Raw genomic sequence first — 115,343 nt, forward strand, 5'->3', positions numbered from 1 at the left:
TCTCCCCAGCCCTCTCCTGAAGGCGAGGGAGTTTTGACAATCCTTTTCAAAAAAAACGAAGCTGTTTTCTCTTCTCCTTTAGGAGAAGGATAGGATGAGGTATTGGGATAATTCTTAAACCTCTCCCCAGCCCTCTCCTGAAGGCGAGGGAGTTTTGACAATCCTTTTCAAAAAAAAACGAAGCTGTTTTCTCTTCTCCTTTAGGAGAAGGATAGGATGAGGTCTGTGGAAGAGATGTGTTTTTAATGCCCCGGCTGAAGCAGGGGACAAAGGAAAAAGACCGAATCATTGTCATTCTGAGCGGAGCCGAAAAATCCATTCATTAATAGGAGATGTTTCGACAAGCTCAACATAAAAATATTTAATGATTCAAATATGCTGTTGAATGTTGACTTATTTAAATTCTTTTCATCCATTTCCCTAATTTTAAATTATAGCACAAAGGCAAAGAAAACAAGTTTATTAAACCGAAGATAAAATTGAGTGATGGCTAGAGCACTCATGTTTTATACATTGATAATAATTGTTGTCTCATCATTTCTCATTCAACCTTACATCATACAGTATTTCCCCCAACACAATCCCAAATCTACCAAATTATATTCACCCAACCCACACCTAAATAATCAAAACACAAAAACTTATCCACATGTATCTTCCACCATAAACCTCTTTGCAAGCAAAAATCATAATTCACAATTGCACTCTATTTATAAAGCTTAAATTCTCACTCCCCCGTCTGAATTCAAAATAACAGCTCTCTATTGCACCCAACACATCCGCCCTGCAAAACTAAGGTGCCGAAAAGCTGTTCAACGAGGCTGTTGGCAGCAAATCGAAGGCGAAATTGGCCTTCAACCACACGGTATCGTTAAATTTAAGGGGCAACAAGCTGTTTTTCGCATGTGTAAAGAAGATTTGAGAGGCAGAATCGGTAAAAACCTCATCTGCAAAGGCAAAAACGAGAGGCAAACTGCTGTTTTTCGCGTATAGAATCACTTTCTCAACACAAAATTGGGGCAAACAGCCCCGTTGAGCATCTTTTCAACTGTTAAATTAGCAAGCGCCGGATGTCGGAAGTGCTTATTTGTCTTAAAAAAATGGATTAACAGGCTGAAAAGGAGGCTATGGGAAGAGAAATCATGCAAACAATCCCATCGAACGAGTCGTTCATGGTAAACAGATCTGCTTTACATTAAAAATGACAAAAATCTCACAAGATAGAAATTAATGCAAAATAAATAAAGTGTCAAACCTGCCAAGTTTAAAAATAGGCACTTAGCATAAATTAATTAACCAATTACACTTATTGTTTATCAATATTTTTCTAAATTAAGCCTCGTTTAGTCCAAAATCGAATTAAAACTTGAATATTATGAACCAAAAAATTTTTCATTACTGCAACACGTCCGAAATAAGTACGGTTGCAACCAATCTTTTAATTGCTTTTTCGAAAGGCGATTGGAGTGCAGATACGGCTTTAAGCCGCATTCTTGCAAAGCTGGGTATCGAAAATGAGATTTTCACGAAATCGATTCGTTTCTCGAAGAGTGGTACGCAGCCAAAAATCCTTCATGAAAAAGATGAGATTGCAGACCAATTGTTTATCTGCACCAAGCTGTTTATTTGGGCAAACTTGCATGCTCCCGAAAAAGACATCGCCGAAAAGGCAGAGCTCATTTGGAATGTTTTCGATGCGCACAATCTGAACCTGCACCGCCAGAGCTACGAAAGTCAGATGGCCTTAACAAAATCATTAACCGAGAGCATCAACCATCCTGATGTAAGACCTTCTTTAGACGGTTTGACGGGTGTCTCCTCTCGTTTTGACGCTTTTGCCACTGCTTCGGAAGATTTCAGAAGTACTTTTGTAGAATTCCAACAATCTGTTGCTGGCTTAGAAAAGGTGACTCCTGCATCGACTCAAAAAAATGTGATCCGTAAAATTATTAACGATCAGCTAACTGCTTATCTGGATAGCATGGCGCTTGCTCTTCCTGAAAAGTACGATGCAATTAATCATGTAATTGCACAGCACATCGAAAGCATTAATACCAAAGCCCGCGCACGCAAAACCCGACATACCGCCACCGAACCGGAGCTGAACATTACAGAATAACGAATTATTATTTGGACTAAAAGGAAAGAAGGAACGGATTTGATCTGTTCCTTTTTTTGTGACTATTAGAGAATACCTCTCCCCAACCCTCTCCTGAAGGAGAGGGAGTTTAAAAACCGAAGCTGTTTTCCCTTCTCCTTTAGGAGAAGGATAGGATGAGGTATCAGAACAAATAAATTATTTCCTTCGCACCAAGCACAATCCTAAAAAGGTTAGCGCCCCGTTAATCATCAGCAATTCAAACCCGATGGCAATTCCAAACCAATCCACCGAATTATCTTTTAGGATGTAACAGATTATCGGTGATAAAATGGCAACAACAGGTACTAAATTATCTTTCACCTGCAGTTTGGTAAACAAGCCAAATGCATACAATCCCAACAAAGGACCGTAGGTGTAGCCGGCAATGGTAAAAATGGCAGCAATTACCGAATCGTCGTTAATGGCACGGAATATCAATATCACAACAAGTAAGAGCAGCGAAAACAAAACATGCGACCGGAATCTTAATTTTCTGGTTCGTTCTTCATCATTTTCGTCTGCACCTAAAATATCAACCGTAAAAGATGTTGTTAATGCTGTTAATGCCGAATCGGCGCTCGAATAAGCGGCCGCCATCAGTCCAATTAAAAAGAACAAGCTAACCACGGGTCCCAAATGCTGCGTTGCCAATATCGGGAACAAATCATCTCCCCGTTCAGGAATTGCAATGCCTTCGTGCTGGGCAAAAATCAGCAGCAAAGCACCCAAAATCAGAAATAATAAGTTCGCCGGAATAAAAGCAAAGCCATACCAATACATGTTCTTTTTGGCTTCGCCCAGATTTTTACAACTCAGGTTTTTCTGCATCATGTCCTGATCCAAACCGGTCATTACAATGGTAATGAAAGCTCCGGTGAAAAATTGCTTGAAGAAGTTCTGCTTGCTTTGCCAATCACCAAACTCAAAAACTTTTGAATAATCGCTTTCGCTGATGGTGTTGGCTAAACCAGTGATATCCATATTTAGTTTATCCATGATCAGGTAAATACTGATACCTACCGCCAAAAGCATAAAGAGAGTTTGAAGTGTATCGGTCCAGACAATGGTTTTTATTCCACCCTTAAAAGTGTACAGCCAAATCAGCAATATGGTAATTAAAACAGTTACAAAAAATGGAATGTTCCAGGCATCAAAAACCGTAATCTGCAGCACATTTGCCATTAAAAACAATCGAAAGGAAGCCCCAATGGTTCTGGATAGTAAAAAGAAGGATGCTCCGGTTTTATAGGCAGTTTTGCCAAAGCGACCATCCAAATAAGAATAAATTGAGGTGAGATTTAGCTTGTAATAAAGTGGCAGCAGAATGTTGGCCACAACTACATAACCCAGCATGTAACCAAACACCATCTGCATGTAGGTAAAATCGATGGACTTTACCCATCCCGGAACCGAGATGAAAGTAACGCCGGAAAGCGATGCTCCCACCATACCGAACGCCACCACATACCACGGCGATTGTTTGTTGCCAACAAAGAAAGCCTTATTATCGGCCTTTCGACCCGTAAAATAAGATATGAGCAGCAAAAGGAAAAAATACCCAACTACAACAAGCAGAATAGAAACTGGTGACACAGGCTGAATTTTAAAATGCAGATCAAAAATACACAAACCTAGCAGGTTTCGAAAACCTCACAGGTTTAAATTCAATTCTAAATTGTTACTTTTGGGGTAGACTAAAGAATCGATCGTAAAAATGAGTTACACCAATTTCCCTTCCAAGCTTCTTGAGAATGCTGTTGCTGAGTTTTCAAAACTTCCCGGTATAGGAAGAAAAACGGCATTGCGCCTTGTTTTGCATTTACTAAACCAACCCAAGGAAGATGTAAATCTTTTCGGTTCATCCATCATCCAATTGCGCAATGAAATTAAGCATTGCAATTCCTGCTTCAACATCTCCGACACTTCTTTGTGCGACATTTGTGCCAACCCAAAGCGCGATCATGAAACCATTTGTGTGGTAGAAAGCATCCGCGATGTAATGTCAATTGAAAGAACACAGCAATTTAATGGGATTTACCATGTTTTGGGTGGAATTATCTCCCCCATGGATGGAATTGGTCCCAGCGATCTAAAAATTGAGCCATTAATTCAGAAAGTAAGCGAAGGCAAAGCAAAGGAGATTATTTTAGCTTTGAGTACTACCATGGAAGGAGATACAACCAACTTTTACCTCTATAAAAAACTAAACAAATTTAAAGTGCCCATAACAACCATTGCAAGAGGCGTTTCCATTGGCGATGAGTTGGAGTATACCGATGAAATTACACTGGGAAGATCAATATTACACAGAACCCTGTTCGATCAGAATTTACAATAACCAATTAGTAATTAGATAAAGTTCGGAGTTCCGCAATTCAAGAACAAGTTTATTGAATACTTGAAACTTGATCCTTGCAACTTTTTACTTAATCCTTGTCACTTGAAATAATCCCTTTTCGGATGTGTTTGTCCGTTTCTGTAATTTTATTAATTTCGTGTAGTATTTAGACTAAATAAACACAATCAAAAAAAACACAACGCTAACATGGCTAAAATAGAAATCCTGATTCCCGCAATGGGTGAAGGAATCACAGAAGCAACAATTACTCAATTTCTTAAAAAAGTTGGTGATTTTGTTGAAGAAGAAGACCCAATCATAGAAATTGCAACCGATAAAGTTGATTCAGAAATTCCCGCTCCTAAAGCAGGTAAAATCGTAAAATTCCTTTTTAATGAAGGTGACACTCCTAAAGTGGGAGATGTAGTTGCCATTTTAGCAACCGAAGGAGAAGAAACAGATACTGAAAATATAGAAGAAAGCCCAATACAGAAAGAACAGGAACTAATATCAGAAGATTTTGCAGCACCTGTTCTTTTAGAAACAATAGCTCCTCAAATCAGCAATAAAACTGAAGGTGGTACTTTTATTTCTCCTTTGGTGAGAACAATTGCCAGGACTGAAAATATCACCACCGATGAATTAAACCAAATTCCAGGTACAGGAGAAGCCGGCAGAATCACGAAAAAAGACATTCTTCAATATCTGGAAGATAAAAAATCACAACCAACCCAATTGAGTCCTGCTGAACCAATTGTTGCTCCAATTGGTTCGGGATCATCTGCTGTAGTGGCAGCTCACAAAAGCTACGAAGGCGAAAATGTTGAGATCATTGAAATGGATCGTATGCGCAAACTAATTGCACAATACATGCTCAGTTCAAAACAGATCTCTCCTCACGTAACTTCCTTTATTGATGTTGATGTTACCGGTTTGGTAAATTGGAGAAATAAAGTAAAAGATGAATTCCTGAAAAAGGAAAATCAGAAACTGACCTTCACTCCTATTTTTGTTGAAGCGGTTACCAGTGCATTAAAAGATTACCCAATGGTTAATGTTTCTGTTGATGGTGATCGGATTATTCGTAAAAAATATATCAATATCGGAATGGCAACGGCTCTTCCGAGTGGCAACTTAATTGTTCCGGTTATTAAAGCAACCGATGAATTAAACCTGATTGGTATCACCACAAAAGTAAATGATCTGGCTGAGCGGGCAAGAAACAACAAACTTCAGCCCGACGAAATAAAAGGCAGTACCTTTACCATCACCAACCTTGGCGCATTTGGAAGCACCACAGGAACGCCAATTATTAACCAACCAGAGGTAGCAATTCTTGCGGTTGGCGCCATAAAAAAGAAGCCGGCTGTAATTGAGACTCCTCATGGAGATACAATCGGCATCCGACAAATTATGGTTTTATCCCTTTCGTATGACCATAGAGTTGTTGATGGAGCTCTTGGAGGTATGTTTCTGAAAAGAATTGCTGAAAACTTAGAAAATTTCGACATGAAAAGAACAATTTAGGGTCTTTAAAATAGAAAAAAAAAGCCATTGAATCCACTTCAATGGCTTTTTTATGTCAATTCCTTGACCATTACTCAAAACATCAAACAAAATTATTTATTTTGTATAGTATAAACGTATAACATTGACTACTTTAGCAACAATTTAAAAATGGCAGAGAAAGTTGTGAGTTTTTATTAACAATTCTGCTTTTTTATTACATTTGTTATTGGAGTTTGACCCTTATCTACTATATTTAGTTATTGTTAATTAATTTAAACCATATAACCTGTTCAACAGCCCATAAACTGAACAAAAAGACACCTTTTGCGCTAAAGGTTTTTTTTATGGTTCTTATCTCTGTTTTAATAGGGATAACTAACTCTCACTCTCTTTTTGCTTCTCCTAAACAGCAAAAAATTAAATCGAAAAGGCAATATCAAATCGCAGAAAAATTTCTGGACAATCGAAACTATTCAAAAGCAGCCCTCATTTACAAAGAGTTACTTGATGAGTCCTCCCGAAATGCTGATCTAAATTTCAAACTAGGATTGTGCTATTTGAACATTATTTCAGAAAAAGAAAAATCTGTTGACCTGTTAGAAAAGGCTATTCAATACACCAGCTCAAAAAACAATGTTTCGATGGATGTATACTTCAATTTGGCTAAAGCATATCATGCCAATTACCAATTTAAAGAAGCCCTAAAAGTTTACAAGGATTTATTACAGATCATTTCACCTCAGAATACATCCTTTAGAAATGATATTCAGCGCAATATTCAGATGTGTAAAAATGGTATTGAATTGATGAAAAACCCGGTAAACATCTCCATCATCAATCTGGGAAATAAAATAAACACCGAATTTTCTGAACATAGCCCGGGAGTTACTGCTGATGAAAGCACCATGGTTTTCACTTCCAGGAGAAACGGTACCGGAAGCAAAATTGATTCTGACGGTCAATATTTCGAAGATATCTATATCACCCACCGCATCAATGGAATTTGGTCAGATCCGGTTGGAATTGCAAAACTAAATACAAACGATCACGATGCCTCCATCTCCATTTCGGCTGATGGACAAGAACTTTACATTTACAAAGCCGGCTATGTTAACAGCCGGGAATCCGAAGGCGGAGATATTTATAGAAGCAGGCTGAATGGCAATGAGTGGAGCGAACCTGAAAAACTGGCTCCTGTTATTAACTCATCAAGTAAGGAAAGTCATATTTCAATTTCGGCTGATAACAGAACAATATTCTTTTCCAGTAATCGTCCGGGCGGATTTGGCGGCATGGATGTTTACACCGTTACCAAACTTCCGAACGGCAAATGGGGGCGCGCAAAAAATCTGGGACCTGCTATCAATACTGAATATGATGACGATGCTCCCTTCATTCACCCCGATGGAAAAACCTTATATTTTAGTTCTGCCGGACATAAAACGATGGGAGGATTGGATATTTTCAAAAGTGTAAACATCAAAGGTCGCTGGACTACACCGGTTAATGTCGGTTATCCAATTAATTCAACAGATGATGATATTTATTACACTCCAACACCCGATGGTAAAAGAGCGTATTTTGCTTCCTACCGAAAAGGAAGCTTTGGAAGAACGGACATCTTTTTAATCAAAACTCCTGACGAAAATACAGCAGGACTATTTGTACTAAAAGGAAAAGTTATCAATTCGAGTGGCAACGTGGTTTTAAATTCTAAAATCACAGTAAGTAAAGATGGAAATGTAATTGGAATTTATACACCAAATGCCGCAACGGGTAAATTCCTGTTTATTGTTGATGCCGGTAAAAAATACGATATCGAAATTGTAGCTGAAGGTTACAGAACCCTTCGTACTGTTTTAAATATCCCACCCGAATTCGCAAATAAAGAAAATCACAGTGTTATTACCCTGCTTCCGTTAACATTGAGAACCAAGGATGAACCGGACTATCCAAACACTTTGGAACTGATCGATTTGGATGAAAGTAAACTAAGTGAAATTGGTTCACTTCCTCTTGGCAAAGATTCTATTCCTGAAGATAAAAAGTTCATGACTCCTGAAGTTACCAGTGATACAATCAGTGCAAATGAAGAAGGTAAAATCGATTCTGTTGTACCGGCCGAAATTAAAAAGGATATAGTAAGTGCAAAAGACAAATCTGGTATTGCCGCTATTCTTCCTAAAACAAATCTGATTCCAATAAAAAATCCGGTAACAATACAGGAAGTGAAAAAAGACGAACCAACTGAAAATATTGATAGCGAGGAGCAAAACAACTTAGTTAAAAAATCAATCATTAGTGCCCAAGACTCAAAAGTTGAGATATTGGATTCCGGTAATTTAGCATTCACATTGGATTTAGGGAATTTTAATTCTCCGCAACCAGAACTTTTTGAAAGCCTTGATGGTGTGAAAGAGACCATTGGTCCGGACAAGAAATACCACTACACCTACGGTAAGTTCAAAGATTATAAGAAAGCAGCTAAAGCTCAAAAGGATATTGTTTCTAAAGGATTCACAGCTTCGAAAATTAAAATTTTATCGAATGATAATTTAATTAAAGAACAAACTGGTGGAGAAACCTATTACACCATTCAAATAATGGCACTGAAACTATACGTTGAAGCAGACTTTTTTGATAATCTGGATAATGTAAAAGCTTTCCGCGGAGGCGATGGCTTTACCCGATATACCTATAAAAAATACACCTCGTATCAGAAGGCAGTTACCGAAATGAACAGATTGATTCGAATGGGATATTGGGATGCATTTGTTCGTACTGTGATCAACGGTCAATTGCTGTATTCCGGAATGAAATATTCCGAAAAAGACACCTACACCATTCAGGTAATGGCGCTTCGAAATCCTAAACCCTTATCTTTCTTTGCTGATTTGGGTAATGTTACTGTCTTCTCTGATGTGAATGGATTGTATCGCTATACCTATCGAACATATCAAAATAAAGGTGCGGCTGTTAATGATTTAGGATATGTTCTTAAAAGAGGCTACTGGGATGCTTTTGTAAGGAAATCTCTTTCGGGAGAACATGTATTGAATTTCAATACTAATGAAGCAGACAACTTCTACACGATTCAGGTAATGGCGCTTCGAAACGCCAGATCTCTTTCTTACTTTAACAACTTAGGAACTGACAGTCTTCAGATTTACGAGGGAAACGATGGTTTATCCAGATATACTTTTCAAAAATATTCATCATTGGAAAAAGCAAAAAGCAGGCTTTCCACAGTGACGAAAAAAGGTTATCTTGATGCTTTCACAAGGGAAATTAAATGGTATAATGAACACTAATATGCAAATCCTTGAAGGCAAAAGTATTCGATTACGGGCTCTTGAACCAACCGATTTAAAACTTCTCTACAAATGGGAGAATGACTCTACTATCTGGGAAGTCAGTCATACCTTAAAACCATTTTCAATTTTTATTCTGAAACAATATCTGGAATCATCGCATCTGGATATTTTTGAGACCAAACAACTCCGCTTGGTCATTGAATTAATTGAAACAAATACACCAATAGGCTTAATAGATCTTTTTGATTTTGATCCATTTCACCAAAGAGCAGGGATTGGAATCTTAATAAATGAGACAGAAAACAAGAACAAGGGATTTGCTTCGGAAGCCTTACAAATCTTATGCAATTATGCATTTAGTACTTTACAGGTTCATCAGCTGTACTGCAATATTACAGCTTCCAATGAAGTTAGTCTTCGCTTGTTTACCAAACAAGGATTTGAAATTATTGGGAACAAAAAAGATTGGATCCGTTCGAAAAACGGCTGGATAGATGAGTACAGCTTACAAAAGATTAATCCTGCAAATCCTTAATGCTTTCATAAACAGGAATCTCAGAAATAAATTTAAAACTCTTTTTGTTATAATCCATTTGGCAGCAGTAATGCTGTAAACCATTGGTGACAACCAAAAAAGGAACTCTCAGTTTCATATTGTAACGTGCAATTTGATTGAAAACATCCTGAGTTATCTTCACCTTAACCGATTTGCATTCAACAATCATAACAGGTTGTGCATTGTTATTATACAAAACAATATCGCTTCGTTGAGGAAGAAGATTAACATCCACTTTCTTTTCAATTGCAATTAAAGAACCCGGATACCTCTTTTCATTCACCAAATATTGAATGAAATTTTGCCTGACCCACTCTTCAGGAGTCAATACCACATACTTCTTTCGAATACTGTCAAAAATTAGTTTTCTTTGCAGTTCAGATTTTATTTTAAAGGAATAAGTTGGTAAATTTAAGTTTTCCATAAAATTGGTGTAATAGCCTATAAAGGTAGAAGATTATTCCTGATATTTAATGACCAAACCTACATGAAAACAAAAGAGGAAATTGTAAAAAACTGGTTGACCAGATATACCGGCAGAGAACTCGCTGATTTTAGTCCATATATACTTCTAACTAATTTTAATCACTATGTTGAGCTGTTCGCTGAATGGCACAATGTTGAAATTCTAGGCGAAGACAAAGCAATGCCAAACGCATCGGCCGAAAACATTACCATAATTAATTTTGGTATCGGGAGTCCAAATGCCGCAACCATTTTAGATTTACTAAGTGCTATTAAACCGAAAGGGGTTCTTTTTTTAGGCAAATGCGGAGGTTTAAAGCGCAAAAATAAACTTGGCGACCTAATCCTGCCAATTGCAGCAATTCGAAGTGAAGGAACCTCTAATGACTATCTGCCTGCAGAAGTCCCTTCTCTACCAGCATTTAGTCTTCAAAGAGCCGTTTCTCAAGTCATTTCTGATCGAAACAGAGACTATTACACGGGAACAGTTTTCACTACAAATAAGCGGGTATGGGAATACGACGAACGTTTCAAGAAATACCTGTCAAAAACTAGAGCCATGGCAATTGATATGGAAACGGCAACAATATTTACCGTTGGCTTTTATAATGGAATTCCCACAGGAGCTTTGCTTTTAGTTTCTGATCAACCAATGATTTCTGATGGAATAAAAACAAATGAAAGTGATGCCAGTGTGACACTTAATTTTGTAGAAGAACATATCCGCATAGGCATTGAATCGCTAAAAGAAATCATGCACAATAAACAGTCTGTAAAACACTTACGCTTCTAACACAAAAACTTATGACATTTGAGGATATCCTTAAAAGCTTAAAAAAGAAAGAATACGCTCCGGTTTATTTTTTGATGGGAGAAGAAAGTTTTTTTATTGATCAAATTACGGATTACATTATTGAAAATGCACTGAATGAATCTGATAAAGATTTTAATCAAACAATATTGTATGGTAAAGATACTGATATTGGAACCATAGTAACAACGGCCCGAAGATTTCCAATGATGGCTGAAAAACAATTGGTTGTGGTTCGGGAAGCTCAAAACATAAAAAACATTGATCAACTTTTATCCTACGTTCAAAATCCATTGCATTCAACAATACTGGTAATTAATTACAAATATAAATCTTTAGATAAAAGAAAAAGCTTTACAAAAGAAGTTGACAAGACCGGAATCTTATTTGAATCGAAAAAAATTTATGAAAATCAAGTTCCCGATTGGATAAAAAATTACACCAGTAAACAAGGATATCAAATTGATTCAAAAGCTTGCTTTTTGCTTGCTGAATTTTTAGGCAACGATTTAGGTAAAATTACCAACGCTATTGATAAATTAACCATAAATGTCAATGAAACCAAAACAATATCGCCTGGCGATATTGAAAAAAACATTGGGATATCTAAAGATTTTAACAACTTTGAATTACAAAATGCATTGGGCAAAAAAGACGTTTTTAGAGCCAATCAAATCATAAACTATTTCGCCACGAATGAAAAAAATAATCCAATGGTTGTAACCATTGCCTTATTACACTCGTATTTCTCAAAAGTTTTAAAGTATTATTTTATCAAAAATAAAACTAATGATAAAATGGTAGCGACTACTTTACAAATTAATCCTTATTTTGTAAGAGACTATAAACTGGCAGCAAAAAATTATAACCCAAAAAAACTAGTTGCTATAATTGCACTGCTGCGGGAATATGATCTTAAATCGAAAGGAATTGGAGATGTAAGTACGAAACATGGAGATTTATTAAAAGAATTAATCTTTAAAATTCTTCATTAAAATATTGATTAATAAAACATTGACAAAAATTAAGTTGTACATAAATCCCAACTATGAGATTTTATCTACCCATTTGCCTACTTACTATACTAATTTGCTTAAACTTCTCAGTAAGTTTTGGACAAATTTCTCCTGTTGCACAAAACGATACGGTTTCAATAACCAATAAAAACGTTGCAAACGAAGTTGTATATATTGAAGTTGATTTTTTACAAAATGACAAATTTTCTGATGTTGATGGACTTGAGATTTCAATCTTAAATCAAACTGACCAATATGGAAAAATGCATTTAATAGAAAACAACACCTTAATGATTTACTATCCTTATGAAAATTCATTTGGTACGGATACAATTCGTTATCAAATTTGCAATGAAAATAAAAAGTGCAGTAAAGCATTGGTTATCGTAAATGTTTTAGATCCAAATCAGGTTGAACTTTTAATCCCATCCTCTTTTACACCTAACAATGATGGAACCAATGAAAAATTTTTCATTAAAGGAATAGAGAAATATCCTGAAAATGAATTTATCGTATTTTCCAGATGGGGAACAAAGGTTTTTGAAAAACGGAATTATTCGAATGACGATGCTTGGGATGGTGGTTACAATAAGGCCGGTGTAAAATTAGGCCCTGGTGATAAACTTCCCAAAGGCACCTATTTCTTTAAGTTGATTATTAAAGACAAAGAGTATGTGAAAAGTGGATATATTGTTATTAAGTACTGATAATGAATCGTATATTGAAATCCTCTATTCTCTTTATATTCGTTCTTTTGTGTTCTGTAAACTTACAGGCTCAGGAAGAAATCCGCTTTTCAAATCATAAATACAACCGTCTTTTTTACAATCCTGCTTATGCAGGTAACACCGGATTTATGGAGGCTGTTCTCGCCTACCGAAACCAATGGGTAGGAGTCGAAGGCTCGCCGGAAACTTCAATGGTTTCTTTTCAGGCTCCCATAAACTACACCAATTCCGGCTTAGGTGCTGTAGCCTACAACAACAAATTTGGAATTCAATCGGATATTGCAGTCTTTTTAAATTATGCCTATCAAATTCAAATCAACCGTAAAGGAAAATTATCAATGGGATTGCAGGCTGGTTTCATTAATAAACAAGTTAATTGGACTGAATTGACTTTTTATGATCCCAATCCAAGCAGTCCTAATGATGCAATAATCCCTGACAACAATATATCAACATGGGTTCCTAATTTTGGTCTGGGCTTTTACTACTACACCCCCGAGTACTATTTCAGCCTTTCAATTCCAAGATTACTTTCGAACAATCAACCTTCAACGGAAGGAATATCAAATAATGTAAGTTTTGATTCGAAATCCCTTTTCTATTATTTAGGTGCAGGAGTTACGTTACCAATTAACCGGGAAATTAATTTCTCTCCTTCGGTTCTATTTGTTGGTTCGCATAAAACCTCGAATTTAATAAATGTGAACTTCGATTTTATACACGATAGCGGTGTTTCTGTTGGTGCTGGTTACAGAAGTGATGGCACCTGGGCCGGTTTACTTGGTTATCAACTTACTCAAAAACTAAGATTTTCATACTCTTATGAAAAATCTTTCGGAAATTATCCCACAAAAGGCTATACAAATCATGAAATAATATTAAATTACAATTTATCATTACGTAAAAGCCAGATTACATCACCCAGATATTTCTAGTAATATGAATAGAAGTCGAATCTTACATTTTTTGTTAATTATTGTATTTGTTCTGACAGGTGTTTCTGCATCTTTAGCTCAAGATCAGCAAGTACAAAAAGGCGATCGTTTGTACGATAACAAAGAGTTTGCTGCAGCAACTTACTACTACGAAAAATACCTCGAGAATTCTGAAGATATTAAAATAAAGAGAAAACTTGCTGATTGTTATCTTCAAACACAAAAAGATACAGAAGCAAATTATTTACTAGAGAATATTGTAGCTAGTGGGAAAGCCAATGCTGAAGATTATCTGCATTATGCAAATCTCTTAAAAAGAGTTCGCAACTATGAAAAAGCAAAAGTTTTTTTCAAAAAATATGCCGAATTAAAACCTGAAGATAGTAACATAAGTAAATTGATCCTTTCCTGTGATTTAATTAAGGAATTACAAGATGATCAATTGTACTCCATAAAATCACTTTCAATTAACTCTCCCCAGTCCGATTTTGCATCTGCTTTTTATAAAAACGGGATTGTTTTTGTTTCCGGACGAAAAAATAATACTTCGAAGCAAATTGATGGCAGAAGTGGAGAATACTTTTTGGATATGTATTTTTCAGAAAAATTGGGAGATGATTTTTTAACCCCTGAATCCTTTTCTGATGATTTTAATACTAAATATCATGAAGGGCCAGCCTGCTTTAGTTCCAATGAAAAATTTATTTTCTTCACCCGAAACAAAGGAACTTTGAATCTGGAAGGGAAGTCAGAATTAAATATTTACACTTCAAGACACAACGGTACAGACTGGGATAAGGCTGAAATATTCCAATTTTCAGGTCAGACTTATTCCATGGGACATCCAAGTATTTCCCCCGACGGAAGACATCTTTATTTTATTTCGAATATGGCTGGTGGCTACGGAGGCACAGATATTTATGTTTGCCGAAAGTCTGGATTTAGCTGGAGTAGACCGATTAACTGTGGTCCTACCATTAATACTGACGGCAACGAAATGTTTCCGTTTATTGCCGAAGATGGCTATTTATATTTTGCTTCGGACGGTCATATCGGTTTCGGGGGGTTAGATATTTTTAAATCCATTTTTGAGCAAAACGAATGGACGTATCCTGTTAATTTGGGTCCTCCTTTCAATTCTTCAAAAGATGATTTTGGATATCTGATCAGGAAAAACAAAGAAGTTGGTTATTTCTCTTCCAACAGGAATGGAAGCGATGATATTTTTGAGTTCAGACAGAATCCGGGAAAAATACAAAATCTACGTGGTCGGTTACTTGCGAGTAACAATAAGAGTGCTTTAAAAGATGTTGAGGTTATTCTTATGGATAATTTATCCAAGGAGAAATCAACCAAAACAGACGAAAACGGGCTTTTTTCGTTTGATATTTTTAAAGGCAAAAATTACAGTTTAATTGTTAGTAAACCCGGTTACAAAATAAAACGAATTCTCTATTTTGCTCCCGACGAACAAACATCTCCCAAACAATTAAATATTTCTATGGATACAACTCATTGGGTTCAATTCAAGGGAAATATCATAGATCAATTTTCTGCTCGTGCTGTTGAAGAAGCCTCAATTCAGATAATTAACCAGACTTACAAGAGTAATTCATTCTGTGTAACTGATAAATATGGAGATTTTGAACAAGAAATTGATCCTTCAAAAGCTTACAATATCATTATCCAAAAAGATGGTTATTTTACCAAAGTAATCAATAATTACCAGTATCAATCGGCAAAATTTGAGCAAATCGAACTTCAAAAATTCTCTACCAATCAGGATATGGAACTGTACGGAGTAGAGTACGATCCGGGTTCATGGGAATTAAAAGAAAATACAATACTGGAGTTGAACAATTTAGCCGGTCTTTTGAAGGTAAATCCACACATTTCTATTGAAATTAATGGATTTACAAATCTTGATAAAGGAAAAAAAGAAAACAACATAATTTGTGAAAAAAGAGCAAAAACAGCTTCTGAATATATAATTTCCAAAGGCATAACTCCAAATCGCATTCAATACAAATCAGCCGGGTACAATTCGGGCAGATCAGCTTTAGTTGTAAAATTGACTGAAGCATTTTAATCTATAAACAATGACTATAATAATAATTGCCATTACTGTTTTGATATCATACGCAGCCTTTAATAAGGTTGAATTATTGTATAAATACCAGTTTAATGCTTACCAAATACTTAAAAGAAATCAATGGTATCGAATATTTACCTATGGCTTTCTTCATGCTAATTGGGATCATTTATTGGTGAATATGGTTGTTCTTTTCTTCTTTGGGAGAGTACTGGAAACTTATTTCAACTACTATTTTGGAGCTATGGCGGTTCTTTATTTTATTCTTTTGTATGTTGGCGCCATTGTATTTTCTACTCTTTACGATTTAAGAAAACATCGTGATAATTATCATTACAATGCTGTTGGTGCCTCGGGTGCTACTTCTGCAGTAGTTTTTGCGGCTATTTTCTTTGCTCCTTTAGAAAACATTTATTTCATGTTTTTTATTCCGATTCCAGGAATTATTTTTGCCTTAGGCTATTTGTACTATTCGTACTACATGAGCAAGAAAAATTTAGACAACATTGGTCACAACGCCCATTTCTACGGAGCTCTTTTCGGATTTCTATTTCCGATCCTTATTAAACCCCAATTATTCTCCTTATTTTTGCAGCAGATTCTCAATTTTTAGAACATGCAAAAAGCCCTTTTCCTTGATCGTGATGGTGTTATAAACTCCGACGAAGGACATTATTATATTTACAAAACCGAAGATTTTAAAATTAATGAAGGCATTATACCTTCCCTGAAAAAAATTTCGGAGGCTGGATATATTTTATTCATAGTAACAAATCAAGGCGGTATTGCCAAAGGAATCTATTCTGAATCTGATGTGGAGATACTTCATAAACATTTACTTTCTGTTTTAGAAAAGAAAAATATCCATATAAAACAGATTTACTTCTGCCCTCATCACGAAAGTATAGCAAAGTGTGATTGCCGGAAACCAAGTCCTTTTTTCATAAAAAAAGCCATTGCCGATTTTAATATTGATGCTTCCAAATCCTATATGATCGGAGATAGTCCCAGAGATATTCAGGCTGCAGAAGCTGCCGGAATTAAAGGAATAAAAATTAAATCCAATGAAAACATTAGTATTTATTGTGATCAGATAGTAAAGGGAGAAATATAAAAATGAATACAACTGAAAAAATATGTTTAGATGGTAAACTATACCCCAAAGATGAATTACTTTTTGGAGCAGGGAATCGTGCCTTCCGTTATGGTGATTCACTTTTCGAGACCATTCATGCTAATGGAACTGAAATTCAGTTTCTTCCAGAACATCTTAATCGGTTAACTAATGGAATGGACTGTTTGGGTATGACTATTCCTCATGGATTCCGTGAAAAAATTAAAACAGATATCACCTTTTTAATCCATAAAAATAAAGCCTTCGCAGGCACAAGAATTCGACTGAGCGTTTTTCGAAAAGATGGTGGATTGTACACACCAACGGATAATTCTATTTCCTACCTGATAGAGACTTCGCCTTTGGATCATGATCATTACTTACTAAACCGAAAAGGGCTAAAAGTTGGAATTTATGAGGAAATGAGGAAATCTCTCAATCTCACATCGAGATTTAAGACCGGAAATTCACTGCCATTTATTCTGGCTGCAAACTATCGTAAAAAAATGAATTGGGATGATTGTATTCTACTTAATGATAGAGGAAATATTGTTGAAAGTATCAGTTCAAATCTGTTTTTAATGAAAGATGGGATTTTAATGACTCCTTCGAATGAGAATGGTGGTGTTTCCGGAATTATGAGAGAACAAGTTATTGAAACAGCAATAGATTTAAACATTACTGTTTTTGATGATTGCGTTTTAAATCCTGAAAATCTTTTGGTTGCCGATGAAATATTCCTAACCAATGCAATTAGTGGTATTCAGTGGGTTGTTGCTTATCAGGAAAGACGGTATTTTAATAAAACAGCTAAACTTTTAATTGAGGAATTAAACCGAAGAGCATTTAATGAGAGATAAATCCGAATTTAACTAAACAACTAATTCATACCCGGGTTTTCGGGGAAATTAGACCACATTTTATATCGTCCTCCCATACGTCGCAAGGATTTTGCCCACAATTTTTCGTTGTTGCAACTCATTATTTCCTGAACATCAAGCTGACTAACCAACCATGAATTTTCATTAATTTCATCACTTAGCTGTCCTGTGCTCCAACCGGAATAACCTGCAAAAAACCGAACCTGTTCAGGACGAACTGCCTTTTGTTCAATCAAGTCCTTTAAAATTCCAAAATCACCTCCCCAGTACAGGTTTTCGAATATATGAATGCTATTCGGAATTAAACCGGGTATTGTGTGAAGAAAATAAATTCGATTTGTATCAACCGGACCTCCTATAAAAACATCACCTTCGAAATGCGCAATATTAATCAGCACCTCATCAATAGTTAAATTAACTGGCTTATTAAGAACAAAACCAACTGCACCATTCTGGTTACATTCAACCAATAAAACAAGAGATCGTTTAAAGTAACGACCTTCCAAAAAAGGTTCAGCAATCAGCACTTTTCCCTTTTCTGGATTAATTTTGTTCTTTCCAACTCCAAAAAAATCTGATGTCTCGTCCACCATACTCCCAATTGTTTATACTTCCAAAATAACCAATTTTACTGAGTAAAAAAAGAATTTTATTATTTAGGAATATACCTTGCCTAATTAATTTAATTAGCATAAAGATTGCAAATTTATTATATTTGATCCACCCTAAAACTAACCTCATGTACAAACGAATTTATTCAATATTACTGATATTTCTTATCAATCTAATTCCCTTTTTAGCATATTCTTCCAGCAATGAAGCAACTGAAGTGCAGGATAAACTGCAGGTTGAATTTCCTAAAATTATTATCGCAAATATTTCTACACGAATTGCGATCTCAATAGATGATACGAGTAGAATTATTAGTGAGAATAATAGTCTTTGGGTTCAGGTAAATAACCAGAATATATCGGCAAAAATTGAAGGGAAACAAGTTGTTTTTCATTACACTTTTAAAGAAAAAAAAGAATTTCAAATCTCCTTCCAAAACAAAACCTTCACAAATACAATTCATCCAATTCCTTTATGGCTCTCTATACTTCCGCCACTGATAGCCATTCTTATGGCTCTATTTTTTAAAGAAGTCTTTTCTGCTTTATTCGTAGGTCTATTTTCCGGAACACTACTAATCTATTCGTATCAGGAAGTTTCAATTTTTTCAGCCTTTTTTAAAGCAATATTTGCTATTTCAGATACATATATTCTTCAATCTCTAGCTGATACAGGTCATATTTCCATTATTCTATTTTCGATGTTAATAGGTGCAATGGTTAATTTAATTACCAAAAACGGAGGTATGCAAGGAATTGTGAATAAACTTTCTAAATTCGCCGGCAGTCCGAGATCTGGCCAATTTATAACATGGCTTTTAGGGGTTCTTATTTTCTTTGATGATTATGCAAACACATTAATCGTTGGAAATACAATGCGCCCTGTTACCGACAGGTTAAAAATATCAAGAGAAAAACTTGCTTATATAGTTGATTCAACGGCTGCTCCTGTTGCATCGATCGCAATGATCACAACATGGATTGGTATTGAATTAAGCTACATTCAATCTGCCACGGTTCAAATAAATATAGATGAAAGTCCTTACAGTATTTTTCTCAATTCTTTACCCACACGCTTCTATCCTTTCTTCACCCTATTTTTTATTTTGATGCTGATAGTTTTAAAAAAGGATTTTGGTCCCATGCTAAAAGCGGAACAAAAATGCAGGCGTGAATTAGAGCCGGAATCGCTGGAAAGCGAAGTTGTACCATCTGAATTAAAAGAAATTCAGATAGATAAAAATACTCCTACCCGTTGGTACAACGCTGGCATACCAGTTTTAATTGTGATTTTAGGAACATTTGCAGGTTTAATTTATACCGGTTGGGATGCGAATATTTGGAACGATACGAATCTTGCCTTTGGTAAAAAACTATCACACATTATTGGAGCTTCAGATTCATACCTTGCTCTTTTGTGGTCCTCTCTTTCGGCAGTTTTGGTCGCTCTGGCACTTACTATTGGTCAACAGATACTCAGCTTAACTCAAGCTGTAGACGCTCTGGTTGGTGGCTTTAAAAGCATGCTGACAGCAATTCTTATTTTAGTTCTTGCATGGGCACTGGCTGACATCACTAAAGACATGCATACCGCTGATTTTATTTCGAATACTCTAATTGCAAGTAACGTTTCGCCAATTCTCTTGCCATCTTTTACCTTTATCCTTTCAGCCTTAATCGCATTTTCAACAGGATCTTCATGGGGAACTATGGCAATTCTTTATCCTTTAATCTTGCCTGCATCGTGGGCATTGTGCCATTCATCCGGAATGAGTGATCCTGAAAGCATGAACATTTTCTACATTACCGTTTCAGCCATATTAGCTGGTTCTGTATTGGGTGATCATTGTTCGCCAATTTCCGACACAACCATTCTTAGCTCTCTGGCAAGCTCTTGCAATCATATAGAACACGTGCGAACACAATTGCCTTATGCATTAACTGTCGGTATCGTTTCTATTTTTGCCGGTTTGCTTCCTGCGGCCTACGGAGTTTCTTCCTGGATTTTAGTGCCTGTTGGATTTGTATGCCTTTATTTAATTGTGAAGTACGTAGGAATAAAAACGGAGTAAAAGCCCGACATATAATAGTGGGTACTAAATATGCCGGGAGTAAACTTTATGCTGATTTGCAATTATCATATTTGATAATTATACCACTAACCACAATGTATCAAACCAACACTAACTAAAAGTTCTATACATTAAAGACACCTTTATTTATAAAAAGGTGGTATGGAATCATTATTTTTAACAATTATTAACTATTTCAATATCAATTCCCAATATCCAACATCTACCCATTTATTAAATTTATATCCAACCTCCTTAAAGTGCGCGACTTTCCCGAAACCAATTTTTTCATGCAATGCAACACTGGCATCATTTGGCAAGGCAATACCACCAATTGCAGCATGTAACTCTAATTTTGACAGCTTTCTTATTAATTCCTGATACAACATAGTACCGATTCCTTTTCCCCTTGCATATGGATGCAGGTAAACCGTGGTTTCGACGGAATATTTATAAGCACATCTTGATTTCCATTCACTCGCATAAGCATAACCATACATTTTTCCATTTTCAGAAAAAACGATCCATGGTAGTTTAGCTGTTATACTTGAAATTCTTGATTCCATTTCTTTGGGAGAAACTTCATCTTCCTCAAAAGTAATTACAGTATTTTTCACGTAATGATTATAGATTTTACAAATGTCTTCAGCATCAGAAAGACATACATTTTTTATCATAGGAGCTAAATTTAGGATCGCCTTAAAGATACAAAAAAAGAGAAGCCATCTCTTTCGAGATGGCTGTTACCCCAGTATATTTTGGAGCCCTTTAGAAAAAATTATTAACTGAACTACCACATACAATTAACAATTGACAATGCAGTTCTTGGGAATACCCCTAATATCACCAAGAACAGTTATCGAATGATTGACTAAAAATCATCCGGACAAAATAATGACTGAAATATTTTTAAAGGTTGCGTAAAAACCCAAACTTATTTCATAAAGGAGAAGCCATCCCATTTGAGATGGCTGTTACCCCAGTATATTTTGGAGCCCTTTAGAATTGATTTGTTGTCTAGAATTACCACATTGCATCCAACAATCACTAACTAAAATATCCGAGACTTTCCCCTATAGATCCTCTCGAACACAATAATAACAGTCCAGTTCATAAAATGGGTGACATCAATTATGAGAATAATCTCATATTTAACAATTTTTAACAAAAAAAGAGACTGAATTCTTAATCAATTCAGTCTCTTCAATTCAAAAAAATAAAATTTCTTAATTTGTATAAATAGAAGGAAATTTTTGAGGATTTGATTCTCTCATGATGTCATAAATTATCTCAAATACATCCTCGGCATTAGGATTTGAGAAATAATCTCCATCGGTACCATATGCTGGTCGGTGATCCTTAGCAGTAATCGTTCTCGGTTCTGAATCCAAATGATAATATGCATTCTGATCCTCCAACACCTTCTGCATCATAAAGGCAGTAGCTCCTCCGGGAACATCCTCATCGAAAAATACAATCCGATTGGTTTTCTTAACCGATTCAAGAATTCGACTATTAATGTCAAATGGCAATAAAGTCTGAACATCAATCAGTTCAACTGAAATATTAAAATCTTTCAATTGCTTAACTGCATCTTCTGCAATTCGCACGCATGATCCATAAGTTACCAATGTAATATCAGTTCCTTCTTCTAAAACTTCAGGTATCCCTAATGGAGTATTAAACTCGCCTAAATTATCAGGCATTTTTTCCTTTAATCTGTAACCGTTTAGTGGCTCAATTACTAATGCCGGCTCATCCGATTCCAAAAGTGTATTATAAAAGCCTGCCGCCTTTGTCATATCCCTTGGCACACACACATGAATTCCTCTGATTGAGTTAATCACCATACTTAGAGGAGAACCGGAATGCCAAATTCCTTCCAAACGATGACCGCGGGTACGAATAATTACCGGAGCTTTTTGACCTCCTTTGGTTCTGTATTGCAATGTAGCCAAATCATCACTCATGGTTTGCAGGGCATATAGCAGATAGTCGAAATACTGTATCTCTGCAATTGGACGCAAGCCTCTTAGTGCCAACCCAATTCCTTGGCCTAAAATTGTAGACTCTCTTATTCCTGTATCTGTAACTCTAAGCTCTCCGTATTTTTTCTGCATTCCTTCTAAACTCTGATTTACACCACCAATAAAACCGGTATCTTCACCAAAAGTCAACAATAAAGGATATTTACTAAAAAGTTTATCGAAATTATCGCGAAGCACTTCACGTCCGTTTACAATTTTTGATTCTTCGGAGTAAACAGGATCACAAGTTTTGATATTTTGGACTCTTAAATCAGTCTCGCTGTACAAATGGCTGCTATATCGTTCATGATTCTCCTCAAGAGAATTTTTAAGCCACAACTGCAACTGCGATTTTAGAGGTTTAAAGCTATCGCATGTACTGCAAATATATCGTAATATTTTCTTTGCTGCCGTAAAATTATCCTTTCGAACCGGATGAATAAGCTTTTTGAGATCATTTACTATTTTATCTATTCTTTCCGTTTTCTTACAATCGCAACCGGCATTCTTAACCAATTCAATCAACGCATCTCTTTCTTCCATTATTGGTTCAGAAAAAGACTTCCAAGCTGCTTTTCTTGCGGTTTTTACTTCTTCCAAAGCTGTATTTTCAACTTCGTCTAAAGTTTCTTCTGTCGCTAATTCCAGGGAAAGAATCCACTCTCTCATTTTTTTAATTGGATCATACTCATTTTCCCAATCGAGACGTTCCTTAGTTTTGTAGCGTTCGTGTGAACCTGAAGTCGAGTGACCTAAGGGCTGAGTCATTTCTGTCACGTGAAATAATACCGGAACATGGTTTTTCCGGCAAAATTCAACCCCCTCCATATACATTTTACAAAGCGAAGCATAATCCCATCCCTTAGCCTGATAAATTAAGTAACCATCTCCATTTTCATCCTTTTCAAACCCCTTAAGAACTTCTGATATATTCGATTTTGTAGTTTGGAATTTATTCGGAACTGAAATCCCCCAGCCATCATCCCAAACACTCATAGCCATAGGTACTTGCAGAACACCGGCAGCATTAATGGTTTCCCAAAAATGACCTTCGGAAGTACTGGAATCTCCTATTGTACCGAAAGCTACTTCATTTCCCTTGTCTGAAAACTCAGGAAAATTGTGTAATTCTTTGTTCTGCCGAAACATTTTTGATGCGTAAGCTAAGCCAAGTAATCTTGGCATTTGACCCGCTGTTGGTGAAATATCAGCGGATGAATTTTTCTGATTTGTTAAATTTTTCCAGCTTCCATCCTCATTTAAACTTCTGGATGCATAATGGTTATTCATTAAACGGCCCCCATTAGCAGGATTTTTATCTAGTTTGGTCTCACCAAATAATTGAGCAAAAAATTCCTCACTTGATAACATACCGGAGGCAAGCATAAAAGTTTGATCGCGATAATATCCAGAACGCCAGTCTCCATTATTATAGGCTTTGGCCATAGCAATCTGAGCAACTTCTTTTCCATCCCCAAATATTCCAAATTTCGCCTTCCCTGTTAATACTTCCTTACGCCCCCATATACTTAACTGGCGGCTAACATTTGCAATTCGATAATCTTCCAGTACTTCAATTGTAAAATCGTTGAATGACAAATTTTCTTTTTTTGTCTCCTTATCTTCTTTTACCATTTCTGACATATAATTTTGCGTTATTAGTCTGCAAAGCTTTTCCCCCTTGCAATTGCAAACAAAGATGTGTTAGTGTGTTTATTTAACAGAATATCCCTCAGTTAAACTTAGATCAAATTTAGCAAGAATTATTCTAAATAATAAAATTTCATCCAAGTATTTACAGACCTTTAAATCTGTATTTATTTGGAAGAACAATACCGAAATGATATCTTTGTTTCTAAATTATTAATCCTGATAATTAAATTGTTTGTATCACTAATGTAACACACTTGTTGTTGCTAACAAATTATAAATCGGTATTATACCAACAATAATTTCAAATCTTTTTAGTTAATTTTTTTTATAAATAGTATAAGAAATATACAAATGATTACAGTCTTACTTATAACAATTATTCTTCTGGCAATTGGTTTTGCTGGTTTTGCGATAACAATTCTGGTTAAAAAAAATGGTAAATTTCCAGAACTCCATATTGGAAATAATAAAGATTTGAAGAAAAGAGGAATTGGATGTGCCACTTCTCAAGACAAAATAGAACAAGCCAAAGCTAAGAAATCACTTCAATTCAAACAATTAACACTTTTAGAGAAAGAATTAAAATCTCTCTAAACCTAAAATAAACTTTAATAGTAGATATAACCATCTAATTTGACAATCGTATCCTTATGAGAGTATTCTAAAACCCTATTTAAAATGGCTGCATTTTTTACAATATTATTACTATCACTCTTTTTATTACTACTTGCCTTTATAGGAATTGGTATTAAGCTGTTATTCGATAAAAATGCAAAGTTTACCGGTAACAGCTGTGGTTCTTGTGCATGCACCGATCCGGACAAGGAAAGTTGTGATACACAATAAAGAATTAAACTATCGTTTTTTTTACTTTCTGTTGTTTATATTATTTCACAACAATTACTTGTTTTCCAAGATTTAGAAATCTGAAAGCCGATAATTTTCACCCCCTCCTTATCATCAATTCGATCTACTTTATGATTGAACCCTTAAGCTTTTCACTAGCATAGGATTTATAATTGCCCAGAGAATCTGTATAAATAAAATAGGCTTCCAGAAGTGAGTCTTTTTCAACAATTTCAATGCTTTTTTCCAATCCCAACACCATAAAACTTGTTGCATATGCATCGGCAGACATACAATCAGGTGCAAATACCGAGGCAGAAAGCAGACTGTGTTGAACCGGATATCCTATGCGTGGATCAATTGTATGAGCATATTTCTTCCCATCCTTAATGTAGTACTGACGATAGTTTCCCGAAGTAGCCAAGGCTCCTTTTCCCATCTGAACTACCTCTTGTACCTCTCTCGACATAGCAGTAGGATCATCAATTGGTTTATCGATAGCTACTCTCCATGTTCTTCCTTTTCCGCTTTTACCCTTAACACGAATTTCACCGCCAATTTCAACCATATAATTACTAACACCATTTAATTCCAAAAGGTCGGCAACAACATCAACACCATATCCTTTTGCAATAGCACTTGCATCGAACATGATTCTAGGATCATCCTTCACAACTTTTCCATTTAGTAAACGCACTTTTTCATAACCAACAATCTCCAGCAGACTATCAACAGGAATCATCTCAGGATCCAGTTTATTCTTAAATCCAAAGCCCCATGCATTTACTAAAGGCGCAACAGTCATATCGAATGCTCCATTTGTTATCTGCGATATTTCCTCTCCTCTTTTTAAGGTTGTTAAAAAATAATGATCCAATACTACCGTGGTATCATTATTATTCACCCTTGAAATTACCGACTGAGGCTTATAAGTGGACAAAGACAAGTCAAATTCCGCTAACTTAGCCATTATGTTATCATGAAGACTTTCGTCGCCTGTGTACTCGTAATTGATGTGATAGAAAGTGCCAAATATTTGCCCTTCATCGAAATAATATTTTTTACTGTTGTTTTGGCATGATGATAGGATCAGGATACCAACAAAAACGAATGAATTAAATAAATTTCTCATGACTGAAGAATAGTTCGTATTTTAAAGGATATTAATGAAACAAAAGTAATCAAGCTTATAAAAACAAACAAGCCTCGAAAAATCCGAGGCTTGTTATATTGTAATTACGATCCAAAATCGTCAAATTCAACCATTTCGTCTGGTACTCCTAATTCATAAAGCATGCTTGTCACAGCAGAATTCATCATTGGAGGTCCGCAAAGGTAATACTCAACATCTTCCGGCTCCTCATGTTTGCATAGGTAGTTGTCGTAAATCACCTGATGAATAAATCCTGTTGGCCCTTCCCAATTATCTTCCGGCTGAGGCTCAGATAGAGCTAAATGCCACTCGAAATTCGGAAAATCAGCAGCGATAGCATCGAACTGATCTGCATAAAACACCTCTTTTAATGAACGTGCACCATACCAGAAAGTAGCCTTACGACCAGTTTTCACAGTATGAAACAAGTGAAAGATATGTGAACGCATTGGAGCCATACCAGCACCACCACCAATAAACATCATCTCGTTGTTAGTCTCTTTAATAAAGAACTCACCGTAAGGTCCTGAAACTGTAACTTTATCACCTGGTTTACGAGAGAAAATAAAAGAAGAACAAATACCCGGATTCACATTCATCCAACCACCGTTTACACGATCGAACGGAGGAGTTGCAATACGAATGTTCAACATTACAATATTTCCTTCGGCAGGATGGTTAGCCATTGAATAGGCCCGATATGTAGGTTCAGGGTTTTTCATTTTAAGATCAAACATCTTAAACTGTTCCCATTCTCCTTTATATTTGTCTTCAATAATCATATCCTTAAAGTCAACATCGATTTTAGGAACATCAATTTGAATGTACCCTCCCGATTTGAAATCAAGAATTTCACCTTCCGGTAATCTAACTACGAACTCTTTAATAAAAGTAGCTACGTTTCCATTGGAAACCACTTCACACTCCCATTTCTTAATTCCCATAATTTCCTGAGGAATCGACATGGCCGTGTCTTCTTTTACTTTTACCTGACAAGCCAAACGCCAATCGGTTAAGGCTTCTCTTCTAGTGAAAAAACCGGTCTCTGTTGGTAGAATAGTTCCTGCCCCTGAATGAACCTGGCATTTACACATTCCACAAGTACCTCCACCACCACAAGCTGATGGTAAAAATATTTTTTGAGCTCCTAAAGCTCCCAAAAGGGTACTGCCTGGTTCTACAACCAATTTTAGATTTCCTTCATTGATATCAATAGTAACCTCTCCTGATGGAGTAAGTTTCTTTTTTGCATACAAAAGGATAGAAACCAGTACCAGGATCACAAGTAGAAAGATCACAATACTAGTGGCAATAACTGTTCCCTGTGTTGTTAATAATATCATCTCTATTCCAGTTTTTAAAATTATGAATGATTAATTATTAATTAAGAATTAGGGTCTATCTGTATAAATGTTATTGATATTTAAATCAAACAAATAACCTGTATTCTATAATTCACAATTATAACTCATAAATTATAATTCATAATTAGTTAAAAGCTTAGAGTTTGATCCCCATAAAGCTCATAAATGCAATTCCCATTAAACCTGTTACAATAAATGTAATTCCAAGCCCACGTAATGGAGCAGGAATATTTGAGTAACGGATTTTTTCACGAATTGCTGCGATACCAATAATAGCAAGAAACCAACCAATACCTGATCCAAGACCAAATGAAGTTGCCTCTGCCAAAGTACCATAGTCTCTTTCCTGCATGAAAAGAGATCCTCCTAAAATTGCACAATTAACCGCAATTAAGGGAAGAAAGATACCCAAAGAAGAATAAAGAGCCGGAGCAAATTTTTCTACAATCATTTCAACCAACTGCACCAAAGAAGCAATTACTGCTATAAACATGATAAAACTTAAGAAGCTTAAATCAACATCAGCAAATGAAGGATCTACCCAAGTAAGAGCTCCACTTACCAAAATGTATTTGTTTAACAAGTAATTTAAAGGAACGGTTATTCCCAAAACAAATATCACAGCTATGCCAAGGCCAACTGATGTTTTTACTGTTTTGGAAACAGCCAGATACGAACACATTCCTAAGAAGAATGCGAACACCATGTTGTCGATAAAAATCGACTTGATAAATATATTAATCAGATTTTCCATGTTTCGATTTTTCTTTACAATTAGTTCGACTCAATTAAAGATTTATCTCTAGATCTTTGAACCCAAATAATAATTCCTACAGTTATCAATGCCATTGGAGGAAGAATTATTAAGCCGTTGTTTTGATATCCCATATCATAAAAGGATTGGGGTACAACCTGAAACCCATAAATTGCTCCTGATCCCAATAATTCACGGAAGAAAGCAACAATTATTAAAATTACACCATAACCGGCACCGTTACCGATACCGTCTAAAAATGCAGGCCATGGCTTATTGCCAAGAGCAAAAGCTTCCAAACGTCCCATAATAATACAGTTGGTAATAATCAATCCTACAAATACGGAAAGTTGCTTGCTTACTTCGTAGGCAAAAGCTTTCAATACCTGATCAACTACGATTACCAATGCTGCTACAACTACAAGCTGAACAATAATACGAATACGCGAAGGAATTGTATTTCTAAGTAATGATATAATAACATTTGCAAATGCTGTTACAGCCATAACAGAAAGGCTCATCACCACGGCTGGCTCCAACTTTGCTGTAACTGCCAGAGCTGAACAAATTCCTAATACCTGTACGGTAATCGGGTTGTCGCTACTCAATGGATTTTTCAGCAATTTCCGATTTTTAGCGGAGAATAATGGTTCTTTATCGCTCATCTCGTGCTTATTTTGAAGATTTTAAATACATTTCATAACTGCTTAGGTTTTCACGAAGCATTGCTTCCAAACCTTTTGAAGTAACAGTACCACCGGATACCGCATCGAATTCGTGAGGATGACCAACAGCACCACCGCCTTTAACCAAAGCTAAAGAAGTAAACTTTCCTGTCTCATCAAAAATTTGTTTTCCGGAAAATGGTTTCTGAAATTCAGGTTTTGAAATTTCCGCTCCTAAACCTGGAGTTTCACCCTTATTTCCGAAAGTCGCTCCATAAATGGTTTTTCCATCCGGTTCCATAGAAATAAAACCCCAAATAGGTCCCCACATTCCTCTACCTCTAATTGGAATAATCATTTTCTCCCCAATTCCCTCTTTCTTAAATATGAAAACTGGTAATTTTCTTTCTTCCAATTTCTTTTTGTTCTCAATTTTCAAGTCCACAGCAAAAGTTGCATCCTTATCTTCCGAAGTAATATCTCCATTCGAATTAACAATAAAAGATTGTACAATAAATTGATTGTATAACTCTTCTGCATCTTTAGGAGTGGAAGCAATATTGACAGCTTTTAAAATGTCTTGCTTTTTCTCTATTTCGATATTCCTCGTTTGGCGTGGTTTAAGTTGCAAAGCAGCAAAAGAAAGAACCGCCGCAACTAACACCACCATAATGGAGGCATAAAGAAATGTATATGTATTGCTTTGAGTATTCATGTGATTAATAATTTATATTTTTAATTGCCACATGGAACTCGCCATATTTTACCTGTACTTGTTCCGATAAAATTTCAGTCATGGCTCGTTTCATTTTCTAATTGATTATTTGTTTAAGCACTCACCTTAACCCGTTTCAATCTTCTTTTGATATTTCCTTGAACCACATAATGATCAATTAGCGGTGCAAAAGTATTCATCAGTAGAATCGATAACATCATAGCTTCCGGGAAACCTGCATTCAATACGCGAATCAAAACAGCAAGGAAACCAATTAGGAAACCATAAATATATTTACCCCTGGCTGTTTGAGCTCCCGATACAGGATCAGTAGCCATAAATACAGCACCAAAAGCAAAACCACCCATAATTAAATGTTGCCATGCTGGAATCAATTCCATATAAGAATTACCACCAATTAGATTGAAAAGCATTCCCATTACATATCCTCCGGCAAATACCGAAACGATAATTTTCCAGCTGCCAATTCCTGTTGCAATTAAAATGACTGCCCCAATTAGAATAGCTATCGTAGATGTTTCTCCTATTGATCCTGGAATGAAACCAACAAACATATCCCAAACATTTGAAAGATGTTGTTGATAAAGAGTAACAGCAGCATCACCTTTTACATCAACCAAATTGGCAGCATGTGCCAATGGAGTAGCTCCCGAAAAGCTATCCGCTTTTTCTGCAATCCAAACCGACTCGCCAGACATTTTTGATGGGTAAGCAAAGAAGAAGAATGCACGGGCAACTAAAGCCGGATTCCAAATATTCATTCCTGTTCCACCAAATACCTCTTTACCAATAACTACAGCGAATGCAGTTGACACAGCCACCATCCAAAGAGGAGCCGTAACAGGCATTATTAAAGGTATTAGCATACCGGAAACAAGGAAACCCTCGTTTACCTGATGACCCCGCATTTGCGCAAATGCAAATTCAATACCCAAACCAACCACGTATGAAACAACGATAATCGGAAGGATTTTAATCAAACCATAAATGCAAATATCTAAAAAATCCGTATTCGCAAGCTCGCCAACAGATAGGAAATGCAGGTATCCTGTATTATAAATCCCAAATAGTAATGCAGGAATTAAAGCCATAACAACGATCGACATTGTACGCTTTAAGTCAATAGCATCTTTTATATGTGTACCCGTATGGGATGTAATATCGGGAACGAATAGAAAAGTTTCAAATGCCTCGAAAGACGACTGCAACTTTGCAAACTTCCCACCCTTTTGAAATAAGGGTTTCTTTTTATCAAGAAATTTTCTTAGTGCTTTCATTATATAATATTATCCGTTTTTTCTTAGCTCATTTCTTTAATCATCAGATCAATTCCTTTACGAACCAAATCCTGTACATTAATTTTTGATGTACAAACGAATTCGCATAAGGCAAGATCCTCCGGAGCAACTTCGTATATCCCCAACTGCTCCATTTGATCGATATCCTCAATCATAATCGATTTAACCAATTGTTGTGGAAGCACATCCATAGGTAATACCTTATCGTACTCACCTGTCATTACGAAAGCCCGATGCTCCCCATGAAGATTAGCATCTAAACGGTATTCTTTATTTGGCATTAACCAAGAGAAGAATGTTTTCGACATTGAGAATTTCTGTAAGCCAGGCAATGCCCAACCTAAAAATTCGAATTTATCTCCTTCTGGAATCACTGTAATTTGTGAGTCGTAAAAGTTAAGAAACCCATCTTCCAGGATTTGAGATCCTGTTAAAACATTGCCTGAAATAACGCGAATTTTCTCATCATCTTTCAATTTACCTTTTAAGATATTTCGTACAGATGCTCCCAAAATTGTTTCAAAATAACATGGGGTTTTCACTTCAGATCCGCAAAGTGCAATTTTACGACTTACATCGTAGATGCCTTTTGTGAATAATCTTCCGATGAAAATAACCTCCTGCGGACGAATAACCCAAGCCACTTCACCTTTATTCATCGGGCTGATGTGATGAATTTGAACACCAATATTTCCAGCAGGATGAACACCTGTAAATTGGCGAATTTCAACATTTTTAGCTTCGGTAAAAATTTTGCTTTGGTTGATATTCGGATTAATATTCAAATATAGCTTCCCGTCAGTCAATTTTGCCAAAGCATCAAGACCTGCCTGAAATGCTACTGCTTCATTCTCCAAAAGGAAGTCAATATCCGCGGCCAATGGAGCCGTATCGAAAGCTGAAACAAAAATTGCTTTTGGAGTATCTTCAGGTTTCGCAACCACATCATAAGGACGTTGACGAACAAACGCCCAAAGGCCACTTTTCAACAACTCTTCTTTAATCTCATCTCGAGAAAGCCCGTTAGGATCAGCCTTTTTAAACTCCTGATACTGAATCTCAGCATCCGCTTGAATTACTACCTCTAAAATCTTTCTTCGTTCTCCTCGATTTACAGCAATTACTTTACCACTAACCGGAGAAGCAAAATTAATTTCAGGACAATACTTATCGAAAAACAGAGAATCTCCTGCTTTTACTTCAGCATCTACCTTAACTTTTAATTTAGGTGTTAATCCGGGGAAATTGGATGGTTTAATTGCGTATGTCTCAGAACGATCAGCTTTTTCAAGTACCTTTTCAGCCTTTCCTGCCAGCTTAATATCTAAGCCTTTTTTGATCTTTTTAACTTCAGACATGTTAAACTATTTGAATTTATTAATTTGCATCAAAAATAACTAATTTAATCTCTAATTCACAATCTTTACTCTGATACGCTATATGTTATTGAACGCCATAGATATCATTTTTAAGGGGGCGTAAAATTTTCGAACACAAATATATAAAGCAATTTTGTATTTTTGAAGTCATTTGGTCTATTTTTAACCAGTATATATACATATTCAAATGCATAAAAGTCTAGTTGTTTACATAAGCATTATATTTATTATCCTTCCAAAGGTATTGTTCGCCTTAGATTTTGAATCTGAGACTGTTTATTTCAATGAAATAATAAAAAAAAGCATCCATACTGTTCAGATGCATCCGGTTAATTGGGAACTAACTGAACCGATTATAGAACTTAATGGAGATAATCAACTCCTTTTTTCTTTTGATGACATTACAGAAAATATTCAGGATTACTCCTACAAAATTATCCATTGCACATCAGATTGGCACAATTCCGGCTTAAGTGAATTCGATTTTATTGATGGTTTTACAGAAAACCAGATTCAAGATTACGAACACTCCTTTACTACCAATGTAGGTTTTGTTCATTATTCCTTGAAAATCCCCAACAACGAGATACAATTAAAATTATCAGGCAATTACATCCTTGAAATCTATGAAGATTTCGATCCTGAAAAAGTAATTGTCCGACAACGATTTATGCTTCTGGATTCGAAAGTTGAAATTAAAGGAGATGTAAAACATCCAATTGCAATTGATTTAAGAGAAACACATCAGGAGGTAGATTTTAGTATTCTTCATCCAAATTTCAATATTGATAATCCTCATTCTGATTTACAAGTTGTGCTAACGCAAAATGGAAGATTAGATGGAAGTGAGAAAAACCTAAAACCTATTTTTATCCGTAAAAACGAATTGGTTTTTGATTACGAAATGGAAAATGTTTTTCCGGGAGGCAACGAATTTCGAAATTTTGATTTGAAAAGTCTGAGGTACCAAACCCGCTATATCAAAGAAATTACCAAAGAGAATGAACAGACAAACGTTCTGTTGACAGCCGGAAACAACCGTCATTTTAAACAGTACATTTACGAGCAGGATTTAAATGGCCGGTTTTTAATCGAGGTTCAGGAAAGAGACGAACCATCTACCGAAGCAGACTATTGCAATGTCACATTTTGGTTGCCGTTCGATAATGAAATTAAACATGGAGACCTTTATGTGTACGGCAGCTTCTGTAATTGGACTTGTTCTGATCAAAATAAAATGGAATACGATTTTGATACCGGCAGCTACCGCAAAACAATTTTCCTGAAGCAGGGATACTACAATTACCAATATGCCTTACTCGAAAATGGAAAGAAAACTCCAGACCTCACCTATATTGAAGGCTCGCATTGGGAAACCGAAAATAACTATGTGATTTACGTTTACTACCATGATATCGCCCTGAATTACGATATGTTGATTGGTTATGAAACACTTAATTCAACTGCTAAATTTTAAACCATAAATAAAGGCGCAAGGACATTGCATGCAATGTTCCTACCACACAGATCTGTTTATGTTGTAAAAGCATTTCGATCTTAAAAAAAAAGAATACTTTTGACTCCGAAATAGAGAGAATCACTATCTTGTTTTCTCTTTAATAAATAAAAAATATAAATATGAACCCTGTTACAAACAAAGGTCGATACAAATCGGACCCACAGGTATTCAAACGATGGAGCCGGAAAGGCTATGCGGCATTTGCCAGCATGAACAAGGAAATCACAATTTCCAATATCAACGCCAGTTATAATTTACTGGTTCCATCAACTGAGTGCGGCTTTTCCGGATTTTGCTATGTACCATTAAACAGCAGGGATAAGAATGAGACTGATGAATTGGAAGCCTTGCGCTTCGAACTCATGCAAGTTATGGTACTGCAAAACCAAAATGCAGCCAAAACCAGTCAGACTGAACCTCATCAACAAACAGACAAGGTTCTTTCTACCAATTCCTATTCCTGCAATTTTAGAAATTAAAAAAAGAACCTAAGTTATGAGTGATATCAGAAACAATTGGACCTACAAAGAGGTTAAAGAAATTTACGACCTGCCATTACTGGATTTGGTAAACAAAGCAGCCAACCTCCACCGCAAATACCACGATTCTACAAAAATGAATATGAACACCCTAATTTCGGTTCGTACCGGAGCGTGTTCTCAGGATTGCAGATATTGTGCCCAATCGGCCCGTTACAACACACATGTAAAACCTGTGAAATTAAGTTTGGAACAGGTTTTGGAAGAAGCCAAAATAGCCAAAGAGAACGGTGTGAAACGTGTTTGTTTGAGTTCTGCCGGCAGAGATGGGAACAGAGATGACCGTTTCGACGAAATGGCTGAGATGATTACCGAAGTAAAAAAACTGGGACTGGAAGTTTGTTGTACCATGGGAATGATCAACAAAGAAAAAGCCGGAAAATTAGCCGATTTGGGAATTACTGCGGTAAATCACAACATCGATACTTCGGAGCGTCACTATCCAAACATTACCACAACCAGAACCTACAGTGAAAGACTCGAAACTCTTGCCAATTTGCAGGAAGCGGGTATCTCCTACTGCTCGGGCGGTATTTTAGGAATGGGCGAAACCGACGAAGATAGAATTGAAATGCTTCGCACGCTATCTAATCAGGAAAAACATCCTTACAACGTTCCGTTGAATTCATTGGTGCCGGTTGAGGGAACTCCGTTTTTCGGAAAAGAAACCATCGGTATTTTTGAAATGGTGCGTGCCGTTGCAACTGCCCGTATTCTAATGCCAAAAGCAGTAATCGCTTTTGCTGCAGGTCGCACGCATTACAGTCAGGAAGGACAAGCGCTTTGTTTCCTTGCCGGAGCAAACTCTATCTTTTTCGGAGATAAATTGCTTACCGTTAAAAACATGACGGTGAACGAAGATCAGCATTTGCTGGATAGTATTGGAATGGTGCCAACGCGTTATCAGGAGTTGACTACTTTGGAAGAGTAATTATATACTCAATTGATATGGAAGGGACACTTTAGGGTGTCCCTTTTTTATATCCTACACTTTCCTGAAACGCTTTGATTAGGCCTAGTAGCACTTTCTTATTGGGTGAAAGTGTTTTGATATGACAAAAAATTACTTTTACAGTTACCAAAACCCCTATTCCTACTATCCCGCGGAGCTTTTCACCCCTCCTCCGGCATTATTTTGCATCCCTCCACCAAATTGGAGTTCTCCTCCAGCATTATTTTGTATCCCTCCAGTAAGTTGGAGCTCTTCTCCGGCATTTATTTGTTTCCCTCCGTTAAGGTTGAGACCTTCTCCGGCATTTTTTCCGTTTCCTCTGGCAATTTTCACTACCATTGGATCTATCCTCTGCGATAAAGTGTTGCATAAAGGGAATTCTGAAATTAATTTGATTTTTCAACAAGATCTCTTATTTCTTTCCGGTACGAACTAGCAACAGGAATTATCTTACTACCAATACAAACCTGATTCCCTTCAAAGTATTCTATTTTATTAAAATTAACAATGTAGGATCGGTGAACACGTAAAAAAACGTTATCGGGTAGTTTCGTTTGAAAACTTTTCAGGGTGTCATGAATCACAAGACAATCTTCATCTCTGTGTAATTTCAAATAATCTCCTTCGGATTCGATATAATTTACATCTGACGATTTCAATAAATAGGTCTTCTTGTTCGACCTTACTAATGGAATTCTATTTTTATCAAACCCAACTTTTGAAACTGTCCGTAAGTTTTTTTACTGTCTTGGAAGATTTTATTATAAGCAAATCATCTTCAAGTGAAATGCAGTAGACTCGTAATTTTTCTATTACATCTTTATTATTAGCTACAATTTTATCTATGTTGTAATTAACACATCCGACATTATTCATTATTTTATCTGAAAGATCTTCATCTAAAAATTTAAACAAATCATCATTCATCAATTCAGGAAGTTTTGACTTTATTAATTCGAAATCAAGAGCATTTGTTTTTTCTAAATCACCTAATTTTTGAACGATATATTTATATTCATCGTTTTTTGTATCACTTTTATTAATAAGAACCGATTCTCTAGCCTTAAGATTCCATGTGATGTTCGTATAATTCTGCTCTATTTTACTAACAAAATCATTATACTGCTTTTGAGTATCTAAGTTCGTAGCATAAATGCCTTCATTAATAAACTTGACATGCTCTACATTAATAAATACCTCATTAAGATCATCATAACTCTTATTTATAAGTATATCTAATAAATCAGGAGTGTGAAGATTTGATAGATAATTTAAGTGTTTAAAATGGAGGGTTTTTATACTTTGATATTTATATAAATCAGATTTTTGTGCCGTCACACTTTCTTTATACCCTGCAATTGCTTGTTCAACATTTTCCAAAGCACTATCAAGTGTCTTGATGAAATAATTTTTGACAGATTTTAATCTTTTACGTTTTAAAAGAAAATCCCTAAATAAGGTTAATCCAAATGCTATAACAACACCTAAAATAGTATACCAAAACGAATCCCATGAAGTTGATAATTCACCATTGAAGAAATTGTCACCAAAAGATAAATTTAAATTTAGAATTACAGACATAATCATTAAAATATGTATAGAATTAGTACAGCTAAGCTACTCATTATATTGATCTATTTTATTTCTTTTATTGAGAATTCGACTCCAAGTCGGAGCCTCAATTCCTTACTTGACTCAATATCGATACTTCTTCAGGAAGTTTTAACTATTTTTATTCCTGCAAATTTGATCAGACATTCCTTTTCCCATCCATTTTTCGTAAGTTCATCGGCTCATTAACCAGCATAACCACATTATGAATCCGAAAACCAAAGCGCTCTCTCTAGGAGAAGCTCTCATTCCTATTATTCTATTAATTGCACTCCTTAGTATTAATGCCATTGTTTTTGGTGATGGTGCGATTGAAGGCGCCAATCAGTTTTCTCTTTTAATTGCTGCGGCTATAGGTGGACTGATTGCTCTCCGACATGGAAAAAACTGGGACGATCTGCAAAAAGGGATTGTTGAAAGCATTAGTACAGCAATGCCGTCGATGTTGATATTACTGCTAATTGGTTCTTTAGCGGGAACATGGATGATTAGCGGTGTGGTGCCTGCAATGATTTACTATGGATTGGAATTCTTAAATCCCAAATTATTTTTAATGCTCTCGGTAGTGATTTGTGCCATCGTTTCTGTCGTAACCGGAAGTTCATGGTCTACCATTGCAACCATTGGAGTTGCACTTTTGGGGGTTGGCAATGCAATGGAATACAATAACGCCATTGTGGCCGGGGCAATTATATCCGGAGCGTACTTTGGTGATAAAATTTCGCCTTTATCGGATACAACCAATCTGGCTTCGGCAATGGCTGAAGTTGATTTGTTTGTGCACATCCGTTACATGATGTATACAACGATCCCTTCCATCATTATTACTCTGTTGATTTTTCTGGCCATTGGTTTTAATAAGGAAGGAGAAATTAATCCGGAAAGCATTCGTGAAGTTCAAGCAGCTATAAAAGCAACATTTACAATCACTCCTTGGCTGTTTTTGGTTCCTATATTGCTCTTTGTGATTATCAGCAAAAAAGTGCCCGCCCTGCCTGCAATTTTTGCCGGCACGTTAATAGGAGGCATATTTGCCATTATTTTTCAGCCACAAATTATTCAGCAAATTTCGGGAAGCAGTTCCTATATACAAGCTTGTTATCATACAGTAATGCAATCCATCTTTACGGATATTAGTATTCCTGTTCAAAATAAAAATATTCAGGATTTATTATCGACAGGTGGAATGGCCGGGATGCTCAATACGATTTGGCTGATTTTAACAGCAATGGTATTTAGCGGTGTTCTGGAAACAGCAGGTATTTTGCACAAAATAACAGCAACCATGATGAAAGCGGTTAGCTCGACCGGATCGTTGGTAACAACAACAGTTGCCAGTTGTACGTTCCTGAACCTCACAGCATCGGATCAGTATATTTCCATTGTGGTTACGGGAAGAATGTTTTCAGAATCGTACAAAGATCAAAATTTAAAGCCCGAGGTGTTGAGCCGAACCCTTGAAGATGCAGGAACAGTAACGTCAGTATTGGTTCCCTGGAATACCTGCGGTGCTGCGCAGGCTGGTGCATTGGGTGTAGCTACTGTTGCTTTCGCCCCTTTTTGTTTTTTCAACATCATTAGCCCTATAATGACCATAGCTGTTGCTTATCTGAATATAAAAATCCGGAAAACAACTGATTCTGCTCTAAAATCATCATAAGTATAAATTTAATCACATCTTTAAAAACTTGTGAAATTATTAACCTAAAAAGTTTCTTTTCTTTTTTAAAAGTATGACAATACTCATTAATGATGCTTTGTGTTTTCTTTAAATTTGCAAAGAAAGAAAATAATAAATAACCCTTAAAACCACATCATTATGCCAAAAGGTATATACAACGTTCCTGCCGTAACTAACGAGCCAATTTTATCTTACGCTCCTGGATCTCCTGAAAGAGCTGAATTACAAGCTACAATTAAAAAAATGCGTTCCGAAGTAATCGATGTGCCTATGTACATTGGTGGCGAAGAGGTTCGTACAGGCAATTTATTTGCAATGACTCCTCCTCATGATCATCAGCATGTATTAGGACATTATCACCAAGGTGAGAAAAAACATATCCAAATGGCTATTGATGCGGCTTTAGCTGCAAAACCAGCTTGGGAAGCTATGGCCTGGGAGCATCGTGCTTCTATTTTCTTGAAAGCTGCTGAATTAATTTCGGGTCCTTACCGTCAGAAATTAAACGCTGCTACAATGTTGGGACAGTCGAAAAATGCATTCCAGGCTGAGATTGATTCTGCTTGCGAAATTGCTGATTTCCTTCGTTTCAACGTTCAGTACATGACTGATATTTACAAACAACAGCCTATCTCTTCAAAAGGAATTTGGAACCGTGTTGAACAACGTCCGTTAGAAGGATTTGTATTTGCTTTGACTCCTTTCAACTTTACTGCTATTGCCGGTAACCTGCCAACAGCTCCTGCTATGATGGGTAACTGTATTGTTTGGAAACCATCTAAAACCGCTGTTTATTCTGCTCAGGTTTTAATGGAAATATTTATGAAAGCTGGTGTTCCTGCCGGTGTTATCAACTTGGTATATGTATCAGGTCCTGCTGCTTCTGAAGTACTATTCAGTTCTCCTGATTTCGCAGGTATTCACTTTACAGGATCAACTGGTGTATTTCAGGACATTTGGAAAAATATTGGCGAAAACATACATAAATTCAAGTCTTATCCACGTATCGTAGGTGAAACTGGTGGTAAAGATTATATTTTTATGCACCCAACTGCTCCTGCCAAAGAAGTAGCTACTGCAATCACCCGTGGAGCATTCGAATATCAAGGACAAAAATGTTCTGCTGCATCCCGTGCTTACATTCCTGCAAGCAAGTATGACGCAGTTATGGCATTTGTAAATGAAGATTTGAAAAAAATAAAAATGGGTGGAACTGAAGACTTCACCAATTTTGTGAATGCTGTAATTGACGAAGCTTCTTTCAACAAATTATCTTCAGCTATCGATGCAGCAAAAGCTTCTCCTGATGCAGAAATTGTAGCTGGTGGTACTTACGACAAGTCGGTAGGTTATTTTATTGCTCCAACTATTATCAGAGCTTTAAAACACAATTATATAACTATGGAAGAAGAGCTGTTTGGCCCTATCCTTACCATTTTTGTATACGAAGATGACAAGGTAGATGAGACTTTGGATATCCTTGATAAAGGTTCAATGTATGCCCTTACCGGTGCTATCTTTGCTGATTGTCGTTACGCTATTGAAAAATTAGTAAAACGTTTAACTCACACTGCAGGTAACTTCTATATTAACGATAAACCAACAGGTGCTGTTGTTGGACAACAACCATTTGGTGGTGGAAGAGGATCCGGAACCAACGATAAAGCGGGTTCTATGATCAACCTATTGCGTTGGGTTTCTCCACGTACAATTAAAGAAACTTTTGTTTCGGCTACAGATTATATGTATCCTAACTTTTTAGAGGATTAATCTTAGAGATATCGGATGCGAGATTTGAGAAGAAAATCTTCAGGAAATCAATCTTTTGATACCAAAATATAACAAAATTGAATTGAATAAAACGACCGGAGTTCCCTTCGGTCGTTTTTCATTTAGTGAAGGTTCAACAAATCAATCTATTTACTCTTCGACATTTAGCCCCACCGACTTTCAGACTTTCACATATTCTTTGTAATTTAGCATGCAAATAGAAACAAAATGAATCAGAAAAAAGCTCAACTAATAATTCTTAGAATTGTGCGTAACAAATACGTAATCACTTTTCTGGTATTTTATTTTTGGCTTTTCTTTTTCGACCAACACTCCATTTGGGAACGAAGAGGAAATGAAAATACTATTGAATCTCTTGAAAAAGAAAAAGCTTACTTTATTGAGAAAATTGAAACCGACAAGAATCGGATTCACGAGCTGAAAACCAATCGGAAAAATCTTGAAAAATTCGCTCGCGAACAATATTTAATGAAGAAAAAAGGCGAAGATATATTTATAATGATAGAAGAATAATGGAAAAGACGTTGCAAGCAACGTCTTTTCTATTATTCATGATTTTTTTCGTATTCTCTGTAAATCTCCAACAACTCTTTAGCAGAATAAATCCCTTTGGTTTCGATACCAAGATCAAGTAGTAACTGTTTAGCACAAACAACAATGCTCTCCTCATCAATAAATTGCTCGTGAACATTATTCAGATATTTCAATACTTTAAAAGCATTAAAAGCCCCAAAAAATTTCTTCCGAAATGATTCAACACTGGAACAGTTTCGGTTTATTTCCTCCAATGCTTCAAAGAAATTATCCTCTTTTAGATAGGAACGTACAGGACCGGGAAGATCAACAATCAATCTATTTAAATAAGTATCGTAATCAACACCAAAAAAATCATCAGCACGATCGAAGAACTTTTTCACATCCTTAAAAGCAGAGTAATTGTAGGTTTTGTAATCGATAATTCCCTCTTCCATAAAGGTGGAAATTGCTTTACCTGTTCCAAATGGAACCCGATCTGATTCTCTTGGTGAAGGAATAACTCTGGTGGTTTTAATTTCATAAAACTTACCCAGAGCAATAATTTTCTGCAAAAAATAAAAATCTTCACCTGCTTGCCGGCGATTCATTCCACCCTGCATGATATAAGCATTCGCCGTAACTGCAAAGCTGGAACCTACCGTGTGAAAGGCGTGCGGATGACCAGCATACCGCATGGCCAACATGTAATACCGCAGGTAAAGTTCGTACTGAGCAATGGCATCGTAAATTGGCTGATCGAATTCTGTTCCCTCCAAAGGATGCTCATAAAATATGTTAGCTCCATTCGCCTTTGGATGCTTTTTGAACATCTTCTCAATCTCAACAAAATAGTTGGAATCGCATCTGGAATCGGCATCAAAACCAGTAATAATTCCATTTGGTTTGTCAATTTTATTGAAACGACTCACGGCCTCATCCATGGCAATTTTTCGCGCCAAACCAACTCCTGCAAATTTCTTTGGTAAATTGGGCTGATGAATCAGGTAGAATTTCAACTTCTCATCCTGATGATCAACCATCCAGTTCGTTGCATCAGCAATGGTTTTTTCGTTTTGCGCAAGTATTTCATCGCCGGCCAACTCTCCTGAATTCACCATTACGATTACTTCTGCACTGCAATCCGGACGTTCACAATTCCACAAAGCTTCTAAAGCCGGAAGTAAATCCGGTTCATTAAAACACGGAATAGTTACAATGATATTTAGTTGTTCCGAAGCTATATCTTTAATATAATCGGGATACAGACGTTGTTTTTTCAGATATTTATCAGCGAAAGCCATATTCTTATTTCAGATTTGAGATCTGAGCATTTAGATTTGAGACTTCTCCCTTCACTTTTAATGTCCATACCTCAATAAATAATAATTTTAAATTCAAGTATTCTCTTTTAATCTATAATCTCATTTCTGACATCTCAGATCTAAAAAAACAAAGATATAAAAAAGGGCAGATAGCTTGCGTAGCTAATCTGCCCTTAAAATATTTTGTTGTTGAAATTTACTTAGCTGCAGGTGTGTATCTACCGTTTAAACCAGAAATGATTTCCGCTGTTATATCTAATCCATCCTGAGAAAGAAGAACATTTCCTCCTTTTGTTGTACTTAAAATTAAGCTGTAATTATGAGCAGCATTGTATTCTTTCAAATAGTTAGTAACACTATCAAATAATCTTTTGCTGTTTGCTTGCTGCTCGCCCATTAACTGGTTTGAAAGCTCACGATCCAATTGCTGTAAATTCTGTTGTTTTCCGATCAATACACGCTGAGCTTCTTCAGCTCTCTCGCGACTTAGAAATCCTCCATTTTGAACTTTACGTTGAAATTCACCTGCTTCTTTCTCTAATTTCTGAGCCTTGAAGTTAAAATCGGTTCTTGAATCTTCCTGCTTTTTAAGAAATTTCTCATTCAAATCACGGGAAAAATTATAATTGGTTAACAATGAATCGGTGTTAATATAAACAACTGCACCTTCACCTGCCACTGATTGCACCTTTTTAGAATCTGCTGACGAATTAGAAAAATGAAGTACATAAAGAATACCAACTGCTACAATTAGTACCGCATTTAAAACAATAGATAAATTTTTCATAGGTATTTTAAGATTTAATTATTCAAGACTATTTTCCTGAGCGATTGAAATTATTGAATCAAAATAAAGATTTCATCCTTATGGAACATCTGAAACATCAATGCCATCGTCAGTAATATTATTATTTTTTTGATTTTGCCTAACAAATATAAGCTTAAAAAGGAGACTAAAAAATACTGCGACATCAATTTTACCATTCGGTATCCCTTTCTACACTCAAAGTGTAGGAAATATTAATTGCTGATAAACATCATTCTTTTATTTTGGAATACTATTTACATTGACCCCATAAATAAACCCTAATAAACAATTTAAAACCCATCTCAATGTTGAATAAATTAATAGCAGCTACCCTGCCATATATGCCTAAAAAGCTAGTTTGGATCTTTTCTAAAAGATACATTGCCGGCGAAACCATCGAAGAAGCCATTAATGCTTCAAAAGAACTGAATAAAGAAGGTATTAAAGTTACTGTAGACCTTTTGGGTGAATTTATCGAAGATTTAAGTCAGGCAACTGAAAACAAAGAGGCTTACCTTAATATCATTGAGGCTTTTCAGGAAAATAAAATTGACGGCAACTATTCGGTAAAACCAACCTTTTTTGGTTTGCTGATTGATGAAGAGGTTTGTTATCAAAACATCCGTACTGTTGTGGCTAAAGCCTCAGAATATGGCAACTTTGTTCGTGTAGATATGGAAGATTCTCTTTGTGTGGATAAAGAAATTAAACTTTTCAGAAGATTAAAAGCTGAATTCCCAAACAATGTTGGTTTAGTAATTCAAGCTTATCTAAAAAGAACTTTAGATGATTTAAGTAATATGATGGACATGCAAAACGGCAGTTCGAAATTGAACTATCGTCTTTGCAAAGGAATTTATGTGGAGCCAGCAGAAATAGCCTACAAAAAGTATGAAAAGGTAAATGAAAACTTTATTAAAGGGTTGGAATTCATGTTCCAAAACGATGTTTATCCTGGAATTGCTACCCACGATAAAAATGTAGTTGAACCAGCTTTTGAATTAATAGAAAAATACAATGTTCCTAAGGACAAATACGAATTCCAAATGCTTTATGGAGTTACTCCTGAACTTAGAAAAATGATTACAGACAAAGGCCACTCCATGAGGGTTTACGTTCCTTTCGGAAAAGATTGGTTCGGATATTCTACCAGAAGATTGAAGGAAAATCCTAAAATGGCTATGTTAATTATAAAAGCTTTATTTAACAGAGGGTAGTAATTCTCTGAGTTTTGGCAATAAAAAAGCGGTGAAATATCACCGCTTTTTTTTATTCTTTTTTCTTGACACTATACTTATACATTTGCTTTAAGGTCGTTATCTCCTTATCTGTTATTAAGTTATCTGAAATCTTCAATTCTCTTTTTCTCTTCATCCGCCGCACCTCAGGCAAAGTACGTGTTGTACTAATTCCTACCATCATATCAGGAGGTACCATTACATGGTGCTCATTCATAATAACATGATGCTTTACTAACATGTCCGTATTCGCCTTCGCATCCATTTTTTCCGGTTGCTTGGTAAGGGCTTCGTAAGTCGCAGAATTGATATTGTTTTTAGCCCTAACATATTCCGGAGTATTTACCTTTGCATTGATAAAAGCTTCTCTAAAATCACCAAATCGAGGCAAAATAAGAACTTCTTGCAGAGCGATTGTATCCTTTGCCATAAAAACACCAAACAAATATGCATTCTGTTTTAAACTATCACTCACAATAATCTTTACATCATGATACCCAACATAGGTATATTGAATGGTATCACCGGAGTTCACCCAAAACGAAAACCGTCCAAAAGAATTGGTAGTTCCTGCTCTTTTATCATTTACCCGAAAATGAGAATAAGGCAAAGCTGATAATTCTTCCTGATCCATTACAGCACCGGTAAAAAAGATAGAATCAGTTCTAACCTTCTGTGCACTTACATCTTCTATTATTAGCAGAAACAGAAGCACTAACAAACAACTAACAAATGTTTTTTTCATCTCTAAAAATTTTACTTACTATAGATTTCCTATTATCAGATCCTCTAATTTTCGCTTTGGAACATGATGAACCTGATTTTCGTCCCGCCAATATTTTATATCTTCATTCTTCATCTCATCAATAACAACCACCTCCTTAGGTTTTCCTAAAGCAACTACTTGTATTATTTTATAATTCGAAGGAATTTGTAAAATCTCCCGTAATTCCTTTTCCTTAAAGGCACGAAGAATACAACCTCCAAAACCCATCTCTACAGCTCCAAGCAATAAGTTCTGAACTGCAATTCCATCATCGCTAAAATAGTTCTTTCCTAACTCTTCATCATTTAGCATGATAACATAGGCTGCTGGTCTTTCTCCTTCTACCGGTCCAACCCAATCGGATAAATAACCAGCCCAAGCTAAAGTTTCAAACACCTTTTGTCTTTTCGTCTTACTCAAAATGATTTGATATTTAAGTGTTTGTCCATTACGACCGGAAGCACCCAAACGAGCCAAATCAATCCATTGCTGAATATTTTCTAAAGATATTTGCTCTTCCTCATAAAATCTTCGGTAGCTTCTGTTTCGTAAAATAAGTTCTTTTAACATTTGACAATTGTAATTATGATCAGTTGTTTTTTATTACTCAATTAATAACTTCCCTATTCCTTAAATTAAGGGAATTTTCCTTATCGATCAAGGAAAATACATATCATTTTATGATTTAAACTATTACTCAAAACTACATAATTTTTAGAACAAAATTCATTTCGCAGGCAACTACCTAATAATGAAAAGAAAGTAAGTTTTTCTTGAAGATTTTTGCAAATACTTGTTTGAAGCATTGCAGACATAATATTCGACTGACAAGTCAAATTACTGCAATAGAAAAGCGGTGACAACTACTCCGTAAATCACCGCTTTTAAAATTGTTTAATTTCTTTACAATTTATTATATCGTTTTTCAATCACTTCCCAATTTACTAAATTCCAGAAGTTCTCAATGTATTTCGGTCGTGCATTTTGTGTATCCAAATAATAAGCGTGCTCCCAAACATCCATTGTTAATATTGGGGTCATTCCATCTGTAATGGGGTTACCTGCATTGTTTTTCTTCATAATTCTAAGCTTATTATGAGAATCTGCAACCAACCACACCCAACCCGAGCCAAACAAAGTTGCTCCAGCTTTCGAAAATTCTTCTTTAAATGCAGCAAACGATCCAAATATCTCAATAATGGCATTAGCAAGTCCACCTTTAGGTTCTCCACCTCCATTTGGACTTAAAGCCATAAAGTAAAAGGTGTGATTGTAAACCTGCGCTCCATTATTGAAAATTCCACCTTCGGAATGCCGAACAATTTCTTCCAAACCAGCTTTCTCAAAAGCAGTTCCTTTAATTAAATTGTTCAAATTGGTAACGTAGGCCTGATGATGCTTTCCGTAATGAAACTCTAATGTTTTTTGACTAATTGAAGGTTCAAGTTCATTTAAAGCATAAGGCAATTCGGGCAGTTCGTGTATCATAATTTCGTTTTTTTGATTTACCATACAATTTCACAATAATTCTTCACAAAACCAATAATTAACAATATTTAAACTAAAAGACCGGCTTTCAAAAGAAAGCCGGTCCCAAAATCAAAAAAACAATAAACAAAACTAATCCTGAAAGCGTTTAGCCACTTCCTCCCAATTAACTACATTCCAGAATTCCGAAATGTAATCAGGTCGTTTATTCTGAAACTTCAGATAATATGCGTGTTCCCAAACATCCAATCCTAAAATCGGAGTTCCTTTTACTTCTGCTACATCCATTAATGGATTATCCTGATTTGGTGTTGAACTCACAACAAGTTTGCCATTTGGCTGCTTCACCAACCAAGCCCAACCCGAACCAAAACGGGTAGCCGCAGCTTTGGAAAATTCTTCCTTAAATGAATCAAATGATCCAAAATCTTTTTCAATTGCTACTAATAATGAACCTGAAGGTTTTCCTCCTCCCTTAGGAGACATTACCTGCCAAAATAAATCGTGGTTAAAAAAACCACCTCCATTATTTCTAACAGCAACTGATTGCTTTGAAATGTTCGCTAATATATTCTCTATACTTTGCTCTTCGATATCTGTTCCTGAAACCGCAACATTCAAGTTATTTGTATATCCTGCATGATGTTTCGAATGATGGATCTCCATTGTCCGGGCATCAATATGTGGCTCAAGAGCATCGTAAGCATATGGTAACTTTGGTAATTCAAATGCCATATTTTGTATTTATTTTAATTGTAATTACTATCTATTTTTCTAACACTAAAACAAAGCTAATTTTTATCTGGATTAGATCCAAATAAATTAAAGACTTTTTTGTCTTTTTATTTTCAACACTCATCAAAGCCTGTCAGATAAAAGATTTTTACTTACTTTCGTGCCTTACAATATTCTTAATATCAACTCGTGAACAAACGAATTCTAAAAATAGCGCTTCCAAATATTGTTAGTAATATTACCATTCCTCTGCTTGGCATTGTTGATCTGGCCTTAATGGGACATTTGGGAAAAGTCGATTTCATAGGTGCAATAGCCCTTGGTGGAACCATATTTAATTTTCTTTATTGGGGATTTGCTTTTTTACGAATGGGAACTTCAGGAATTACGGCGCAAGCATATGGTGCAAGAAATCTAAGTGAAACCATTCTATCCTTATCGAGAGCTCTTCTTGTAGCATTACTGGGCAGTATTTTCATATTAATTCTCCAAAAACCAATTGCCGATTTAAGTTTTTATGTAATTGACTCGGAGGAATCGGTTGAAACAATCGCAAAATCGTACTATTACGTTAGAGTTTGGGCCGCTCCGGCAACTATTGGCTTGTACGCATTAACCGGATGGTTTATTGGAATGCAGAATTCTAAAATTCCAATGGTGATTGCCATTATCAGTAATATTATCAATATTGCTTTGTCGTCATTCTTCGTTTACGGAATGAATTTAGATGCTCGAGGAGTTGCATTAGGAACTGTTATTGCCCAATATTGCGGTTTATTTCTGGCTTTGTTTTTCATTTTCCGTTTTTACCGTCGGCTGTTTCATTACTGGAGCATTCAAGGAATGATGAAAATTAAAGAATTGAAAAACTTCATTGCCATTAATAAGGACATTTTCATTCGAACACTCTGCATTATATTCGTTTTCACATTTTTTACAACAGAATCGGCGAGTGCCAACAAGAACATATTGGCAGTAAATTCACTACTGCTTCAATTTTTATTCATCTTTTCCTACTTTATGGATGGCTTTGCCTTTGCCGCTGAGGCATTAGTTGGAAAATTTATTGGGGCTAAAAATCGAACCGGATTGAAAAGTGTAATTCGTCTGCTTTTTATTTGGGGAATTGGAATCAGCCTGGCATTCACCCTTTTTTATGCTGCAAGCGGCAATTGGATATTATCTGTATTAACCAATAATAAGTCGACAATTTTAGAGGCTCAAGCCTACATAAAATGGATTGTATTATTACCAATACTTAGCTTCGGATCTTTTCTGCTCGATGGAATTTTTATTGGTGCCACGGCCTCCAAGTATATGAGAAAAACGATGATGGCCTCAACTCTATTTGTATTTATACCTTGTTACTATTTTCTGAGTGAAACTTTTCAAAATCATGGATTATGGATTGCCATGCTTGGATTTATGCTGGCTCGAGGAGTATTTCAAACATTCTATTACAAAAAGGCAATACTTCTCAAATTTAATTAATACTCAACACCTCGGCTAAAGTCACCTGCAAAGCTTCAGTTAATTTTAAAACTTCATCTTCCTCTATTTTATATTTTTCACTTGCATTTTCAAGACGATCAACCACGTAAAAAAGCTGAATTAATTTCACTTTCTCTTCCAAACAAACATACAAAACACTGGCGCCATCCCGACTAATTACATCGGGCTGATTTTTTTGATACATACTGGATATTGAAAACAAATTATTTGGTATTGAATTACAACTGATACCACTTACTTTTCGGTATTCAATATGAAATTCAGGCAACAACAGGTTGTTTTCAAGAATTTCATTTGTAAACGGGTATTCATTCTTATTCAGTATCCCCAAATCAAATACAGAAGAAAACGTCTCATCGGTTTCAAAACCAAAATCGCCAAAGTAATCATCAATTAAATTGATTACGATGCCAGATTCAAGTTGATCTTTTAATGAAAAACACCTTTCCAAATGAATTACAACATCATATTTCTTGAAATTTAAAGCTTTGCACAAATAGTAGGAGGTAACACTCCCTCCCGTACCCGAAATAAGTATATCCAAGTCTTTATCCTGATACTTAAAACGAGCATAGTTTTTTCCTAAATTTTCAACCAAAACCAGTTGACTAATAAAATTTTGCATGGCCGAAAATGCGCCAGCAATTATCAAAATCTCCATTGATGCAAGAACTTAGCCTAAACAAAAGCTTCGAAAAGTTTGTTATATAGGTGAAATTTATACTTATTTTGCAAGTCAAAATTGCGACTTAAATTAAAACACTAAATACAGATGGAATTTTCAACCAACGGAGGCAATAATAAAGGTTTTACAAAAATAGAAAAATACAATCAGGATACTACTGAACAGCTAATGTTTCACTATAAAAAAGTACTTGAGTTATTAGGCGAAGATGCCGAACGTGAAGGTCTTTTAAAAACACCCTTACGGGTTGCCAAAGCAATGCAGTTTTTAACGCAGGGATATCACAGCAATCCTGAGGATATATTAAGATCGGCTATGTTTCAGGAAGACTATCGCCAAATGGTAATTGTTAAGGACATTGAAGTTTATTCAATGTGTGAGCATCATATGCTGCCATTTGTAGGCAGAGCACATGTTGCTTACATTCCCAACGGTACCATTACCGGACTGAGTAAAATTGCCCGGGTTGTTGATGCTTTTGCCCGCCGTTTGCAGGTTCAGGAACGTTTAACCACTCAAATTAAAGACTGCATACAAAATACGCTGAACCCACTAGGAGTAGCTGTAGTTATTGAAGCTCAGCACATGTGCATGTCGATGCGGGGAGTTCAAAAACAAAACGCAATTACAACGACCTCTGATTTTACCGGTGCTTTTGAAAAAGTAGCTACAAGAGAAGAGTTTATTCGTTTAATTGCAAACAAATCAAACTACTAATTAGTTAATTATTCTTACGTATCGAAGAATTACCAATTTACATTGTACTTATGAAAATTGCACATTGTAAATTGAATAGATATCTTTGTGCCCGGAATATTTTAAATCTTACCATGATAATCAATTCATTGCTATAAAAAAAAACACGAATGAATTGAAATTTATTAATTGAAGAAGAATATGAAAGCATATGTATTTCCAGGGCAAGGAGCCCAATTTGTTGGTATGGGCAAAGACCTGTACGAAAATTCAGACCTTGCTAAAGAGCTTTTTGAAAAAGCCAACGATATTTTAGGTTTTCGAATTACTGACCTAATGTTTGAGGGTACTGACGAAGATTTAAGACAAACAAATGTTACACAACCAGCAATTTTCCTGCACTCAGTAATCTTAGCCAAAACTCTTGGCGATGATTTTAAACCAGAAATGGTAGCAGGTCACTCTTTAGGAGAATTTTCGGCATTGGTTGCTAACGGATCATTGTCTTTCGAAGATGGTCTTAAATTGGTTTCTCAACGTGCTTCAGCAATGCAAAAAGCTTGCGAAATTGAGCCTTCGACTATGGCTGCAATTATTGGATTAGATGATGAAACTGTAGTGAAAATATGTGAGGAAATTAACGAAATTGTAGTTCCTGCTAATTTCAACTGCCCAGGTCAATTGGTTATTTCGGGCAGCATGAAAGGGATCGAAATTGCTTGTGAAAAATTATTGGAAGCTGGTGCTAAAAGAGCTCTTCCTTTAAAAGTTGGTGGTGCATTTCACTCTCCATTAATGGAGCCTGCACGTGTCGAGTTGGAAGAAGCTATTGAGAACACAACTTTCTCAATTCCAATTTGTCCTGTATATCAAAACGTGAATGCCTTGCCAATATCCAATCCTGATGAGATCAAGAAAAATTTGGTTTCGCAGCTAACTGCTCCGGTACGTTTTACACAAACCATGGTTAATATGATTGCTGATGGTGCAACATTATTCACCGAAATTGGTCCTGGAAAAGTAATTCAAGGATTGGTGAAAAAAGTTGACCGAAAAATGGAAACCGCAGGAGTAGATTCATTTCAAGGATAAAAATTACAACTGATAAAAAAAGCCGTTTCAAAACTTATTGAAACGGCTTTTTGCTATTTATAACTTATAACACTGGTTTGTTTTTTACCATCCATTAAAATATCCAACGGTTCTTTAAACCGAACATGTTTAAAATAATGAATCTGCTCTTCGAGTTTTTGCTTGTCTAGAATTTCAGTATTCACAAAACTTTGTTCAGTGTTGCTTCTTACCGAGAAATATCCAACATTCATAGAAGTTACATTGTGAAAGAAATGAGACCCCAGGGAAGCATCTAAAGGAAAATCGTCCAAACCTTGCTCTACAATTACCTTTGCATTGGATATTTGAGACCAAAGTACAGGGATACCGGTGAACTTATCTCTTGTTCCCCAACGTCCAGGACCAATCAACACATATTGACGATCCTGCTCTCTCATTTTCTGGTTCAATTTCTCAATTTCAAGAGCCATTTTTTCAGTTTTGGTCCGATCAAATTTTTCAATATCCATGTAAATTACATCACGAACATGGTCTATTTTTCCGTTACCCATACCTTTACTTGCCAATAGCACAAGCTTATCCTTATCAACCTTAGTCATATCAATATCAATACTCATCTCCTGACGAATCAGAGGTTTAATCTGCAGGAGCTGGAAAGTAGGCAAGTCATTTTTCCCTTTTGAAAGATCAACGGCAAACTCAATTTCAACAGGAGCTCCCATCGCCTGCTTAAAAATATTCAGAAGCACACTCAATGCATGCGCAACAGGGACTTGATTGTATTTCAGAATATTTGCAAAGTTTACAACCCGTGGCCCCCGCAAATTCAAATCCGGTTCCAATCTATCGTTCTGGTAATCGTAAACTGAAGCACAATGTAATAGATTCCCATCCTTTTCAGCATCTGCAAGTTCATATTTTATCGTAACAGCATCTTCACCGTCCTTTAAAAGATTAACATCATCTTTTTCCATATTGATCGCATAAAAATACTTCTGCGAATCTTTCATCTGATCTTCAATTGATGCCAATTGCAATTTAGGGTGTTCCGGGCAAAAACGATGTGTTTTTTCCCCTCCCACAACATATTTACCCAGTCCAATAGCAATAACCGCAAAACCATCCTCTGGTTTCATGTAAGAAAAAGGATAATAGTTGTATGATTGTGCAACACCACTGATATTTGGATAATATCTTCCATTGGATTCCTGCCCTACCACTTCCTGAATAATAACAGCCATTTTCTCCTCTTCAATTTTATAATCAACCGCACTAAAATAGGATTGAGCTTCGGGTGAAAAAATAGAAGCATAAATAAGCTTGATTGCGGTTACCAATTGACGAAACCGCTCCCCTATATCCGGATGATTATTAGGAAGCAAATAAGTCGCATAAACACCTGCAAATGGCTGCATTAAAGAATCTTCGAACAGACCGGATGAACGCACAGCCAACGGACAAGTCATTTCTTCAAGATAATCCAGAAGTCTTTCCCGTAATTTATCAGACAACTCACCTTTCGCAAATAAATCACGTACCTTTTTATAGTTTTTATCCAGATAAATCTTATTGTAAAGATTATTCTTCTCAATAAAGTTATCGTATTCATCAACACCAATAACAGCAGTTTTAGGAATCGATATATTAATATCCTTAATTAATTTCGCAAAGTAAATATTCTCTATAAAATTACTCAGGAAAGCCAAACCACGTCCTTTACCTCCTAGAGAACCACGTCCCAAACGAACCACGTAATGATTCGAATTAACAATATTAGGTCTGAATTTAATAATCCTGCCCCGTAACTGTTTTATGCGAGAGGCTTCAAATACATCCAAACAAAATTTGCGTAAATCTTTTACCGATTTAAAATCCTCAATCTGATATCTTCTTAACTTTTTAGCAATATTAATTTCACCCCTGGCCATTAACCACGTCGAAATTCCATTTCTTTTTGAATGAAAAAGAAGTGATTCATCTGGGACATATTTCAATTTTTCTTCAAACTCTTCCATGGACTTCGCTATTGCAACCTTAGTTCCACTTTGATTTCTAAACACAAAATCACCAAAGCCCAGTTTAGTATAGATGAAGTTATAGATATCCAAAGCCAAAGTATCACTGTTCTTGTTAATAAAATCAGCTTCGACCTGCATTGCACGAATTGCATTATCGGTATCATGCGATTGCATTAAACATGGAATTTTCATGTTTTTTTCCTGAACGTATTTGATCAGATCTACACCCGAATCATCATCCAATTTCCCATCCCGGGCAAAACGAACATCAGAAATTACACAAAGCAAGTTTTCCAAATAATTATCAATAACTTCAACTGCATCTTCATAAGTACTCACCAAAATGACTTTAGGTCTGGCCCGCATTTTCAAAATCTTATGCATTTCATCAATATCACCTTCATCCGATATCACTTTTTGGGTTTGAGTCATTACTGATGTATACAACAATGGCAGATATCTGGAATAATACTTTACGGAATCTTCAACTAACAAAATGACTCTTACATCTCCACTTTTTGTATCGGGTTCCAGATTCATTCTATCCTCAATATACTTGGTCATGGCCATAAAAATTTTGGTGGAGCCATTCCAAACAAAAACCCGATCAATATTATTCTTTATCTTATCTGCAGCTCTGTCAAAATAAGCCAGATCGCTATTGTTATTTACCAAAACCAGAACAGGAATCTCGGGCTGAACCCTTTTAATTTCCTGACTTAATTCCAAAGGGGATTGCTTATCCAAACCGGCCATTAAGATGACAACATCGTAATTTCTGTTTTTTAAGGCTTCCAAGGCTTCATCATTAGTGGCTACACTCGTAAAACGTGGTGCCGCATATAAATTTAATTGTAGATATTCCCCAACAATTTTATCCGAAAACTGGCCTTCTCTTACAATCGTATAAGCATCGTAATAAGTCGCGATAAGAAGAATTTCTTTCACTTTAAAAGGCATCAATTCCTGAAAAATATCTCTATCACTCTTTTTCCGTTTGTATATTTTGGAAATCGAAACTTCTTCCATGTCAATTGCTATTTATGTTTTTTGTTGTCTTGTTTTCACAATAGTTCGTTGCAGTTTTGTATGCGTTTGATCTTTGTTATCTTTTACATACAGAGCATTATTGGTTCTAAATATTAAAAATAAGCGTCTTGTAAATCAAACTAGTTACTAAAATATAACGAGCCATTAATTCAGGAATACAAAATAATATAATTTTCCGGTTTGAGTTCTACCTTTCCCCAACAAGTACTGATTTCATTTAAAATCATTAAATGAAAAAAAATATCTTTTTGTATTTCATTATTTCCTAAAAAAATACCGAAAATAATAAAAAACAAAGAGGAAACTCATGGTTTCCTCTTTTATGTATTGATAAATTAAATATTCCAGTCTACTTATTTAACTTCCCAGGTATCACCGCTATTCAGCAGATCATCCATACACTTAATTGACGATACTGCTTGCACATCTTTAATTTGCTGCACCAATTTTTCTTCATAAGAAAGTGCTGCAACATCTCTAATTACACCAAGTGCAACAGGATACTCCGGAGCTGACATATTTGACAATAACCAAGCCATATGAGGATCTGGATTGTGGGCATCGTGAATTAAAATATCCTGTTCCGAAATTCCGAATTCACCAATTGTAACAATAATTAGTTTACCATTACCTCCCAAAACTAATCCCTTGTTTCTATTCTTTCCGAAAATCATCCTCTCTCCGTGATGCAAAACCAACTGAAAATCATCCTTTGTTTCCTTATCGGTAATCAAAGCATGTGCTCCATCATTATAAATCACACAATTTTGAAGAACTTCAATAATAGATGTTCCTTTGTGTTTTGATCCGGCTAAAATCAATTCCGTAGTCAGTTTTATATTGGTATCAATAGATCTGGCATAAAACTTCGATTGAGCTCCCAAAGCTAATTCTGCAGGATGAAATGGTTGTTCGATTGTTCCAAATGGAGAGGTCTTGGTGACCATTCCCTGCTTCGAAGTTGGTGAGTATTGACCCTTTGTAAGACCATAAATCTCATTATTAAAAAGAAGAATTGTCATGTCAATATTTCGACGAATAGCATGGATAAAATGGTTCCCTCCAATTGCCAAAGCATCTCCATCTCCTGAAACTTGTATTATTTCAAGATCCGGATTCGCTGATTTCACACCCGAAGCAATCGCGGCAGCTCTTCCATGAATTGTATGAAAACCATAAGTATCCATATAATACGGAAAACGAGAAGAACATCCAATACCCGATATAACCGCAAACTTTTCCTTTGGAATGTTCATGGCTGCCATTGCTTTTTGAACCGAATTCAATACTCCATGATCTCCACACCCGGGACACCATCTAACTTCCTGATCACTTTTAAAATCTTTTGGAGTTAATTTCACAGGACTATGTGATTTAAGAATTGTATCTGTCATGATTATTTCTCCTCCAATAATTGGTTAAACCTCTCTTTTAATTCCAACACAGTAAAAGGTAATCCTTGCAACTTATTATATTGATTGAATTTAATATCCTGAAAACCAGCCCTTAAATACTCGGCAAACTGTCCTTCATTCAACTCACACACAATTACCTTTTTATGCCGTTTTAAAACCTCTTTTGTATTCTTTGGCAATGGGAAAATATAATGAAAATGTGCCAAAGCAATACTTTTTCCTTCAGCCTGAAGTTCACGAACCGCTGTTGTTAAGTGACCATAAGTACCACCCCAACCTACAACCAAAACTTCAGCGTCGTCATTTCCCTTTACAGGAACATCAGGAATGAAATTAGCAACCCGTCTAATTCTTTCAGATCGGATATCTGTCATTACCTGATGATTTTCCGGCACATACGACACGGTACCCGTAATATCCATTTTCTCTAGACCTCCAATTCTATGTTCCAAACCTTTTGTGCCGGGAACAGCCCACTTTCTAGCCAGTTTCTCAGTATCTCTGGCATATGGTTGATAGTTATCTCCCTCCTTAGCAAATGGTACTTCTATAGGTGATAGATCGGCCATTTTAGGAATTCGCCACGGTTCAGCTCCATTAGCAATAAAACCATCCGTAAGCAAGATAACCGGGGTCATATGCTCCAAAGCAATTTTACCTGCGCTATAAGCGTATTCAAAACAATTTGAAGGTGTACTTGCCGCAATTACCGGCATAGGACATTCTCCACTGCGTCCATGAATTGCCTGCATTAAATCTGCTTGTTCTGTTTTAGTTGGAAGACCTGTTGATGGTCCCCCACGCTGAACATTTACAATTACCAGAGGTAGTTCTGTCATTACTGCCAAACCTGCAGCTTCTGTTTTAAGAGCCAAGCCCGGTCCCGAGGTTGTTGTTACAGCAAAATTCCCGGCAAAACTGGCACCGATTGATGTACAGATTCCTGCAATCTCATCTTCTGCCTGAAATGTTTTCACACCAAGATCCTTGCGAGCTGCAAGTTCCTGAAAAATCTCGGTTGCCGGTGTAATTGGGTACGATCCGCAGAACAATTCCAAACCCGCTTTTTCTGCAACGGCAATTAATCCCCAGGCTGTAGCTTTATTTCCTGTAATATTACGGTAGATTCCTTTCTTGATCTTAGCCGGAGCCACACTGAAATTATATGGCAAAGCTTCAATTGTTCTTGCAAAATTATAACCAGCCCGCAACACCATCTTGTTGCCCTCAACAACCAATGGATACTTTTTGAATTTCTTCTCAATAAACTCTTCTGTATGTTCCAATGGACGATCGAACATCCAATAAACCATTCCCAGAGTAAACATGTTCTTACTCCTAAGGATACTTTTCTGATCCAGTTCTGTATCCTTCAAACATTCTTTCGTCAGTGAAGTTACTCTTGCTTTAATCAGATTATAATCGGAAAGATTCTCATCATCTAATGGATTAGAATCATAGCCAGCTTTTTCAAGATTCTTATCCGTAAAACTATCTTCATTTACAATGATAGTCCCACTTGGTTTAACCCATTTCAAATTTGCTTTTAATGCTGCCGGATTCATTGCTACCAGTACATCTGCAAAATCGCCGGGGGTATTTACCTCCATCTGCCCGAAATGCAGTTGAAAACCTGATACTCCACCTACCGTTCCCTGTGGAGCCCTAATCTCAGCTGGATAATCAGGAAAAGTAGCAACATCATTCCCAAACAATGCGGAAGTATCCGAAAATTGCGTTCCTGTTAGCTGCATCCCATCTCCGGAATCGCCGGAGAATCTTATGACAACTTCTTCCTTTTCAATGACTTTTGTCTTTTGACTCATGACTATTTTGAATTAAGCTTGAAATTAATTCCGTTATTTTGTTAGTTGATTTTGATTTTTCATCTACCATAACACGATGCTATAATCATGTTATATAGCATGGTAAAGGTAGCGTTTCCCAGTTTTTAGACAAGTAAAGGCAAAAAAAATTACTGACTTTTTGCAAACGTTTGTGTTCTAAAAAGTTACAGCCTACTCACAGTTAAAAACAGGTTTGATTAAGAGTTGATTAAGTCTTAATAAAGGGAAAAAAAGAAGGGAAATGGAAATTTTTGAAGAGAACTATTGAGAGTTGATATTCTTTGCGAAAAAACATCGCAACAAGGAGTGATTTAAAGAGAAAAAGGTGCCTCAAATAATGAGACACCTTTAATACATTTAGTATGCGACTATCTACTAATTATCATCTTCAGTCCATCCAGTATAACGATGACCTGCATATACATATTCATCAGTTCCATCATTTAAAACGAAACGAATACTGTCAGTTACGTTACCATCTTTGGTAGTCGCTTTTCCAAGCATAATCATCCCTTCAGTGACAGTATACAAATCAGATTCACTTAAAACATTAAGAGCAGCTGCAGCTGCAAATGTTAAAGCATCTACATCGCACTTCACCTTAATTCTAATATCATATGAATCATCCCATAAATAAATAGAATCCAACACATTAGAAGCAGTATTGTAAGAATGAACTGTAGTGTAATCTTCAAAAACACCAGCTTTAGTGATTGTAATATCCCACTGCCCAGAAACAGCTACGGTATTCATATCCTGCACATCAACATCAACCTCATCATCGCAAGCGATAAATCCAACTGAAACAGCAACAATCAATAAATATTTTAAAATATTATATTTCATATCTTGTAAATTTTAAAATTTATTATTCAACAACAGGGGTTAAGACGAAATCGCGATCTCCCCAAGTATAACCACCCTGATCTAAAATGTACGAAATGGTACCAGATTCTGGTTCGTAAGAGATTTCACCTACAATAGTAGCAGGTCCCCAAGCGGTATTAATATTTGAAGCGATAAAATTATTGCCACCAACATAAATCAAATAACCACCTGCATCATAAGCATTACCATACTTAGCACGATATTCCTTATAGGTAGAATAGTAACCCGCAAAGAAATCATCCAATATATAAATGCCTTTTTCAACTTGCTTAATTGTGACAGGCCCACCACCTACACCAAACAAAACACCATTATAATCTCCTGCAATTTCAGCACTTTTATAATCTGGGTGATATACAAAAACCATAATTGTTTTAGATTCAGTATAACCATCAGCTGTAGTAGCAGTGATCACTTTTTCGTAAACACCAGGAGTAGATAAATCTATTTCTCCCTCGATAGTCGCGCTTGCTGTAATGTCAGTAGAACCATCCATTACTTTCACATCAGGCACAGTAAAATCATCCCCCAAAGCCACATAGTTAATATCACTGCCATCAACAATAAACACGGGATAATAGACTATACCACTAGCTATATCTTCAGAGTCTTTACTACAACTTGTACCAATAAATACAGCCAGACAAAGAAGTATTAAACTATATAATTTTATCTTTTTCATATTATTAAATATTAATTGTTGTCCCACCATACTTTAATTGTAATATCATTTATCTGCTCAGGTGTATTTGGATTCGAAGAAACTTCAGAATCAGTATAATACAACCTATGAGGGAAACGACCATCGCCTAATTTATTATCCACAGGACTAGTAAATTCACCAGGAACATAAGTAGCATCTTTAGCAGGAACCGGGCTGATTTTAGGATATCCAGTACGGTTATGCTCGAACCAAGCCTCAATATTATTGAAGTGAGCCAAACATACATACTTCTGCATCATGATTTGCTCTAAAGCATCAGTTAAATTGGTTGCAGTAAATTCATAAGAACCACCTGAAGCTAACAAAGCACTAGCTCCATCTAAACCGTGGAGTTCGAAAGAAGCATTTACAGCCTGGTCGTAAACAGATTTAGCTTTAGCATAATCACCAGCTCTAGCATATCCTTCAGCTTGCAACAATAGAACTTCAGATACCAACATAATATAAGATGGATGTGTTTGTTCTATTTTTACAGTCGAAAAATCATCTCTCTTGTCTGCTTTTCTTTCAGCAGCGAGTTTAGAAGAACCAAAATAGTTACCATTATGATTGCCTGTAGTAACCGATGGAAAAAACAAGGTGTTGATTCTAGGATCATTTTTTGTTTGCAAGTAAAGAATAAAGTTGTGCGAAGCTACGTGGTTGATACTATAATCGCCATCACCGCTCAAACGACTTACATTCGTTTCATACCAAGGATTTCTTTTATTTTGTTCTTGACTATAAACCGACGAGTTTAGCCCCACATTTTTAGTAATAAAATTAGGTGTCGTTAGTAATTGATTTACTAAAGCTGTATTTCCAGCACGGGTAGCTATTTTAAGCTTTAATGAATTAGCAAATTGAATCCATGCTTGAAGATCACCTTCAAAGAACAAGTCTTTAGATGTAACTGTTTGTCCTGAAAAATCTTTTGCTAGAGCAACATCTAACTCGGCAATAATACCATTATAAACATCTTCACCTTTATCGTATTTAGGAAAAATAAATTCAGTTCCTTTTAAAGCCTCTGTATATGGAACCTCATCATACAAATCAACTAAAAGTTGAAAATAATAAGCTCGGACTACAGTTGCAGCAAGATAGTTACCCCAATCTCCAGTAGCTTCAGCTTTGTCAAGTACATATTGTAAATCATTTAATCCACCAGAATATGCTTCGTCAAAAAAAGTCTGAAAACTCTCAGTGTCTAGCTTGTAATTTGAAAGATCAAGATATTGACCAGCTTCAGGACTTTGATCCCAATATTGACTAAAAAATCCACCTAAATTAAATAATTGGCCACTCACTTGAGTAGTCAGAGAGGCCTGTGCTGCTGGAAAAACCAGACCAATAGTAGCCTCTGTTGGGTTATTTGGATCATCATTGATATCTAGGCTAGTCTCACAAGCTGTGAAACCTAAACCCAATACAAAAATGAAAATATATAATAATCTATTTTTCATCATAAAATAATTTTATACTCTTAAAACTTAAGATTCAAACTAAAAATAAAGGTACGAACAGAAGGGGCTCCTGAATATTCTCCAAAGCGTCCTCCAACATCGTTACCAAAAGTAGAGTTTTCCGGATCAACAAAAGAGTTAGACGAAGGTGTCCATAATAATAGGTTATTACCTACTAATGAAATTCGAGCTTCTTTAAATGGCGTTCTATTTAATAACGATTCTGAGAATCTATATGACAAAGATACATTTCTCAATTTAACAAATGAACGATCAATTAGATCTGAAGCACCACCATCCATACCTCCATCATCATAGAAACCATCCATTTCAGCTTTCGTAATTGGTTGAGTATTCTCCTCATAACCTGTTACATTTCCATCAGCATCTTTAAGCTCAATTACTGAATTCGGAATAACAAAAGGATTACGGTCATTTATAGTTGTCTCAACAGAATTACCAGTAAAATAAGTAATCGCCTTAGTTCTAGAATACATTAAACCACCTTGTCTGATATCAAGAGCGAATGAGAAATCGAAATTTTTATAAGAAAAATCATTTGTAACACCCGCAGTATAGTCATAGTCAGCACTTCCAATTACCTCAGGAGCAGAAGCAGCTAAAGGCAATCCTTTCGCATCTACAATCAATTGACCAGTAGTGGTCTTTTTCGTTGCAACAGCCTCAAAAACTCCCATGCTGTACCCTTTTTTAGCATACATGCTAACACCAGAAAATCCTTCAAGATAAACTTTATCTAATCCTTCGGCTAATTCAACAACCTTTGATTCATTTTTACTGTAAGTTACACCGATTTTCCACTCGAAATTTTTTGTCCTGATGGGTGAACCATAAACATACAACTCTACACCCTTATTCGTAACCTCTCCTAAGTTCATAGTCTGTTTTGTATAACCAGTTGCTGAAGATAGTTTTAAACTCAGAATTTGATCTTTTGTACTCTTATCATAATAAGCTGCATCGACACCTAAACGACTATTAAAAAATCTTAAATCAGCTCCAACCTCAAATTCAGTTGAAATCTCAGGTTTAAGTGCTTTATTTCCCAAAGTATTACTTACTTCAAATGCATTCTGATCATTAATAGGGAAAGTAACATTTCTAAAAGGATTATAAAGTTCCGATTGCTCAAATACCGAATTTAAGAGATAAGGATCAGCATCATTACCAGTTTGTCCGTAAGAGGCTCTAACTTTACCAAAATTAATGACACTGGTAAAGTTCTCTGGTAATAACTTTGAGAATAGGAATGCTACTGTAGCACCTGGGTAAAAGAAGGAATTATCTCCTTGAGGTAAAGTAGAAGACCAGTCGTTTCTAGCCATTAAGTTTAAGTACAACATATTATCATACGATAATTCTGCAGTACCAAAACCACCAAATAATCTTGTTTGCTCAGAATAATCAGAAACATCAGGAGTAGATGGGGAATTTTTAATATTATAGAATTCAGGCACATCTAATCCAGCCACACTAGCTCTAAGGTAAGTACGACCAGTTTCATTAAAATTAAACCCTACTGTTCCATTTAAATTAAATTTACCAAAGTCTTTATTGAAATTTGCTAAAAAATCCTGATTTATTTGATAAGTATAATTATGAGAACGGTAAACACTACCCGGGTCTGTACCACTTGTGCCTGCATTGTTAGAACCACTAGTAGGTTGAGTAATCGCATTCCAGTTTTTTCTTTGGTAAACATCAACATCACCACCAAAGCGATAAGTAAAGTTCAACCAATCATTCAATTCATAATCAAATTGAACTTTTCCGAAAACTTTATTCTTATTTAGCTCACTCCCAAATTCTCCAAGTACATAATATGGGTTTAACACACCATAAGGAGTATAATAATTGTCAATATTATTAAACTTAGAATTATAATCTTCCATATCAACTAATGAAAAGTCTCTAGGAATTTGTTGTAAAGTATTAGCAACTGTTAACCCTTGCCCTGAAGGAACAGCCTTTACTTTCTCCGTAGAGAAGTTCATTGAAGAGCTCACTTTGAATTTACCCATTTTACGACTTCCTTTCATAGTAAAAGTGTGTCTTTTGTATGAATCAGCATCTGTTGGATAAATTCCATCCTGATCAGCAAAAGAATAAGAAAAATAGTAACTCGTTTTATCATCAGCTCCAGAAAGTGATATGGAGTGTTGATGTCCCACACCTAAATCCCAAAAATCTTTATAATTATCTTTTTGAGTTTCATAAGCTTTAATTTGTCTCTCACCATTTACTATATTTCCAAAAACTCTTTGTTTACCATCGAATTTAGGTCCCCAAGAACCATTTTCGTCACTTCTCCATTCGCCATCCCATCCTTGACCAAATTCATTTTGATATGTAGGTGTTCTTAAAACAGAGGAAACACTAACGCTGCCATCATAGCTAATTGTCATCTTTCCAGACTTCCCAGCTTTTGTAGTAATAATAATTGCACCATTAGCAGCCTTAGATCCATATAATGCTGTCGCTGCAGCACCTTTTAGGATTGTCATACTTTCTACATTGTTAGGATTAATGGCATTAATACCATTACCGAAATCGAATCCACTATTTAATGCATCGGTGGATCCAACACTAGGATTACTCATTGGAACACCATCAACAACATACAATGGTTCATTACCGCCAGATACTGAAGAGTAACCACGAATCACAACAGAAGTTGAAGATCCAGGCTCCCCAGAAGTATTTGATATTTGTACACCAGCGACTTTACCTTGTAGCCCCTCTACAATATTATTCGTTCTAGCCTTCGTTAATTCTTCAGCCTTCACATTTGTTGCGGCGTACCCAAGACTTTTCTCGGATTTCTTGATCCCAACAGCAGTAACAATAACTTCATCGACACCAATGGATTCAGTCTCCATAACAACATTAATTGTAGAAGAGGTAATTTCACGTTCCTGCATAGTCATTCCAACAAAAGAAAAGACCAAAACCTTTCCATCAGCTGGAACATTTAAGGAGTAGTTACCATCGAAATCTGTAGTAGTACCAATGGTTGTACCTTTAACAATTACGGAAACTCCCGGGATAGACAGCCCATCATCGGCTGAAGTAACCACCCCTGAAACTTCTCGACTTTGAGCTAAAACGCTCTGTAATCCTATCACGAATAGGATTAACATCGAAAACAAACTTTTTTTCATAAACCTTTAGTTAGTGGTTAATTAACATTAATACACATTTATATATAAATTCATTCATCCCATAACAATTAGATGAAAGCAATAAAATGCACCATTTAGAATTGTTCAAAGAAGAAATTTTAGTTTAATCACTAAAAATAACTTCCCAAATTGCAGATTTCAAAATACCCCTATTTATATCTGCGTCATCAAAAGTGTGAAAAAAACTTAAATTTTCAAACCTTTTTTATCGTAAACCTTTTAAATCTAAGCTGAAATAGACTTTAAAACTAACAAATTACCAATATGCAACACATTTTACTTTCAAATTAACGCTGTGTTATTGTTCTCATTTTCAGTTTCATTAACGTTAACGTTTGCGTAACTTTTTTTATAACATATTTATAAAAGATATCTCGAATATTTTTTTAATTATCTTTGTATTTATAATCAAACTAAATAAGAATGGCATTTATTAGAGAATTAAATGGAAAAACTCCGGTATTTGGAGACAATTGCTTTTTAGCAGAAACCGCCGCTATAATTGGTGATGTTGAGATGGGTAATGATTGTAGTATCTGGTACAGTGCCGTTTTACGTGGTGATGTTCATTCTATTCGTCTTGGAAACAATGTAAATGTTCAGGATAATGCGACTATTCATGCAACCTATAAAAAATCACCAACCACAATTGGGAATAATGTATCTATTGCCCACAATGCAGTGGTGCATGGTTGTACAATTAAAGATAATGTTCTTATAGGCATGGCCGCTGTAGTTCTTGATAATGCTGTTATTGAAAGCAATGCGATTATTGCTGCTGGTTCCGTTGTAACAAAAGGAACTCATGTTGAATCAGGAAGTGTATATGCAGGATCTCCGGCAAAAAAAATAAAAGAACTTAGTCCGGAATTATTAGAAGGTGAAATCAACCGAATTGCAAATAGTTATGCAATGTATGCCAGCTGGTACAAAGAAGATGAAGAAACCATCAAAAAGTAATTCAGCTAAAAAAAACAGAGCCTTTCAATACAAAATTGAAAGGCTCTGTTTTTTTATACTATAACACCTGCTGTATTTAATAGCTAATATGCCGGGCCTTTAAAGTAAAATTAAGAAATCGACTGGCCTTTTCCTCAAAACTATCTACAAATTCTGTAGTAAAGAATTCACAATTTGAGTTTTTACTGCATCTCACATCCATTTCTGGATGCCTAAAAAGGTAATCTTTTAAACTTCGGGCAACGATCTCTCCCTGAGAAATCAACTGAATGTGATCAGGAAGCATTTTATTAATCTCCGATTGCATCAAAGGATAGTGAGTACACCCTAATATTATCGAATCGATAAGAGGGTCTTTAGCCAATAAACTATCAATATTCTTTTTGATGAAATACCTTCCACCATCCGTGTCAATCTCATTATTTTCAACCAAAGGAACCCACATTGGACAAGCCTCCTGGACTACAACAACATCCGGAAACAATTTAGCAATCTCCAATGTGTACGAATTAGAACGAATTGTGCCTACAGTTCCCATTACACCAATATGTTTGGACTTCGTAATTTTTGAAACCTCTTCAGCACTGGGGCGAATAACTCCAAGAACCCTTCTGTTGGAATTTATTTTTGGTAAATCATTTTGCTGAATGGTACGAAGCGCTTTGGCCGAAGCAGTATTGCATGCCAATATAACCAACTCACAGCCCATTGAAAAAAGTTGTTCAACCGCCTCGAGCGTATAATCATATACAACATCATATGAGCGGGTACCATACGGACTTCTGGCATTATCTCCTAAATAAATAAAATCATATTCAGGTAAACTCTTAAGCAGTTCATTTAATACGGTTAAACCTCCATATCCTGAATCGAAAACACCAATGGGCTGACTATTTTTTATCATTCTGGTAAAAATAAGAAAAGGTGGTATTAAAAATACCACCTTTTTACAATATCCTGAAAAATATTTACAGTATTCCTAATTTTGTTTTTACCAACGGCATAATATCAACACTGTTATTTGAGTTGAACAAGATTACACCAGTACTAATATCAAAAACATAAATGAATCCATTCTCAGCACCAACAGCCTTTATTGCAGCTGAAGCTTTATCGAAAATTGGCTTTAATAATTCATTTTGCTTTTTTTGAAGTTCTTGCTGAGCAAATCCATCAAATGTTTGCATACGATTTTGCAAATCCTGAATTTCCTTTTCTTTATTGGCTCTTACAGCCTCCGAAAGAGTTTCTCTTTTCTCTACATAAGCGTTTACCAAGGTTTGATACTCTTCTCTCATTGCTTTAATTTGAGCATCATACTCCGCTGCCGCAGCTTGAATTTGTTTTTGTGCCTGCTCTTTTTCAGGCATAATCGACAGTAATTTATTCGAGTCGATATGGCCAAATTTTAAGGTTTGCGCAAATGTACTTGAACCTGCAGATAGGATAATGGCTAATAAAGTTACTTTAAAAAAATGTCTCATAATATCACTCAGTTAGTTTTTATTTTAATTTTAATTAGTTCTAATACCTAACTTATACAGTACCTTATCACTTAAATCAAACTTTTGATTACTGTATATAATTGTTGGTCCATTAGCACGATCAATAATCATACCATAAGTTCCGTCTTTTGCAATTTCTTTTATTGCTTCATAAATATCATCCTGAATTGGCTTTATTAATTCCTGACGCTTTTTATAAAGATCTCCATTTATTCCAAAATACTTTTGCTGCAATTTTTGAGCTGAAATTTCCTTGTCAAAAATCTCTTTTTCTCTTTTCTCTCTCATCTCTGAGGATAAGAACACTTCATCAGCTCTAAACTTCGCTTGCAATTCTTTTATTTCAGAAGCTATTTTCTCAATTTCTATTTGCCAATTGCTCGAAATCTGGTCAAGTTGTTCCTGAGCATTCTTATAATCCGGCATTTTATCCAGAATATATTCTGTATCAACGAATCCGTAACGTTGCTGAGAATACAAATTCCCTATCAATACACATACACATCCAATTATTAATACTAAACGCTTCATTCGATTCTTATTTATAATTAAAATCTAAAATAACTTAAATTATAATAGCTCCAAAGACCAGTTACATGAAATAAGTTAAAATTGTTGACCAATTACAAAATGGAATTGACCACCGTTTTGTCCAGCCTGATTCGCTTCATCAAAACCATATCCATAATCAATTCCTAATAATCCAAACATAGGAAGGAATATTCGAAGTCCAACACCCGCAGAACGCTTCAAATTGAATGGTTGAAATTGCTCAAAATCATAATAGGCATTACCTGCTTCAGCAAATGCCAATGCATAAATGGTTGCTGACTGGCTTAAAGATAATGGATAACGAACTTCTGCAGTAAATTTAGAATAAATATTAGCTCCCAAACGTCTGCCATTTGCACTTACGGGTGTTAATGATCCATTTTCGTACCCTCTTAGTCCAATATTGTCACTTCCGTACATGCTATATCCCGACATACCATCACCTCCTACTTCAAATCCTTCGAAAGGTGATCTTTTATCTTTATTAAAATACCCCAAGTATCCAAACTCAGTTCCTGTATACAAAACCAGTTTATCAGTACTATTTAATAAGGATGTATACATTTTTCCTTTAAATACCCATTTGTGATATTCAATCCATTTATATCTCTTTTGATTATCTCTATCACTAGTCGTCAATCGGGAATAATTTATATTATCGAATAAAGAATATGGAGGCGTAATCTTCATACTTAAAGAAAAAGAAGACCCTCTTCTGGTATATAACGGATTATCGATAGAACTTCTTGAAAGTGTAGTTGTAAAACTGAAATTATTTGATGTTCCATTGGATATCAGATAGTACTGCCAGTCCTTCAATCTGTAATTCTGGTAACTAACCTCATTGTATAAAGCGAAATAGTTATCCGGCCACTTTAAACGACGAGACAATCCAACACTAGCCCCAAAAACCTTCTGACTTTGATCTGAATTACCATTCGTTCCGGCACCATAACTATAATTTCTGCTATAAGAGCGACTATATCCGGTTTGCTGAGAATAATAAATTGAAGTGCTTAATGCAGTCGGTTTTTTACCACCCAACCAAGGCTCAGTAAATGACATGCTATAAGAATTGTAGTATGAACCATTCGTTTGAGCACGAATGCTCAAAGTTTGTCCGTCTCCTGTTGGCAATGGGCTCCAAGCTTCTTTGTTAAACATATTTCGGATTGAAAAATTTGAGAATTTCAAACCAACGGTACCAATAATCATTCCAGCACCCCATCCTCCGGAAAGTTCTATCTGGTCATTCGCTTTTTCCTCTAACTTATAATTAATATCCACGGTTCCACTTTCAGGATGAGGTTTCACATCCGGACTAATAGTTTCCGGATCAAAATGACCTAGCTGAGCCAATTCCCGTACACTTCGAATAATATCCGACTTGCTAAACAATTCTCCAGGATATGTATACAACTCCCTACGGGCAACATGCTCATGAGTTTTTGTATTTCCAATAATATTTACTCTATCTATGGTTGCCTGTTTCCCTTCAACGATTCTCATTTCAAGATTAATAGAATCCTTACCAATAACTGTTTCTACCGGATTTACATTAAAGAACAGATATCCTTTGTCAAGATACTGATTACTAACAGCATCATCATCACTGCTCAATCTCTTGTCGAGTAAAGTTTGATTGTAAACATCTCCCTTTTTAATTCCTAAAACTCTTTGCAACCAATAACCGGTGTACACTGTATTACCGACCCAATCTATATTATTGAAAAAATACTGATTCCCTTCTTTCACTTTCACATGAATATTCACTCTATCCTCAGATACCTGTTCAATGCTATCCGATAAAACAAGCGCATCCCGATAACCTTTTTCGTTGTACTTCTCAATTAAAGTCAATTTATCCTCATTCCATTTTTCTTCAATATACTTCGAAGATTTTAAGAAATTTCTTAATGTTTTCTCTTTTGAATCCTTAATTGCTTTTTTCACCTTTTTATCGGTAAAAGCTGTATTTCCCTCTACAAAAATATGCTTAATCTTAATTTTATTGTTTCGATCAATATTAATATCAAGTATCACACTATTTTCCTCTGCTGAATCGTCCCTTTGAATAACCGAGACAATCGTATTGTAAAAACCCTTTTCTTTAAAGTATCCTTCAACTATGGTTTTTGTGTTTGCAACAAGATAATCGGTAACCTGAGTTCCTTTCATCAGCTTTAATTTCTCTTTCAGTTTTGTTGTCTCACTTTTTGATGTTCCATTATAATTTACCAAAGACAATCGAGGACGTTCCTGAAGCTGAATATTAAGGTAGATCTTATTCCCTATTTCTTTGGTTGCTGTAATTTGAATATCCGAAAAAAGACCTTGTTTATACAATTTATTAATTGCATTTGTCACTTTCTCACCAGGAACTTCAATGGTAGTACCAACACGAAGACCTGAAATTTGAACCAAAACATTATTTTCCAAATGTTTTACTCCAGTTACTGTAACGCCACCCAATTCATAACTCTTTGGAGAAGAATAATGAGCTACCGGATTATAAATTGTATCGGTTTCCTGTGCTAATGCACTAAAACTTAAAAATAGAGTAAAAATGAAAGTTAATCTTTTAATCATTACTTGAATTATAATGGTTAATGCTTATTTATCTTTAATTTGTTCACTAATCTTACCGAATCGACGCTCTCTGTTCTGATAATCAAGAAGTGCTTTATAAAGTTCTTCTTTATTAAAATCAGGCCAGAACAATTCAGTAAAATATAATTCAGAATAAGCTATTTGCCACAAAAGAAAATTGCTGATTCTGTTTTCTCCACTCGTTCTTATCAAAAGTTCCGGATCAGGAATACCTTTTGTTGTAAGTTGATTAGAGAACAAGTCCGAATTAATTTCATCCAGAGATATCTCTCCGTTTTGAACCTGACTTGCAATATTTTTAACTGCATTCACAATTTCCCATCTAGAGCTATAACTTAAGGCTAACACCAAAGTCAAACCTGAATTACCAGATGTATTGGAAATTGTTCCCTGTAATTTCTCCCTTACCTCAATTGGCAAACTTGCCAGATCGCCAATTGCCTTCAGACGAACGTTGTTCTTCATTAAAGTAGGAGTCTCATTTTCTATTGCTTCGACCAGCAAGGACATTAATCCTAAAACCTCATCCTGAGGTCGATTCCAATTCTCGGTAGAAAATGCATACAAGGTTAAATAAGAAATTCCAAGCTCACCGGCAGCTTCAACAGTTTGCCTTACCGCCTCAACGCCGTTCTGATGACCAACAATACGATGTTCTCCCCGCATTTTTGCCCATCGCCCATTCCCATCCATAATAATGGCAAGATGAGTAGGTAACTTTTCCTTTACTATTTTATCTTTAAATGACATATCTTATTTTACAAAGCGATCGTATGAATGGCATTCTTCATTATCGGGGAACAATTTATAACTTATTATTACTCCAAAAAAAGATGCCCAATCGTTATTGTGTACTAAACTACTCTTATTAAGATCATTTGGGTCATCAAGATGATCCAGATCATCGGTAAAACTTTTCCTAAAACTCCACTCTAAAGCTGCTGTCCATCGACCCGCTAAGTTCGTTTTCACGCCAACGCCCATTGGAATTGTGAATGACGAGCTGGTGCTGCTTGGAGCAATGTATCCAATCCCTCCGGTAACATAGGGAACCAGAGTCTGGCTTTTCGTTTTTTTAGGTGACCAAAAAGACTGAAAATTAAATTCTACCTGTAGGGATAGATCAACTAAATCTGTTTTGAATGACGCACCTCTTGCCTGTTGATATGAATTATTAAAATCCCTATCCTCTGCTTTTAAACCTGAAAACAACATGCCAGCCCTTAAGGCATAACGTGAATTAAAATTATACCGGTAAATTCCTCCCAAGGCAACTGAATTTGAATAAAACTGCTTTTGAGGATTAATATCGCCCATATAATAGGAAACTCCTCCAAAGAAGCCTAACTCTGCTTTAGTCTGCGAAAAAGCTGAATTTCCAATCGCAAAAAACAGTATTCCCAATATCAGTTTATACATGAAATCAAGTTTGTGTTTTCCTTCCTGTAAACAAAGAAAAATTGTTGCTTAAGCTCCTAAAACCGTTGGTTTGAAGAGGGTGTATTCCATCTCAATTTATTCACAAGCTACAAAAGTAACATATAATCTTAAAAAACCTTATCAATGAAAAAAAATAACGCCAACCCGTCGTTAAATTTTGTTAAAATGAAAAACAGAATAAAATTGATCTCTAATTACGTTTATCAACACCCCACATCAGCTTGTTTCTCAAGGTTCCGTAAAAGCTATGTGTTTTTAGTTTTAAGACCTTAATCTGAAAATCGGCTCTCCTTATTTTTAGTTCAATTGATGATTCAAAAATACATGAGCGAGAATCAAGCGAAGCCAAATAACTATCACTTCGACCTTCAACCCGAAGTGTTATTTCATGATGATTGGGCACAACAATCGGTCGAACGGTAAGGTTGTGCGGAGAAATAGGTGATATGATAAAATTTTGTGTGTTAGGAATTAATATTGGTCCGCCAACACTTAACGAATATGCGGTAGATCCGGTTGGTGTCGCTATAATTAAACCATCGGCCCAATAAGAATTTAAATACTCATTATTCAGATAGGTATGAATAGTGATCATTGAAGCCGAATCTGTTTTATGAACGGTAAATTCGTTTAAAGCATAATTAAATTCTTCAAACAAGCCATTCCTGGATGTTTCCAATCGTAGTAAGTTCCGTTCCTCAAAACTGTATTCTCCGGCCATAATATCGGCCAAAGCCTGAGGTATTTCATCCTGAGCAATATCGGCCATAAAACCTAGTCGGCCACTATTTATACCAACCAATGGAATTCCCGAATCGCGCACGAATGTCACCGCATCCAAAAAAGTACCATCACCCCCTATACTAAAGAAAAAATCTACTTCCTTATCCAAATCCTCATTACTATGGAAATAAGATTGAACAGGAGGCTTAAAATTAATTTCTCTGATTAAAAAATCATAAAAAGGCTCATAAATTATTACCTCGATATTGTGTTTATTGAAAACATCAAACATCATGGTAAAGCTATCGGTAAAGCTATCGTTAAATGACCTGCCAAAAAGTGCAACTTTCATACTTCACAAATTTGTGTTTTGTTTATTTGCTCAAGTAACAGAATCTTGAAAATTCTAAAACCTTTTTTTTAATTTTCACACCCTTAACATGGAATACGGTCAGCATTAAAAACACAAGCATCCACATTGAGTAATGTTTAGCACAAATATAGAGTAATCTGATTAGTGGCAAGAATTCTATGCAGAAAAAAGAAGTCTGAAATTTAAGCTTTTTAGATATTTAAAAACCTCATGAATGAATTGTATCGATCCTCCATCATATCTTTCATGTCATCTTCATGAACATAGGTAGTTTTTATGGTGTAATCGTAGCGCAAAAAAGTTTGTATTATTGAAGTAATATTGGTTCGGTTTATTTTAATTGTTAATTCAATTTTTCTTGAATCCGTAGATGATGTTACATACAGACTGAGAATTTTTGCATCGTTACTCTCTACGATTCTTGATATTTCGCTTAAAGAATAATCAACAGAATTAAGTTCTAACACAACGATACCTCCAGGTTCGCGAACAGAAAAAATTCTTTCAATGTATTGCATCAAATCATTTAAAGTTATAAGGCCTACATAGGTTTTCTCACCTTTCAAAACTGGTATCACAGTCAATTTAAGCCTTGAAATTATCTCTATTACTTCGTAGATATGATGATTTTCGTTTACATAGGGACTAAATAATGACAATTTTTGATCACCGATAGGTTCTTCCGCCTCGTTTAGGTCGTAGATATCATTATCTGAAATTAAGCCAAGAAACTCATCACCCTTTACTATTGGCAAATGAGAAACTCTGAAAATCTCCATCCAGTTAAGAGCCTGAATCCCCGTATCGGTTTCCCGCAATACCGGAACTACATCAGAAATTAAATCTTTTGCTATCATACATACCTGTTTTCTAGGAATTACTTTTAATTTTGTCTTAAGGAGAACCTAATTACAAAGTAAGTTTGTACTTAGTTTTCGCCTCTTATTCTACCTATAAAGTTTTATAAAATGACCAGACTTAGTGTAAATATAAACAAAATTGCGACAATTAGAAATGCCCGTGGAGGGAATACTCCTAATGTTTGCAAGGTAGCTTTAGATTGTGAAAGATTTGGAGCTGAAGGCATTACAGTACATCCTCGTCCTGACGAAAGACACATTCGTTATCAGGATGTTAGGGATTTAGAATCTTTAGTTACAACCGAATTTAATATTGAAGGGTATCCAACCCGTGATTTTATCGATTTGGTTGTAAAAGCGAAACCTGCGCAGGTTACTCTTGTTCCTGATCCTCCGGAGGCATTAACTTCTAATGCTGGATGGGATACGGTTAAAAACCGTGATGTTTTAATCGAAATAATTAAAGAATTTAAAGCTGCAGGCATCAGAACCTCTATTTTTGTTGATACAGATCTTGCTAATATCGAAGGTGCTGTTGCTACCGGAACAGATCGAATTGAACTATACACAGAACCGTATGCAACAGATTACCCGAAGAATAAAGAAGAAGCCATTCGTCCTTTTGTAATTGCAGCAAAAAAGGCTCACGAATTAGGTTTGGAAATTAATGCGGGACACGATTTAAGCTTGGAAAATCTTAAATATTTTAACGACAACATTCCGAATTTAACAGAGGTGTCAATTGGGCATGCCCTTATTTCTGATTCATTGTACTATGGTTTGGAAAACACTATTCAGATGTATCTTAGGTGTTTAAAATAAGTCGAAACTCATTACATATTTGCAAAAGGATGCTCCTAAGGCATCCTTTTCTATTTCCGAATCTTCTTAAAAATCTCAATTTAGCCAATCACTTTATTGATTTGGTTCTTATCTTTATTTCCGAAATAAATCTCAGGTAAATGAAACTCAATTACAAAAAACTTGGCGAAGGTCGTCCTTTACTAATTCTTCATGGTCTTTACGGCGCATCGGATAATTGGCTGACTATTGCCAAAGAGCTATCGAATAACTTCACGGTTTACATTATAGATCAAAGAAACCACGGAGACTCTCCTCATGCCAATTCACATACTTATCAGGATTTAAAAGAAGATCTTCTGGAATTTATGAACGATCACAAAATTGAAAAGGCCATTTTACTTGGGCATTCGATGGGCGGAAAAACCGTTATGCTTTTTGCAACCGATTATCCGGAAAGAGTAAGCAGTCTGCTTGTTGTGGATATTGCTCCCAAAAACTACAGCAGGATTTCCGATTACGCCCCACAAACAATCGATCACTCCTGTATCGTTAAAGCCATGCTTAATTTGGATTTATCGCTTTACAAAAACAGAACCGAAATTGATGCAAAATTAACAGAAAGTATAACCAGTAAACGGGTTAGACAGTTTCTTCTTAAAAATTTGAAAAGAGACGAGAATAAACAGTTTATCTGGAAACTAAACATTAAAACCATTAACGATTACTTACCTCAAATAATGGACGGTATTGATGGTGATCGTTTTGCCGAAGGCAAAGGAGTCACAGCATTTCCGGTTCTATTTATCCGAGGCGAAAAATCGAATTACATTACCGACAACGACCATAATTTAATACGAACGGTATTTCCGAAAGCAGAAATTACCACCATACCCAATGCCGGACATTGGGTGCATGCCGAACAGCCAAAACTACTGGTTAAAACTGTTGAATATTTTGCGTTGGATTAAAATGTACTATTTCAGGAGAAGACACTCCCGTTCGTAAATTGACCATCTTTGTGCGCCAATTGAGGTCTTCCGTTTGGCATGGATGGGCTTCCGTGCGCGTTGGAACCCTTTCCGTTCGGCAGTTTTGTGCTTCCGTGCGCAGGTTGAGATACTCCGTTCGGAGTGAATACCCTTCCGTTCGCGAACGGAACAAGTGAAAGTACGAACGGAACACTCGCCTTCACGTACGGAGAATTATTTTCAGGGAACGGAAAGAATCCGGAAGCGAAACAAATTGTAGGGACATGCTACATTTGTTTAGGGACAGGCAGAGCAAGCAAAACTATTGATTATAACAGTGGAGTATTTTGTTTTGGATTAAATAAAAAACCCGAAACAAATTCGTCTCGGGTTTCAAATTCAATTATTTTCATACTACCACTGACCACCTTTTAAAACAAAGCGTGTCATAGCTTGTATGTTTTCTTCCTTGTTTGAACTATTATCTGCATGAATGCCGTCTTCGTATTTAAAACCGATAATCTTCACAAAATAGTCTTCACCTACTGTTAATTCTGACAACAAATCCAATTCATTAGCAGTAGAAGAGCTAATTACAATTTCTTTTTCCTCTCCTGCTACAGCAGATTGTCTTGCACTTCTGAATTTAGGAGCATTTTCATTCGCATTCTTATCCAAAATCTCAACATAGTAGTAAATATCATCCTCATCTATTGCTTTCCAATTTACAGTAACTTGTAAACTACCACTTGCATGTGATGCTGTAATATCAAAATTACTTAACGCTTTAATATCTGAAGCGTAAAGTTGTTCCTCCAATTTATACTGTTCTTTATTAGCTAATTTGATATAAAACTTGATCGTTTGAGATCCCGCAAAATCATTAACATACTTAAACCGATCATTAGCTGATAACTGAAATGCCTTCTCCCCTTTAAAATCGGTAAATTCTTCTAACTGATAAGAACTTGAAGCGTCAGGCAAAACAGTTACATTTGAAAGACTATTACCACGAACAATATATTCCAAACGGTAAGCTGACTCATAAGCATTATTCACCAAACGCAGCTCATTCACAACATAAGCATCTGCTTTCACATCATTTATTCCATCTATATTTGTATAAAACTCTCTGGTTCCTGTCGAACTATTAAGCTTCAAATAGGAACTGGTTGATTTATCCTGAATAAACCATTCTTGCCTATTATCCGCAGAAATAGATTCATCTTTAATCACCAACTGATTATCTATTAAACTCCATTCTCCAACAACTTCATCTCTCCGACCGCTAAATTCTTGTTTTTTAAGCACTCCTCCACCTTCAAAACGATACACGATCAAAGCATCATTACGATTATAATCAGATGATAAAAAAGGATTTGCATACCAATACTTGTTGGTTAGGTCGGAAGATTTAAACTCGAAAACGTCCTCTTCTCCACCTCCACTACTGCTTCCACAGGAGGTTAAAAACATGCTTCCAGCAATCAATATTGCAAAGGACAATTTATTATAAAATGAAGTATTCATCAATTTACTATCTTTTAGTTTTTAAAATATTTTTGAATCAAATTAGGATTTACATCCTGATATACAAACACGAAAAAAGCGAAACTATTGTACAATAGCAAGACTTTTATAACAATACCCGCTCAAAATTGGTTTCCGGAATTAAATCCTCCCCCTGATAACGCAAAAACACCTGTGCTGTGGCCAGAATATCTTTCTCACAATATACAGCAATGCGTTCCAAATCATTATCCTGCCAATATACTTTACCCACCATCGATCCGTCAATATCATCTTTTGGTGTAGGGATACCGAAAATCTCACAAAGCAAAGCCAAAGAAGTGTAATGCTTATAATCGCCGAATTTCCAGAGTTCCATGGTATCTAAAAATTGTACTTCCCAAGGTTTTTTACCCGCAATATCTAGAACTCCAGGCAATACAACTCCATTAATCAACATTCTTCGGGCGATATACGGAAAATCAAATTCTTTTCCGTTATGTGCACACAAATTTCTATTTGGCTTGCTGGAAAAGCGATCGAGCATCAAAGCAAATTCCTCTAATAATTGCTTTTCATCATCGCCATAATACGATTTCGCAACAAACCTTTTCTCTCCATTTTTTTTAGTAACCAAACCCGTTGAAATGCAAACAATTTTACCAAATTCGGCATAAATTCCCGCTCTTCCATATACATCGGACGGCGATTCTTCCTCTTTTCGAAAATAATCAGATTTTTTCTCCCACAGCTCCTGCAACTTAGGCGATAATTCCTCAAAAACTGCATTTCCAGAAACTGTTTCGATATCTACAAAAAGTAAATTTTCGACTTTAATTTGATTCAGCATAGCACAAGACTTATCATAAATAAAATGAAAAGTTATAAAAAAAGGAGACAGTAACAAAGTCTCCATTTTAATTTTATATTATCCGGCAACAAAAATATACTGCTTACTGATGCTCAATCAGGTTTTTCTGAATAAAATGGGTTAATATATCGATGGCAACAATATTATTACCACCCTGAGGAACAATAATATCAGCATAACGCTTGCTTGGCTCTATAAATTGAAGATGCATTGGTTTAACCGTTTTATCGTATCGATCCAATACCTTTTCAACCGACCTGCCCCGCTCTACAATATCTCTCTTAATAACTCGATTTAAACGATCATCAGCATCACAATCTACAAACACCTTTAAATCCATTAAATCTCTAAGAACCGGATCTGTTAAAATCAAAAGTCCTTCTACAATAACTACTCCTTTGGGCTCTACTCTAATTGTTTCATCCGAACGAAGACAAGTAAGATAAGAGTAAATTGGCTGTTCTATCGATTGCCCACTCTTTAATTTCTTAACATGATCAATCAACAATTCAAATTCTATTGACCTTGGATGATCAAAATTTATTTCCTGACGTTCTTCTAATGTAAGCTCTTCATTAGACCTGTAATATGAATCTTGCGGTAAAACAGCAACGTCCCCTTGATTTAATCTTTCAATGATTTTTCTAACCACTGTAGTTTTGCCTGAGCCTGTGCCTCCCGCAATTCCAATAATCAACATGTTGTATGATATTTAGATGTTTGATTCAAAAATGCTAATTTTGCATTAACTTCGGCTGGAAAGTTACTAATAATTTAAAAAAGAATTAAAATGATCAAGCACATTGCCATGTTTAAATTTAAAGCTTTCGAATCGGCTGAAGAAAAAGAGAGTTACTTTAACAGATTAAAAAAAGCATTTGACGGATTGGATGAAAGAATTCCTGAAATCAAATTTCTACAAATTGGTTTTGACCAACTTCGTTCCGATGCTTCATTTGATTTTATTGTAAATGTTGATATTGAAAACATAGACGCCTTACCTTTATACGCTAACCATCCTGAACATTTAAAAGCAGCATCGGTTGTAAAAGAAATGGCAGCAGAACGTAAAGTAATTGACTACGAATTTTAAGAATAGCCAAAAGCCAAAATAGCAATCAAATTAATAAATTGTACAAAAATGAGTTTGTATCCATTGAAATTCACACCCATCCTTAAAGATAAAATTTGGGGTGGAAACAAATTGAAGACAGTATTGAATAAAGATTTTTCTCCTCTACCTAATGCTGGTGAGAGTTGGGAAATATCTGGTGTAGAGGGAGATATTTCGGTTGTTAGCAATGGCTTTTTAGCAGGAAATAATCTGGAAGAACTCATTGAAATTTATATGGGAGACCTTGTAGGCGACCATGTTTATGAGAATTTTGGGGTTGAATTTCCTTTACTGATAAAATTTATCGATGCCAATGATGTCCTTTCTATTCAAGTACATCCTGATGATGAACTTTCTAAAGAAAGACACAATGCATATGGTAAAACAGAAATGTGGTATGTTATTGAAGCCGACAAAGGATCTGAACTGATCGTTGGGTTTAATCAGGATATCAGCAAAGAAAAATATTTAGCGAAGTTGGAAGAGGGCAAGTTGGAAGAGATTTTAAACAACGCACCAGTAAAGGAAGGAAGTTGTTTTTATATTCCTGCAGGCCGTGTTCATGCAATTGGAAAAGGAATTCTGTTGGCTGAAATTCAACAAACATCTGATGTTACTTACCGAATGTACGATTTTAACCGAACTGATGATGCCGGAAATCCAAGAGAGCTGCATACAGAACTTGCTGTTGATGCGATCGACTATAGTTTTGAGAAAAAATATGAAACCAGCTACCAAACTGAAATTAATAAAACAGCTGAACTTGTTCGTTGTCCTTATTTCACCACCAACATTCTGGAATTTGACAAACCACAGGAAAAAGACTACATCGAATTAGATTCATTTGTAATTTATATGTGTTTAGAAGGTGATATGATTATTACCTACGGTGAAGATTCTTTAACTGTTGCAAAGGGAGAAAGCGTTTTGATTCCTGCAATTATTAACAATTTGACTCTTACTCCGAAATCAAAAACAAAAATTCTTGAAGTCTATATAAAATAGACTTGATAAATTATACGATCCTCTTTTTATACAATTAAAAAGAGGATTTTTTTATTCCCATAGAATTTTAGATGATCAGTCAATAAAGTTGAAGCATTTTTCGGAAAAGATAAGAATCTGTATAACTTTGCAACGTAAAAAACACTCCATGAATATTACTAGTGCTAAATTTGTGATGTCCAACTCGGATATTAAAAAATGTCCGACCGATAATAAGGCAGAATATGCTTTTATCGGACGTTCGAATGTTGGAAAGTCATCACTTATTAACATGCTAACCAATCACAAAGGTTTGGCGAAAATTTCTACCAAGCCTGGTAAGACACAATTGGTTAATCATTTCTTAATTAATGATGAATGGTATCTGGTAGATTTACCGGGATATGGTTTTGCGAAAGTTGCAAAGAATACCAAACAACGGTTTTCAAAATTAATTTTCAGTTTTATTGAAAGCCGTCCCAATCTTATCAATTTATTTGTACTCGTAGATTGCAGGCACGCACCTCAAGCCAAAGATGTTGATTTTATGGAATGGTTAGGTGTAAACGGAATCCCTTTCTCTATTATATTCACGAAGGCTGATAAACTTGGCAAGCAAAAATTATCTGAAAACATTAAAGCCTACGAAACTGAATTATTGAATACATGGGAAGAAATGCCCCCTTACTTCATTAGTTCGGCATCAAGTGGATTAGGGAAAGACGAAATATTAAATTCTATTGATGAAACCAACAAAACGGTTTTGCTTCAAAAACGAAAGTAACAATAAGGGAAGATCTCGTAAAGACATCTTCTTTTTTATTTAAACAAAATAAATTATCCTTTAAAATGGATAAAATAAATTGCGGCAACTTGACTAAAATCAGTTTTTTGGCGCAATAATTCATAAATTTGCACAGTACAATAGTTATCTGATTTATAAACAAATAATATTTTAATGAAAGCCCCGATTAAAATCTTTTCTGGTTCGAACAGTGAGTATTTAGCAGGTGAAATTGCAAAAGCAGCAGGATTGCAATTAGGAAAATCAAGCATTACAAGATTTAGTGATGGTGAATTTGAAGTCTGTTACGAAGAAACAGTAAGAGGTGCTCAAGTATTCATTATCCAATCAACTTATCCCCCAGCTGATAATTTGATGGAGCTATTGCTAATGATTGATGCAGCCAAAAGAGCATCTGCTTACAAAGTTATTGCAGTAATCCCTTATTTTGGATTTGCCCGTCAGGACCGAAAAGATCGTCCCAGAGTTGCGATTGGAGCCAAATTGGTTGCCAATTTACTAATGGCAGCTGGTGTTGACCGTGTAATGACAATGGATCTTCACGCCGACCAAATTCAAGGATTTTTTGACATTCCTGTTGATCACTTGTATGGTTCCTCTGTACTTCTTCCTTACATCGAAAAATTAAAATTGGATAACCTGGTTGTTGCTTCTCCGGATATGGGTGGTAGTAAAAGAGCGAATACTTACGCAAAATATTTAAATGCAGGTTTGGCCATTTGCCACAAATCACGCGAAAAAGCGAATGTTGTTGGTGAAATGACTGCAATTGGTGACGTTGATGGCAGACATGTTGTAATTGTTGATGACATGATTGATACGGCAGGCACAATTACGAAAGCCGCCAACATGTTAAAAGAGAAAGGTGCTCTTAGTGTACGTGCTATTGCAACACATGCTGTTCTATCTGGTCCAGCTTATGAAAGAATTGAAGAATCGGCCTTGGAAGAAGTTGTTTTCACTGATTCTATTCCTTTAAAAAGCGAATGTTCAAAAATTAAAGAATTGACAATTGCTGACATTTTCGCAAAAACAATTCTTAATGTTTACAATTGCGAATCAATCAGTTCCAATTTCATATTATAATTTATATCTTTGCGCAGATTTTTTCGGTAAAACATTTTATAAACGTGTAATGGGAAGTGAACGGAACTTTTTTACCAAGTGATGACGTTTATTTTGAGTAGCACATAATTTCAAGGAAATGAAAGTTTTTGAATTAAAAGGTTCTTTAAGAACAGATTTAGGAAAAAAAGCAAACAAAGCTCTTCGTAAAGAAGAAATGGTACCATGCGAAGTATACGGTGGTGGTGAAAACATTCACTTTGCTATTAACGAAAAAGTATTGGGTAAATTACTTTTTACGCCAGACGTTTACGTTATCAATGCAGATATTGACGGAAAAAAATTCTCTTGTGTATTAAGAGATGTTCAGTATCACCCGGTTAATGACAAAGCTTTACATGCTGATTTCTATCAGGTATTTGAAGACAAAGCATTCGAAGTAGAATTACCAATTCGAGTTGAAGGATTCGCAATCGGTGTTCAGTCTGGTGGTAAATTAGCAGTTATCTCAAGAAAACTTAAGGTGAAAGGTTTAATGGCTGATCTTCCAGAAAATCTTCTTGTTAAAGTTAGCCACCTTGGACTTGGAAAAAGTATTCAGGTTGGAGAACTTACCTATGATAACTTAGAACTTCTTAATTCTAAGAAATCGGTAGTTGTTCAAGTTAAGCTTACAAGAGCTGCTCGTGCTGCTGCAATGGCTGCAAAATAGATTTCAACACTATTTTGCTCAGCACAATGAAGCAAATAAATATAACCTCCCATTTATTGAAGAATGGGAGGTTTTTTAATATCCCTCGTTCCTAAAATGAAGGATAGAATGAATACAAAGTTTTCATGGAAAATGCCATGAATATTCTAACTTTGGATTCGTTATGATACAATTTCTAAAAAAACTATTTGGGCAGACTAAACATCCGCTGCAAGAAAATAATATTGAGATGAAATATCTGATTGTAGGCCTTGGCAACATTGGTGCTGAATATGCAAACACAAGACACAATATCGGATTTCGTATTTTGGATGCTCTGGCCGAGACAGCTAAAATAGAATTCAAAGAAGCCAGATATGGAGCTGTTGCTGAATACAAATTTAAAGGCCGGATCTTTGTGCTTGTAAAACCAAACACTTACATGAATTTAAGTGGGAAATCGGTTAATTACTGGCTTCAGAAAGAAAAAATACCCGTTGAAAACATGATGGTTTTGGTTGATGACCTTGCCTTGCCGTTTGAAACTTTACGATTACGACCGAAAGGAAGTGATGCCGGTCATAACGGATTAAAACACATCAACGAGATATTGGGACACCAAAACTACAACCGCCTGCGTTTTGGAATTGGTTCCGATTTTAGCAAAGGACAGCAAGTTGACTATGTTTTAGGTGAATGGTCGCCTGAAGAACTGGAGAAACTACCTGAGCTCTTTAAAATCTGTATCAACATGATAAAAGGAATGAGTACCATTGGTATCCAGAGAACCATGACAGCATACAATACAAAAAAATCAGGCAGTTAAAAATAAAAAGCCATGGATGATAAGGTTAGAGTAGACAAATGGCTATGGGCCGTACGTATTTTCAAAACCAGAAGTATGGCGGCCGAAGCTTGTAAAAAAGGAAAAGTAACCATTGGTGGTGTACACGTAAAACCATCACGCGAAGTAAGGTTAAACGAACAAATTGATGTGCGTGTTCCTCCTATTATCCGCAGTTACTTGGTTACAGCTATATCCGGCAAACGGATGGGCGCAAAATTGGCCGTTGACTTTGTAAAAGACATAACTGCTCAAGATCAATTGGATTTATTGGAAGCAACCAATACCCGAGGATTTGAATCACGAGACAGAGGTGTTGGAAGACCAACAAAACTAGATCGCAGATTAATTGATAAGCTAAAGCAGGAATAAACACATCAGGAACCGACAAGAAAAAAATATGATAATAGCACAGGATAAAAAGAAAACGAATTTAGCAGAATACATCCTTTACATGTGGCAAGTTGAGGATATCATCAGAGCTTATCAATTCAATATTGATAAAATTAACGAAAACATCATCAAACAATTCGATCAGCCGGAAACTACTCAAAACGAAATTAGAGAATGGTACGAAAACCTGATTGAAATGATGAAGATTGAAAAGGTGGAAGAAATGGGACATCTTCAAATTCTTAAGAACAATGTAAACGAACTTTACGATTTCCATGTTTATCTGCTAACAAAAGGCAAGGATTCAGCCTACAACAGCCATTATCAGCAGGCTCTTGGTAATATAAACGAATTCCGCGAAAAATCGAAAGCGACCCAGGAAAACAATGATATTGAGGTATGCCTTACTGCTTTGTATGGTATTTTAATGCTTAAACTTCAAGGAAAAGAAATCTCGAAAGACACCCTCTCGGCGATTACTACTTTCAGCCAAATGATTTCTGAATTAACTGCGAAATATAAGGCTTTCGAAGAAGAAAACGAATAATTACACAACACCCCAAGATAATGATACTGCCCCAAAAATATAACAATTGGATATTACTGATTTTAGTTTCTTTTATTTGGGGAAGTCCATATATTTTGAGGGAGATTGCTTTGGAAAGTTTCAGTCACAATCAGGTGGCTGCTTTTCAGGTATTTTTCTCATTCCTACTCTTTATCCCTCTGATTATTAAAAATATCAGAAAACTTTCGAAAGAAAACATGCTTCCGTTACTACTTTCCGGAATCACAGGGAATATTGGCCCGGCCTATTTTTTTGCCAAAGCACAAACCCAAATCAACTCTTCGGTGGCAGGCATGCTTAATGCCATGTTACCAATGGTTACATTGCTGATTGCCATCCTTTTCTTTAAGGCCAGTACGAATAAAAAAGTAATGGGAGGAATTCTATTGGGTTTTGCTGGAACCCTTGTTATTAGTTTTTCAGGAGATTCTTTTGGGGCATCTTATTTTTGGGGAGTATTTTATGTGTTTATGGCCATTCTATCAATAGCCATCAGCATAAATATTGTTAGTTTTTCATTGCCAAAACTTAGCGGAACCGAAATTGCCTCTTTAGCATTTCTATTTGTCGGTCCAATGGCAGGGTGCTTTCTGGCTTTCACCGATTTAAGTGCACCTTTGGCATCTGAAAGCTTATCGAAAAGTGCATTAATGCTTGGTTTACTCGCTGTCTTAACTTTCGCAGGAGTAATTCTATACAATCAACTCATCAAAAAATCATCGCACGTTTTTGCGGCATCCATCGCCTACATTATTCCCATTGTAGCCATATTTTGGGGACTTGTAATTGGCGGTGATCATATTTCCATTGCTCAAACTGCATCCATATTTATTATCTTAGTTGGAGTTCATCTAACTCATCGATAAAGTGAAAAAAAACATACTATTTGCCATTGCATCAGGTCTTTTACTGGGAATGCCTTTTTGCATACCACAACTTTTTCCGCTCATTTTTTTTGCATGGATTCCTCTTCTTTGGCTCGAAGAAAAAACAATCAATCACCACAATCCTTACACACTTTTCAATTATTCTTTTCTGAGTTTTTTAGTTTGGAATATTCTGGCGTATTGGTGGGTGGGCAAAGCTCAAATCACAGGAGTAATCCTCATCATACTTATTAATTCTCTTTTGCTTGCGCTGATTTTTTGGTTAATTAGCCGATCACGAAAACACTTGAAAATTTCCATTCTATTTCCATTTCTGCTTATTTGGCTGGGCTTTGAATATTTCGATACCTGGTGGGATTTAGCCTGGCCCTGGCTGAATTTGGGTAATGCTTTTGCTTCTGCACCTAAATGGATACAGTGGTACGAAATTACAGGAACGCGTGGCGGAAGTTTATGGGTGATTTTAATCAATCTCGGATTCTTTTCTCTGATAAAAAATCAAAAAAAGAACATCGCTTTTAAATCTATTGGAATGTTTCTTTTAATTGGTATTCCTCTTCTCTACTCTATTTTTCTATATCACCAAAAGGAAAATGAAATCGGAACCAAAAGCTTCACACTAATCCAGCCAAATTTAGATCCATACAACGAAAAATTTGTTCCCGAAAATGAAGAAAAACACTTTGCGGATTTTATGACCACAGCAGATTCGGTATGCAGTATTCACCATCCCGATTTCTTATTAGCGCCGGAAACCGTGATTTTAAAATATATCGATGAAAATCAGCCTAAGAAATCTTCCAACTATATACAATTGCTCTATTTAAAAAAGAAATATCCTAAAACGAAAATACTTATTGGAACTCACAGCAAAATTGAATCTGAATCGTTTAATTCCGCACTATTTTTAAGCGATACCATAAGGCCTCAATTTTACCACAAAACAAAGCTTGTTCCTCTATTTGAGAGAGTACCATTCGATAAATACCTAAGCTTTTTAAAAGACTATTCGATTGAAATTGGAGGATACCAGGGAACCTACAGCAGCAGGAATGATATTGACTATTTCATATCTGATTCCATAGCATTAGTTCCTGTTGTCTGCTTCGAATCAATTTTTGGTGATTACTGTGCACAAAGAGTTCCGGAAATCCCTGGTTTTCTTTGTATGATTACCAATGATGGATGGTGGAAAACAACTCCGGGTTATAAACATCATTTCAATTTTAGTCGGTTAAGAGCCGTTGAAACCCGCAGAGACTATATTCGGGTTGCCAACAATGGAATTTCTGCTTATATCAACTCAAAAGGCACGATTGTTGCTAAGAGTACATGGTGGAAAAAAGAAGTGCTGACCGGCAGATTAAAATTACGGGAAAATAAAACCTTTTACTCCGAGCATGGGGATTTTATTGGAAGAGTTTGTCTGTTTATAGCCACTCTTTTATTAATCTTTGTTAAAATTCGTGTGGTAACACAATCTAATTCCACCAAAAGGAGTTAAAAGTTTGACTCTTAAATTAAGATTTCGAAATAAATAATTCTAAAATAATAAATTCAAATACTATGAGACGATTACTATTTGCGCTTTTTAGCATCTGCTTTTTTGTTGGATCTGCAAATGCGATCACCAAACACAAAAAAATTGAGAAGACGTTTAAAGCCGGAGAAAACCTTAAAATTGAATCGAAATACAGTAAAATTCAGATTAAACACTGGGACAATCCTGAAATTAAATTCGAGGTGCTGATTAGTGTAGAGGGTTCGGACGATGAAAAAACTAAAAGGATGACCGATGATATTAATATCGATTTTACGGAAGGAGAAGCTCAATTATCTGCAGAAACCGTATTTGGAGACTTTTTCTCACTAAAAAAACTCACCAATTCTCTTTTTAACAAAGGCGAAATAAAGATCAGTTACACCGTTCAGCTACCTTCCAACGTAAAATTAGAAATTATCCAGAAAGATGGAGATGTTTTTATGGATAGTCATGACGGCAACCTAAATCTTGATTTAACAAATGGGAATTTTACTGCTGAGAGCTTACATGGAGAAAACAGCTTTACAATTACAGGATGTACTTTTAAAGTTGAACAACTGAGTGATTCCAAATTAAACGTGGCCAACTCTAAAGTAAGTATAGAAAATGCCAGCAAATTAACCGGTGAGAGCCGCGATTCTGAATTTACGATTGGTGTTGCCGATAACATTAGCATGACTTCTGCACGTGATAAATTCGACATTAAAGAATTGGAATACCTATACGGATCATCAAACTTTAGCAAAATTGAAATTAGCCAATTGGGAGGCGAAGTTGACTACGATCAGAAATTTGGACACATCAACATCTTCAACATCAACAATATGTTTTCATTTATTAAAATAGACTCAAAATACGGAGATGTTGGCCTTAGTTTTATGGAAGGTGCTCAAATTGATTATGAAATCAATCACAAGTCAGTAAAATTCGATAATTCGAAAGACTTCATCTTATCGAACAAAGAAACTGCTGATAAAAAGACTTTCGTGGCAAAAGGTCGTGTAGGCGATAAAAAAGCATTTTCGAAACTAAACATCAGAGCAAACAACTGCAAGATTAGATTGCAGTAATTCCCCTCCGGAAAATCCTCTGAAAGAGAGTTAATAAAAACTAAAATGAAGGCCGATTCCAGTGGAATCGGCCTTCACTTTTTTTTAATTTAAAATATTGGCAAATGATTTGCAGCTAAATGCCAATGTGCTTCGTTCTCTGTCTCAATTTTAAAATTTAATTAAATAGCAACTCCAAATAGATATCCAACAAACGCGGTAAGTCCCATTGCAATAGTTCCCCAGAATGTAATTCGAATAATTGCTTTACTTACACTTGAACCTCCTGTTTTAGCAGTTAATGCGCCTAAAATAATTAAAAAGAATATTGCAAAACAATAAAGAGAATACTCCATTGTTTTTAAGGGTAGAAAAAGAGTTACCAAAAGGGGTAATATTCCTCCTACACTAAATGCCGCACCTGATGCAAAAGCGGCTTGTATTGGTCTGGCCTGGCTGATTTCATTTATTCCCAATTCATCTCTAATGTGTGCACCCAATACATCGTGCTCCGATAATTCTATTGCAACAGTTAATGCGGTTTCTTTTTTCAGTCCTCTTTTTTCATAAATTTCTGCCAATCGCTGCAATTCAATTTCGGGCATTTCTTCCAACTCTTGTTTTTCTCTTTCAATATCCGAATTTTCCACGTCTGTTTGAGAACTTACAGAAACGTACTCTCCTGCTGCCATTGACAATGCTCCTGCGACTAATCCCGCAACTGTTGCCAACACAATAGGTTCCCGAGCATCACTCGCTGCAGCAATACCAATAGCAAGACTCGCTGTTGACAAAATTCCATCATTTGCACCAAGAACTGCTGCTCTCAACCAATTACTTCTATGGATGTAATGATTGTCTAAATAATTATCCTTTTTTTCAGTCATTTTAATTTTCTGATCGTTTGTGGTTTGAAAATTACAATATCTCAAACATTATCCTTTTTACTTTTTGCCACCGATAAAAATCCTTCTTTGTTTCCAACCCAGATATTATCTGCAAAACCTATCTGTTTCTTCACATCCTTTTAAAGATGCCACATCAATAAAGTAATTGATATTATTCCCCATCTAAAATAATTCTCTTTTATGAGTAAGCCAAGCTAAACAGAACTTTTATATCATATATTACTACTGCCATAAGCATAGCCTAAAAATATCACCAGATGATTTCCTCCTAATTGCCCCCTGCTTACACGGGTAAATACCCATTTACTTATCATCAAAGTATTATCAGCGAAAGCGGAAACCCATTTACTGATCACCAAAGTATCTTCAACAAAAACGGAAACACATTTACTGATAAAAAAAGTACCATCCGTTTGGGTGAAGCTCATATTCCGAAAAAAAAAGACCATCGCCTTGTGAAGAAGTACCTTTACTCATCACCAAAGTATCATCTGCATAAGTAGAAGTGCATTTGCTAATAAATAAAAGACCATCCGCTTTTGTTGAAGATACTTTGGCAATGAATAAAAGACCATCTGCTTTTGTTAAAGATACTTTAGCTATGAATAAAAGACCTTCTGCTTAGGTAGAAGACCATTTTTTGGAAAAAAAAAGATTACCTACTTAAGTTGCAGCATATTTTCTGATCAAAAAAACGACTGATTCGCTTTCAGAAATATTTCCGAATAAAAGAAAAATGTAAGGTTCCTAATTTTATTCGGTTGAGCGTCAATAATTCCAATGCGTCTATCTACCCGACTTACCAAACAGAAACAATGAAAACAAGTTGAAATTAACTACCAATATCAACCAAAATAGTACCTGACAAGCTTTACTAATTTCTTTGGTTGGAAGCTGTAAATATTCTTGAATTTTTCATGTTTAGCACGACTAAACAAAGCCTTTTTTTCAGTAATTTTGAAACTATGGCCATTACAAAAAAGAAATACTTCCTACTACTCATTGTTTTCATTTTAGTATTCTCCGAAAAGGGAATTGCAGAGGATAAATTCAAAATTGGCTTTTCGCAATGCACATCAGTAGACAGCTGGCGAAAAGCAATGCAAAGTGAAATGCAAAATGAATTGATTCTATTTCAAAATATGGAATTAGTAATAACCGATGCACATGACAATAATGAAAATCAGATTAGGGATATTCGTGAATTAGTTAAAAGCGGTATCGATTTGCTAATCGTTTCTCCCAACGAGTCGGCTCCAATAACTCACATTGTTGAAGAAGTTTTTCGTAAGGGAATTCCGGTAATTGTTCTCGATCGGAAAATTGAAAGTGAAAACTATACAGCTCAAATTAGTGCCGACAATTATTTGATTGGGAGAGAGGCTGGAAAATATGCTGCCAAATTATTAAATGGCAAAGGTAATATTGCTGAAATTTGGGGACTAAAAGGTTCCAGTCCTGCCATTGAACGACACAAAGGATTCTCGGAAATCATCAGCAAATATCCTAATATCAAAATTATTTTCTCTGAAACAGGAGAATGGTTCAAACAGGGTGGTACTAAAATGATGAAGCTAGCCATTGAACAACATGATAATATCGATTTGGTTTTTGCACATAATGATTACATGGCTATTGGCGCGTATGAAATACTGCAATCGAAATTTGGCGAACACAAACCCTTTTTACTTGGGATTGATGGTCTACCAGGACCAAATGACGGCGTTAATGCTGTAATTCAGAAGAAAATAAATGCTACTTTTTTATATCCAACCGGTGGTGCTGAAGCGATACAGTTAGCCTTTAAAATTTTAAATAAAAAACCATTTAAGAAAAATATCATTCTAAAAACAGTTGTTATTGATTCTGACAACGCAGAAATCCAGAAACTGCAAACCGATCAGATTCTTTCCCTTCAGGGAAAAATATCCACAGCAAAAACCATTCTCGATTCTCAAATCATTAAATACAAAAGTCAGAGAATGTGGCTGATTATTTCGCTTAGTTTTCTTCTTATTGTCATTCTTTTGGCCGTACTCTTGTTTCAAGCATTCAAAAATAAAATAAAAGCCAATCGAAAATTAGAGGAACAAAAGGAACAGATCGAAGATCAACATAAAAGGCTCATTTTGATTTCAGCTCAATTGGAAGAAGCAACTCAAACAAAACTTAGATTCTTTACCAATGTTTCGCATGAATTCAGAACACCTTTAACTCTAATTCTTGGATCTATAGAGAATCTTTTAGATCAAAAAATTAAAGACAAAGAATCGTATCAACAGTTAAATGTAATGCACCGAAATGCCAATCGACTGCTTCGCTTAATCAATCAGCTGATGGATTTTCGAAAAATAGAGAATGAAAAAATGCAACTAAAGATTTCCAAGAATGATATCAATAGGTTCATTAAAGAGATATCCGATTCCTTTCAAGAATTGGCAAATAAAAAGCACATTAACTATTCATATTTGTCAACCATTCAAAAAGAAGACTTGTATTTTGATACAGATAAACTTGATAAAATCCTATTCAATCTTTTATCGAATGCCTTTAAATTCACGCCCGAACAAGGTGAAATTGCTGTTCATTTGGAGAATTCAAGCCATGAATTTAATAAAGAGATGAAGGATTGTGTAAAAATTAGCGTAGTTGATTCTGGTTGTGGAATTTCAGAATCAGATCTTAAAAACGTCTTTCAACGATTCTATCAAGCCAAAACCAATGCTTCGTTTCCAGGAACAGGAGTTGGCTTGTCCTTAACCAAAGCTTTGGTTGAATTGCATTCAGGAATTATAGATATTGAGAGTAGTTTGGGGAAAGGGACAACATTAACGGTCTATTTGCAGAAAGGTAAATCACATTTTAATAATGCTGATTTAATTTTCGCCGACTCTAAAGAAAAAGATACTTCGAGGCAGATTCCATCAGAGCTAGAAGAAATGGACTTTATTCCCCAGCTTACTGAGTCAAATGAAGAAGAAAATCCTTCTTTCTTAACCGACAAAGAAATTCGGATTCTTATTGTAGAGGACAACCCGGATGTTTCGGAACACATCGCAGAATCGCTAAAAGGAAACTATAAAATTTTGAGAGCCGAGAATGGAAAACAAGCTTTAAAAGTGATTGAAGCAGAAAATCCGGAATTGATCATTACCGACCTAATGATGCCAGTGATGGATGGATTGGAATTGACAAACATTGTAAAATCGGATTTAAAAACCTGTCACATTCCAATCATCATGCTCACCGCAAAAGCTTCACAAGAACATAAAATTGAAGGTCTGGAAGTTGGTGCTGATTCCTACATTCCAAAACCTTTTAACAGAAAACATTTGCAGGTTAGGGTGCGGAAATTAATCGAAAGCAAAAAAAGAGTTCGAATTCATTATCGCGAAAGCATCGATTTCACAGAACAAAACGATGGCATTAACAGATTGGATCAGCAGTTTTTGAAGAAAGCTTGCGAAGCCATTGAAACCAATTATCAGAATTACGATTACGGAGTTGAAGAATTGAGCAAGGATATTAATTTATCGAGAGTTCATCTGTACCGTAAAATAAAGAACTTAACCGATTTGTCAGCCAGTGAGTTTATCCGGAATGTGAAGTTAAAAAAAGCCTCATCACTACTTTTGGAAGGAGACTTAAGTATTTCTCAAATTGCCTATCAAACAGGATTTGCCAGTCCATCCTATTTTAGCAAATGTTTTAAAGAAAAATTTAAAATGTCTCCCAAAGAATACATTCAGCAAAAAAAATAAAGTAAGCACTTACATAGAAAATAAAAATGAATTGATGCTTAATAAAAATGGCTTCATATCAGGGGTCGCGAGCTTAATTTTTTCATTGTTCTTCTTAGATAAAAAAAAATCCGAGTCATACAGACTCCGGATTTTTCTTTATTAATTAACATCCTTTTTCTACCAAACTGATTTCAACTTGTAGAATTTGGCTTCTTTAACCGAAATGTTATTACCACTGCTAACTACATCTATTTTATCAAACCTTTCAGCAGAAAAAAATTGATCTGTCATAACCAACTCTCCATCATTTACAAAAACCTCGATGGAAGATTCATCAATAAGTATCTGCAATTTTATTCCTGTTTTACAACTTATCTTTGCTTTATCAATGCTTGCGAAAACATCTGAGAAGGAAATATTCTTAAGCTTCGTTCTATCAATAGTAAAGCTTTCATTCACTCCGGAATAAAAGGCTTCCAATTCTTCACCTGCCGAATTGCTTAGCTTAACACCAAACTTTTGTGGTTGCTCATCCCATGCTATTTCCAAATCTATTTCCAAAGGGATTGCCTTAAAAGGAATTGTATTTGTCACATCAAAATTTCCTTTTATATCCTGATTCGGAATGATATAACATTCCTCCCGAATTAATTCCAGCTCTTTAACCGGAACAGAATTTAAATGGTAATTGTTATCCTCTTTTTTAAGGATCAATTCTCTTGGAAAGGTATTCGCACTTCTCCACTTGTAAGTAGGAACCACAGTTGCATATTGCCAGTTACTCATCCAACCTATAAACAGCACTCTTCCATCCTCTTCCGGCACATTCGACCAGGTTACTCCTGCATAATTATCTCTTCCGTAATCAAGCCATTTGGTATCGTTTCCAATACTAACAAATTCTTTTCCATTAAAATCGCCAACAAAATACTGAGTAGTGCTGCCACCATTAGGGCCTCCAGCACCAATGCTGACAATTAAAATCCATTTTTCCTCATCGGTTCCTTCAACATTTATTGGAAATAAATCAGGACATTCCCAAACACCGCCATGTGAACCAAATTCTTTTCCAAAATCACTTTCAAAAGTCCAATCAATAAGGTTTTTGGAAGAGTAAAAACTTGTATGATCCTGTACTGCAAGAGTCATGATCCATTTCTTAGATTCTTTGTGCCAAATTACTTTAGGATCTCTGAAATCTCTAATTCCAGGGTTTTTTAATACAGGGTTCTTTTCATACTTGGTCCAGGTTCTTCCTTTGTCTAAGCTATAAGCAATTCCCTGCGATTGAAAATCATTCCGTCCGGCCTTTTCTCCCTCCATATTGTGGTAAGTATAAATAGCAACCATTGCAGGCTTATCTTTTGATCCAAATCCTGAAGTGTTTTCATAATCCATCACTGCTGAACCAGAAAATATGTATCCCAAAGAATCAGGATATAATGCTATTGGTAAATGTTCCCAATGCACTAAATCTTTACTCACGGCATGCCCCCAATGCATTGGTCCCCACACCGAACTTTCGGGGTGATACTGATAAAACAAGTGATATTCGCCCTCATAATAAACCATTCCGTTTGGATCGTTCATCCAATGGGTTTCAGGCGTAAAATGAAACTGTGGACGATAAGGTTCCTTGTAAATTTTTTCGGAGTTATCTAACTTCTCTTTTCTTGTTGAAGTACAAGAACACCCTAAAAAACTTAATATTATTATAGCTATTATGTATTTTCCCATTTTCAGCATTTTTTATTACTTACCCTTATAATTAAATTTTTAGCACTTAATTAGTTAACTTAATACTACATCTAAGAAAATCCAACTGCGGTGTATCCTCTTTTTTTCGTTTGAAAAAATATTTTTTTTACAAACTATTTATTTGAATGCAATTCACATTTTCCGAATCGGTTGAATATATTCCATGATTTACAGCTAACTAAACTTACATTTAACACTTCCGATACTAATTTGCTATTTTATAAACAGATATATCAGAAACTTCAATTTGACCATCATCCACAAATATTGTCCATGGGTTTTTGTTCATTTTGTATATGCGATTTGAAAAAGCAACATTATTATTAACATAAACTACACAGATAGATTTCTCAATAACAATTTTGATATCGAAAACATTATCTTCAGGAACAATTAAAGGGGTGAAATTTAATTCATTAGCATATGAACCAGTTGAATAAACAGACTCCTTATAAAGGAATAAAGCCGGCACTGACCATTTATTAGAAGATGTTAAATCAAAAGTTACAGAATAGACTTCGGACAAATCATCACAAGCTCCAAATGAAAATCCAAATCTGGAAGATTGAGAAGCATCTATTCTGAGTTCTATTTTTACAGGAACAGTATTCCGATTAAATAAAGCATAAGATCTTCCATCTTGATTAGTCAATAGATACGATCCATCTTCCACAGCAACATCACCTTTCGAATTTAACATGGAATAATCTGTCAGGGTGTTAAATTTATTATCAACACCTTCAGGAATTGCAGGATATAACTTACCACTGGGTTGTTGAACTAGTTTATGCGTTATTAAACTACCGGCCCAATCGAGTTCTTTATTTCCATTAACCTCCTGTCCGGTTGAACACCATCCGGATAGATAACGTTCTGTTCCTATTGAAGCTGTTTTTCCAGCATAAAGATACAAACCGTCAAAGGTCTCGTGATGACCTTTTTCATCTCCACAACGTTTCCATGGCCCATCAGGACTATCAGCTATTCTATAAAATGTTTTTCGATGCTCATCTCTGTTAATACGAGAAAACAATAGATACCATTTATTACCCATCTTAAAAATATCAGGACACTCAAGGATTTCTGCATCCGAATCAAAATCTGTAAGAGGAGCTATTAAATTCCAGTTTTCGAGATCAACTGATGTATAACGTGCCAATATACCTTTTCCATCCTTAATTGCGGTAATTAGCATTACATAGGCCGATTTTGTTGGATCATAATACACACAAGGATCTCTAAAAGTATTTTTATCATAGCCATCAGGCGCCCCGAATGTGAATGAAGGAGCTTTTGTAAAAGTTCTCATATCGGTTGAAGCAGCCAACATTATTTTTTCTGCAGGGTATAAATTACCATTATGTCCCGTATAAAAACCGTATAATTTCCCTTCCGGATTTTTTATAAAACTTCCTGTTCCTAAATAAGCCTCCTGCGAATTTGATTCTCCGGTGCCTATTGATTGAGTAAGCCCTGAAAAACTGCTGTAGTCTTTAGTTGTGGTACAATAGATTGGATGGTCTGTATCAGCTCCATTTCTCCAGTCCTGCAAATAGAACAGGTAACACACATTATCATCTGCATTATAATATGGCATTGGATCGCCCACATAACCGTTTTGAGGCTTGTAAAATGTTGAATATGCACCACCGTCAACAACGGACCTGCAGCTTGTTGTTGTGTCAACTAGCGGAGGTGTTACGTTCTCAATATTGTTGTCTTTTGAACAACTTGAATTAATTAAGAGAAAAATATACACAGGTAATAATAGTTGAAATCTCATTTGAATAATTATTTAGCGAACGGAAATAAATTCCGTTCGCTTTGGTTTAATATTATTCCTTTGGATAGGCCTTTAATTCGTCCCAATATATCATGTGAGAAGTGAAAGCTTGGTCATCTACTGTTTCATTTACATGCGGAGCAACCAAGATATTGTTTATAACAGCGGTTCTGCTTTCCGGAATTTCAAATATTAATTCCTGCCATTCACCAATTGCGTCCGCAGAATAGAAAACTTTTAACCAATCTTTATTTTGCTCTCCATCCGATTGTATCTCTATCTGTACATCACCGGCTGCTTCTTTTAATACCATTAAACTAATTTTACTATACTCTGCCGGATCAATATCCACTTTATATGTACCCCATAATGCACCACCCGACCATGGTTTTCCTCCATCATCAGTATCTTCCTTGTTTCTCATTATTGCAACACATGTTGATGTGGAATTAACAGCATCCCTTTTGGGATTAGCATATCCGTTATTGATTGTACTGGCAATTGATGCCCAAATTGGAGATACATCTTCTCCATTGTAAATAACAAGAGCAGGTTTAGGAGCTTCTCCTAAGATTACGGTGACCTCATATTTAAACAAAGAACCTAAATAGTCAAGTGTAAAGGTTACTGGGCTTGTAAAATCAACAACAGCCCCTGATTCAGGAGTTAAAGCAGCTCCTTCAGTATATTCAACAATTGGAATTAGAGACGTGATATCGGTACCTTCTGGCAAATAAATTACAATCGTCTTGTTTGTTTGATTAATATCACCTTCTACCGAACCAATTTTAAAACTTGTAATATCAGCTCTCGCAACATCTACTAATACATTATACTTTTGATATAGATTTAGGTTAGTCACGGTATAAGTCACATTAAGCAGATTTCCATTAAAATCTGAAAAGTCGACTGACTCATCAATAGCTGGAACAATCACCGCACCATCTCCTAGTGTTATCTGCGGTGTTAGCGCAGTTAAATCTGAACCAGAAGGAAGAATTACTGAAATGGATGAATTTTCCTCATTAATAGTACCCTCGACACCATTTACCACAAAAGAATGAATATCAACGTCTCCTGAAAAATCAAGAGATGGTGATTCTGTATCATCACAAGCACTAGATGCCAACATGCATAAAACACACATTGCTACGAATAATTTTTGATATATTTTTTTCATGAAATTAATTTTAGCTTAAACTTAGTTTTGAAAATAAAAATACGATGCTTCAAGAATTTCTATATTTCCTTTCTCAGTGAAAAGAAATATCTGATCAAATTCACTCGAATCTGACACAAGACTTGACAAAACACGTTTTCCCGTTTCCGTATAAAATTCAATAATCCCAGAATCAATAAGAACATTTATTTCTAAAGTAGAATCTCGATGAATGCAAGGCATTTCAACTGCTCTTTTCTTTTCCTCATTTACTGTTGATAATAGAAAGTAATTTTTCCAGAAGTTTTCATATCCAAATACCAAATGTTCTCCATCCTTATTCATAAACTCTATCCCCAATTTGCCTGGAAAAGAAATTCGAGTCATGTGTTCGGTTTTAAATTTCAATTTTAGATATAAAGGTTCTTTATTTTTCGGTAAATAATCGGATAAATTCATCCTTCCTGAGAGTTTAACTGAATCCAAAATCACCTTTTTGTTCTGATGCTGATTATGGTCCAATCTGGGATATAACTCAATCATTAACTCGTTGTAAATTTCGGTAAGATGAACTGTTCGAGGTACTGTATATTTGCTTTCAGACTTATCTTCTCCCTCAACAAATCCAATAAGAATTGGAGCCTTATTTTCTTGAGAAAAAGCTACAGCTCCACAAACATTCTTTCCAAAATCAACAAAATGATGCTGAGTTGTTTCTTCTATAAAATCATTCTCCTCGAAACTTCCGATATAATATTGCATTTCTGATTCCAATGTCACTTGTTTTCCTGACGAAAAAGTAATCAGGCAATAACTTGATCCATCACCCAAAGGAAATATCAAATTATTATTCAGAACCGAATTTTTAGGAAAATGATCTGACCAAAATTCACTTGCATATTCCCAGGAAACAAAATCATTTGATGAATAAAATTCAACATGATCTCTAACAGAAATACTCATCATCCATTTCTTTTCTGAATCAGACCAAAAAACAGAAGGGTCCTGAGGATTTTCCAACAATGAATTTGGAACCTCTGGTTTTCCCTTGAAAATTGTCCAATTCAAGCCATTATCAAGGCTATATTTCAGAATGGCATCCATTTGGTTGTTTTCATTGTTTTCAATCAACAAGGCAAGCAATGGAACTCCAGTCTTTGTTCCGATAGCAAGACAATGCTGTTTGTCCTGCACAATGGCGGCACCCAAAATATTCTCTCCTTTTGGAAAAATAGAAGTTTCCTTTTTTTCCCAGATTAACAGATCCTTACTGAATGCATGTGCAATATTTACAGAAGTGCCACTTGTCTTTTTGTTTTTGTAATAAAGGTGGTAGATTCCAGCTTCATAATATAACAATACCGGTGCATGCAAGATCCCAGATTCCAATCCAAAATGTATTGAATGTATGTTATTTTTCTTTTGTGAAGAAGAACACCCTACAAACAGAATAACAATCCAAATACTTAATATGATGTTTCTCATGATCATCTTGTGTTTCATGCAATAATTAATCTTTACCCAAAATGGTGAATTGATATTGTTGTTTAACCGAAAATTTCGGTTAAACAACAAGTAAATATATCCTGCTTAGTACCCAACATTTTGCTGATACAATCCCTTACTGAAATTGATCTGTTTTTGAGGAATTGGTAAGTATTCATCCCGGCCTTTTGTAACACTGCTGCCTTCGTAATAGCTGATTCGTTCTTTTTCCTCCATAAAATACTTATCCATAGTTTCTTTAGCAATACCCCAGCGTACAAGATCGAAATAACGATTCCCTTCCATTGCAAATTCCAAACGACGTTCCCATCGAAGAGCCTTTCTTGCAAAATCCTGAGTCCAGTTACAATTCACACCATCTACATAAATTCCAACTAAATAATTCCCCATATATGATCCATTAGCAAACTTCAACAGTTCAGTACTGGCCTGAGCACGTTCTCTAATTCTGTTAATCAATTCCAAGGCTTCAGCCTGTCTTCCCAATTCTATTAATGCCTCAGCTTTCCACAACATCACATCTGCATATCTAACCAGAATTCTGTTTTTTGAATTACCATAAAATGGATCGATATTTACAAAACAAGGACAATCAGGAGAAACATTTTCCTTTAAGGATGCATGCACACCATATACATCAGGGGAACGATTCCAACTTTCTTCATAAAGAAGGTTTTGATCATATTTCCACATGTGCCCGGGAGTTGCAATGGTATGGTCAATTCGAGGATCAACATTATTGGCAGCAAAATCGAGATTGCTTTGATTGTACGTATCAAACTCTGGCAAACCATCAGCAGAGGTTTTGTAAGCATTCACCAAATTCTGACTCGGCTTGTGAAAATCACAACATCCCAATCCCATTGGAACTGCCAACACATCACCAAAATTTAATCGTCCGTGCATAGTTCCATCATCTGTTGAGTACTGAACTGCAAAAATCGATTCCTTTCCATTTTCATAATCTCCAGGCAAAAAATTGTATGCAAAATCCGCTTCCAAATCATATGGTGAATTATTAAGCACCTCGTTTGCAAGAGAAATAACCTCCTCTAGTTTGCCAGTGTTGATATTGGTCACATTATTATCATCATCCTGCTCGTAAGCCTGATATAATCTTGTTTTGGCCAACAATGCTTGCGCGGCAAACTTGTCAGCTCGTCCAATATCTGTTTTCGATACAGGAAGGTTGTCAATTGCAAATTGAAAATCAGCAGCAATCTTTTCCCATAACTCATCGTTTGATAATGCAACATTTGAAATATTCTCATATTCTGAATCAGGAACTGTTTCGTCGATATAAGGAATATACTTAAACATTATTTTTAATTGAAAATATTGATAACCTCTTAGAAATCTCATTTCCCCTTCTCTGATTTTCTTCTCTGGATATTCATCTTCGGAAAGCAGAGCCAATTGATTTAAAGCCTCGTTTGCACGTGAAATGGCAACGTAATAATTGTACCAAAGCAAATCAAGTTCACCAAAATTTGCTGTAACATTGGAAAAAGTTTCTATGAAGTGAAAATCCTGAATATCAGCAGGACCTGAACCACCTTTGTAAGCATCATCAGACCTGACATTTCCAAAAGGCCAAAGACTAAAAGGGTGATCGTAATGGTCATTCCCCAGACTTGAATAAGCTGCAGTAACAAACCCATCAATATTGTCTGCTCCTCCAACCTGATCATCGCCTAACAATGCTTTAGGACCCATGTCAAGTTCATTAGAACAAGAAAGCATTGTCATACAGATTAAAATATAAATTATTCTTTTCATCTTTTCTTATTTTTTGTGTTCACTTGACTTAAAATGCAACATTTACACCTGTGGTAATCATTACCGGGTTAGGGTAGCCAAAAGAAGGATTTTCAGGATCCAGACCGGTAAATTTCTTACTTTTAATCGTCCATAAATTCTGACCGCTAACATACAACCTCAGTTTACTCAATCTCAATCTGTCAATAACTGATTTTGGAAATGAATACCCTAATTGAGCTGTGCGCAACTTCATGTAACCACCATTTTCTACATAGTAGGTTGAAAAACGACCTTCCCAATTTGCATCTGTATTTGTAAGTGCAGGTATCGAAGAATTTGAATTTTCAGGAGTCCATGCATTTAACAACCGGGTTCCTTTGTTTGAACCGGCATCATCAACACTCCAAAAATCACCTTGCCTCTTTATATCATTAATAACATCAATTCCGGCAATTCCCTGAAAGAACATGGTTAAATCAAATCCTTTAAATTCTGCTGATATATTAAGACCATAAGTAAAATCAGGATGTGGATTTCCAATCCAGGTTCTGTCGGCATCGTCAACTACTCCATTATCATCCAAATCGGCAAAACGAATTCGACCTAAACCTTTTCCTGGTTGTTCTGCAGAAGCATCAAGCTCTTCCTGTGTTCTAAATAAACCATCAGCAACGTAACCATACATTGAATTGATTGGTCGGTTTAAAATATTATCATCAGAACCGTTTCCTCCATAGTCATTCACAACTGCAAGCGGAAGTTTGGTGATTTTATTGCTGTAGGTTGCAAAATTGGCTGCGATCTCGAATTTAAATTCTTCTTTCAGGCTGCCACGGTATCCTACAAGTACTTCCAAACCTTCATTTTCCATTGACGCTCCATTCACCCAACGACTGCCACCTTCGCCAATTGCACCAATATATCCTGGTAGAATCAAGATATCCTTGGTTGATTTAAAGAAATAATCAACTCCTCCAAACAGCTTTTGATCAAACAATCCGAAGTCGATCCCCAAGTTGGTTTGAATGGTTGTTTCCCATTTTAAATCATCATTCCCTGTTTGAACTACACTGTAACCAGAAGGTAATGTTCCTGTTCCCTGACCATACATATCATATGCAGTTCCATTAGGCGATCTCCAGGTAGGATCTCCACCTCCGTAATTGGTCTGATACAATGAATAAGTTGCGTTGTTGTCAATTTCCTGATTACCAGTCTTTCCCCAACCAAACCGCAATTTAAGATTCGAGACTGACTTTAAATTATCTTTAATGAAATCTTCCTGATTAATTCTCCAACCTACAGAAAATGCAGGAAAAAGACCATATTGATTATTGTTACCAAAACGAGAAGAACCATCATAGCGAAGAGTAGCCGAAGCAAGATATTTATCGTTATACACGTAGTTCATTTTTCCAAAGTAGGACATTAACGCATACTCTGCTGCAGAACCGCCATTATCTTTTTTCCCGGTAGCCGCGTCCAAATACATATAATCTTCATCCTCTACAGAAAAATCCTGAGCAGAAGCCCAAAAAGATTCATCTTTTTGTTTGTAGAATTCACTACCAACCATTATATCAAAACGATGATTGTCAATTTCATACTCGTAGGAAAGAGTATTACTCCAAACAATTTTTTTATTGGAGGAATGGTTATTTGTTACCATATTGGTTTCATTCTTCAAATAACCGGAAGAATAACTCAATTGACTGTTAAGAGCATCGTAAATACCGTAATCAATCCCCAGACTTGAACGGAATTTTAAATTTTTCACTGGTTCAACGTCCACAAAGAAATTTCCAAACAATCTGATGTAGTCGTAATCATTTTGTTTGTTGTCTTGTAACAAACGAACAGGATTTTGCCGGTCATTCATTCCTCCAACAGGCCCTCCCCATCCAATACCATCAACAGTATGAACCGGAACTAATGGAACTGCTTTTAACGCTCCATCCATAACTCCTCCAGGTATTTTAACCTCATTGGTTTGGTTGAATGAGAAATTCTCTCCTATCACCACCTTACCATCGGCCAATTCATAATTAGAATTCATTCGAGCGGAAATTCTTGTAAACTCGCTAGTTTTTATAATTCCCTGATTATCCAGATAACCCAAAGAGAATAAGTAACTTCCTTTATCGGTTCCATTTGAAACAGACACATCGTACGATTGCGAAACAGAGGTCTGAGAAACCTCATCAAACCAATCTGTATCCGAAGCTTTCATTGTTTGATTAGCATCCAAAAACTTGGGAACCAAAATTTTATTCAGGCTAGGATTCGCCAAGTCTCCATTCCAATCGAATTGATAAGAAAGATTATTTGAATTAGGGTCAGTTCCTGTATTTACAAGTGATCTCCATAATGCTGATCCATACTGTTCTGCATTCATCACATCAATTTTGTTATTGTACCAGGAAATATTGGAATAAGCATTTAAGTTCACCTGAATCTTTCCCTTTTTTCCTTTTTTTGTGGTCACAATAATAACTCCATTAGCAGCCCTCGATCCATAAATACTCGCTGAAGATGCATCTTTCAAAACCTGAATGGATTCAATATCATTAGGGTTTAATTCATGCATTCCCGCTTTTGTAGGAACCCCATCAATCACATACAAAGGGTCGTTATTATTTAATGTACCAATTCCTCTTATACGGATTGTAGTTCCTGAACCACTTGGCGATCCATCTGAGGTAACAAACATGCCAGGAACGTGCCCTTGCAATGATTTTATGGGATTAGCACTTGGAGTGCTAACGATTTCATCTACATCAATAACAGAAACCGCTCCGGTTAAATCTGCTTTCCTTTGCGATTGATATCCCGTAACAACAACCTGATCCAACTGCTGGAAATCTTCTTCCATGACAACGTTTACGGAACTAAGTCCGTTAACAGGAATTTCCTGGGTTTTGAATCCCACAAAGGAAAATTGAATTGTTCCTTCTGCTGATACTTCAAATGTATACTGACCATTAATGTCGGTTACAGTACCATTCGTAGAGCCCTTTTCGACCACTGAAACTCCTGGAATTCCCTCGTCGGAGTTGACCATCGTGACTTTTCCGCTAACATTGATTGTCTGAGCCAATGCATGTAACGGAACTGAAACCGCAAGAAAAATCAATAGAGCTGCCATTGATCTTTTTGTGATTTGTAAGAGTTGATTTTTCATAGAATTTTTAATTAGGATTGATTCATAATTCGTAAAACTTCACTCATATCGTACTTGGGTGTTGCTCCCTCTTTAGAGGCAACAAACGCCCCGGTTGCCGAGCCAAAATTCAATGCTTCTTCCGGTGATTTATTTTGTACCAAAGCTGATAAAAACCCAGCCAAAAATGCGTCACCAGCTCCCACAGCATCAACTGCAGCAACCTTATAACCTAAATGATTAAAAAATTGATTGTTTGTAAACAGAACAGCACCATTAGCTCCTTTGGTTACACAAACCATAGAACATTGGTACTGTTCTGAAAACCAACGAATCAAATCTTCTTCATTTTTAGAGGTCTTTCCGTACCATCCTGATATCTGGATCAATTCCTCATCATTCAGTTTTGCGACGTCGGCTTTACCAAGCAATATTTCGACATCTTCTTTCTGATCGAAAGGCGGACGGAGGTTTACATCAATTACTTTTAAACAATCAGAATCCAACACATTCAAGATTGTTTGTTTTGCTTTTTTGTTTCTGGAACCCAATGTCCCGAATACAACTATTCCTGATTCTTCTACTTTGTGAGACAATTGTTCGGTATATTCTAAATGATCCCATGCAACCGGCTCACAAATTTCATATTTTGCATTATTCTTATCATCCAAATGAACCAATACCTCACTGGTAGGCAATTCTGAGTCAAGCTGAATTAACTCTGTACTCATTCCTGATTCTTCTAAAAAACGTTTCAGTTTTAAACCTTGTTCATCATTCCCAATCCGACTTGCAAATTCAACATCAAGTCCAATATTATTTAATTGCAAAGCCACATTCATAGGTGCTCCACCTGGCTTAGGACCAGTGGGCATCATATCCCATAACATTTCACCGACACTTATTATTTTTTGATTTTTAATGTCCATCACAAATTATTTTCTCAATTTATATTTGACTTAAGCCCGTTTTAATTCCTTTTGGATTTGTTCCAACGATTTCCCTTTGGTTTCGGGGAAGAACTTGAATACAACAATCAACTGCACCAACATAGCCACAGAGAATATCATAAAAGCAACACCTCCGCCATTGGTACCACTTTCGGCAATTGCAGGAAACATCCATGATACCATTGCTGCCATTATCCAATGCGTAAAACTTCCTAAAGCTTGTCCTTTTGCACGTATCTTATTAGGGAATATTTCTGAAATAAACACCCAAATTACAGCTCCTTGAGAAAATGCAAAAAATGCTATAAACCCAACTAAATAAACTACAACCAAAATATTTCCCGTTGATCCCTCAAACAAAGTTTTTGCCACCATTCCAAGAAATGCCATCATTCCTATTGAGCCAATTAAGAGTAATTTCTTACGACCAAACTTATCGATTACAGTCATTGCCAACATGGTAAATATAAAATTTGTTGCTCCTATCGTTACAGATTGAAGCAAAGCGTCATCCTTACCAAAACCAGTCATTTCAAAAATTCGTGGTGCATAATACATGATTGCATTAATACCTGACATCTGATTGAAGACAGCAACCAATATGGCAAGGATCACCGGCAAACGATACTCTTTTGCAAATAGATTTGCACTGGATGTTGCGTTATCCCCTTGTAATGATTCTTCAATCTCTTTTAATTCATTTTCAGGATCACGAGAAGCTAATTTTTTTAATAAGCCAAGAGCCTCTTTTGATCTTCCTTTCAAAACGAGTAAGCGGGGAGTAGATGGAATATAAAATAACAGTGCGAAAAAAATAAAAGCAGGAAGTGCCTGTACTCCAAGCATCCATCTCCATGCATCAACCTCCACTACAGATGAAATTAAGTAGTTGGAAAAGAAAGCCAATAGAATACCACTTACTACATTTAGCTGAAACATACCAACCAACCTTCCTCGAAGATGTGCCGGGGCTATTTCTGCAATATACATAGGACCAATAACCGATGATGCTCCAACGCCTATTCCTCCAATAAACCGAAAAGAAATAAAAACCAACCAATCATCTGCCACGGCTGTTGCCAATGCTGTCATTCCATAAATAACCGCAATAACAATCAATACACTTTTTCGTCCATATTTATCAGCAGGTTTACCTGCAGTCATTGCTCCGACAATTGTTCCTATCAACGCTATTGCAACTGTAAAACCATGCCAGAATCCATCCAATCCGAACATTTCCTGAATCGATTTTTCAGCACCCGATATTACTGCCGTATCGAAACCAAATAGTAATCCTCCCAAGGCTGCAATTAATGCACACGTAAATACATAGGTATTCTTCTTCTTCATCACCGTTTTATTAAATCGTTTAAATTTTATGTGACGAATCTAGTATGTTCGCAAAGAATCTTATCCTACATATGTTACCAACAATATCATTTATGTATCAAAATGCAGAAATACAAACGTTTGTATGATATATGTTACCATCTTAGCATAAATGTTACATTTCCAAATTTGAATTAGAACACCGTACAAAAACCAGACAGCCATTTATATTAAGACTTAACGATCAAACACATTTGTATTTTAACATCTTTTTAATCATTGATATCATCCTTTTTCTTATCTTCCTAAGAATTTAAAAAAAATGACATGAAGAGGATCGCTATACTGCTTGTACTAAGCTTTGCAATAACGACAGGATTTGGGCAAACAGAGCTAAAACAGCATTTCGAAAAAGATCTGCGGAATTACACAACAGCTTTTAATAACAAACAATGGAATACGGTTACCGATATGATGTATCCTCCCATGTTTGAAATGATGAGCAAGGATAACATGCTAATGGTTTTGGAGCAAATGGATAATCTGGGTGTTAAAATGACAACCGACTTTCATTCTATCGACAAAATATCGAAGGTAGTGGATTATGGGAAAGAAAAATATTGCAAAATTCAATACTACGGAATTATTAAAGTGAAACTTACCGGATTAATGTCGCAAGGAAGCTCTTTAATGCAACCGCAGTTTGAGCAGGAATTTGGCAAAGAAAATGTAAAATATCACGAAGCATCGAATTCATTTACCATTCAGGCACACCGATCGATGGTGGCAATTGCCGATAAAAAATCAGATAACTGGAAGTATATTGATGTGAATTCACCGCAGGCTAAAGGACTAAAAAGATTGATTCCCGAAAAGGTACAGGAGCAACTAAACTAACTTACATCCCTAAAAAGCTTACAATAAAACAACATGAAAATATATTTTTCAGGATCGATACGTGGAGGACAGCAAGACACCGATTTATATGCAGATTTGATTTGTGAATTGAAACAATACGGAACTGTATTAACCGAGCACATTGGATCAAAAACGATCGATACCACAATAACCGATAAGGAAATACACGATCGGGATTTAGCATGGGTAAAAGAATCGGATATTGTAATAGCAGAAGTAACTGTTCCTTCGCTTGGGGTTGGCTACGAAATTGGCCGGGCTATCGATATGAATAAACCCATAATATGTTTGTACAGAGTATTAAACGGCAAAACAACCTCTGCAATGATTCGCGGATGCTCAGATGTGCAATGCTTCGAATACTCAGACCTAACAGAAGCTAAGGAAATTTTGAAGAAACAACTTAAAACTACATAGATGAACTGGCAAGATATTTCATACCTGAATTCGGGTTCGGCAATTCAGAAAAAAGCATTTAAAAGTTTAAATAAACTTCAGGTTTTTAATCTTCTGGCAGAGTATTCTCCAATTTTAACAGGCACTATTCCCATTGGGATTTCAATTGATTCCAGTGATGTAGATATTACCTGCAGATTTATAGATACCGATAAATTTGAAAGGAAAATGGAAAATCTGTTTAAAGATCGAAAAGAATTTAAAATACAACAAAAGGAAAAAAATGGATACTGGGTTGTGGTGGCAAGTTTTACCTACCAAGGTTTTCCTTTTGAAATATTTGGTTCTCTTTTTCCTGGTACAGATCAAAATTCCTATCGTCATATGCTGATTGAGCATCGTATTCTAAAGTTACTTGGCGAAGAATTCAAGCTTAAAGTAATTCAATTAAAAAAAGAAGGCTTAAAAACAGAACCGGCATTTGCCCAATTATTAAAATTAGAAGGAGATCCATATCAACAATTGCTAAATATGGAAGGTGTAACCGACACTGAAATACTTCAACACTGGAATAAGAGCTGAAAAACTGATCGTAATCCATAGTAAATCAGGCAACAGCACAAATTAAAATCACGCTTAAGGATAAGAAAATTCTATGTTTACCATTGATTACAATTCGTTTACCAAATAGCTAAAGTTATTGCACTATAAATTTTGATTACCAGGAGTTTATGCCCTATGTTTGATTGATATTTTATATTGATATGGAAGGATTAAACTGTTGGGAATATTATTTGTGTGGCAGAGAGGTAGGTGGAGTAAACTCTGAAGAGCTGGGTACTTGTCCCGCAAGTACACTTCATCATAACAATGGTATTAATGGCGGAACATTCTCCGGCAGGTATTGCTGGACAGTTGAAGGCACTCTTTGCGATTCGGAAATTCAGGGTGAACTGGAAGATAAGCTGCTAAATTGCATCAACTGCAGTTTCTTCAAATCAGTAAACATCGAACAAGGACGTGAATTTATTCTTATGCCTCAAAAAATCCACCAAAATAAATAGGCTGTCGAATCATCAACAACCTATTTTTGTAAAGATAATTCCCTAAACTACATTAATAGTTCTAAGCCTTTTCAATCTTATATTCACTTAAATCCAAGTCCTGCAACCTCTTCTTTGTCGGATCAACAATCAAATTATAAACTGTTCCTGCAAAAAGTATCACAGCAAAAACTGTAGCAAGCATAAATCCATACTTTGCATCGCTTCCAAAGGCATCACTTATTGCTCCCATGGCCAATGGTCCAAGTGCTGCACCGGCCGCTGTGAAAAACAGAATCACTCCAGCAACTGCTCCATGACTGGATTTTGGGAAACAACTAATTCCTTTCGAATTAATGGTTGGATAAATAACCGACATAAATAGCCCTGATAGCGGCAATAACAATACGGTTGCTTCCACTCCAAATAACATGCTGCCAACAAAACAAACCAAAATAGCAAAACTAAACAAACTTAATACAACAGCCCAGTTAAAGCGAGACATCATCCATGCACCTAAAAAACGTCCTCCCGCTCTTAAAATAAAGAAAATAGGCAAGGCATAAGTGGCAATAAATAACAAGCTGCCATCATATCCTTTAATCAAAGTAGGCATCCAAACATAAATAGCAGCTTCAACCGAAACATAAAGGAAAGCTCCCATAGAAAAACCAAAAGCATAAGGATCTTTAATCATTGCCAAACTTCGCTTAAGGTTAATCGGCTCTTCTGATTTTTTGATTGTTTCGGGATATTTAACCTTAGCTGCAATTAAAATTAGAACAACACATAAACTTGCAGCTACAACATAAAGCCATTTCCAATCTACTCCTTCACTCAAAAAATAACTTACAATAAAAGGGCCGATGATAGCACCAACACCAAAAAAACCTTCAACTGCATTCATCGTAGAAGTATGATCCTTTGTTGATGTAGTAATGTCTCCTATTAGAGCCAAGGCTCCTGTTTTAAATATTCCTATAGCCGCTCCCGAAATCATCATCAGGGTCAAGAAAAATGCAAAAGCATTTCCAATAATAAACAGATAGGAATTAACAACGAAAAGAAGCAAGCCAAGTATAATTGTTTTCTTTCGTCCTAATTTATCTGCTAAAAACCCAAGTAAGATTCCGGCCAAAGCTATTGCTGTCATCGGACCATAGTGCAGCAATCCTGCCGCTGTCATGTTTAAATCGAAAGTCTTCATTACTTCCGGAATAATAACTCCAACCGCATCGGTTGTCATGGCAAACATCAAAAACATCATGTATGTCAGCCATTTAATCAGCTTTATATTTGTATTTCCTTGTGTATTATTAGTATTTCGCATTTTTTTATTTTTATGTAAGAATAAAACAATCTTACTGGAAATTATACACTACATTTCCCTTTTCGTTGGTCGCAACTATATTGAAGGTATGTGTTTTTAAGTTTGCATCAAAAACGGCAATGCATCCATTATTTTCCCATTCTAATTTCAGCAATTCCGGTTTAGATTCCAGAATTTTTAGTTTAGCATCAAAACCAAAAGCCGGAAAATTATTTCTAAATTTCAACAAGGAGAGTTGCTTAAGTACCACATTTTTCCCTAATTCATTGCATGCTTCCTCTAGTTGAAAATTTGTTCTGTTAATTTCTTTGTGTCCTCCAGCCCCGGCATTTTTGACAGCTTTATGATCATTCTTTCCTGCAAGAAGATCGAGATACCAAACCTGAGGTTTACCGGGCATAAAAATTTGAATAGCTCTCGCCAACAGAAGTTTTGCATCATCTTCGCCCAATGCGCTGTAATACGTTGCATTTACCTGATAATACATGTTCTTTTCCCCATGCAGATCTTTCACAAATCCTCCTCGTTCAACAACAGTGTCAATCAAAACCTGAATCTGTTCTTCAGTCAGCAAGCCTTTTAAATCCAACAAAGGAATTCCATCATGACAACCAAGCATATTTACAACTTTGATATCTTTTTCCAACATGTCCTTAATCCATTTGATCAAGACTACATTTGTGTTTCTTTCAAAAGCATCAATAATTAATCCGGGCAAGAAAAAATCATAAGTCAAATAGCCTTCACTTGCTAATTTTTCATGCATTTTATCTTCGTACTTTGCATGTATTTCGGGCAAGAGAGTTAAATTATATTTATCGGCCAGATCTTTCACCTTCCCAAGTAAATTCCATGTTCCAGGATCATTCAAAAAATTTGGCAAACCAGGTTCTTTAGGAGCATATGCAAATGCATCAAGCCTAATAATCTCGGCACCATAACCGGATAGTTTTTTCAAGGTATCTTCGTAAAATTCCCACACCAACGGAGACTTGATATTAAGATCCATTTGTCCAAGATATTTTCTTCTGGATTCCAGTAAGTCAATTGTATCTTTACGATACTCGTCAAATTTTCCAAATTCAATCTCTACAGGCTTTTTTCCTTCACCTATAGCTGTATTTACTATTTTCGCCAGTCTATCTGCCGAAACATATTGAATATCTGAAGCCTTCATCAAATCCTGAGCATCAATTTTCTCATATTTCACTTCCTGATAAAAAGTGTTCCAGTAAGGAACCTCCTTCCCGTCGGGCATGCTAACCATTAAAATCGGCAAACCAGGTTTTCTGAAAAACATGTCTTTGATGTATTCTGCATCAGGTTGGATATAACCTTCTTCTCTTATCTCTCCACATCCATCCCAGAATTTATTCCATGGTATAAAAAACTCCTTATACCTGGAATTCTCTCCATTTTTTAAAATATCCTGAAACTGACTGGAAAGAACAGACGAATGGTTTAACACAAAATCAAACTTTAGTGCAATGTTCATTTTTTTCAGTTCGATTAAATTTTCCTTCGAAGCATACATCTTGTTCAGGTTATAATCTATAACTGAAAAACCTCTGTCTAAATCGGTATTAAAAACACTAGGTAAAATATAGAATGACTGAAATACATCCTCCAGTTCATCTTTATCAAGGAATTTAATGATATCATCTAAAGTTCCTCCAATACTATCAGGATAAGCATTCAGCATTGGACCCGATTTTATGATTAATTTATTCTCATTCATGTCTTTCATCTCCTCCTATCTAATCAAGATATTAATCATTAAACTTGAAATTATAATGCCACAGTTATTTACGTTAAGGCAAAACAGTTAATTATTTTGTTTCCAACTCATAATCTTTTGTGATTACAAAATCAGCCAGTTGTTTATGACCGGCAATTATTTTATGCTCGGTTACCAGTACCTGCTCAATAAAAGGATCACCAACTTCTTTCCCTCTGTTTCTCTTCTGTCTGTGCTCCAAAGTATCAATTCTGTTACGGGCAATAAAAACCTTTGTATCTACATTTTTTAACAAAGCAGTATAAGTGCCTTCTGCAATTACAACCTGAATTCCTTCCAGACTAATTACCTCATCTTCTACACTATTTTTATTATAATCAATCAAAGGTTTTACAATCTCATTCTTGCCATCAATAGCATCCTGTAAATTCTGATCCATTAAATCCATTTTCACTTCAACATGAGGTCCTAACCATTCAGGATCTTCTCTTCTTTTTGCATCATTTGATTTAGGAGGAAGAACAAAATAATCATCCTGTCCAAGCAATACCGATTTTATTCCTTCCTTCTCCAACTCATCGGCAATAGCCTTTCCTGTTTCTGATTTTCCACTTCCCGATTCACCAGATACGGTAATTGTATATCGTTTTCCCTTACTTTTAATTTTATCAACCAAACTAGGAGCAATTATTCCTGCAACCTTAACATGGTGTTCTTCCACTACAATAACATCACCCTTCATGATTTCATTTTTTAATTATTTTTTTGATTTTCCGGACATACCTTTAGTGTTTCGGAGGAGATAAAAACCTCCCCCGTTCACTTTTTTTCTAATCTGACTTTTAAAATGTATAAGTTATACTAAGTGTAGAAGCTCTACCGGTAATCGGTCTCGCTCTCATGTAATTTGTAGTATTTTCAACAAAAGTATCTCCTTCCATTTCAGTAAATCCAAGTGTATTAAACAAATTATTTACATTTGCACGTATCGCTAAACCTTTGGTAATGTTCTGACTGGCATAAGCATTCACGTAAGCGTATCCTGGTAACACAATACCATTATCATCCTGAGCATATACCTTTGTTGTACCTATCAAACTAAAACCGATTGACGTTTTGCCTTTGTTGAAATCATATGAAGGTGTAATGTTGTACAATAAATCAGGTACTCTTCGAGGAGTATTTCCTTTTTCATCAGCGTTTAAACTTTTATCTATTTCGGCATGAGTGTAAGTTGCTCCAAAAGCCACATTGAAATTTGATTTTTGATAAATCCCTTCGAATTCAGCACCATAAGTTGTGAATTCCTTGTTAATAATTTTACCAAACTCTTCATTCTGTTCCGAAATATCAGTATAAAAACCTGTAACAATTACAGCCAGTGATGGAGATTTGTATTTGTATCCCAATTCGAATTGCTTGATTTCATCAGCATCCAGTCCGTCAACAGTTCCTCCTTCAGGAGTGATAAACGGAGAATACAACAAACGATCTGCATTTGCTCTGCCACCTTTACTGTAGCGTGTATAAACAGCCTGATCGTCGTTAATCTTATAATTAGCACCAACAGAATAAGAAACATAGTTGTAATCGTAATCAACAGGCATTGGATTTGCATTGTCCAAAACAGTTACACTTTCTTCAACCGGAGTTATGCTTCCGTTATTATCAACATCAACAGGAGCTTGATAATTTGACAAATAGTAACCTGTTACTTCACCCATATCGTAACGAACACTACCTTCAATATTTAATTGATCAGTAACTTCAATACCAACATTTGCATAAACAGCATCAATATCATAAGTCATATCGTAACCACGGGTACAGCAATTTCCCCAGAATGGAACACCATGCGCAGTTAAACCATTACTGCTGTAGTATGAATTATCTGCACTTGCGATATTCATTAATCTTGCTCCATCAGAACTTATATCAGTAAGGTACTCTTGCCACAACCAAGTCATTCCTATTTTTTGCTGTGCTTTATAATAACCTGCTGTAAAATCTACTTTGTCAAATGATTTAGATAAGTAAAAATCATTTGTGAAATTACTTAGATCGTTCATTTCCACATCCATAAGGATCGTTTTCATCAGCAATCCATTGTTGTTTAAACCATTGATTTGCGACTCACTCAAGGCAACACCAGCATTCTTACCATTTGCATAGCTTAAACTATATCCTGCACCTGCAATACTTTCAGCAATGTCATTTGCTTCTCCAACCTGTGCTGGAAATGGGGTTGTAAATGAACCGTGATTGTTGGCATAACGAAATTTTTCTTTTAGCTGCCATCCTTCACCAATATCGAAGGAAAATTCACCACCCACAACTTTCGAAACGGGATGCATTCCATCACCAATATTACTGGTTCTGCTATTTCCATTAGCATCCACACTTAATACATGCATGAAACCAGGATTTTGAAGAGAACTATTGGTCAAATCAAAACCTGGAATTGATTTGTAATTAGGGTCAGATTTAGTTCCTGTTACTTTCACAGGCATCGGCATGTATGAAATTGACTTATCATCTAAAACTTTAAAATACAACCGAACATATCCCTTTTCAAATTCTTTCGTGATATTCGCTTTTATCTGACCTCCGCTATTACCTGTATATCCAGGATTTCTAGGACCTTCTCCTTCGCGGAAAAATCCACCAACATGAAATCGGAATCCATTCCCGATTGGAGCTCCATACTCAAAATCTGTTCTGTGTGATTTGTAATCAAGTCCCATGGTCATTCCAATACTTCCACCTTCAACTGCACCATTTTTACTGATAAAGTTGATGATACCAGCAGGTGAATTACTTGCAAACGTTGAAGCACTACCACCCTTAATAGCTTCAATGCGGCCAATTGTTCTATCCGATCTTAAAAAAATATCCGCATTACCAAAAGAGATATCGCCAAACTGCATTACCGGCAAACCATCTTCGTGAAGTTGTAAAAATTTTGAACCTCCTGAAGCAATTGGAATACCACGAACAGCTATATTCGCATTTCCTTCACCTCCTGAAGATTCAGAACGAATACCCGGAATTGCTTTAAACAGTTCTGCAGTGGTAGCAGCTCCAAAAACCTCAACAAATTTTGGTTTTAGTGTTGTTAGTGCAACACTCGATTCAATGTTCGATTTTTGATTCACAACACCAGTTACTGTAACCTGATCCAAACCAATTAAATCTGCAGACAAATCAAAATCAAGTCTAATTTCCTGATCTGCAAGAATAGTAACTTCTTTCTCTACTTTCGAGTACCCAATAAAAGATGCCACAATAGTATAGGTACCCGCTTCAATATTTCCCAACAGGTAAGTCCCATCAATATTTGAAATAGTACCATTTGTTGTTCCTTTAACAACTACAGATGCTCCAATTAAGGGTTCTTCATAAAGCTTATCTGTAACGTTCCCTTTTAAAATCCCTGTTTGCGCATTAATCAATCCAATAAAAAGGATAAGATTAGCAAACGTCAAAAGAATCTTTCGTTTCATAAATTCATTTTATTAATCTATTACGAGTGAAACATCTGGGATGTAAGGAATTTTTTGTTCAAATTTACATCCATAGGTATTTCAAAGAAATAGTAGTTAGTTGATTCGTTTTTTTTCGCAATCGTTATCTTAGCTAAGATTATACTAGCAAACATAGTTAATTCGAAAACAATAGTCAACACATAAACACCTTAAAAACAGATCGTTAAAACCGCAACCGGTCGTGCAACCGGTTGCGGTTAATAACTTTTAATAAAATATTTCAAACGATTTCGAAAAATAAACATGAAAACATATTATTCATGACTAATAAAGCCATTACAATAATTGACATTGCAAAACTTCTAGGTGTTTCGAAATCTACAGTCAGCAGAGCTCTTAAAGATCACCCGGACATTAGTAATGCTACAAAAGAGGCCGTACACATGATGGCCAAACAGCTTAAATACAAACCAAATGCGGTTGCTATGTCCTTACGACATAAAAAAAGCAAAGTGATTGGTTTAATTGTACCTACCCTTTCTCCGTTTTTTTTCCCCTCTGTTATTCACGGAATTGAAAATGAAGTTAATAAGAGAGGTTATAATTTAATGATTCTGCAGTCCAACGAATCATACGAAAGAGAAGTGCGTAATGTAGATATCCTGCAAAGCAATAATGTGGAAGGAATTTTGGTCTCCATTTCCAGAAAAACCGAAGATCTAAGCCATTTCACTAGTCTAATTGAGGATAATACTCCTATTGTTTTTTTCGATCGAATTCCAAAATCCATTCAAGCAGACATGGTTTTAGTTGATGATGTTTTAGGTGCATTCACTGCAGTTGAACATTTGATTTCGATAGGAAAAAGAAAAATTGCAATATGCCTGGGGAATCCAAATTTACTAATTAGCAGCAATCGACTAAGTGGATACAAGAAGGCATTAAAGAAACATAGCATAGAAATTAATGAGGAATTTATTATAACAGGAGAGTCATCGGAGGAAGCTGAAAACGAAACAAAAAAGCTTTTAGAATTAACAAATCCCCCTGATGCAATTCTGGCAATTAGTGATCTCACAATGTCTGGAATCATGAAAGCTATGTATGCAAAAAAAATTAAAATTCCTGAAGATATTGCTGTTATTGGTTTTTGTGAAGATACATTCAGTCAAATGTATAACCCTCCGGTTTCAACAATTGACCCAATGGGAATAGAAATTGGTAAAATTGCAACCGAAAGACTTTTTCAAAGAATTCACGAAAACAACATATTAGAAC

100 protein-coding genes (1 of these 100 running past the window's edge) are annotated in these 115,343 nt (G+C 35.7%); 46 read left to right on the forward strand and 54 right to left on the reverse strand.

All coding sequences use genetic code 11. The features are described from left to right. Window positions 1-792: 792 nt before the first annotated feature. Window positions 793-1,023: a hypothetical protein gene (locus QUH73_RS02965; RefSeq protein WP_289528991.1), complete on the reverse strand. Its 231-nt coding sequence runs from the start codon at window positions 1,021-1,023 to the stop codon at window positions 793-795. A gap of 352 nt (window positions 1,024-1,375) precedes the next feature. On the opposite strand from QUH73_RS02965, the gene QUH73_RS02970 reads away from it, so the two are divergent. Further along, entirely contained in the window at window positions 1,376-2,119 is a 744-nt protein-coding gene (locus tag QUH73_RS02970; protein ID WP_289528992.1) for a DUF6261 family protein, read from the forward strand. A gap of 177 nt (window positions 2,120-2,296) precedes the next feature. Here QUH73_RS02970 and QUH73_RS02975 read toward each other — a convergent pair whose 3' ends face one another. Beyond that, complete coding sequence (locus QUH73_RS02975; RefSeq protein ID WP_289528993.1) at window positions 2,297-3,733, reverse strand: sodium:solute symporter; 1,437 nt, start codon at window positions 3,731-3,733, stop codon at window positions 2,297-2,299. A 121-nt stretch (window positions 3,734-3,854) separates the two neighbouring features. On the opposite strand from QUH73_RS02975, the gene recR reads away from it, so the two are divergent. The 4 genes from recR (at window position 3,855) to QUH73_RS02995 (ending at window position 9,836) form a co-directional block, all read left to right on the forward strand. Continuing rightward, complete coding sequence (recR, locus tag QUH73_RS02980; RefSeq protein ID WP_124992329.1) at window positions 3,855-4,478, forward strand: recombination mediator RecR; 624 nt, start codon at window positions 3,855-3,857, stop codon at window positions 4,476-4,478. Window positions 4,479-4,685: 207 nt separating this feature from the next. Then, on the forward strand, window positions 4,686-6,005 hold the full coding sequence (locus QUH73_RS02985; RefSeq protein ID WP_289528994.1) for a dihydrolipoamide acetyltransferase family protein: 1,320 nt from the start codon (window positions 4,686-4,688) through the stop codon (window positions 6,003-6,005). Between the two features lie 326 nt (window positions 6,006-6,331). Continuing rightward, window positions 6,332-9,298, forward strand: coding sequence for a hypothetical protein (locus tag QUH73_RS02990; protein ID WP_289528995.1), 2,967 nt, complete (start codon window positions 6,332-6,334; stop codon window positions 9,296-9,298). After that, window positions 9,288-9,836, forward strand: coding sequence for a GNAT family N-acetyltransferase (locus QUH73_RS02995; RefSeq protein WP_289528996.1), 549 nt, complete (start codon window positions 9,288-9,290; stop codon window positions 9,834-9,836). The genes QUH73_RS02990 and QUH73_RS02995 overlap by 11 nt, the downstream gene beginning before the upstream one ends. Here QUH73_RS02995 and QUH73_RS03000 read toward each other — a convergent pair. After that, on the reverse strand, window positions 9,817-10,281 hold the full coding sequence (locus tag QUH73_RS03000; RefSeq protein WP_289528997.1) for a type I restriction enzyme HsdR N-terminal domain-containing protein: 465 nt from the start codon (window positions 10,279-10,281) through the stop codon (window positions 9,817-9,819). The two genes, QUH73_RS02995 and QUH73_RS03000, sit on opposite strands and share 20 nt — an antisense overlap. A 63-nt stretch (window positions 10,282-10,344) precedes the next feature. Here QUH73_RS03000 and QUH73_RS03005 point away from each other — a divergent pair, with 63 nt between their 5' ends. From QUH73_RS03005 to QUH73_RS03040, 8 genes are read left to right on the forward strand one after another with little or no spacing between them, the layout of a single operon-like run. Beyond that, window positions 10,345-11,115, forward strand: a complete 771-nt coding sequence (locus tag QUH73_RS03005) for an AMP nucleosidase (RefSeq protein ID WP_289528998.1) — start codon at window positions 10,345-10,347, stop codon at window positions 11,113-11,115. Window positions 11,116-11,126: 11 nt separating this feature from the next. Continuing rightward, window positions 11,127-12,128, forward strand: a complete 1,002-nt coding sequence (gene holA, locus QUH73_RS03010) for a DNA polymerase III subunit delta (protein ID WP_289528999.1) — start codon at window positions 11,127-11,129, stop codon at window positions 12,126-12,128. Between the two features lie 53 nt (window positions 12,129-12,181). Beyond that, window positions 12,182-12,856, forward strand: a complete 675-nt coding sequence (locus tag QUH73_RS03015; protein WP_289529000.1) for a gliding motility-associated C-terminal domain-containing protein — start codon at window positions 12,182-12,184, stop codon at window positions 12,854-12,856. 2 nt (window positions 12,857-12,858) lie between these two features. Beyond that, window positions 12,859-13,812 carry a PorP/SprF family type IX secretion system membrane protein gene (locus tag QUH73_RS03020; RefSeq protein ID WP_289529001.1) on the forward strand — a complete coding sequence of 318 codons (954 nt, stop codon included), beginning with the start codon at window positions 12,859-12,861 and terminating at the stop codon, window positions 13,810-13,812. A gap of 4 nt (window positions 13,813-13,816) precedes the next feature. Next, entirely contained in the window at window positions 13,817-15,901 is a 2,085-nt protein-coding gene (locus QUH73_RS03025; protein ID WP_289529002.1) for an OmpA family protein, read from the forward strand. Window positions 15,902-15,911: 10 nt separating this feature from the next. Beyond that, on the forward strand, window positions 15,912-16,517 hold the full coding sequence (locus QUH73_RS03030) for a rhomboid family intramembrane serine protease (RefSeq protein ID WP_289529003.1): 606 nt from the start codon (window positions 15,912-15,914) through the stop codon (window positions 16,515-16,517). Between the two features lie 3 nt (window positions 16,518-16,520). Then, entirely contained in the window at window positions 16,521-17,018 is a 498-nt protein-coding gene (locus tag QUH73_RS03035; protein WP_289529004.1) for a D-glycero-alpha-D-manno-heptose-1,7-bisphosphate 7-phosphatase, read from the forward strand. 2 nt (window positions 17,019-17,020) lie between these two features. Further along, entirely contained in the window at window positions 17,021-17,878 is an 858-nt protein-coding gene (locus QUH73_RS03040) for an aminotransferase class IV (RefSeq protein ID WP_289529005.1), read from the forward strand. Window positions 17,879-17,898: 20 nt separating this feature from the next. On the opposite strand, the gene QUH73_RS03045 is transcribed toward QUH73_RS03040, so the two are convergent. After that, a complete protein-coding gene (locus QUH73_RS03045) occupies window positions 17,899-18,492 on the reverse strand; it encodes a YqgE/AlgH family protein (RefSeq protein ID WP_289529006.1) in 594 nt (197 codons plus the stop codon). A 146-nt stretch (window positions 18,493-18,638) separates the two neighbouring features. On the opposite strand from QUH73_RS03045, the gene QUH73_RS03050 reads away from it, so the two are divergent. Further along, on the forward strand, window positions 18,639-20,582 hold the full coding sequence (locus QUH73_RS03050) for a Na+/H+ antiporter NhaC family protein (protein ID WP_289529007.1): 1,944 nt from the start codon (window positions 18,639-18,641) through the stop codon (window positions 20,580-20,582). Window positions 20,583-20,773: 191 nt separating this feature from the next. On the opposite strand, the gene QUH73_RS03055 is transcribed toward QUH73_RS03050, so the two are convergent. Both QUH73_RS03055 and QUH73_RS03060 read right to left on the reverse strand, forming a co-directional pair. Continuing rightward, on the reverse strand, window positions 20,774-21,259 hold the full coding sequence (locus QUH73_RS03055) for an arsinothricin resistance N-acetyltransferase ArsN1 family B (protein ID WP_289529008.1): 486 nt from the start codon (window positions 21,257-21,259) through the stop codon (window positions 20,774-20,776). Between the two features lie 549 nt (window positions 21,260-21,808). Continuing rightward, a complete protein-coding gene (locus tag QUH73_RS03060; protein WP_289529009.1) occupies window positions 21,809-24,253 on the reverse strand; it encodes an alpha-ketoacid dehydrogenase subunit alpha/beta in 2,445 nt (814 codons plus the stop codon). Between the two features lie 360 nt (window positions 24,254-24,613). Here QUH73_RS03060 and QUH73_RS03065 point away from each other — a divergent pair, with 360 nt between their 5' ends. Then, on the forward strand, window positions 24,614-24,856 hold the full coding sequence (locus QUH73_RS03065; RefSeq protein ID WP_289529010.1) for a hypothetical protein: 243 nt from the start codon (window positions 24,614-24,616) through the stop codon (window positions 24,854-24,856). Between the two features lie 84 nt (window positions 24,857-24,940). Continuing rightward, window positions 24,941-25,108 (forward strand): hypothetical protein, encoded by a 168-nt coding sequence (locus QUH73_RS03070; RefSeq protein ID WP_289529011.1) that lies wholly within the window; start codon window positions 24,941-24,943, stop codon window positions 25,106-25,108. Window positions 25,109-25,232: 124 nt separating this feature from the next. On the opposite strand, the gene QUH73_RS03075 is transcribed toward QUH73_RS03070, so the two are convergent. From QUH73_RS03075 to QUH73_RS03105, 7 genes are all read right to left on the reverse strand, one after another. Beyond that, entirely contained in the window at window positions 25,233-26,240 is a 1,008-nt protein-coding gene (locus tag QUH73_RS03075; RefSeq protein ID WP_289529012.1) for an FAD:protein FMN transferase, read from the reverse strand. Window positions 26,241-26,344: 104 nt separating this feature from the next. After that, window positions 26,345-27,604 (reverse strand): NADH:ubiquinone reductase (Na(+)-transporting) subunit F, encoded by a 1,260-nt coding sequence (nqrF, locus tag QUH73_RS03080; RefSeq protein ID WP_289529013.1) that lies wholly within the window; start codon window positions 27,602-27,604, stop codon window positions 26,345-26,347. A gap of 157 nt (window positions 27,605-27,761) precedes the next feature. After that, entirely contained in the window at window positions 27,762-28,379 is a 618-nt protein-coding gene (nqrE, locus tag QUH73_RS03085) for an NADH:ubiquinone reductase (Na(+)-transporting) subunit E (RefSeq protein ID WP_289529014.1), read from the reverse strand. A 20-nt stretch (window positions 28,380-28,399) separates the two neighbouring features. Further along, window positions 28,400-29,044, reverse strand: coding sequence for an NADH:ubiquinone reductase (Na(+)-transporting) subunit D (locus QUH73_RS03090; RefSeq protein WP_289529015.1), 645 nt, complete (start codon window positions 29,042-29,044; stop codon window positions 28,400-28,402). Between the two features lie 7 nt (window positions 29,045-29,051). Beyond that, window positions 29,052-29,759 carry an NADH:ubiquinone reductase (Na(+)-transporting) subunit C gene (nqrC, locus tag QUH73_RS03095; RefSeq protein WP_289529016.1) on the reverse strand — a complete coding sequence of 236 codons (708 nt, stop codon included), beginning with the start codon at window positions 29,757-29,759 and terminating at the stop codon, window positions 29,052-29,054. A gap of 113 nt (window positions 29,760-29,872) precedes the next feature. After that, window positions 29,873-31,057, reverse strand: coding sequence for an NADH:ubiquinone reductase (Na(+)-transporting) subunit B (locus QUH73_RS03100; RefSeq protein WP_289529017.1), 1,185 nt, complete (start codon window positions 31,055-31,057; stop codon window positions 29,873-29,875). 23 nt (window positions 31,058-31,080) lie between these two features. Continuing rightward, entirely contained in the window at window positions 31,081-32,436 is a 1,356-nt protein-coding gene (locus tag QUH73_RS03105; protein WP_289529018.1) for a Na(+)-translocating NADH-quinone reductase subunit A, read from the reverse strand. Window positions 32,437-32,644: 208 nt separating this feature from the next. Here QUH73_RS03105 and QUH73_RS03110 point away from each other — a divergent pair, with 208 nt between their 5' ends. The 3 genes from QUH73_RS03110 (at window position 32,645) to bioB (ending at window position 35,446) form a co-directional block, all read left to right on the forward strand. Next, window positions 32,645-33,934 carry a type IX secretion system plug protein gene (locus QUH73_RS03110; protein ID WP_289529019.1) on the forward strand — a complete coding sequence of 430 codons (1,290 nt, stop codon included), beginning with the start codon at window positions 32,645-32,647 and terminating at the stop codon, window positions 33,932-33,934. 161 nt (window positions 33,935-34,095) lie between these two features. Further along, complete coding sequence (locus QUH73_RS03115; protein ID WP_289529020.1) at window positions 34,096-34,455, forward strand: hypothetical protein; 360 nt, start codon at window positions 34,096-34,098, stop codon at window positions 34,453-34,455. Window positions 34,456-34,471: 16 nt separating this feature from the next. Further along, a complete protein-coding gene (gene bioB, locus QUH73_RS03120; RefSeq protein ID WP_289529021.1) occupies window positions 34,472-35,446 on the forward strand; it encodes a biotin synthase BioB in 975 nt (324 codons plus the stop codon). Between the two features lie 165 nt (window positions 35,447-35,611). Here bioB and QUH73_RS03125 read toward each other — a convergent pair whose 3' ends face one another. From QUH73_RS03125 to QUH73_RS03135, 3 genes are read right to left on the reverse strand one after another with little or no spacing between them, the layout of a single operon-like run. Then, entirely contained in the window at window positions 35,612-35,806 is a 195-nt protein-coding gene (locus tag QUH73_RS03125; RefSeq protein ID WP_289529022.1) for a hypothetical protein, read from the reverse strand. A 47-nt stretch (window positions 35,807-35,853) separates the two neighbouring features. Then, a complete protein-coding gene (locus tag QUH73_RS03130; RefSeq protein WP_442913388.1) occupies window positions 35,854-36,162 on the reverse strand; it encodes a LytR/AlgR family response regulator transcription factor in 309 nt (102 codons plus the stop codon). A gap of 10 nt (window positions 36,163-36,172) precedes the next feature. Continuing rightward, a complete protein-coding gene (locus QUH73_RS03135; RefSeq protein ID WP_289529024.1) occupies window positions 36,173-37,048 on the reverse strand; it encodes a hypothetical protein in 876 nt (291 codons plus the stop codon). A 235-nt stretch (window positions 37,049-37,283) separates the two neighbouring features. Here QUH73_RS03135 and nhaC point away from each other — a divergent pair, with 235 nt between their 5' ends. The 3 genes from nhaC to QUH73_RS03150 all read left to right on the forward strand — a co-directional run bounded on the left by nhaC (window position 37,284) and on the right by QUH73_RS03150 (window position 41,063). Beyond that, window positions 37,284-38,738: a Na+/H+ antiporter NhaC gene (nhaC, locus tag QUH73_RS03140; protein ID WP_289529025.1), complete on the forward strand. Its 1,455-nt coding sequence runs from the start codon at window positions 37,284-37,286 to the stop codon at window positions 38,736-38,738. Between the two features lie 159 nt (window positions 38,739-38,897). Continuing rightward, window positions 38,898-40,529: an L-glutamate gamma-semialdehyde dehydrogenase gene (pruA, locus tag QUH73_RS03145; RefSeq protein WP_289529026.1), complete on the forward strand. Its 1,632-nt coding sequence runs from the start codon at window positions 38,898-38,900 to the stop codon at window positions 40,527-40,529. 228 nt (window positions 40,530-40,757) lie between these two features. Next, window positions 40,758-41,063: an FtsB family cell division protein gene (locus QUH73_RS03150; RefSeq protein WP_289529027.1), complete on the forward strand. Its 306-nt coding sequence runs from the start codon at window positions 40,758-40,760 to the stop codon at window positions 41,061-41,063. Window positions 41,064-41,095: 32 nt separating this feature from the next. Here QUH73_RS03150 and QUH73_RS03155 read toward each other — a convergent pair whose 3' ends face one another. Together QUH73_RS03155 and QUH73_RS03160 are read right to left on the reverse strand one after the other, a co-directional pair. After that, window positions 41,096-42,367, reverse strand: coding sequence for a glycosyltransferase family 2 protein (locus tag QUH73_RS03155; RefSeq protein WP_289529028.1), 1,272 nt, complete (start codon window positions 42,365-42,367; stop codon window positions 41,096-41,098). A 217-nt stretch (window positions 42,368-42,584) separates the two neighbouring features. Continuing rightward, complete coding sequence (locus QUH73_RS03160; protein WP_289529029.1) at window positions 42,585-43,175, reverse strand: OmpH family outer membrane protein; 591 nt, start codon at window positions 43,173-43,175, stop codon at window positions 42,585-42,587. Between the two features lie 326 nt (window positions 43,176-43,501). Here QUH73_RS03160 and QUH73_RS03165 point away from each other — a divergent pair, with 326 nt between their 5' ends. Continuing rightward, window positions 43,502-44,413 carry a proline dehydrogenase family protein gene (locus QUH73_RS03165; RefSeq protein WP_289529030.1) on the forward strand — a complete coding sequence of 304 codons (912 nt, stop codon included), beginning with the start codon at window positions 43,502-43,504 and terminating at the stop codon, window positions 44,411-44,413. 52 nt (window positions 44,414-44,465) lie between these two features. Here the strand turns inward: QUH73_RS03165 and QUH73_RS03170 are convergent, their stop codons facing one another. From QUH73_RS03170 to QUH73_RS03185, 4 genes are all read right to left on the reverse strand, one after another. Then, window positions 44,466-45,179 (reverse strand): hypothetical protein, encoded by a 714-nt coding sequence (locus tag QUH73_RS03170; protein WP_289529031.1) that lies wholly within the window; start codon window positions 45,177-45,179, stop codon window positions 44,466-44,468. Window positions 45,180-45,197: 18 nt separating this feature from the next. Next, window positions 45,198-45,770 carry a nitroreductase family protein gene (locus QUH73_RS03175; protein ID WP_289529032.1) on the reverse strand — a complete coding sequence of 191 codons (573 nt, stop codon included), beginning with the start codon at window positions 45,768-45,770 and terminating at the stop codon, window positions 45,198-45,200. A gap of 333 nt (window positions 45,771-46,103) precedes the next feature. Then, entirely contained in the window at window positions 46,104-46,688 is a 585-nt protein-coding gene (locus QUH73_RS03180) for a superoxide dismutase (RefSeq protein ID WP_289529033.1), read from the reverse strand. Window positions 46,689-46,820: 132 nt separating this feature from the next. Next, window positions 46,821-47,423 (reverse strand): superoxide dismutase, encoded by a 603-nt coding sequence (locus QUH73_RS03185; RefSeq protein WP_289529034.1) that lies wholly within the window; start codon window positions 47,421-47,423, stop codon window positions 46,821-46,823. A gap of 189 nt (window positions 47,424-47,612) precedes the next feature. On the opposite strand from QUH73_RS03185, the gene QUH73_RS03190 reads away from it, so the two are divergent. Then, the gene (locus QUH73_RS03190; RefSeq protein WP_289529035.1) at window positions 47,613-48,914 is read left to right on the forward strand and encodes an MATE family efflux transporter; all 1,302 of its coding nucleotides are present in this window, start codon (window positions 47,613-47,615) and stop codon (window positions 48,912-48,914) included. On the opposite strand, the gene QUH73_RS03195 is transcribed toward QUH73_RS03190, so the two are convergent. Next, window positions 48,907-49,596 carry a hypothetical protein gene (locus QUH73_RS03195; protein WP_289529036.1) on the reverse strand — a complete coding sequence of 230 codons (690 nt, stop codon included), beginning with the start codon at window positions 49,594-49,596 and terminating at the stop codon, window positions 48,907-48,909. The two genes, QUH73_RS03190 and QUH73_RS03195, sit on opposite strands and share 8 nt — an antisense overlap. A gap of 111 nt (window positions 49,597-49,707) precedes the next feature. On the opposite strand from QUH73_RS03195, the gene folE reads away from it, so the two are divergent. Next, the gene (gene folE / locus QUH73_RS03200; RefSeq protein ID WP_289529037.1) at window positions 49,708-50,337 is read left to right on the forward strand and encodes a GTP cyclohydrolase I FolE; all 630 of its coding nucleotides are present in this window, start codon (window positions 49,708-49,710) and stop codon (window positions 50,335-50,337) included. Between the two features lie 180 nt (window positions 50,338-50,517). Continuing rightward, window positions 50,518-51,408, forward strand: coding sequence for an ACP S-malonyltransferase (fabD, locus tag QUH73_RS03205; protein WP_289529038.1), 891 nt, complete (start codon window positions 50,518-50,520; stop codon window positions 51,406-51,408). 53 nt (window positions 51,409-51,461) lie between these two features. Here fabD and QUH73_RS03210 read toward each other — a convergent pair whose 3' ends face one another. From QUH73_RS03210 to QUH73_RS03240, 7 genes are all read right to left on the reverse strand, one after another. Continuing rightward, window positions 51,462-54,437: a PEP/pyruvate-binding domain-containing protein gene (locus QUH73_RS03210; RefSeq protein ID WP_289529039.1), complete on the reverse strand. Its 2,976-nt coding sequence runs from the start codon at window positions 54,435-54,437 to the stop codon at window positions 51,462-51,464. A gap of 374 nt (window positions 54,438-54,811) precedes the next feature. After that, on the reverse strand, window positions 54,812-55,852 hold the full coding sequence (locus QUH73_RS03215) for a 2-oxoacid:ferredoxin oxidoreductase subunit beta (RefSeq protein ID WP_289529040.1): 1,041 nt from the start codon (window positions 55,850-55,852) through the stop codon (window positions 54,812-54,814). 2 nt (window positions 55,853-55,854) lie between these two features. After that, window positions 55,855-57,699, reverse strand: a complete 1,845-nt coding sequence (locus QUH73_RS03220; protein WP_289529041.1) for a 2-oxoacid:acceptor oxidoreductase subunit alpha — start codon at window positions 57,697-57,699, stop codon at window positions 55,855-55,857. A gap of 396 nt (window positions 57,700-58,095) precedes the next feature. Continuing rightward, window positions 58,096-58,566: a lipid-binding protein gene (locus QUH73_RS03225; RefSeq protein WP_289529042.1), complete on the reverse strand. Its 471-nt coding sequence runs from the start codon at window positions 58,564-58,566 to the stop codon at window positions 58,096-58,098. Between the two features lie 22 nt (window positions 58,567-58,588). Further along, window positions 58,589-59,290, reverse strand: a complete 702-nt coding sequence (locus tag QUH73_RS03230) for a BT_2262 family domain-containing protein (protein WP_289529043.1) — start codon at window positions 59,288-59,290, stop codon at window positions 58,589-58,591. A gap of 11 nt (window positions 59,291-59,301) precedes the next feature. Then, window positions 59,302-60,777: a SusD/RagB family nutrient-binding outer membrane lipoprotein gene (locus QUH73_RS03235; RefSeq protein WP_289529044.1), complete on the reverse strand. Its 1,476-nt coding sequence runs from the start codon at window positions 60,775-60,777 to the stop codon at window positions 59,302-59,304. A gap of 20 nt (window positions 60,778-60,797) precedes the next feature. After that, the gene (locus tag QUH73_RS03240; RefSeq protein ID WP_289529045.1) at window positions 60,798-63,959 is read right to left on the reverse strand and encodes a SusC/RagA family TonB-linked outer membrane protein; all 3,162 of its coding nucleotides are present in this window, start codon (window positions 63,957-63,959) and stop codon (window positions 60,798-60,800) included. Between the two features lie 444 nt (window positions 63,960-64,403). Here QUH73_RS03240 and QUH73_RS03245 point away from each other — a divergent pair, with 444 nt between their 5' ends. Beyond that, the gene (locus QUH73_RS03245; RefSeq protein WP_289529046.1) at window positions 64,404-64,940 is read left to right on the forward strand and encodes a gamma carbonic anhydrase family protein; all 537 of its coding nucleotides are present in this window, start codon (window positions 64,404-64,406) and stop codon (window positions 64,938-64,940) included. Between the two features lie 76 nt (window positions 64,941-65,016). On the opposite strand, the gene murI is transcribed toward QUH73_RS03245, so the two are convergent. From murI to QUH73_RS03285, 8 genes are all read right to left on the reverse strand, one after another. Continuing rightward, the gene (gene murI / locus QUH73_RS03250; protein WP_289529047.1) at window positions 65,017-65,844 is read right to left on the reverse strand and encodes a glutamate racemase; all 828 of its coding nucleotides are present in this window, start codon (window positions 65,842-65,844) and stop codon (window positions 65,017-65,019) included. Between the two features lie 64 nt (window positions 65,845-65,908). After that, window positions 65,909-66,424 carry an OmpH family outer membrane protein gene (locus QUH73_RS03255; protein WP_289529048.1) on the reverse strand — a complete coding sequence of 172 codons (516 nt, stop codon included), beginning with the start codon at window positions 66,422-66,424 and terminating at the stop codon, window positions 65,909-65,911. Window positions 66,425-66,454: 30 nt separating this feature from the next. Continuing rightward, window positions 66,455-66,976, reverse strand: a complete 522-nt coding sequence (locus tag QUH73_RS03260) for an OmpH family outer membrane protein (RefSeq protein ID WP_289529049.1) — start codon at window positions 66,974-66,976, stop codon at window positions 66,455-66,457. Window positions 66,977-67,051: 75 nt separating this feature from the next. Then, window positions 67,052-69,586, reverse strand: a complete 2,535-nt coding sequence (bamA, locus tag QUH73_RS03265; RefSeq protein WP_289529050.1) for an outer membrane protein assembly factor BamA — start codon at window positions 69,584-69,586, stop codon at window positions 67,052-67,054. 24 nt (window positions 69,587-69,610) lie between these two features. After that, window positions 69,611-70,357: an isoprenyl transferase gene (locus tag QUH73_RS03270; protein WP_289529051.1), complete on the reverse strand. Its 747-nt coding sequence runs from the start codon at window positions 70,355-70,357 to the stop codon at window positions 69,611-69,613. A gap of 3 nt (window positions 70,358-70,360) precedes the next feature. Next, entirely contained in the window at window positions 70,361-71,026 is a 666-nt protein-coding gene (porG, locus tag QUH73_RS03275) for a type IX secretion system protein PorG (RefSeq protein ID WP_289529052.1), read from the reverse strand. A gap of 211 nt (window positions 71,027-71,237) precedes the next feature. Then, complete coding sequence (locus QUH73_RS03280; protein WP_289529053.1) at window positions 71,238-72,122, reverse strand: NAD kinase; 885 nt, start codon at window positions 72,120-72,122, stop codon at window positions 71,238-71,240. Between the two features lie 212 nt (window positions 72,123-72,334). Beyond that, on the reverse strand, window positions 72,335-73,000 hold the full coding sequence (locus tag QUH73_RS03285; protein WP_289529054.1) for a CBS domain-containing protein: 666 nt from the start codon (window positions 72,998-73,000) through the stop codon (window positions 72,335-72,337). Between the two features lie 111 nt (window positions 73,001-73,111). On the opposite strand from QUH73_RS03285, the gene QUH73_RS03290 reads away from it, so the two are divergent. Next, window positions 73,112-73,825 carry a pyridoxine 5'-phosphate synthase gene (locus tag QUH73_RS03290; protein ID WP_289529055.1) on the forward strand — a complete coding sequence of 238 codons (714 nt, stop codon included), beginning with the start codon at window positions 73,112-73,114 and terminating at the stop codon, window positions 73,823-73,825. A gap of 140 nt (window positions 73,826-73,965) precedes the next feature. Then, entirely contained in the window at window positions 73,966-74,775 is an 810-nt protein-coding gene (locus QUH73_RS03295) for an alpha/beta fold hydrolase (RefSeq protein ID WP_289529056.1), read from the forward strand. A gap of 414 nt (window positions 74,776-75,189) precedes the next feature. Here the strand turns inward: QUH73_RS03295 and QUH73_RS03300 are convergent, their stop codons facing one another. From QUH73_RS03300 to udk, 3 genes are all read right to left on the reverse strand, one after another. Then, complete coding sequence (locus QUH73_RS03300) at window positions 75,190-76,305, reverse strand: hypothetical protein (RefSeq protein ID WP_289529057.1); 1,116 nt, start codon at window positions 76,303-76,305, stop codon at window positions 75,190-75,192. A gap of 106 nt (window positions 76,306-76,411) precedes the next feature. Continuing rightward, entirely contained in the window at window positions 76,412-77,134 is a 723-nt protein-coding gene (locus tag QUH73_RS03305) for a 3'-5' exonuclease (RefSeq protein WP_289529058.1), read from the reverse strand. Between the two features lie 103 nt (window positions 77,135-77,237). Further along, window positions 77,238-77,855: a uridine kinase gene (gene udk, locus QUH73_RS03310; RefSeq protein ID WP_289529059.1), complete on the reverse strand. Its 618-nt coding sequence runs from the start codon at window positions 77,853-77,855 to the stop codon at window positions 77,238-77,240. Window positions 77,856-77,945: 90 nt separating this feature from the next. On the opposite strand from udk, the gene QUH73_RS03315 reads away from it, so the two are divergent. The 11 genes from QUH73_RS03315 to QUH73_RS03365 all read left to right on the forward strand — a co-directional run bounded on the left by QUH73_RS03315 (window position 77,946) and on the right by QUH73_RS03365 (window position 87,119). Continuing rightward, entirely contained in the window at window positions 77,946-78,248 is a 303-nt protein-coding gene (locus tag QUH73_RS03315) for a Dabb family protein (protein WP_289529060.1), read from the forward strand. A gap of 48 nt (window positions 78,249-78,296) precedes the next feature. Further along, window positions 78,297-79,274, forward strand: a complete 978-nt coding sequence (locus tag QUH73_RS03320) for a type I phosphomannose isomerase catalytic subunit (protein WP_289529061.1) — start codon at window positions 78,297-78,299, stop codon at window positions 79,272-79,274. A 148-nt stretch (window positions 79,275-79,422) separates the two neighbouring features. Then, on the forward strand, window positions 79,423-80,037 hold the full coding sequence (yihA, locus tag QUH73_RS03325; protein WP_289529062.1) for a ribosome biogenesis GTP-binding protein YihA/YsxC: 615 nt from the start codon (window positions 79,423-79,425) through the stop codon (window positions 80,035-80,037). A gap of 174 nt (window positions 80,038-80,211) precedes the next feature. Next, complete coding sequence (locus QUH73_RS03330) at window positions 80,212-81,144, forward strand: ribose-phosphate pyrophosphokinase (RefSeq protein WP_289529063.1); 933 nt, start codon at window positions 80,212-80,214, stop codon at window positions 81,142-81,144. Window positions 81,145-81,262: 118 nt separating this feature from the next. Next, the gene (locus tag QUH73_RS03335) at window positions 81,263-81,835 is read left to right on the forward strand and encodes a 50S ribosomal protein L25/general stress protein Ctc (RefSeq protein WP_289529064.1); all 573 of its coding nucleotides are present in this window, start codon (window positions 81,263-81,265) and stop codon (window positions 81,833-81,835) included. 163 nt (window positions 81,836-81,998) lie between these two features. Beyond that, complete coding sequence (gene pth / locus QUH73_RS03340; protein WP_289529065.1) at window positions 81,999-82,640, forward strand: aminoacyl-tRNA hydrolase; 642 nt, start codon at window positions 81,999-82,001, stop codon at window positions 82,638-82,640. A gap of 12 nt (window positions 82,641-82,652) precedes the next feature. After that, window positions 82,653-83,030 carry an RNA-binding S4 domain-containing protein gene (locus QUH73_RS03345; RefSeq protein WP_289529066.1) on the forward strand — a complete coding sequence of 126 codons (378 nt, stop codon included), beginning with the start codon at window positions 82,653-82,655 and terminating at the stop codon, window positions 83,028-83,030. A gap of 28 nt (window positions 83,031-83,058) precedes the next feature. Then, entirely contained in the window at window positions 83,059-83,598 is a 540-nt protein-coding gene (locus tag QUH73_RS03350) for a DUF4924 family protein (protein WP_289529067.1), read from the forward strand. Window positions 83,599-83,618: 20 nt separating this feature from the next. Then, a complete protein-coding gene (locus QUH73_RS03355; protein WP_289529068.1) occupies window positions 83,619-84,485 on the forward strand; it encodes a DMT family transporter in 867 nt (288 codons plus the stop codon). Between the two features lies 1 nt (window position 84,486). Continuing rightward, on the forward strand, window positions 84,487-86,010 hold the full coding sequence (lnt, locus tag QUH73_RS03360; RefSeq protein ID WP_289529069.1) for an apolipoprotein N-acyltransferase: 1,524 nt from the start codon (window positions 84,487-84,489) through the stop codon (window positions 86,008-86,010). Window positions 86,011-86,072: 62 nt separating this feature from the next. Further along, on the forward strand, window positions 86,073-87,119 hold the full coding sequence (locus QUH73_RS03365) for a hypothetical protein (RefSeq protein ID WP_289529070.1): 1,047 nt from the start codon (window positions 86,073-86,075) through the stop codon (window positions 87,117-87,119). Window positions 87,120-87,280: 161 nt separating this feature from the next. On the opposite strand, the gene QUH73_RS03370 is transcribed toward QUH73_RS03365, so the two are convergent. Next, window positions 87,281-88,030, reverse strand: coding sequence for a VIT1/CCC1 transporter family protein (locus tag QUH73_RS03370; protein ID WP_289529071.1), 750 nt, complete (start codon window positions 88,028-88,030; stop codon window positions 87,281-87,283). Between the two features lie 941 nt (window positions 88,031-88,971). On the opposite strand from QUH73_RS03370, the gene QUH73_RS03375 reads away from it, so the two are divergent. Beyond that, complete coding sequence (locus QUH73_RS03375) at window positions 88,972-91,767, forward strand: hybrid sensor histidine kinase/response regulator transcription factor (protein ID WP_289529072.1); 2,796 nt, start codon at window positions 88,972-88,974, stop codon at window positions 91,765-91,767. A 159-nt stretch (window positions 91,768-91,926) separates the two neighbouring features. Here QUH73_RS03375 and QUH73_RS03380 read toward each other — a convergent pair whose 3' ends face one another. From QUH73_RS03380 to QUH73_RS03415, 8 genes are all read right to left on the reverse strand, one after another. Continuing rightward, the gene (locus tag QUH73_RS03380; protein ID WP_289529073.1) at window positions 91,927-93,486 is read right to left on the reverse strand and encodes a glycoside hydrolase family 32 protein; all 1,560 of its coding nucleotides are present in this window, start codon (window positions 93,484-93,486) and stop codon (window positions 91,927-91,929) included. Window positions 93,487-93,712: 226 nt separating this feature from the next. Beyond that, complete coding sequence (locus QUH73_RS03385) at window positions 93,713-95,290, reverse strand: glycoside hydrolase family 32 protein (RefSeq protein ID WP_289529074.1); 1,578 nt, start codon at window positions 95,288-95,290, stop codon at window positions 93,713-93,715. A 52-nt stretch (window positions 95,291-95,342) separates the two neighbouring features. Further along, entirely contained in the window at window positions 95,343-96,470 is a 1,128-nt protein-coding gene (locus QUH73_RS03390) for a hypothetical protein (RefSeq protein WP_289529075.1), read from the reverse strand. A gap of 21 nt (window positions 96,471-96,491) precedes the next feature. After that, on the reverse strand, window positions 96,492-97,934 hold the full coding sequence (locus QUH73_RS03395) for a GH32 C-terminal domain-containing protein (protein WP_289529076.1): 1,443 nt from the start codon (window positions 97,932-97,934) through the stop codon (window positions 96,492-96,494). Between the two features lie 105 nt (window positions 97,935-98,039). Next, window positions 98,040-99,734 (reverse strand): RagB/SusD family nutrient uptake outer membrane protein, encoded by a 1,695-nt coding sequence (locus QUH73_RS03400; RefSeq protein ID WP_289529077.1) that lies wholly within the window; start codon window positions 99,732-99,734, stop codon window positions 98,040-98,042. Window positions 99,735-99,762: 28 nt separating this feature from the next. Continuing rightward, entirely contained in the window at window positions 99,763-102,897 is a 3,135-nt protein-coding gene (locus tag QUH73_RS03405) for a SusC/RagA family TonB-linked outer membrane protein (protein ID WP_289529078.1), read from the reverse strand. A gap of 11 nt (window positions 102,898-102,908) precedes the next feature. Continuing rightward, entirely contained in the window at window positions 102,909-103,805 is an 897-nt protein-coding gene (locus tag QUH73_RS03410) for a carbohydrate kinase family protein (protein ID WP_289529079.1), read from the reverse strand. Window positions 103,806-103,835: 30 nt separating this feature from the next. Next, entirely contained in the window at window positions 103,836-105,176 is a 1,341-nt protein-coding gene (locus QUH73_RS03415) for a sugar porter family MFS transporter (protein WP_289529080.1), read from the reverse strand. 306 nt (window positions 105,177-105,482) lie between these two features. Between QUH73_RS03415 and QUH73_RS03420 the strand changes: the two genes are divergently transcribed. From QUH73_RS03420 to QUH73_RS03435, 4 genes are all read left to right on the forward strand, one after another. Beyond that, window positions 105,483-106,052, forward strand: a complete 570-nt coding sequence (locus QUH73_RS03420) for a hypothetical protein (protein ID WP_289529081.1) — start codon at window positions 105,483-105,485, stop codon at window positions 106,050-106,052. A gap of 33 nt (window positions 106,053-106,085) precedes the next feature. Continuing rightward, window positions 106,086-106,490, forward strand: coding sequence for a nucleoside 2-deoxyribosyltransferase (locus QUH73_RS03425; RefSeq protein ID WP_289529082.1), 405 nt, complete (start codon window positions 106,086-106,088; stop codon window positions 106,488-106,490). Next, a complete protein-coding gene (locus tag QUH73_RS03430; protein WP_289529083.1) occupies window positions 106,491-107,051 on the forward strand; it encodes a DUF4269 domain-containing protein in 561 nt (186 codons plus the stop codon). Between the two features lie 182 nt (window positions 107,052-107,233). Beyond that, the gene (locus QUH73_RS03435) at window positions 107,234-107,533 is read left to right on the forward strand and encodes a two-CW domain-containing protein (RefSeq protein WP_289529084.1); all 300 of its coding nucleotides are present in this window, start codon (window positions 107,234-107,236) and stop codon (window positions 107,531-107,533) included. 61 nt (window positions 107,534-107,594) lie between these two features. Here QUH73_RS03435 and QUH73_RS03440 read toward each other — a convergent pair whose 3' ends face one another. The 4 genes from QUH73_RS03440 to QUH73_RS03455 all read right to left on the reverse strand — a co-directional run bounded on the left by QUH73_RS03440 (window position 107,595) and on the right by QUH73_RS03455 (window position 114,083). Next, window positions 107,595-108,842: an MFS transporter gene (locus tag QUH73_RS03440; protein WP_289529085.1), complete on the reverse strand. Its 1,248-nt coding sequence runs from the start codon at window positions 108,840-108,842 to the stop codon at window positions 107,595-107,597. A gap of 31 nt (window positions 108,843-108,873) precedes the next feature. Continuing rightward, window positions 108,874-110,589: a hypothetical protein gene (locus tag QUH73_RS03445; protein ID WP_289529086.1), complete on the reverse strand. Its 1,716-nt coding sequence runs from the start codon at window positions 110,587-110,589 to the stop codon at window positions 108,874-108,876. A gap of 82 nt (window positions 110,590-110,671) precedes the next feature. Next, on the reverse strand, window positions 110,672-111,322 hold the full coding sequence (locus tag QUH73_RS03450) for a uridine kinase family protein (protein ID WP_289529087.1): 651 nt from the start codon (window positions 111,320-111,322) through the stop codon (window positions 110,672-110,674). A gap of 100 nt (window positions 111,323-111,422) precedes the next feature. Next, window positions 111,423-114,083, reverse strand: coding sequence for a TonB-dependent receptor (locus QUH73_RS03455; protein WP_289529088.1), 2,661 nt, complete (start codon window positions 114,081-114,083; stop codon window positions 111,423-111,425). 302 nt (window positions 114,084-114,385) lie between these two features. Here QUH73_RS03455 and QUH73_RS03460 point away from each other — a divergent pair, with 302 nt between their 5' ends. Further along, window positions 114,386-115,343: the 5' portion of a LacI family DNA-binding transcriptional regulator gene (locus QUH73_RS03460; RefSeq protein ID WP_289529089.1), read on the forward strand. The gene runs 56 nt beyond the window's last position; 958 of the gene's 1,014 nt are visible here — the first part of the coding sequence; its start codon is at window positions 114,386-114,388; its stop codon lies off the right edge, out of view.

This window comes from Labilibaculum sp. K2S, from assembly GCF_030372765.1.
Taxonomy (GTDB): domain Bacteria; phylum Bacteroidota; class Bacteroidia; order Bacteroidales; family Marinifilaceae; genus Labilibaculum.

Coding starts and splice junctions, on each gene's coding strand:
- bamA (WP_289529050.1), bottom strand. CDS start 69,586: ATGATTAAAAGATTAACTTTCATTTTTACTCTATTTTTAAGTTTTAGT.
- QUH73_RS03015 (WP_289529000.1), top strand. CDS start 12,182: ATGAGATTTTATCTACCCATTTGCCTACTTACTATACTAATTTGCTTA.
- QUH73_RS03220 (WP_289529041.1), bottom strand. CDS start 57,699: ATGAGTCAAAAGACAAAAGTCATTGAAAAGGAAGAAGTTGTCATAAGA.
- QUH73_RS03225 (WP_289529042.1), bottom strand. CDS start 58,566: ATGAAATATAATATTTTAAAATATTTATTGATTGTTGCTGTTTCAGTT.
- QUH73_RS03160 (WP_289529029.1), bottom strand. CDS start 43,175: ATGAAAAATTTATCTATTGTTTTAAATGCGGTACTAATTGTAGCAGTT.
- QUH73_RS03255 (WP_289529048.1), bottom strand. CDS start 66,424: ATGAGACATTTTTTTAAAGTAACTTTATTAGCCATTATCCTATCTGCA.
- QUH73_RS03415 (WP_289529080.1), bottom strand. CDS start 105,176: ATGAAGAAGAAGAATACCTATGTATTTACGTGTGCATTAATTGCAGCC.
- QUH73_RS03395 (WP_289529076.1), bottom strand. CDS start 97,934: ATGAGAAACATCATATTAAGTATTTGGATTGTTATTCTGTTTGTAGGG.
- QUH73_RS03110 (WP_289529019.1), top strand. CDS start 32,645: ATGCATAAAAGTCTAGTTGTTTACATAAGCATTATATTTATTATCCTT.
- QUH73_RS03215 (WP_289529040.1), bottom strand. CDS start 55,852: ATGACAGATACAATTCTTAAATCACATAGTCCTGTGAAATTAACTCCA.
- QUH73_RS03355 (WP_289529068.1), top strand. CDS start 83,619: ATGATACTGCCCCAAAAATATAACAATTGGATATTACTGATTTTAGTT.
- QUH73_RS03090 (WP_289529015.1), bottom strand. CDS start 29,044: ATGAGCGATAAAGAACCATTATTCTCCGCTAAAAATCGGAAATTGCTG.
- folE (WP_289529037.1), top strand. CDS start 49,708: ATGGAATTTTCAACCAACGGAGGCAATAATAAAGGTTTTACAAAAATA.
- QUH73_RS03170 (WP_289529031.1), bottom strand. CDS start 45,179: ATGAAAAAAACATTTGTTAGTTGTTTGTTAGTGCTTCTGTTTCTGCTA.
- QUH73_RS03300 (WP_289529057.1), bottom strand. CDS start 76,305: ATGAATACTTCATTTTATAATAAATTGTCCTTTGCAATATTGATTGCT.
- QUH73_RS03425 (WP_289529082.1), top strand. CDS start 106,086: ATGAAAATATATTTTTCAGGATCGATACGTGGAGGACAGCAAGACACC.
- QUH73_RS03430 (WP_289529083.1), top strand. CDS start 106,491: ATGAACTGGCAAGATATTTCATACCTGAATTCGGGTTCGGCAATTCAG.
- QUH73_RS03455 (WP_289529088.1), bottom strand. CDS start 114,083: ATGAAACGAAAGATTCTTTTGACGTTTGCTAATCTTATCCTTTTTATT.
- QUH73_RS03435 (WP_289529084.1), top strand. CDS start 107,234: ATGGAAGGATTAAACTGTTGGGAATATTATTTGTGTGGCAGAGAGGTA.
- QUH73_RS03105 (WP_289529018.1), bottom strand. CDS start 32,436: ATGTCTGAAGTTAAAAAGATCAAAAAAGGCTTAGATATTAAGCTGGCA.
- fabD (WP_289529038.1), top strand. CDS start 50,518: ATGAAAGCATATGTATTTCCAGGGCAAGGAGCCCAATTTGTTGGTATG.
- murI (WP_289529047.1), bottom strand. CDS start 65,844: ATGATAAAAAATAGTCAGCCCATTGGTGTTTTCGATTCAGGATATGGA.
- QUH73_RS03230 (WP_289529043.1), bottom strand. CDS start 59,290: ATGAAAAAGATAAAATTATATAGTTTAATACTTCTTTGTCTGGCTGTA.
- QUH73_RS03450 (WP_289529087.1), bottom strand. CDS start 111,322: ATGAAGGGTGATGTTATTGTAGTGGAAGAACACCATGTTAAGGTTGCA.
- QUH73_RS03375 (WP_289529072.1), top strand. CDS start 88,972: ATGGCCATTACAAAAAAGAAATACTTCCTACTACTCATTGTTTTCATT.
- nqrF (WP_289529013.1), bottom strand. CDS start 27,604: ATGATATTATTAACAACACAGGGAACAGTTATTGCCACTAGTATTGTG.
- nhaC (WP_289529025.1), top strand. CDS start 37,284: ATGAATCCGAAAACCAAAGCGCTCTCTCTAGGAGAAGCTCTCATTCCT.
- QUH73_RS03000 (WP_289528997.1), bottom strand. CDS start 10,281: ATGGAAAACTTAAATTTACCAACTTATTCCTTTAAAATAAAATCTGAA.
- QUH73_RS03420 (WP_289529081.1), top strand. CDS start 105,483: ATGAAGAGGATCGCTATACTGCTTGTACTAAGCTTTGCAATAACGACA.
- QUH73_RS03440 (WP_289529085.1), bottom strand. CDS start 108,842: ATGCGAAATACTAATAATACACAAGGAAATACAAATATAAAGCTGATT.
- QUH73_RS03285 (WP_289529054.1), bottom strand. CDS start 73,000: ATGATAGCAAAAGATTTAATTTCTGATGTAGTTCCGGTATTGCGGGAA.
- QUH73_RS03270 (WP_289529051.1), bottom strand. CDS start 70,357: ATGTCATTTAAAGATAAAATAGTAAAGGAAAAGTTACCTACTCATCTT.
- QUH73_RS03040 (WP_289529005.1), top strand. CDS start 17,021: ATGAATACAACTGAAAAAATATGTTTAGATGGTAAACTATACCCCAAA.
- porG (WP_289529052.1), bottom strand. CDS start 71,026: ATGTATAAACTGATATTGGGAATACTGTTTTTTGCGATTGGAAATTCA.
- QUH73_RS03295 (WP_289529056.1), top strand. CDS start 73,966: ATGAAACTCAATTACAAAAAACTTGGCGAAGGTCGTCCTTTACTAATT.
- QUH73_RS03185 (WP_289529034.1), bottom strand. CDS start 47,423: ATGGCATTTGAATTACCAAAGTTACCATATGCTTACGATGCTCTTGAG.
- QUH73_RS03165 (WP_289529030.1), top strand. CDS start 43,502: ATGTTGAATAAATTAATAGCAGCTACCCTGCCATATATGCCTAAAAAG.
- QUH73_RS03445 (WP_289529086.1), bottom strand. CDS start 110,589: ATGAAAGACATGAATGAGAATAAATTAATCATAAAATCGGGTCCAATG.
- QUH73_RS03150 (WP_289529027.1), top strand. CDS start 40,758: ATGAATCAGAAAAAAGCTCAACTAATAATTCTTAGAATTGTGCGTAAC.
- QUH73_RS03070 (WP_289529011.1), top strand. CDS start 24,941: ATGGCTGCATTTTTTACAATATTATTACTATCACTCTTTTTATTACTA.
- QUH73_RS03045 (WP_289529006.1), bottom strand. CDS start 18,492: ATGGTGGACGAGACATCAGATTTTTTTGGAGTTGGAAAGAACAAAATT.
- QUH73_RS03320 (WP_289529061.1), top strand. CDS start 78,297: ATGAGTTTGTATCCATTGAAATTCACACCCATCCTTAAAGATAAAATT.
- QUH73_RS03235 (WP_289529044.1), bottom strand. CDS start 60,777: ATGAAAAATAGATTATTATATATTTTCATTTTTGTATTGGGTTTAGGT.
- QUH73_RS03155 (WP_289529028.1), bottom strand. CDS start 42,367: ATGGCTTTCGCTGATAAATATCTGAAAAAACAACGTCTGTATCCCGAT.
- QUH73_RS03065 (WP_289529010.1), top strand. CDS start 24,614: ATGATTACAGTCTTACTTATAACAATTATTCTTCTGGCAATTGGTTTT.
- QUH73_RS03195 (WP_289529036.1), bottom strand. CDS start 49,596: ATGGAGATTTTGATAATTGCTGGCGCATTTTCGGCCATGCAAAATTTT.
- QUH73_RS03335 (WP_289529064.1), top strand. CDS start 81,263: ATGAAAGTTTTTGAATTAAAAGGTTCTTTAAGAACAGATTTAGGAAAA.
- pth (WP_289529065.1), top strand. CDS start 81,999: ATGATACAATTTCTAAAAAAACTATTTGGGCAGACTAAACATCCGCTG.
- holA (WP_289528999.1), top strand. CDS start 11,127: ATGACATTTGAGGATATCCTTAAAAGCTTAAAAAAGAAAGAATACGCT.
- udk (WP_289529059.1), bottom strand. CDS start 77,855: ATGTTGATTATTGGAATTGCGGGAGGCACAGGCTCAGGCAAAACTACA.
- QUH73_RS03060 (WP_289529009.1), bottom strand. CDS start 24,253: ATGTCAGAAATGGTAAAAGAAGATAAGGAGACAAAAAAAGAAAATTTG.
- QUH73_RS02990 (WP_289528995.1), top strand. CDS start 6,332: ATGGTTCTTATCTCTGTTTTAATAGGGATAACTAACTCTCACTCTCTT.
- QUH73_RS03175 (WP_289529032.1), bottom strand. CDS start 45,770: ATGTTAAAAGAACTTATTTTACGAAACAGAAGCTACCGAAGATTTTAT.
- QUH73_RS03390 (WP_289529075.1), bottom strand. CDS start 96,470: ATGAAAAAAATATATCAAAAATTATTCGTAGCAATGTGTGTTTTATGC.
- QUH73_RS03020 (WP_289529001.1), top strand. CDS start 12,859: ATGAATCGTATATTGAAATCCTCTATTCTCTTTATATTCGTTCTTTTG.
- QUH73_RS02970 (WP_289528992.1), top strand. CDS start 1,376: ATGAACCAAAAAATTTTTCATTACTGCAACACGTCCGAAATAAGTACG.
- QUH73_RS03240 (WP_289529045.1), bottom strand. CDS start 63,959: ATGAAAAAAAGTTTGTTTTCGATGTTAATCCTATTCGTGATAGGATTA.
- QUH73_RS03400 (WP_289529077.1), bottom strand. CDS start 99,734: ATGAAAAGAATAATTTATATTTTAATCTGTATGACAATGCTTTCTTGT.
- QUH73_RS03030 (WP_289529003.1), top strand. CDS start 15,912: ATGACTATAATAATAATTGCCATTACTGTTTTGATATCATACGCAGCC.
- QUH73_RS03100 (WP_289529017.1), bottom strand. CDS start 31,057: ATGAAAGCACTAAGAAAATTTCTTGATAAAAAGAAACCCTTATTTCAA.
- QUH73_RS03180 (WP_289529033.1), bottom strand. CDS start 46,688: ATGATACACGAACTGCCCGAATTGCCTTATGCTTTAAATGAACTTGAA.
- QUH73_RS03135 (WP_289529024.1), bottom strand. CDS start 37,048: ATGTCTGTAATTCTAAATTTAAATTTATCTTTTGGTGACAATTTCTTC.
- QUH73_RS02985 (WP_289528994.1), top strand. CDS start 4,686: ATGGCTAAAATAGAAATCCTGATTCCCGCAATGGGTGAAGGAATCACA.
- QUH73_RS03025 (WP_289529002.1), top strand. CDS start 13,817: ATGAATAGAAGTCGAATCTTACATTTTTTGTTAATTATTGTATTTGTT.
- QUH73_RS03075 (WP_289529012.1), bottom strand. CDS start 26,240: ATGAGAAATTTATTTAATTCATTCGTTTTTGTTGGTATCCTGATCCTA.
- QUH73_RS03280 (WP_289529053.1), bottom strand. CDS start 72,122: ATGAAAGTTGCACTTTTTGGCAGGTCATTTAACGATAGCTTTACCGAT.
- QUH73_RS03055 (WP_289529008.1), bottom strand. CDS start 21,259: ATGATAAAAAATGTATGTCTTTCTGATGCTGAAGACATTTGTAAAATC.
- QUH73_RS03005 (WP_289528998.1), top strand. CDS start 10,345: ATGAAAACAAAAGAGGAAATTGTAAAAAACTGGTTGACCAGATATACC.
- QUH73_RS03035 (WP_289529004.1), top strand. CDS start 16,521: ATGCAAAAAGCCCTTTTCCTTGATCGTGATGGTGTTATAAACTCCGAC.
- QUH73_RS03405 (WP_289529078.1), bottom strand. CDS start 102,897: ATGAAAAATCAACTCTTACAAATCACAAAAAGATCAATGGCAGCTCTA.
- nqrC (WP_289529016.1), bottom strand. CDS start 29,759: ATGAATACTCAAAGCAATACATATACATTTCTTTATGCCTCCATTATG.
- bioB (WP_289529021.1), top strand. CDS start 34,472: ATGAGTGATATCAGAAACAATTGGACCTACAAAGAGGTTAAAGAAATT.
- yihA (WP_289529062.1), top strand. CDS start 79,423: ATGAATATTACTAGTGCTAAATTTGTGATGTCCAACTCGGATATTAAA.
- QUH73_RS03260 (WP_289529049.1), bottom strand. CDS start 66,976: ATGAAGCGTTTAGTATTAATAATTGGATGTGTATGTGTATTGATAGGG.
- QUH73_RS03410 (WP_289529079.1), bottom strand. CDS start 103,805: ATGGACATTAAAAATCAAAAAATAATAAGTGTCGGTGAAATGTTATGG.
- QUH73_RS03365 (WP_289529070.1), top strand. CDS start 86,073: ATGAGACGATTACTATTTGCGCTTTTTAGCATCTGCTTTTTTGTTGGA.
- QUH73_RS03330 (WP_289529063.1), top strand. CDS start 80,212: ATGAAAGCCCCGATTAAAATCTTTTCTGGTTCGAACAGTGAGTATTTA.
- QUH73_RS03305 (WP_289529058.1), bottom strand. CDS start 77,134: ATGCTGAATCAAATTAAAGTCGAAAATTTACTTTTTGTAGATATCGAA.
- QUH73_RS03385 (WP_289529074.1), bottom strand. CDS start 95,290: ATGAGATTTCAACTATTATTACCTGTGTATATTTTTCTCTTAATTAAT.
- QUH73_RS02995 (WP_289528996.1), top strand. CDS start 9,288: ATGAACACTAATATGCAAATCCTTGAAGGCAAAAGTATTCGATTACGG.
- nqrE (WP_289529014.1), bottom strand. CDS start 28,379: ATGGAAAATCTGATTAATATATTTATCAAGTCGATTTTTATCGACAAC.
- recR (WP_124992329.1), top strand. CDS start 3,855: ATGAGTTACACCAATTTCCCTTCCAAGCTTCTTGAGAATGCTGTTGCT.
- QUH73_RS03050 (WP_289529007.1), top strand. CDS start 18,639: ATGTACAAACGAATTTATTCAATATTACTGATATTTCTTATCAATCTA.
- QUH73_RS03245 (WP_289529046.1), top strand. CDS start 64,404: ATGGCATTTATTAGAGAATTAAATGGAAAAACTCCGGTATTTGGAGAC.
- QUH73_RS03350 (WP_289529067.1), top strand. CDS start 83,059: ATGATAATAGCACAGGATAAAAAGAAAACGAATTTAGCAGAATACATC.
- QUH73_RS03380 (WP_289529073.1), bottom strand. CDS start 93,486: ATGGGAAAATACATAATAGCTATAATAATATTAAGTTTTTTAGGGTGT.
- QUH73_RS03125 (WP_289529022.1), bottom strand. CDS start 35,806: ATGGTAGTGAAAATTGCCAGAGGAAACGGAAAAAATGCCGGAGAAGGT.
- QUH73_RS03315 (WP_289529060.1), top strand. CDS start 77,946: ATGATCAAGCACATTGCCATGTTTAAATTTAAAGCTTTCGAATCGGCT.
- QUH73_RS03115 (WP_289529020.1), top strand. CDS start 34,096: ATGAACCCTGTTACAAACAAAGGTCGATACAAATCGGACCCACAGGTA.
- QUH73_RS03345 (WP_289529066.1), top strand. CDS start 82,653: ATGGATGATAAGGTTAGAGTAGACAAATGGCTATGGGCCGTACGTATT.
- QUH73_RS03210 (WP_289529039.1), bottom strand. CDS start 54,437: ATGGAAGAAGTTTCGATTTCCAAAATATACAAACGGAAAAAGAGTGAT.
- QUH73_RS03290 (WP_289529055.1), top strand. CDS start 73,112: ATGACCAGACTTAGTGTAAATATAAACAAAATTGCGACAATTAGAAAT.
- pruA (WP_289529026.1), top strand. CDS start 38,898: ATGCCAAAAGGTATATACAACGTTCCTGCCGTAACTAACGAGCCAATT.